This window comes from Streptomyces sp. SDT5-1 (genome assembly GCF_052245995.1).
Taxonomy (GTDB): Bacteria; Actinomycetota; Actinomycetes; order Streptomycetales; family Streptomycetaceae; genus Streptomyces.
Map to the genome: position 1 here is coordinate 8381371 of NZ_CM125963.1, position 111641 is coordinate 8493011.

At 72.8% G+C, this 111641-nt stretch carries 99 protein-coding genes and 1 pseudogene (2 of these 100 only partly in view); 47 read left to right on the top strand and 53 right to left on the bottom strand.

What is annotated here, in order from left to right; genetic code table 11:
- A protein-coding gene (locus tag ACTWJ8_RS38670) for a penicillin acylase family protein (RefSeq protein WP_443262100.1) crosses the window boundary here: on the bottom strand, positions 1–2179 show its 5' portion. It extends 239 nt beyond the left edge of the window; 2179 of the gene's 2418 nt are visible here — the first part of the coding sequence; the start codon lies at positions 2177–2179; its stop codon lies off the left edge, out of view.
- A gap of 148 nt (positions 2180–2327) precedes the next feature.
- Between ACTWJ8_RS38670 and ACTWJ8_RS38675 the strand changes: the two genes are divergently transcribed.
- Positions 2328–3848: an acyl-CoA synthetase gene (locus tag ACTWJ8_RS38675; RefSeq protein ID WP_443262101.1), complete on the top strand. Its 1521-nt coding sequence runs from the start codon at positions 2328–2330 to the stop codon at positions 3846–3848.
- Between the two features lie 6 nt (positions 3849–3854).
- On the opposite strand, the gene ACTWJ8_RS38680 is transcribed toward ACTWJ8_RS38675, so the two are convergent.
- The 5 genes and pseudogenes from ACTWJ8_RS38680 to ACTWJ8_RS38700 form a co-directional block, all read right to left on the bottom strand.
- Positions 3855–6611: an alkaline phosphatase family protein gene (locus ACTWJ8_RS38680; protein WP_443262102.1), complete on the bottom strand. Its 2757-nt coding sequence runs from the start codon at positions 6609–6611 to the stop codon at positions 3855–3857.
- A 5-nt stretch (positions 6612–6616) separates the two neighbouring features.
- On the bottom strand, positions 6617–7999 hold the full coding sequence (locus ACTWJ8_RS38685) for an ABC transporter permease (protein WP_443262103.1): 1383 nt from the start codon (positions 7997–7999) through the stop codon (positions 6617–6619).
- Between the two features lie 227 nt (positions 8000–8226).
- Positions 8227–9186, bottom strand: a pseudogene (locus ACTWJ8_RS38690) (ABC transporter ATP-binding protein); the annotation flags it as partial.
- A gap of 164 nt (positions 9187–9350) precedes the next feature.
- Positions 9351–10652: a phenylacetate--CoA ligase PaaK gene (paaK, locus tag ACTWJ8_RS38695; protein ID WP_443262104.1), complete on the bottom strand. Its 1302-nt coding sequence runs from the start codon at positions 10650–10652 to the stop codon at positions 9351–9353.
- Positions 10653–10761: 109 nt separating this feature from the next.
- The gene (locus ACTWJ8_RS38700) at positions 10762–11550 is read right to left on the bottom strand and encodes a GNAT family N-acetyltransferase (protein WP_443262105.1); all 789 of its coding nucleotides are present in this window, start codon (positions 11548–11550) and stop codon (positions 10762–10764) included.
- A gap of 83 nt (positions 11551–11633) precedes the next feature.
- On the opposite strand from ACTWJ8_RS38700, the gene ACTWJ8_RS38705 reads away from it, so the two are divergent.
- Positions 11634–12023, top strand: coding sequence for a VOC family protein (locus tag ACTWJ8_RS38705; RefSeq protein ID WP_356384794.1), 390 nt, complete (start codon positions 11634–11636; stop codon positions 12021–12023).
- A gap of 33 nt (positions 12024–12056) precedes the next feature.
- Here the strand turns inward: ACTWJ8_RS38705 and ACTWJ8_RS38710 are convergent, their stop codons facing one another.
- A complete protein-coding gene (locus tag ACTWJ8_RS38710) occupies positions 12057–13676 on the bottom strand; it encodes an acyl-CoA synthetase (protein WP_443262106.1) in 1620 nt (539 codons plus the stop codon).
- Between the two features lie 188 nt (positions 13677–13864).
- Between ACTWJ8_RS38710 and ACTWJ8_RS38715 the strand changes: the two genes are divergently transcribed.
- From ACTWJ8_RS38715 to ACTWJ8_RS38740, 6 genes are all read left to right on the top strand, one after another.
- On the top strand, positions 13865–14665 hold the full coding sequence (locus tag ACTWJ8_RS38715; RefSeq protein ID WP_356384800.1) for a crotonase/enoyl-CoA hydratase family protein: 801 nt from the start codon (positions 13865–13867) through the stop codon (positions 14663–14665).
- A 49-nt stretch (positions 14666–14714) separates the two neighbouring features.
- Positions 14715–15677: a Zn-ribbon domain-containing OB-fold protein gene (locus ACTWJ8_RS38720; protein ID WP_443262107.1), complete on the top strand. Its 963-nt coding sequence runs from the start codon at positions 14715–14717 to the stop codon at positions 15675–15677.
- Complete coding sequence (locus tag ACTWJ8_RS38725) at positions 15677–16735, top strand: thiolase domain-containing protein (RefSeq protein ID WP_356384806.1); 1059 nt, start codon at positions 15677–15679, stop codon at positions 16733–16735. Before ACTWJ8_RS38720 ends, ACTWJ8_RS38725 begins: the two co-directional genes overlap by 1 nt.
- On the top strand, positions 16735–17901 hold the full coding sequence (locus ACTWJ8_RS38730; protein WP_356384808.1) for a thiolase domain-containing protein: 1167 nt from the start codon (positions 16735–16737) through the stop codon (positions 17899–17901). Before ACTWJ8_RS38725 ends, ACTWJ8_RS38730 begins: the two co-directional genes overlap by 1 nt.
- Before the next feature lie 83 nt (positions 17902–17984).
- Positions 17985–18227 carry a DUF397 domain-containing protein gene (locus ACTWJ8_RS38735; protein WP_356384811.1) on the top strand — a complete coding sequence of 81 codons (243 nt, stop codon included), beginning with the start codon at positions 17985–17987 and terminating at the stop codon, positions 18225–18227.
- Positions 18228–18371: 144 nt separating this feature from the next.
- Complete coding sequence (locus tag ACTWJ8_RS38740) at positions 18372–19280, top strand: universal stress protein (protein WP_443262108.1); 909 nt, start codon at positions 18372–18374, stop codon at positions 19278–19280.
- Positions 19281–19284: 4 nt separating this feature from the next.
- Here ACTWJ8_RS38740 and ACTWJ8_RS38745 read toward each other — a convergent pair whose 3' ends face one another.
- Positions 19285–20052 carry a leucine-rich repeat domain-containing protein gene (locus ACTWJ8_RS38745; RefSeq protein ID WP_443262109.1) on the bottom strand — a complete coding sequence of 256 codons (768 nt, stop codon included), beginning with the start codon at positions 20050–20052 and terminating at the stop codon, positions 19285–19287.
- Between the two features lie 83 nt (positions 20053–20135).
- Here ACTWJ8_RS38745 and ACTWJ8_RS38750 point away from each other — a divergent pair, with 83 nt between their 5' ends.
- Together ACTWJ8_RS38750 and ACTWJ8_RS38755 are read left to right on the top strand one after the other, a co-directional pair.
- Positions 20136–23018, top strand: a complete 2883-nt coding sequence (locus ACTWJ8_RS38750) for an ATP-binding protein (protein WP_443262110.1) — start codon at positions 20136–20138, stop codon at positions 23016–23018.
- 52 nt (positions 23019–23070) lie between these two features.
- Entirely contained in the window at positions 23071–23568 is a 498-nt protein-coding gene (locus ACTWJ8_RS38755) for a hypothetical protein (RefSeq protein ID WP_356384823.1), read from the top strand.
- A 20-nt stretch (positions 23569–23588) separates the two neighbouring features.
- Here the strand turns inward: ACTWJ8_RS38755 and ACTWJ8_RS38760 are convergent, their stop codons facing one another.
- Both ACTWJ8_RS38760 and ACTWJ8_RS38765 read right to left on the bottom strand, forming a co-directional pair.
- Positions 23589–25502: an N-acetylmuramoyl-L-alanine amidase gene (locus tag ACTWJ8_RS38760; RefSeq protein ID WP_443265122.1), complete on the bottom strand. Its 1914-nt coding sequence runs from the start codon at positions 25500–25502 to the stop codon at positions 23589–23591.
- 349 nt (positions 25503–25851) lie between these two features.
- Entirely contained in the window at positions 25852–27009 is a 1158-nt protein-coding gene (locus ACTWJ8_RS38765; RefSeq protein WP_356384826.1) for an aminoglycoside phosphotransferase family protein, read from the bottom strand.
- 234 nt (positions 27010–27243) lie between these two features.
- On the opposite strand from ACTWJ8_RS38765, the gene ACTWJ8_RS38770 reads away from it, so the two are divergent.
- A complete protein-coding gene (locus tag ACTWJ8_RS38770; RefSeq protein ID WP_356384829.1) occupies positions 27244–28743 on the top strand; it encodes a DNA-binding protein NsdB in 1500 nt (499 codons plus the stop codon).
- A 33-nt stretch (positions 28744–28776) separates the two neighbouring features.
- Here the strand turns inward: ACTWJ8_RS38770 and ACTWJ8_RS38775 are convergent, their stop codons facing one another.
- The 8 genes from ACTWJ8_RS38775 to ACTWJ8_RS38810 all read right to left on the bottom strand — a co-directional run bounded on the left by ACTWJ8_RS38775 (position 28777) and on the right by ACTWJ8_RS38810 (position 38534).
- Positions 28777–30198 (bottom strand): PP2C family protein-serine/threonine phosphatase, encoded by a 1422-nt coding sequence (locus ACTWJ8_RS38775; protein ID WP_443262111.1) that lies wholly within the window; start codon positions 30196–30198, stop codon positions 28777–28779.
- 244 nt (positions 30199–30442) lie between these two features.
- Positions 30443–32065 carry a glycoside hydrolase family 13 protein gene (locus tag ACTWJ8_RS38780; RefSeq protein ID WP_443262112.1) on the bottom strand — a complete coding sequence of 541 codons (1623 nt, stop codon included), beginning with the start codon at positions 32063–32065 and terminating at the stop codon, positions 30443–30445.
- 33 nt (positions 32066–32098) lie between these two features.
- Positions 32099–32974 (bottom strand): carbohydrate ABC transporter permease, encoded by an 876-nt coding sequence (locus ACTWJ8_RS38785; protein ID WP_443265124.1) that lies wholly within the window; start codon positions 32972–32974, stop codon positions 32099–32101.
- A 29-nt stretch (positions 32975–33003) separates the two neighbouring features.
- Positions 33004–33957, bottom strand: a complete 954-nt coding sequence (locus tag ACTWJ8_RS38790; RefSeq protein ID WP_443262113.1) for a carbohydrate ABC transporter permease — start codon at positions 33955–33957, stop codon at positions 33004–33006.
- Between the two features lie 36 nt (positions 33958–33993).
- Positions 33994–35385 carry an ABC transporter substrate-binding protein gene (locus tag ACTWJ8_RS38795; protein ID WP_356384838.1) on the bottom strand — a complete coding sequence of 464 codons (1392 nt, stop codon included), beginning with the start codon at positions 35383–35385 and terminating at the stop codon, positions 33994–33996.
- A 187-nt stretch (positions 35386–35572) separates the two neighbouring features.
- Positions 35573–36574, bottom strand: coding sequence for a LacI family DNA-binding transcriptional regulator (locus ACTWJ8_RS38800; protein WP_356384840.1), 1002 nt, complete (start codon positions 36572–36574; stop codon positions 35573–35575).
- 111 nt (positions 36575–36685) lie between these two features.
- Entirely contained in the window at positions 36686–37576 is an 891-nt protein-coding gene (locus ACTWJ8_RS38805; protein ID WP_443262114.1) for a TIGR03619 family F420-dependent LLM class oxidoreductase, read from the bottom strand.
- 100 nt (positions 37577–37676) lie between these two features.
- Positions 37677–38534 (bottom strand): universal stress protein, encoded by an 858-nt coding sequence (locus ACTWJ8_RS38810; protein ID WP_356384845.1) that lies wholly within the window; start codon positions 38532–38534, stop codon positions 37677–37679.
- 245 nt (positions 38535–38779) lie between these two features.
- Here ACTWJ8_RS38810 and ACTWJ8_RS38815 point away from each other — a divergent pair, with 245 nt between their 5' ends.
- From ACTWJ8_RS38815 to ACTWJ8_RS38825, 3 genes are all read left to right on the top strand, one after another.
- Positions 38780–39367 carry an Rv1733c family protein gene (locus ACTWJ8_RS38815; protein ID WP_356384848.1) on the top strand — a complete coding sequence of 196 codons (588 nt, stop codon included), beginning with the start codon at positions 38780–38782 and terminating at the stop codon, positions 39365–39367.
- Positions 39368–39654: 287 nt separating this feature from the next.
- Positions 39655–40113 carry a Crp/Fnr family transcriptional regulator gene (locus tag ACTWJ8_RS38820; RefSeq protein WP_356384850.1) on the top strand — a complete coding sequence of 153 codons (459 nt, stop codon included), beginning with the start codon at positions 39655–39657 and terminating at the stop codon, positions 40111–40113.
- Between the two features lie 129 nt (positions 40114–40242).
- Positions 40243–40962 carry a response regulator gene (locus ACTWJ8_RS38825; protein WP_443262116.1) on the top strand — a complete coding sequence of 240 codons (720 nt, stop codon included), beginning with the start codon at positions 40243–40245 and terminating at the stop codon, positions 40960–40962.
- A 9-nt stretch (positions 40963–40971) separates the two neighbouring features.
- Here the strand turns inward: ACTWJ8_RS38825 and ACTWJ8_RS38830 are convergent, their stop codons facing one another.
- Positions 40972–42711 (bottom strand): sensor histidine kinase, encoded by a 1740-nt coding sequence (locus ACTWJ8_RS38830; protein ID WP_443262117.1) that lies wholly within the window; start codon positions 42709–42711, stop codon positions 40972–40974.
- Positions 42712–42790: 79 nt separating this feature from the next.
- Positions 42791–45142: a helix-turn-helix transcriptional regulator gene (locus ACTWJ8_RS38835; RefSeq protein WP_443262118.1), complete on the bottom strand. Its 2352-nt coding sequence runs from the start codon at positions 45140–45142 to the stop codon at positions 42791–42793.
- 288 nt (positions 45143–45430) lie between these two features.
- Between ACTWJ8_RS38835 and ACTWJ8_RS38840 the strand changes: the two genes are divergently transcribed.
- Positions 45431–46150, top strand: a complete 720-nt coding sequence (locus ACTWJ8_RS38840) for a PP2C family protein-serine/threonine phosphatase (protein WP_443262119.1) — start codon at positions 45431–45433, stop codon at positions 46148–46150.
- Between the two features lie 92 nt (positions 46151–46242).
- Positions 46243–46506 (top strand): DUF5133 domain-containing protein, encoded by a 264-nt coding sequence (locus tag ACTWJ8_RS38845; RefSeq protein ID WP_356384865.1) that lies wholly within the window; start codon positions 46243–46245, stop codon positions 46504–46506.
- A gap of 5 nt (positions 46507–46511) precedes the next feature.
- On the opposite strand, the gene ACTWJ8_RS38850 is transcribed toward ACTWJ8_RS38845, so the two are convergent.
- The gene (locus ACTWJ8_RS38850) at positions 46512–47084 is read right to left on the bottom strand and encodes a DUF4232 domain-containing protein (protein WP_443262120.1); all 573 of its coding nucleotides are present in this window, start codon (positions 47082–47084) and stop codon (positions 46512–46514) included.
- Positions 47085–47222: 138 nt separating this feature from the next.
- Here ACTWJ8_RS38850 and ACTWJ8_RS38855 point away from each other — a divergent pair, with 138 nt between their 5' ends.
- Together ACTWJ8_RS38855 and ACTWJ8_RS38860 are read left to right on the top strand one after the other, a co-directional pair.
- The gene (locus ACTWJ8_RS38855; RefSeq protein WP_443262121.1) at positions 47223–47861 is read left to right on the top strand and encodes a TetR/AcrR family transcriptional regulator; all 639 of its coding nucleotides are present in this window, start codon (positions 47223–47225) and stop codon (positions 47859–47861) included.
- A gap of 155 nt (positions 47862–48016) precedes the next feature.
- Entirely contained in the window at positions 48017–49639 is a 1623-nt protein-coding gene (locus ACTWJ8_RS38860) for an MDR family MFS transporter (protein WP_356384874.1), read from the top strand.
- 73 nt (positions 49640–49712) lie between these two features.
- Here the strand turns inward: ACTWJ8_RS38860 and ACTWJ8_RS38865 are convergent, their stop codons facing one another.
- Both ACTWJ8_RS38865 and ACTWJ8_RS38870 read right to left on the bottom strand, forming a co-directional pair.
- Complete coding sequence (locus ACTWJ8_RS38865; protein WP_443262122.1) at positions 49713–50180, bottom strand: pyridoxamine 5'-phosphate oxidase family protein; 468 nt, start codon at positions 50178–50180, stop codon at positions 49713–49715.
- The gene (locus ACTWJ8_RS38870) at positions 50177–50728 is read right to left on the bottom strand and encodes a GNAT family N-acetyltransferase (RefSeq protein ID WP_356384880.1); all 552 of its coding nucleotides are present in this window, start codon (positions 50726–50728) and stop codon (positions 50177–50179) included. Before ACTWJ8_RS38870 ends, ACTWJ8_RS38865 begins: the two co-directional genes overlap by 4 nt.
- A 95-nt stretch (positions 50729–50823) precedes the next feature.
- On the opposite strand from ACTWJ8_RS38870, the gene ACTWJ8_RS38875 reads away from it, so the two are divergent.
- The gene (locus ACTWJ8_RS38875; RefSeq protein ID WP_443262123.1) at positions 50824–51480 is read left to right on the top strand and encodes a maleylpyruvate isomerase N-terminal domain-containing protein; all 657 of its coding nucleotides are present in this window, start codon (positions 50824–50826) and stop codon (positions 51478–51480) included.
- A gap of 38 nt (positions 51481–51518) precedes the next feature.
- On the opposite strand, the gene ACTWJ8_RS38880 is transcribed toward ACTWJ8_RS38875, so the two are convergent.
- Positions 51519–51791, bottom strand: coding sequence for a metal-sensitive transcriptional regulator (locus tag ACTWJ8_RS38880; protein WP_306319491.1), 273 nt, complete (start codon positions 51789–51791; stop codon positions 51519–51521).
- Complete coding sequence (locus ACTWJ8_RS38885; RefSeq protein ID WP_443262124.1) at positions 51788–52354, bottom strand: rhodanese-like domain-containing protein; 567 nt, start codon at positions 52352–52354, stop codon at positions 51788–51790. Before ACTWJ8_RS38885 ends, ACTWJ8_RS38880 begins: the two co-directional genes overlap by 4 nt.
- A 189-nt stretch (positions 52355–52543) precedes the next feature.
- On the opposite strand from ACTWJ8_RS38885, the gene ACTWJ8_RS38890 reads away from it, so the two are divergent.
- From ACTWJ8_RS38890 to ACTWJ8_RS38905, 4 genes are all read left to right on the top strand, one after another.
- Complete coding sequence (locus tag ACTWJ8_RS38890; protein ID WP_443262125.1) at positions 52544–53476, top strand: SDR family oxidoreductase; 933 nt, start codon at positions 52544–52546, stop codon at positions 53474–53476.
- A 199-nt stretch (positions 53477–53675) separates the two neighbouring features.
- On the top strand, positions 53676–54812 hold the full coding sequence (locus ACTWJ8_RS38895; RefSeq protein ID WP_443262127.1) for a methyltransferase: 1137 nt from the start codon (positions 53676–53678) through the stop codon (positions 54810–54812).
- Between the two features lie 112 nt (positions 54813–54924).
- A complete protein-coding gene (locus ACTWJ8_RS38900) occupies positions 54925–56253 on the top strand; it encodes an LCP family protein (protein WP_443262128.1) in 1329 nt (442 codons plus the stop codon).
- Positions 56254–56331: 78 nt separating this feature from the next.
- Positions 56332–58236: a hypothetical protein gene (locus tag ACTWJ8_RS38905; protein ID WP_443262129.1), complete on the top strand. Its 1905-nt coding sequence runs from the start codon at positions 56332–56334 to the stop codon at positions 58234–58236.
- 12 nt (positions 58237–58248) lie between these two features.
- Here ACTWJ8_RS38905 and ACTWJ8_RS38910 read toward each other — a convergent pair whose 3' ends face one another.
- Both ACTWJ8_RS38910 and ACTWJ8_RS38915 read right to left on the bottom strand, forming a co-directional pair.
- Positions 58249–59076: an endo alpha-1,4 polygalactosaminidase gene (locus tag ACTWJ8_RS38910; RefSeq protein ID WP_443262130.1), complete on the bottom strand. Its 828-nt coding sequence runs from the start codon at positions 59074–59076 to the stop codon at positions 58249–58251.
- A gap of 34 nt (positions 59077–59110) precedes the next feature.
- Positions 59111–59605 (bottom strand): GNAT family N-acetyltransferase, encoded by a 495-nt coding sequence (locus tag ACTWJ8_RS38915; RefSeq protein WP_356384904.1) that lies wholly within the window; start codon positions 59603–59605, stop codon positions 59111–59113.
- Positions 59606–59914: 309 nt separating this feature from the next.
- Here ACTWJ8_RS38915 and ACTWJ8_RS38920 point away from each other — a divergent pair, with 309 nt between their 5' ends.
- Positions 59915–60310, top strand: coding sequence for a nitroreductase/quinone reductase family protein (locus tag ACTWJ8_RS38920; RefSeq protein ID WP_443262131.1), 396 nt, complete (start codon positions 59915–59917; stop codon positions 60308–60310).
- A 6-nt stretch (positions 60311–60316) separates the two neighbouring features.
- The gene (locus tag ACTWJ8_RS38925; protein ID WP_443262132.1) at positions 60317–61015 is read left to right on the top strand and encodes a ribonuclease H family protein; all 699 of its coding nucleotides are present in this window, start codon (positions 60317–60319) and stop codon (positions 61013–61015) included.
- A 61-nt stretch (positions 61016–61076) separates the two neighbouring features.
- On the opposite strand, the gene ACTWJ8_RS38930 is transcribed toward ACTWJ8_RS38925, so the two are convergent.
- Positions 61077–61937 (bottom strand): glycoside hydrolase family 16 protein, encoded by an 861-nt coding sequence (locus ACTWJ8_RS38930; RefSeq protein ID WP_443262133.1) that lies wholly within the window; start codon positions 61935–61937, stop codon positions 61077–61079.
- Positions 61938–62142: 205 nt separating this feature from the next.
- Between ACTWJ8_RS38930 and ACTWJ8_RS38935 the strand changes: the two genes are divergently transcribed.
- The gene (locus tag ACTWJ8_RS38935) at positions 62143–63099 is read left to right on the top strand and encodes a D-2-hydroxyacid dehydrogenase family protein (protein ID WP_443262134.1); all 957 of its coding nucleotides are present in this window, start codon (positions 62143–62145) and stop codon (positions 63097–63099) included.
- Between the two features lie 7 nt (positions 63100–63106).
- Here the strand turns inward: ACTWJ8_RS38935 and ACTWJ8_RS38940 are convergent, their stop codons facing one another.
- On the bottom strand, positions 63107–63571 hold the full coding sequence (locus ACTWJ8_RS38940; RefSeq protein ID WP_443262135.1) for a cupin domain-containing protein: 465 nt from the start codon (positions 63569–63571) through the stop codon (positions 63107–63109).
- A gap of 193 nt (positions 63572–63764) precedes the next feature.
- Between ACTWJ8_RS38940 and ACTWJ8_RS38945 the strand changes: the two genes are divergently transcribed.
- Positions 63765–64550 carry an SAM-dependent methyltransferase gene (locus ACTWJ8_RS38945; protein WP_356384922.1) on the top strand — a complete coding sequence of 262 codons (786 nt, stop codon included), beginning with the start codon at positions 63765–63767 and terminating at the stop codon, positions 64548–64550.
- Between the two features lies 1 nt (position 64551).
- On the opposite strand, the gene ACTWJ8_RS38950 is transcribed toward ACTWJ8_RS38945, so the two are convergent.
- Positions 64552–65322: an IclR family transcriptional regulator gene (locus ACTWJ8_RS38950; protein WP_443262136.1), complete on the bottom strand. Its 771-nt coding sequence runs from the start codon at positions 65320–65322 to the stop codon at positions 64552–64554.
- 82 nt (positions 65323–65404) lie between these two features.
- On the opposite strand from ACTWJ8_RS38950, the gene asnB reads away from it, so the two are divergent.
- Positions 65405–66946: an asparagine synthase (glutamine-hydrolyzing) gene (asnB, locus tag ACTWJ8_RS38955; protein ID WP_443262137.1), complete on the top strand. Its 1542-nt coding sequence runs from the start codon at positions 65405–65407 to the stop codon at positions 66944–66946.
- Positions 66947–66949: 3 nt separating this feature from the next.
- Here asnB and ACTWJ8_RS38960 read toward each other — a convergent pair whose 3' ends face one another.
- Positions 66950–67801: a fructosamine kinase family protein gene (locus tag ACTWJ8_RS38960; protein ID WP_443262138.1), complete on the bottom strand. Its 852-nt coding sequence runs from the start codon at positions 67799–67801 to the stop codon at positions 66950–66952.
- A 116-nt stretch (positions 67802–67917) separates the two neighbouring features.
- Here ACTWJ8_RS38960 and ACTWJ8_RS38965 point away from each other — a divergent pair, with 116 nt between their 5' ends.
- Complete coding sequence (locus ACTWJ8_RS38965) at positions 67918–68637, top strand: type 1 glutamine amidotransferase (RefSeq protein WP_443262139.1); 720 nt, start codon at positions 67918–67920, stop codon at positions 68635–68637.
- On the opposite strand, the gene ACTWJ8_RS38970 is transcribed toward ACTWJ8_RS38965, so the two are convergent.
- Entirely contained in the window at positions 68597–69847 is a 1251-nt protein-coding gene (locus tag ACTWJ8_RS38970; RefSeq protein ID WP_356384937.1) for a benzoate/H(+) symporter BenE family transporter, read from the bottom strand. The genes ACTWJ8_RS38965 and ACTWJ8_RS38970 overlap by 41 nt on opposite strands.
- Positions 69848–70008: 161 nt before the next feature.
- Between ACTWJ8_RS38970 and ACTWJ8_RS38975 the strand changes: the two genes are divergently transcribed.
- A complete protein-coding gene (locus ACTWJ8_RS38975; protein WP_356385371.1) occupies positions 70009–70545 on the top strand; it encodes a helix-turn-helix domain-containing protein in 537 nt (178 codons plus the stop codon).
- Positions 70546–70547: 2 nt separating this feature from the next.
- Here the strand turns inward: ACTWJ8_RS38975 and ACTWJ8_RS38980 are convergent, their stop codons facing one another.
- The 5 genes from ACTWJ8_RS38980 to ACTWJ8_RS39000 all read right to left on the bottom strand — a co-directional run bounded on the left by ACTWJ8_RS38980 (position 70548) and on the right by ACTWJ8_RS39000 (position 74590).
- Positions 70548–71360 (bottom strand): hypothetical protein, encoded by an 813-nt coding sequence (locus ACTWJ8_RS38980; protein ID WP_443262140.1) that lies wholly within the window; start codon positions 71358–71360, stop codon positions 70548–70550.
- Between the two features lie 99 nt (positions 71361–71459).
- Positions 71460–73004, bottom strand: a complete 1545-nt coding sequence (locus ACTWJ8_RS38985) for a PstS family phosphate ABC transporter substrate-binding protein (RefSeq protein WP_443262141.1) — start codon at positions 73002–73004, stop codon at positions 71460–71462.
- An 87-nt stretch (positions 73005–73091) separates the two neighbouring features.
- The gene (locus ACTWJ8_RS38990) at positions 73092–73562 is read right to left on the bottom strand and encodes a DUF2269 family protein (RefSeq protein WP_356384945.1); all 471 of its coding nucleotides are present in this window, start codon (positions 73560–73562) and stop codon (positions 73092–73094) included.
- Between the two features lie 2 nt (positions 73563–73564).
- Positions 73565–73876: a hypothetical protein gene (locus ACTWJ8_RS38995; RefSeq protein WP_443262142.1), complete on the bottom strand. Its 312-nt coding sequence runs from the start codon at positions 73874–73876 to the stop codon at positions 73565–73567.
- 42 nt (positions 73877–73918) lie between these two features.
- On the bottom strand, positions 73919–74590 hold the full coding sequence (locus tag ACTWJ8_RS39000; RefSeq protein ID WP_443262143.1) for a DJ-1/PfpI family protein: 672 nt from the start codon (positions 74588–74590) through the stop codon (positions 73919–73921).
- 147 nt (positions 74591–74737) lie between these two features.
- Here ACTWJ8_RS39000 and ACTWJ8_RS39005 point away from each other — a divergent pair, with 147 nt between their 5' ends.
- Both ACTWJ8_RS39005 and ACTWJ8_RS39010 read left to right on the top strand, forming a co-directional pair.
- Complete coding sequence (locus ACTWJ8_RS39005; RefSeq protein ID WP_443262144.1) at positions 74738–75676, top strand: GlxA family transcriptional regulator; 939 nt, start codon at positions 74738–74740, stop codon at positions 75674–75676.
- 131 nt (positions 75677–75807) lie between these two features.
- Positions 75808–78333: an ATP-dependent Clp protease ATP-binding subunit gene (locus tag ACTWJ8_RS39010; RefSeq protein ID WP_443262145.1), complete on the top strand. Its 2526-nt coding sequence runs from the start codon at positions 75808–75810 to the stop codon at positions 78331–78333.
- Here the strand turns inward: ACTWJ8_RS39010 and ACTWJ8_RS39015 are convergent.
- From ACTWJ8_RS39015 to ACTWJ8_RS39025, 3 genes are all read right to left on the bottom strand, one after another.
- Positions 78305–78961: a DUF6629 family protein gene (locus tag ACTWJ8_RS39015; protein ID WP_356384960.1), complete on the bottom strand. Its 657-nt coding sequence runs from the start codon at positions 78959–78961 to the stop codon at positions 78305–78307. The genes ACTWJ8_RS39010 and ACTWJ8_RS39015 overlap by 29 nt on opposite strands.
- Positions 78962–79014: 53 nt before the next feature.
- Complete coding sequence (locus ACTWJ8_RS39020) at positions 79015–80430, bottom strand: FAD-binding oxidoreductase (RefSeq protein ID WP_443262146.1); 1416 nt, start codon at positions 80428–80430, stop codon at positions 79015–79017.
- A gap of 100 nt (positions 80431–80530) precedes the next feature.
- A complete protein-coding gene (locus tag ACTWJ8_RS39025) occupies positions 80531–83128 on the bottom strand; it encodes an ATP-binding protein (protein ID WP_356384966.1) in 2598 nt (865 codons plus the stop codon).
- Positions 83129–83290: 162 nt separating this feature from the next.
- Between ACTWJ8_RS39025 and ACTWJ8_RS39030 the strand changes: the two genes are divergently transcribed.
- The 4 genes from ACTWJ8_RS39030 to ACTWJ8_RS39045 all read left to right on the top strand — a co-directional run bounded on the left by ACTWJ8_RS39030 (position 83291) and on the right by ACTWJ8_RS39045 (position 88637).
- Positions 83291–83764 (top strand): MarR family winged helix-turn-helix transcriptional regulator, encoded by a 474-nt coding sequence (locus ACTWJ8_RS39030; RefSeq protein WP_356384969.1) that lies wholly within the window; start codon positions 83291–83293, stop codon positions 83762–83764.
- On the top strand, positions 83761–86481 hold the full coding sequence (locus ACTWJ8_RS39035; protein WP_443262147.1) for an FUSC family protein: 2721 nt from the start codon (positions 83761–83763) through the stop codon (positions 86479–86481). The genes ACTWJ8_RS39030 and ACTWJ8_RS39035 overlap by 4 nt, the downstream gene beginning before the upstream one ends.
- Before the next feature lie 123 nt (positions 86482–86604).
- A complete protein-coding gene (gene ctaD, locus ACTWJ8_RS39040; RefSeq protein ID WP_356384974.1) occupies positions 86605–88302 on the top strand; it encodes an aa3-type cytochrome oxidase subunit I in 1698 nt (565 codons plus the stop codon).
- Positions 88299–88637, top strand: coding sequence for a hypothetical protein (locus ACTWJ8_RS39045; protein ID WP_356384977.1), 339 nt, complete (start codon positions 88299–88301; stop codon positions 88635–88637). The genes ctaD and ACTWJ8_RS39045 overlap by 4 nt, the downstream gene beginning before the upstream one ends.
- Before the next feature lie 15 nt (positions 88638–88652).
- On the opposite strand, the gene ACTWJ8_RS39050 is transcribed toward ACTWJ8_RS39045, so the two are convergent.
- The gene (locus ACTWJ8_RS39050; protein WP_356384980.1) at positions 88653–89423 is read right to left on the bottom strand and encodes an AraC family transcriptional regulator; all 771 of its coding nucleotides are present in this window, start codon (positions 89421–89423) and stop codon (positions 88653–88655) included.
- A gap of 71 nt (positions 89424–89494) precedes the next feature.
- Between ACTWJ8_RS39050 and ACTWJ8_RS39055 the strand changes: the two genes are divergently transcribed.
- Positions 89495–90727: an MFS transporter gene (locus ACTWJ8_RS39055; RefSeq protein WP_443262148.1), complete on the top strand. Its 1233-nt coding sequence runs from the start codon at positions 89495–89497 to the stop codon at positions 90725–90727.
- Here the strand turns inward: ACTWJ8_RS39055 and ACTWJ8_RS39060 are convergent.
- Positions 90690–91055, bottom strand: coding sequence for a Ser-Thr-rich GPI-anchored membrane family protein (locus tag ACTWJ8_RS39060; RefSeq protein ID WP_443262149.1), 366 nt, complete (start codon positions 91053–91055; stop codon positions 90690–90692). The genes ACTWJ8_RS39055 and ACTWJ8_RS39060 overlap by 38 nt on opposite strands.
- A 298-nt stretch (positions 91056–91353) precedes the next feature.
- On the opposite strand from ACTWJ8_RS39060, the gene ACTWJ8_RS39065 reads away from it, so the two are divergent.
- A complete protein-coding gene (locus ACTWJ8_RS39065; RefSeq protein ID WP_356384989.1) occupies positions 91354–91857 on the top strand; it encodes a DUF5709 domain-containing protein in 504 nt (167 codons plus the stop codon).
- A 22-nt stretch (positions 91858–91879) separates the two neighbouring features.
- Here ACTWJ8_RS39065 and ACTWJ8_RS39070 read toward each other — a convergent pair whose 3' ends face one another.
- A complete protein-coding gene (locus tag ACTWJ8_RS39070; protein ID WP_356384992.1) occupies positions 91880–92050 on the bottom strand; it encodes a hypothetical protein in 171 nt (56 codons plus the stop codon).
- Between the two features lie 143 nt (positions 92051–92193).
- Between ACTWJ8_RS39070 and ACTWJ8_RS39075 the strand changes: the two genes are divergently transcribed.
- A complete protein-coding gene (locus tag ACTWJ8_RS39075; RefSeq protein WP_356384995.1) occupies positions 92194–92496 on the top strand; it encodes a YkvA family protein in 303 nt (100 codons plus the stop codon).
- A gap of 26 nt (positions 92497–92522) precedes the next feature.
- On the opposite strand, the gene ACTWJ8_RS39080 is transcribed toward ACTWJ8_RS39075, so the two are convergent.
- Both ACTWJ8_RS39080 and ACTWJ8_RS39085 read right to left on the bottom strand, forming a co-directional pair.
- Positions 92523–93881 carry an MFS transporter gene (locus ACTWJ8_RS39080; protein ID WP_443262150.1) on the bottom strand — a complete coding sequence of 453 codons (1359 nt, stop codon included), beginning with the start codon at positions 93879–93881 and terminating at the stop codon, positions 92523–92525.
- Positions 93882–94030: 149 nt separating this feature from the next.
- Positions 94031–94696 carry a TetR/AcrR family transcriptional regulator gene (locus ACTWJ8_RS39085; protein ID WP_443262151.1) on the bottom strand — a complete coding sequence of 222 codons (666 nt, stop codon included), beginning with the start codon at positions 94694–94696 and terminating at the stop codon, positions 94031–94033.
- Positions 94697–94820: 124 nt separating this feature from the next.
- Here ACTWJ8_RS39085 and ACTWJ8_RS39090 point away from each other — a divergent pair, with 124 nt between their 5' ends.
- A complete protein-coding gene (locus ACTWJ8_RS39090) occupies positions 94821–95723 on the top strand; it encodes a shikimate dehydrogenase (protein ID WP_443262152.1) in 903 nt (300 codons plus the stop codon).
- 228 nt (positions 95724–95951) lie between these two features.
- Positions 95952–97733: a bifunctional sugar phosphate isomerase/epimerase/4-hydroxyphenylpyruvate dioxygenase family protein gene (locus tag ACTWJ8_RS39095; protein WP_443262153.1), complete on the top strand. Its 1782-nt coding sequence runs from the start codon at positions 95952–95954 to the stop codon at positions 97731–97733.
- 3 nt (positions 97734–97736) lie between these two features.
- Here ACTWJ8_RS39095 and ACTWJ8_RS39100 read toward each other — a convergent pair whose 3' ends face one another.
- Positions 97737–98315 (bottom strand): DinB family protein, encoded by a 579-nt coding sequence (locus tag ACTWJ8_RS39100; protein ID WP_443262155.1) that lies wholly within the window; start codon positions 98313–98315, stop codon positions 97737–97739.
- An 82-nt stretch (positions 98316–98397) separates the two neighbouring features.
- Here ACTWJ8_RS39100 and glsA point away from each other — a divergent pair, with 82 nt between their 5' ends.
- From glsA to ACTWJ8_RS39120, 4 genes are all read left to right on the top strand, one after another.
- Positions 98398–100200 (top strand): glutaminase A, encoded by a 1803-nt coding sequence (glsA, locus tag ACTWJ8_RS39105; RefSeq protein ID WP_356385012.1) that lies wholly within the window; start codon positions 98398–98400, stop codon positions 100198–100200.
- A 15-nt stretch (positions 100201–100215) separates the two neighbouring features.
- Positions 100216–101436, top strand: a complete 1221-nt coding sequence (locus tag ACTWJ8_RS39110; RefSeq protein ID WP_443262157.1) for a 4-hydroxybenzoate 3-monooxygenase — start codon at positions 100216–100218, stop codon at positions 101434–101436.
- Between the two features lie 83 nt (positions 101437–101519).
- Positions 101520–101765, top strand: coding sequence for a hypothetical protein (locus tag ACTWJ8_RS39115; protein ID WP_443262158.1), 246 nt, complete (start codon positions 101520–101522; stop codon positions 101763–101765).
- Positions 101762–103249, top strand: a complete 1488-nt coding sequence (locus ACTWJ8_RS39120; protein ID WP_443262159.1) for a helix-turn-helix domain-containing protein — start codon at positions 101762–101764, stop codon at positions 103247–103249. The genes ACTWJ8_RS39115 and ACTWJ8_RS39120 overlap by 4 nt, the downstream gene beginning before the upstream one ends.
- A 3-nt stretch (positions 103250–103252) precedes the next feature.
- Here the strand turns inward: ACTWJ8_RS39120 and ACTWJ8_RS39125 are convergent, their stop codons facing one another.
- The 3 genes from ACTWJ8_RS39125 to ACTWJ8_RS39135 all read right to left on the bottom strand — a co-directional run bounded on the left by ACTWJ8_RS39125 (position 103253) and on the right by ACTWJ8_RS39135 (position 106016).
- Complete coding sequence (locus tag ACTWJ8_RS39125) at positions 103253–103987, bottom strand: dienelactone hydrolase family protein (protein WP_356385022.1); 735 nt, start codon at positions 103985–103987, stop codon at positions 103253–103255.
- A gap of 96 nt (positions 103988–104083) precedes the next feature.
- Positions 104084–104470, bottom strand: a complete 387-nt coding sequence (locus tag ACTWJ8_RS39130; RefSeq protein ID WP_356385025.1) for a hypothetical protein — start codon at positions 104468–104470, stop codon at positions 104084–104086.
- Between the two features lie 280 nt (positions 104471–104750).
- The gene (locus ACTWJ8_RS39135; protein ID WP_443262160.1) at positions 104751–106016 is read right to left on the bottom strand and encodes an MFS transporter; all 1266 of its coding nucleotides are present in this window, start codon (positions 106014–106016) and stop codon (positions 104751–104753) included.
- A gap of 131 nt (positions 106017–106147) precedes the next feature.
- Here ACTWJ8_RS39135 and ACTWJ8_RS39140 point away from each other — a divergent pair, with 131 nt between their 5' ends.
- Positions 106148–107041, top strand: coding sequence for a LysR family transcriptional regulator (locus tag ACTWJ8_RS39140; RefSeq protein ID WP_443262161.1), 894 nt, complete (start codon positions 106148–106150; stop codon positions 107039–107041).
- A gap of 312 nt (positions 107042–107353) precedes the next feature.
- Here ACTWJ8_RS39140 and ACTWJ8_RS39145 read toward each other — a convergent pair whose 3' ends face one another.
- Positions 107354–108988 carry a thiamine pyrophosphate-binding protein gene (locus ACTWJ8_RS39145; RefSeq protein WP_443265126.1) on the bottom strand — a complete coding sequence of 545 codons (1635 nt, stop codon included), beginning with the start codon at positions 108986–108988 and terminating at the stop codon, positions 107354–107356.
- Positions 108989–108990: 2 nt separating this feature from the next.
- Positions 108991–109794, bottom strand: a complete 804-nt coding sequence (locus tag ACTWJ8_RS39150) for a cyclase family protein (RefSeq protein ID WP_443262162.1) — start codon at positions 109792–109794, stop codon at positions 108991–108993.
- A 67-nt stretch (positions 109795–109861) separates the two neighbouring features.
- Here ACTWJ8_RS39150 and ACTWJ8_RS39155 point away from each other — a divergent pair, with 67 nt between their 5' ends.
- Positions 109862–110830: a quinone oxidoreductase family protein gene (locus tag ACTWJ8_RS39155; protein ID WP_443262163.1), complete on the top strand. Its 969-nt coding sequence runs from the start codon at positions 109862–109864 to the stop codon at positions 110828–110830.
- A 13-nt stretch (positions 110831–110843) separates the two neighbouring features.
- Here ACTWJ8_RS39155 and ACTWJ8_RS39160 read toward each other — a convergent pair whose 3' ends face one another.
- Positions 110844–111389 carry a DinB family protein gene (locus ACTWJ8_RS39160; protein ID WP_356385040.1) on the bottom strand — a complete coding sequence of 182 codons (546 nt, stop codon included), beginning with the start codon at positions 111387–111389 and terminating at the stop codon, positions 110844–110846.
- 118 nt (positions 111390–111507) lie between these two features.
- Positions 111508–111641: the end of a helix-turn-helix domain-containing protein gene (locus ACTWJ8_RS39165; RefSeq protein WP_443262165.1), read on the bottom strand. 1417 nt of this gene lie beyond the right edge of the window; 134 of the gene's 1551 nt are visible here — the last part of the coding sequence; its start codon lies beyond the right edge, outside the window; the stop codon is at positions 111508–111510.

The window sequence follows — 111641 nt, forward strand, 5'->3', positions numbered from 1 at the left end:
CCGCCGCGTTCCACACCGGCTCCACCTTGTTCCACACGCCCAGCGACTCCGTACCACCGTGCACCGGGATGCGGTCGCCGCCGCGCGTCACGAACTGGTGGTCGCCGAGTTCGGCGTCCAGAGGGATGTTCGCCGCCTTCAGTTCCGTCACCGTGTCCGCCAGCGCCGTCGCGAAGCCCGGCGCCTGCGTGTTGAGGGTGTTCGGCGTGCCCACCGGGTCGGCCGCGGAGAACGGCACCTTCCACAACTGCGCCTCCGGCACCGCCGCCGTGAGCTTGCGCCAGAACCGGTCGAAGAGCAGCGCGCCCCGGCTCTCGGTGTTCATGGTGCGGTCCCAGCGGCCGATCACGTCACAGGCCGCCGAGACGTCGACCGGCTTGCCGTCACTGCCGGAAGCCGTGCCACCGGGCAGCGCCGCGCACGCCTTCGCCGTGTCCGCGGCCGTCAGATCGGCGGCCGGCACCCGGTCGGCGAACTGCTGCCGCTGCAGGTCGGCGACCGTCAGCGACCCCTTGTCCGCCATCGCCGCGACGTCCTCGACCGCGCCGCGCGTACGCATCGAGCGCTGCGTCCCGATGTTCCCGAAGACCCGCTCGTAACCGGTCAGCGGCCTGTCGGGATTGGCCAGCCACGCGCTGTCGTTGGAGTTCTCCGCGTACGGGGCGTCCTTGAGCACCGGCATCTTCGACGGGCCGAAGATCCCCGGCTGCACCGCGTCCTTGTCCCTGCCGAGCGCGCAGTCGCCGCGCGAACCGTCGAGGACCGCGACGCCCGACGCCGGGTACGTCGTCCTGCCCAGCGGCGTCGAGCAGCGCGCCGCCAGGTCGTCCGTGATCCGCGGCAGCACCTGCGACTGCGTGAACAGCGAGTGCCCCGAGGAGTCCGCCGCGATCGTGTTCACCCACGGCAGGCCCTGCGTGCGCCGCAGCGACGCGAGGACGTCGGCCGTCGAGCGTGCCTTGCCGAAGCCGAGCGCCGTGTCGGACGCCCGCAGGTTCACCGCGTTCGGGTCGCCCAGCGCGTACGCCGTCGTCGCCGTCCACGGCAGTGGCAACTGGGAACCGAGGTTCGTGACGACCGGTCCGTAGCGGGTCCACCACTGGGCGCGGGTGACGTCGGCGCCGCCCTTCACCGGCACCGTCACGGACCGTTTCGTCATCCGCTCCTTCTTGCCGTCGACCACGTACGTCGTCGGGTCGGACGGATCGAGCGTCAACTGGTGCAGGTTGAGCGTGACACCCGTCGCCACCGTGTGGCTCCACGCCACATGGGCGTTGTGCCCGATGGAGACGCCGGTACTGCCGAGCAGCGCCCCGCCCATGACGTTCAGCTCGCCGGGGATCGTCTGCTGCGACTGCCAGAAGCGGCGGCCGCCCTGCCACGGGTAGTGCGGATTGCCGAGCAGCAGCCCCCGCCCGTTCGCCGTCGCCGCCCCGCTGAACGCCACCGCGTTCGAGCCCATGTCGGAGGAGTCCTGCGCGAACAGCTCACGGGCGGCGCGCGCGGCGTCGGCCTTGTCAGGCTGTTCCCGCGTGGCACCGGAGGCGGCGGTCGGTGGCTGCGCGGCCGTGATGCCCTCGATGCCGCGCCCCTGCCCGCCGAGCACCGCGAGCGCGTACCCGCGCGTCGCCACGTCGAGCTCCGTCACCGGCTTCACCCAGTCGGCGCCCTTGCACGCCGGGTCGGTGATCCGGTTCTGCCGCAGCCACGCGTTGTACCCGGCGGCCCAGCCGCGCATGGAGTCCTTCACGGCCCGGCTCGGCCCCGCGGGCGCCGGCGTGTCGAGGAGCTTCTCGACGGTGTGCGTCTGGCGGACGCCCTTGAAGTACAGGTCGCTGGAGAGGTTCTTGGTCGCCGACGACAGCGAGCCGTCGGGCGCCGCGTCGGGCCCGAACACCCGCGAGCGCTCGCCGCGCAGCGTCACGAACCCGTCGGCGAGCGTGCACACCTGGTCGGCGGCCTGCGCCCATCCGGTGCCGAAGCCGAGGTTCGCGTAGTCCTTCGCGACGATGTGCGGAATGCCGTACTCGGTGTACCGGATGGTGGCGGAGAGCCCGCCGCCGTGCGGGTGGGCGTCCCGTCCTGCCGCGGCGGACGGGACCGAGGCCGCGGTGCCGACCAGGGTCAGCAGGGCGATCCCGACGGCCGCGAGGCGTCTGTGTCCCGGGCGTGTGCGCATCGTGCTCCCAACTGCAGTACGGGCAGAGGTGGTTGAGCAGGGTGTGGCGCGGCCGAGCGTACCAACCGGTATGTCCCGTGCCGAGAGGTCCGCCGCGGCGCGCGACGCGTCCCTTGACCCGGCGCCCGCTACCGCACAGGATCACGCCATGACGAGGTCACCTGCCGCCGAGGCCGCCAGCAGCACCGTCGACGGAGTCCTGCGCCGCAGCGCCCGCCGCACCCCGGCGCGCGTCGCCCTGCGCTACGGGCCGCGCTCATGGACCTACGAGGAACTCGACGACGCCGTGTCCCGGGCCGCCGGTGCGCTGCGCGCCGAGGGCCTCGCGCCCGGCGACCGGGTCGGCGCCTACGGGCACAACTCCGACGCGTACCTGATCGGCTTCCTCGCGTGCGCCCGCGCGGGCCTCGTGCACGTCCCGGTCAACCAGAACCTGACCGGCGACGACCTCGCGTACATCGTCCGCCAGTCCGGCACCTCGCTCGTCCTCGCCGACCCCGACATCGCGCACCGCCTCCCCGGAGACGTACGCGTGCTGCCGCTGCGCGACGCCGACGACACGCTGCTCAGGCGCCTCGCCGCGAGCACGCCGTACGACGGGGAGCCGCCGCACGCCGACGAGCTGGCACAGCTCCTCTACACCTCGGGGACCACCGCGCTGCCCAAAGGCGCCCGGATGACGCACCGGGCGCTCGTCCACGAGTACGTGAGCGCCATCCACGCGCTCGACCTCAAGGTGACGGACCGGCCGGTGCACGCGCTGCCGCTGTACCACTCGGCGCAGATGCACGTGTTCCTGCTGCCGTACCTGGCCGTGGGCGCCACCAACACGATCCTCGACGCGCCCGCCGCCGGGCCGGTGTTCGACCTGGTGGAGGCGGGCGAGGCCGACAGCCTGTTCGCGCCGCCGACCGTGTGGATCGGGCTCTCCCAGCACCCGGAGTTCGCCGACCGCGACCTGAGCGGTCTGCGCAAGGCGTACTACGGCGCCTCGATCATGCCGGTCCCCGTCCTCGAACGGCTGCGCGCCCGGCTGCCCGGACTCGCCTTCTACAACTGCTTCGGGCAGAGCGAGATCGGCCCGCTCGCCACTGTCCTCGGCCCCGACGAGCACGAGGGCCGGATGGACTCCTGCGGGCGGCCCGTCCTGTTCGTCGAGGCGAAGATCGTCGACGACGAGGGCAAGGACGTGCCCGACGGCACGCCCGGCGAGGTCGTCTACCGCTCGCCGCAACTGTGCGACGGCTACTGGGACAAGCCCGAGGAGACCGAACAGGCCTTCCGCGACGGCTGGTTCCGCTCCGGCGACCTCGCCGTGCGCGACAGCGAGGGCTACTTCACCGTCGTCGACCGGGTGAAGGACGTCATCAACTCCGGCGGTGTCCTCGTCGCGTCCCGCCAGGTCGAGGACGCCCTCTACACCCACCCGGCCGTCGCCGAGGCCGCCGTCGTCGGCCTGCCCGACGAGCGCTGGATCGAGGCCGTCACCGCCGTCGTGGTGCGCGGCGGCGACGCGGACGTCACCGAGGACGAGCTGATCGCCCACGCCCGCGAGCAGCTCGCCCACTTCAAGGCGCCCAAGAGGGTCGTCTTCGTGGACGAACTGCCCCGCAACGCCTCCGGCAAGATCCTCAAGCGGGAGCTCAGGGACCGATTCGCGGAGGGCTAGGGTCCGTCAGCCGTCGTTCTCCGCCGAGGGGAGGAACGCGCCGGGCACGTCGTCCGGCGCGTAGAGCTTGCTCTCGCCGGGATACGGCTTCTTCCAGCCGTGCGTTTCGTACCAGGTGAAGTGGTTCATCTGCGCCGGGTTCGCGTAGTCCGGCACCGCGTGCTCACCCGTGAGGCGCTGCTTCGCCTTCCACGCGTCCCAGGTGTCGGCCAGCTTCCGCTGCTCCGCCGGCACCGCGGTCGACGGCACGGCCGCCGCCTTCGGGTCCTGGGCCGCCGGCTTGTCCTCGCCGCACGACGGGGGAGTGGCGAGCCCCGCCGTCAGCGAGGTCCGGTTCGGCACCGCAGTGAACGGCGTGTAGTCGGCCTTCTTCGTGAACGCCGCCGCCATCGGGCTGGCCGCCGTGTCCTTCTGGTTCATCGGGTGGATCCCGAGGATCTGCTCGATCGTGCGGATCACCGTGATCTGCGTGTAGTAGTGGCTGTCGACCGTGCCGCGCTTCGCCCACGGGCTGATGATCTGCACCGGGGCGCGATGCCCGTCGACGTGGTCGAGGCCCGCCTGGGAGTCGTCCTCGACCACGAAGATCGCAGAGTCCTTCCAGTACTTGCTGTGTGAGATGGTGTCGACGATCCGGCCGGTCGCCAGGTCGTTGTCCGCGACCTGCGCGGGCGCGCTCGCGGGGCCGCCCGTGTGGTCGCTGGAGAGCCAGAACATGTTCAGGTTCGCCGGACCGTTCTTGGCGAAGTCCCGCTTCCAGATCTCCGAGCGGTACACGTCGGGCACCGACGTGTCGAACTTCGCGAAGCCCGGCACGGACACCGAGTTGAGCGAGGGGATCGGCGAGGACGACGTCAGCTTGTACGCGGTGTCCTTTCCGGTCGCCGCCATGTTCTTGCTGTCGCAGTACAGGTTCTGCCAGCTCGCGTCGGCCGGCTTGTCGAGGAACTGGTGGAACTCGCCGAAGTCCCGCACCGACCGGCCCGCGCTCTGCGCGCCGGTCCACAGGAACCCGGACTTCTGGTGGCCGAGCGCGTCGTCCTCGGTGTCGTAACTGCGCTGGTACTCACCGGCCGACGACTCGGTGTACTCCGGGTTGTCCGCCTGCATCAGCCAGTTGTGGCCCTCGGCCGAGTTCGTGCCGATGTCGTACGTGTTGTCGTAGAGGCCGAACTGCCGGGCCATGGCGTGCTGGTTGGGCGTGACGTTCTCGCCGAACTCGGCGAGCGACGCGTCGCCGTTGCCCTCCTTCATGTCGCCGAAGACCTGGTCGTAGGTCCGGTTCTCCTTGACGATCAGGAAGACGTGCTTGATCGTCGACGGGTCTCCGAGGCGGGCGGGCACGGGCACGGGCTTCGCCCGGCTGTCGCTGCTCGCCTTCTTCGCGACGCCGGCGGTCCAGCCGTTCTGCTGGAACACCTTGCCCGTCTGCTTCTTGATCACGTCGTCGTTCGGCAGCGTGAAGTGCTGCACGCTCGACGTGGTGTCGTGGGTGGTGTGTCCCGCCTTGGTGGTGGGTCGGCGGGCGTCGATGCCGCGCGTGTTGGAGACCACGACCTGCTTGCCGACGGTGCTGATCTCGGCGGGGAAGTAGTCCGTCGGCAGAAGCCCGACATAACTGACGGGCTCCTGCGGCGACGTGTAGCGGTAGACGGCGACCGCGTTCGCGCGGCCCAGCGTCACCAGGAGGCGGCCGTCGTCCGTCAGCGTCACGGCGTTCGGCTCGTAGCCGACGGACGCCTCGGGCCACGGCCTGGTGGAGATCGTCTGGACGACCTTGTCCTTGGTGGTGTCGACGACCGACACGTCGTTCGTGGCGGTGTTCGTGACGAACAGCGCGCCCTTCCTCGCGTACAGCGCCGTCGGATGCAGGCCCACGTCGAGGGAGCGGACCGCGGCGTCCGGCCTGCCCAGGTCGATGACGCTGAGCGTGCCGGTGGTGGTCGCGCCGGTCTTCGGGTCGGCGGGGACATCGGTGCCGTACGAGTTGATGGTGGACTCGCCGGCCTTCGCGGGACGGCCGCCCTCGTTGCTCACGTACAGCTTGTCGCCGACCTGCGCCAGGTCGCGCGGCGCGTTGCCCACGGACCAGCTCTTCCTGATCGCGCCGCTCGCCGCGTCGAGGGCCCCGACCCGGTTCTGGCCGTTGACCGCCGAGTAGACCGTCGAGCCGTCCTTGGAGAACACCGGTTCACCGACGAGCGCGTGCTTCGAACCGTCCGCCGGGATGGTCACGTACGTCGGGTCGGTGACCGAGCCGTCGTCCTTCACCGTGAAGCGGGTGTAGCCGTCGATCTGGCCGAGCCAGAGCTGCTTGCCGTCGGGGGAGTAGGTGGGGCCCTCCTGGCCGACGTTGTTGCTCTTGATGCGCGGCGACGAGGAGGCCGCGTTGCTGACGAGCTGCTGCACCTTCCACGTCTTCAGGTCGACGATCCCGAGCGCGGAACCGCCGTCGGTGAGCGAGGCGGCGAGGTGCGAGCCGTCCGGGCTGACCTCGGACGACATGATCTTCCCGTTGTCGATGACCGTCCGGTCGCCGTACGGGGATATGTACTGGTCGCTGGAGACGACACGGCCGTTCGCGGTCTCCTGGCCGACCTGGTCGGTGCCGAACTGATGGGTCTGGGCGAAGGCGGTGCCCGCGAGCGCCAGGACGAGCGCGGTGACCCCCGCGGTGGCCAGCGGTCTGCGGCGGCCGATGCGCCCGGCGAGCGAGCCGAGACCGGCCCGCGGCACGCGCCTGCGGCGGCGTGATACCTGCATGGAGTTCATCCCTTCGGAACCTTGTTCAGTGGGTGCGGTGTCGCGGACAGCAGCTCGACGGTGCCGTCGAACTGCCACAGCGGGTTCGGTGCGTCCCCGGTCGAGGTGTGCACCAGGAAGTAGCCGTTCACTTCCTTCGGTCCGTCGCCGTCGGCGACGAACCGCCCGTCGGAGGTGACGTCGAGCTGGTAGACGGCCTGTCCCGTGGCCTCGACGTCGGGAAGGTGCCAGGAGACGACGCAGCGCCAGTCGTTGCCCGCTCCCTCGGCCCCGTCGCCCACACCGGCCTTCGTGCACGCGGCGGAGGGGCGCAGGGCGTCCTCGTCGACCGCAGGCCGGTGCAGCTCGTCGGCCTGGGTGCGGTACAGATGCCCGAAGGCGGTGGCGACCGAGCGCTGCACCTTCTCCTGCGTGATCCCGGAGCCCTCAGCCGGAGCCGCCAGGCCGAGGGCGGCGACGCTGACCGCGAGCAGCCCGGCGAGCGGCAGCGCGCCGAACGTGAGCGCGCGGCGGCCGGACGCGTCGTCGGTCGGATTCGTGAAGTCCCGCCGTACGAACAGGAGATGTGCGAGCCCGGTCGCTGCAGCCGCCCACACCAGCGCGATCACCACGCCGATCAGCAGCGGCGCGAGCTGGACGGGCCCGGTGAACAGCCCGTTCCAGGCGAGGAACGCGGAGCCGGGCAGCGCCACGCGCACGCTCACCGGCAGCGGCAGCAACTGCGCGAGTTGAAGGACCAGCGCCACCAGCGCGGGCAGCAGCAGACCCATCGGCGAGCGGCCGAACGCCACCGAACCCAGCAGCCCGAGCGCCGCGAGCGCCAGCGTCGGGGCGAGCGCGCACAGCCACGCGAGCAGCACCCGCACCGCCGCGTCCGACGCCCCGACGGCCGCGCCGTCCAGGCCGACGAGCGGATGGTGGCCCACCGTCAGAAGCCCGCCGACCGTGCTCGACACGGCCAGCCCGGCCACGAGCACCAGCAGCACGGAGAGGCTGGCGAGCGCCTTCGCGGCGAAGATCCGGCCCGGCGAACGGACCGCCACGAGCAGATGACGCCAAGTGCCGAGCCGGTCCTCCGCCGCGAACACGTCGCCGGCCACCAGCGAGGTCAGCAGCGGCAGCGCCCACACGCCCGCGAACCCGAGGATCACCAGCGGTCCTGCCCACCCGGTGGCATGCATCCACCGGCCGAAGAGGGTGTCGGTGGGCAGGGTGCTCTGCGCGGCGACACCGGCGACGAACACCCCGGGTGCCAGCCAGCAGACCAGCACGAGCAGCCGCACCCGCCACTGCGACACGAGCTTGACCAGCTCGAACCGGTAGGCGCGCCGCACGGACACGGGTCTCGTGCGCGTCACACCCGGGGGTGCGGTCAGCACGTCCGCCATCACGCGGCCTCCCGGGGGCGGGGAGTGGAGGGGGCGGCGCGGTCGCCTTCGGGACCGGAGCCCGCAGGGTCACGGACCTCGGGGACCGGTGGGCCGCCGACCCCCGGGCGGGTGACGTCCACGCCCTCGTCCCGTGCGTCCACCGTCCGATGGGCGGCGGCCTTCGAGGCTCCGTCCCGTGGACGAGGCGCCCGCCCGGCGGGGTCCCGCCTCGCCGACTCGCCGTGCCCGGACTCGGCCGCCTCCGTCAGCGACAGGAACGCCGCCTCCAACGGGGAGACCACCGGCGCCAGTTCGCGCAGCGCGATGCCTTCCGTCACGAGGCGGGACACCAGCGCGTCGATGGCGTGCGTGCGGGCGCGGACGACCAGGGCCTCCGCCCCGTAGCGCGTCGAGGGCTCGGCACGGACGCCGTCCGTGGCCGCCGCCAGAGTGTGGGCCGCGCGCGGGTCGGAGGTCAGCAGCCGGTACGCGAGCTCCTGGTCGTCCGCCGTCAGACCGCTCAGCGGCCCGGAGAAGGCGACCCGGCCGGTGGCGAGGACGGTGACCTCGGAGCAGAGCGCCTCCAGGTCGTCCATGCGGTGGCTGGACAGCACGACGGCCGTGCCGTCCGCCGCGAGCCCCCGCAGGACGCGGTGCACGTGTCGCGCGCCGGCGGGGTCGAGGCCGTTCGACGGTTCGTCGAGGATCAGCAGGCGCGGCTCCGTGAGCAGCGCCGACGCGAGCCCGAGCCGCTGCCGCATGCCGAGCGAGAAGCCCCGTACCCGGTCGTCCGCCACCTCCGCGAGCCCGACCTCGGCCAGTGCGTCCCGGATCGTGCCCGTACGGGCGTCGAGCCCCCGCAGATCCGCCAGCGCGGCCAGGTTCTGCCGCGCGGTCAGCGAGGGGTAGAGCCCGGGGCCGTCCACGAACCCGGCCACCCCCGCGGGCGCGGCGAGGGCCCGGCCGACCGGCACGCCCAGCACGTCGAGGGTGCCGGAGTCCGGCACGGCCAGGCCGAGGAGCAGGCCCAGCAGGGTCGTCTTGCCCGCGCCGTTCGGGCCGACGAGGCCGTGGATCCGGCCCGCCGCCACGTCGAGGTCGACGCCGTCGAGGGCGACAACGTTGCCGAAGCACTTCGTGATGCCGCGCGCCCGCAGCGCGAGCGGTTCCACCGCCGGTCCGTCGTCCGGTTGTCTGTGGTCCATGAGTCCCTTCCTTCAAGGCCTCATGGACCTTAGGAACGACACAAGAAGCGCACAGAGCCCGGCAGTTGAACGAGGACGGAACGCGAGACGGCCGGACGGTGGCACTCCGCCCGCGGGCGATGCGCCACCGTCCGGCCGTCAGCCGTGCGGACCCGGCGGTCCGCTCACCGCTCCCGCAGATCCACGATCCGCTTGATCTTGCCGACCGACCGCTCCAGGGACTCCGGCTCGACGATCTCCACGGAGACCGTCACCCCGACCCCGTCCTTCATCCCGGCCGCGATGGCGCGCGCCGCCGACTCGCGCTCGTCCGGTGTCGCGTCCGGGCGGGCCTCGGCGCGGACCGTGAGCGCGTCCATCCGGCCCTCGCGGGTGAGGCGGAGCTGGAAGTGCGGAGCGACGCCCGGTGTGCGCAGCACGATCTCCTCGACCTGGGTCGGGAACAGGTTCACGCCCCGCAGGATCACCATGTCGTCACTGCGGCCGGTGATCTTCTCCATGCGGCGGAACGCCGGCCGCGCCGTGCCCGGCAGCAGCCGCGTGAGGTCCCGCGTGCGGTAGCGGATCACCGGCATCGCCTGCTTGGTCAGCGACGTGAACACCAGCTCGCCCGGCTCGCCCTCCGGCAGCACCTCGCCGGTGATCGGGTCCACGATCTCCGGGTAGAACTGGTCCTCCCAGATGTGCAGCCCGTCCTTGGTCTCCACGCACTCCTGTGCCACACCGGGTCCCATGACCTCCGACAGGCCGTAGATGTCGACCGCGTCGATGCCCGCCCGCTCCTCGATCTCGCGCCGCATCTCCTCGGTCCACGGCTCCGCGCCGAAGATGCCGACCTTCAGGGACGTGGTGCGCGCGTCGACTCCCTGGCGCTCGAACTCGTCGAGGAGCGTGAGCATGTACGAGGGCGTGACCATGATGATCTCTGGCTTCAGGTCCAGGATCAGCCGCACCTGCCGCGAGGTCATGCCGCCGGACGCCGGGATCACCGTGCAGCCCAGCCGCTCCGCCCCGTAGTGCGCGCCGAGCCCGCCCGTGAAGAGCCCGTACCCGTACGCCACGTGCACCTTGTGGCCCGGCCTGCCGCCCGCCGCGCGGATCGCCCGCGCCACCATGTCCGACCACATCGACAGGTCTGCCTCGGTGTACCCGACGACCGTCGGCAGCCCCGTGGTGCCGCTCGACGCGTGCAGCCGGCGGACCTCCGACTGGTCGATGGCGAACATCCCGAACGGGTAGTTGTCCCGCAGGTCCGCCTTCGTGGTGAACGGGAAGCGCCCCAGGTCGGCGAGGGAGCGGCAGTCGTCGGGGCGCACGCCCGCCTTGTCGAACGCCTCGCGGTAGAACGGCACCCGCTCGTACACCCGGCGCAGCGTCCCGCGCAGCCGCTCAAGCTGCACCGCCCGCAGCTCGTCCGGGCCGAGCAGCTCGCCCTCGTCCCGCCAGTCCGTCTCCGTCGACGCCATCGCACGCACTCCCGAAACTCCCGACCGATCATTCGGTTGCCCTGCTGTCGATCAGTAATTCAAGAGGTGAGGGCAGTCGTCAAGAGATGCGGCGCTCCGGTTTCCGACGTCAGCGGCCCGCCGGGGGCTCCCAGACGTAGGGGGTGGTGGTCCCGAGGGCCGTGAACCCCAGGCGTTCCAGGATCGGCCTGCTGTACGGCGACGCGTCCACCTGGACGTACGAGAAGCCGCGCTGGGCGGCGATCCGGACGCGGAAGGCGACCAGCGAGCGGTAGACGCCCCGCCCCCGCCACTCGGGGACCGTGCCGCCGCCCCACAGGCTCGCGAACGCGGTCCCCGGGTGGAGTTCGAGCCGCGCCGCGCTCACCGGCTCCTCGCCGTGCAGCGCCACGACCGCCGGAACCGTGTCCGGGTCCTGGGCGAGCTGGGCGCGCAGCTGGTGCCCCACGGCCGCGCGGCCCGGGCCGAAGGCCCGCTCGTGCACCCGTTCCGCCAGCTCCACATGCGCGTCGTCGGTCACGGGGAGCAACCGAATGCCCGCGGGCGGCGGCGTGTCGTGGGGGAGCGCGGCCGTCTCCGCCACGAGCAGCGTCTCCGGCTCCTCCGCCTCGAAGCCGGCCGCCGCGAGCCGCTCCGGCAGGTCGACCGGGAGATCGTGTCCGTACGTCTTCCACTCGAAGGCCCGCCCGAGCCCGCCGAAGAAGCGGACCTGCTCGGCGATCGCCGCGTCGGCGGTGTCCGCGTCGAGGTCCGACCACAGCACCCCGTTCCAGCCCTTCTCGGGCCCCACGCGGCGCACCACGCCGCCGACCCGCTCGACGCGCGTCCCGGGATCGTCGGGCCGCGCGTCGCGCCGCAGCTGCCGGTCGAACAGGTCCCGTACCTTCGCAAGTTCCATGGCGCGCACTTCAGCACCGGGGGCCGGGCCCGGCAACCGAAAATCGGTGCCGCGAGACGGAACACGCTTGCTAAGGTGCGCCGATGACCACGATCAAGAAGGTTCAGATCACCTTCGACTGTGCGGAGCCGGTGCGGGTCGCCCGCTTCTGGTGCGAGGTGCTCGGATACGTGATGCCGGACGGCGCGGACGAGGACGAGTCCTGGTCCGCCGCCGTCGATCCCAACGGGGTGGAGCCCCGCCTGTTCTTCCAGCGCGTCCCCGAGGGGAAGGTCGCGAAGAACCGCGTCCACCTCGACGTACGGGCGGGTACGGGCCTCGTCGGCGACGAGCGGCTCGCGGTGCTCGAAGCGGAGGCCGAGCGCCTGTACAAGCTCGGCGCCACGCATGTCCTGACGCAGCGCGCCGACGAGGAGAACGAGTCCTGCATCACGCTGCAGGACATCGAGGGCAACGAGTTCTGCCTCGACTGAGCCCGTGACCCGGGCGCGGAGGGGGCCTTCGGTCTACGCGGTCCTCTCCGCCGCCACCTGCCGCGCCCACCGGTAGTCCGCCTTCCCGCTCGGCGAGCGCTGGATGCGGTCCGTCACCACCAGCTGGCGGGGGATCTTGTAGCCCGCGAGGTGGGACCGGCAGTGGGTCTGGACGGCGTCCAGGGTCAACGGTCGCGCCCCGTCGGCGAGTTGGACCACCGCCGCGACATGGTTGCCCCACTTCTCGTCCGGCACACCGGCCACCAACGCGTCGTAGATGTCCGGATGCGACTTGAGGGCCTGCTCGACCTCCTCCGGGTACACCTTCTCGCCGCCCGTGTTGATGCACTGCGAGCCGCGCCCCAGCACGGTGACGATGCCGTCCGCGTCGACCGTCGCCATGTCGCCGAGCAGCACCCACCGCTCGTCGCCCTTCTGGAAGAACGTCTCGGCGGTCTTCGCCGGGTCGTTGTAGTAGCCGAGCGGGACATGCCCGCGCTGTGCGATCCGCCCCACCTCGCCGACCGCCACCGGCTCGTGCGTCGCCGGATCCACCACCTGAGTACGGGAGTTCACCCGGACGTGGAAGCCCGCTCCCGCGCCCGAACCCGCCGTCGCCGTGCCGTTGAAGCCGGACTCGGACGAGCCGAAGTTGTTGAGCAGCATGGTGTTCGGCACCAGCTCCTGGAACTGCGCGCGCACCGTGTCCGACATGATCGCGCCCGAGGACGAGACACTGAACATCGACGAGCAGTCCGTGCCCTTCAAGGGGCCCTTGAGCGCGTCGATGAGCGGGCGCAGCATCGCGTCGCCCACCAGGGACATGCTGGTCACCTTCTCCTTCTCGATGGTGCGCAGCACCTCCTCCGGGACGAACTTGCGGTGGATGACGACCCGCTGGCCGAAGTTGAAGCCGATGAACGCGGTGAGCGTCGAGGTGCCGTGCATCAGCGGGGGAGTGGGGAAGAACGTGATGCCCTCGCCGCCCGCCGCCACCCGTTCGGCCAGCTCCTCGGGCCGTGACACCGGCTCCCCGGTCGGCGCGCCTCCGCCCAACCCGGCGAAGAACAGGTCCTCCTGACGCCACATCACCCCCTTGGGCATGCCCGTCGTGCCGCCGGTGTAGATGATGAACTGGTCGTCGGCCGAGCGTTCGGGGAACCCGCGCCCGTCCGAGGACTGCGCGGTCGCCTCCTCGAAGTCCACCGCCTTCAGGGGCGGCGCGTCCGCCTCGGGAGACCCCACCCGTATGAGGTGGCGCAGCTTCTCCGCGCGCGGCAGCGCCGCCGCCACCCTTGGGGTGAACTCGGCGTCGAAGACGAGCGCCGCGAGGTCCGCGTCCTGGTAGAGGTAGGCCAACTCCTCCTCCACGTACCGGTAGTTGACGTTCACCGGTACGACGCGCGCCTTCAGGCAGCCGATGGCCGTCTGGAGGTACTCGACGCCGTTGTAGAGGTGCAGGCCCAGGTGCTCGCCCGGGCGGATCCCGGCGGCGATCAGATGGTGCGCGACACGGTTGGCCGCCGCGTCCAGCTCCGCGTACGTGAGCCGGCGCTCCGCGCCCGTGCCGGGATGGTCCACGTAGACGAGCGCCTCGCGGTCGGGGACCACGTCGACGACCGACTCGAACAGGTCGGCAAGGTTGTACTCCACCGCGCTCCTCCTGATCCAGCTGAACCGCGTCCGCAACTCTCTGGCCGTCATCAGAACAGAACGGGGAGTAAGGGGGAAGGGGCTCCGCACAAGAAAACTGACTGAGTGTCAGAAAACTCTTGAACTGCCACGTGCCCTCCTGCAACCTGTTCCAGGTCCGAGGCCGACGGCTGACTGGAGGACCCCTCATGGGTGGGACCGAACATCTCGACGTCCGGCGTGAAGGCGCCACGCTCGTACTCACGCTCAATCGGCCCGAGGCCAAGAACGCGCTGTCCTTGCCGATGCTTGTCGGCCTCCACGACGGCTGGCTGGAGGCGGACGCCGACGACGCGATCCGCTCCATCGTGCTCACCGGGGCGGGCGGCGCGTTCTGCGCCGGCATGGACCTCAAGGCGCTCGCGGGCAAGGGGATGGAGGGCGAGCAGTACCGGGACCGGCTCAAGGCCGACCCCGATCTGCACTGGAAGGCGATGCTGCGCCACCACCGCCCGCGAAAGCCCGTCATCGCGGCCGTCGAGGGCCACTGCGTCGCGGGCGGCACCGAGATCCTCCAGGGCACGGACATCCGGGTGGCGGGGGAGTCGGCCACGTTCGGGCTCTTCGAGGTCAAGCGCGGGCTCTTCCCGATCGGCGGCTCCACGGTCCGGCTGCCGCGCCAGGTGCCCCGCACGCACGCCCTGGAGATGCTGCTGACCGGGCGCCCCTACCCGGCCGCCGAGGCCGCCGCCATCGGGCTCGTCGGCCGCGTGGTCCCCGACGGCGCCGCCCTCGACACCGCCCTGGAGATCGCCGAGCAGATCAACGCCTGCGGACCGCTCGCCGTCGAGGCGGTCAAGGCCTCCGTCTACGAGACCGCCGAGATGACCGAAACGGACGGTCTCGCCTCGGAGTTGAAGCGCGGCTGGCCCATCTTCGACACCGCCGACGCCAAGGAGGGCGCCCGCGCCTTCGCCGAGAAGCGCCCGGCCGAGTTCCGCCGGAAGTGAGGCCCGACCCCCACCCCGACCCCGCACGCCCCTACGCCAAGGAGGCCTCATGACATCCCCCGCCCAACCGGAGGTGCTGCGCGCACCACTGGTCGTCGAGTTCCCCTTCACCCGCTCCCTCGGCCCCGTCCAGTCCGCCTTCCTCAGCGGACTGCGCGAGCGCACCGTTCTCGGCGTCAAGACCGGCGACGGCACGGTGATGGTCCCGCCCGTCGAGTACGACCCCGTGACCGCCGAGGAGATCCGCGACCTCGTCGAGGTGTCCGCCACCGGCACCGTCACCACCTGGGCCTGGAACCCCGAACCCCGGCGCGGCCAGCCCCTCGACCGCCCCTTCGCCTGGGTCCTCGTCAAGCTCGACGGCGCCGACACCGCGCTGCTCCACGCCCTCGACGCGACGGGCCCCGACGCCGTGCACACCGGACAGCGCGTCCGCGTCCGCTGGGCCGAGGAACGCGAGGGCGCCATCACCGACATCGCGTGCTTCGAACCGTACGAGGGCGACGGCACGGAAACCGAAGTCGCCCCGCACAGCGGTGAGTTCGAGGACGCCGTCACCGGAATCGTCGCCCCCGCCCGCCTCGACTACACCTACAGCCCCGGCGGCGCCCAGACCCGCTACATCAACGCCCTCGCCGAACGCTGCACCGTCGGCGAACGCTGCCCCTCCTGCCGCAAGGTCTACATCCCGCCCCGCGGGGCCTGCCCCACCTGCGGCCTCGCCACCACCGACCAGGTCGAAGTGGGCCCCGGCGGCACCGTCACCACGTACTGCATCGTGAACATCAAGGCCAAGAACCTCGACATCGACGTCCCGTACGTGTACGCCCACATCGCCCTCGACGGCGCCGACCTCGCCCTGCACGGCCGCATCGCCGGCATCCCCTACGACCAGGTGCGCATGGGCCTGCGCGTCGAACCGGTGTGGACCGAGGGCGGCCGCTACCCGGACCACTACCGGCCCACCGGCGAACCCGACGCCGATTACGACACGTACAAGGAGATGATCTGATGCGGCCGCCGATCCGGGACATCGCCGTCGTCGCCTTCGGGCAGACCGACCACACCCGCACCTCCGACGAACAGTCCGAGGTAGAGATGCTGATGCCCGTCCTGCACCAGGTCCTCGCCAGCACCGGCCTGAAGACCAGCGACATCGGCTTCACCTGCTCGGGATCGAGCGACTATCTCGCCGGACGCGCCTTCTCCTTCACCATGGCCCTCGACGGCGTCGGCGCCTGGCCCCCGATCTCCGAGTCGCACGTCGAGATGGACGGCGCCTGGGCCCTGTACGAGGCATGGACCAAGCTGCTGACCGGCGAGGCCGACACCGCGCTCGTCTACTCCTACGGCAAGTCCTCGCCCGGCTCCGTGCGCGACGTCCTGACCCGACAGCTCGACCCGTACTACGTCGCCCCGCTGTGGCCCGACTCCGTCGCCCTCGCCGCCCTCCAGGCGCAGGCGCTCATCGACGGCGGACACACCGACGAGCCCGCGCTCGCCGGGGTCGCCGCCCGCAGCCGCGAGTCCGCCACCGGCAATCCGCACGCCCAGCTGCGCGGAAACGTGCCGCACGGCGATTACGTCGTAAATCCGCTGCGCACCGGCGACTGCCCGCCCATCGGCGACGGCGCCGCCGCCGTGATCCTCGCCGCGGGCGACCGGGCGCGCGAGCTGTGCGAGCGCCCCGCCTGGATCCGCGGCATCGACCACCGCATCGAGGCACACAGCCTCGGCGTCCGCGACCTCACCGACTCGCCCTCCACCCGGCTCGCCGCCGAGAACGCCGGAGCCTTCGAACGGCCCGTCGACACCGCCGAGTTGCACGCCCCGTTCACCTCGCAGGAAGTCGTCCTGCGCCGCGCCCTGAGCCTCGGAGACGACGTCGACGTCAACCCCTCGGGAGGCGCGCTCGCCGCCAACCCCGTGATGGCCGCCGGACTCATCCGCATCGGCGAGGCCGCCGCCCGCATCCACGCCGGAAGCTCCCGGCGCGCGCTCGCCCATGCCACCTCCGGGCCCTGCCTCCAGCAGAACCTGGTCGCCGTACTCGAAGGGGAGGACCAGTGATGTCGAAAGAGCCCGTGGCCGTCGTCGGGATCGGACAGACCAAGCACGTCGCCGCCCGCCGCGACGTCTCCATCGCGGGACTCGTCCGCGAGGCGGCCCAACGCGCCCTGGACGACGCCGAGTTGACCTGGGCCGACGTCGACGCCGTCGTCATCGGCAAGGCGCCCGACTTCTTCGAGGGCGTCATGATGCCGGAGCTGTACCTCGCGGACGCCCTCGGCGCCGTCGGCAAACCCATGCTCCGCGTGCACACCGCGGGCTCCGTGGGCGGCTCCACCGCGCTCGTCGCCGCGAACCTGGTCGCGGCCCGCGTCCACGGCACCGTCCTCACCCTCGCCTTCGAGAAGCAGTCCGAGTCCAACGCCATGTGGGGCCTGTCGCTGCCCATCCCGTTCCAGCAGCCGCTGCTCGCCGGTGCCGGCGGCTTCTTCGCCCCGCACGTGCGCGCGTACATGCGGCGCACCGGCGCCCCGGACACCGTCGGCTCCGTCGTCGCCTACAAGGACCGCCGCAACGCCCTGAAGAACCCGTACGCCCACCTCCACGAGCACGACATCACCCTGGAGAAGGTCCAGGCGTCGCCGATGCTCTGGGACCCCATCCGCTACTCCGAGACCTGCCCGTCGTCCGACGGGGCCTGCGCCATGATCCTCACCGACCGGTCGGGTGCGGAGCGCTCCCCGAAGCCGCCCGCGTGGATGCACGGCGGCGCCATGCGCAGCGAGCCGACCCTCTTCGCGGGCAAGGACTTCGTGTCCCCGCAGGCCGGCAAGGACTGCGCCGCCGACGTCTACCGGCAGGCCGGGATCGCCGACCCGCGCCGCGAGATCGACGCCGTCGAGATGTACGTGCCGTTCTCCTGGTACGAGCCGATGTGGCTGGAGAACCTGGGGTTCGCCGAGGAGGGCGAGGGCTGGAAGCTCACCGAGTCGGGCGTCACGGAACTCGACGGGGACCTCCCCGTCAACATGTCGGGCGGCGTCCTGTCCACCAATCCCATCGGCGCCTCCGGCATGATCCGCTTCGCCGAGGCCGCCCTCCAGGTGCGGGGCCAGGCCGGAGAGCACCAGGTCGACGGGGCGCGCAAGGTGCTCGGGCACGCCTACGGCGGCGGCTCGCAGTTCTTCTCCATGTGGCTCGTCGGCAGCGAGCCGCCCGCGCGGTGACCTTCGCCGCCGTCGCGGCCTGTGCGCGGCACGGACCGATCGCTAGGCTGGCGCACGGACGACGAACCGGGAGGAGCACGGACGTGGCCGAGAGCACCATCGACCAGCACCCGCTCATGGGGTGGGAGAAGCCGGACCTGGATCTCAGCAACGCGGACTGGCGGTCCAGCAGCGGGGGCCGGGGCGATGTCCAGATCGCCTTCGTCGAGGGCTTCATCGCGATGCGCAACGGCGGACGGCCCGATCGCCCGTCCCTGATCTTCACGCCCGCCGAGTGGGGAGCGTTCGTGAGTGGCGCCCGCGAGGGCGAGTTCGACCTGACGTAGTCGCCTTCCGGCCTGTTTACCGACACGGTTCCGACACGGGACCTCCGGCCCTGTCCTGTGGTCTGCGCATTTGCGACGCTGGCCACAGGAACAGCCGGTCAATGAGGGCGCGGCGACGCGCCCAGTGTCGGAGGCGAACAGATCATGGCAAGCCCGCACCAGCAGCCCGTCCTCGCCGCGGTGGACGGCTCCGACGACAGCCTCCGCGCCCTGGAGTGGGCGCTCGCCGAAGCGGCCAGGCGCGAGGCGGAACTGCGCGTCGTGCACGTGCGGCAGTACGCCCCCTTCCTCCAGGCCGACGTGCTCGTGGCCGACTTCGACGAGGAGCCCGAGAACGACAGCGTGCTCGCGGAGCTGCGCAAGAACCTGGAGGGGCGCGAGGGACTGCCGCCCCTGGAGTTCATCAGCAGGACCGGGCTGCCGGCCGTGGTCCTGTCCGAGATGAGCGCGGAGGCGCAGCTCCTGGTCCTCGGCTCGCGCGGACGCGGCGGCTTCGCGGGTCTGTTGCTCGGCTCGAACAGCGTGGCGGTGGCACGTGACGCAGCGTGCCCGGTGGTCGTGGTCCCGCCGCCGGGGCGCGAGGTGCACGGGGACGCCGAGCCCGCGCCGGGGCCGCGCGTCGTGGTCGGCCTGAAGATCGACGAACCGGACCACGCCACGCTCGCCCACGCCTTCGCGCACGCGGCCCGCACCGGCGCCAGGGTGCAGGTCGTCGTCGCCTACCCGTGGCCGGTCCTGGCCTGGACGGCGTACGGGGACTTCACGCCCACGACCGTCGACCAGGAGGCGACGGAGCGCGACACGCTTCGAGTGGCCGATGAGACCCTCGCCGAGCTGCGCGAGTCTCACCCTAAAGTTGAGGTTGAGGTTCGGGTGGTTCCGGGCGACGCGGCGGGCCACCTCGTCGAGAACTCGCGCGACGCGGAACTCCTCGTCGTCGGCCGCCACCGCCGCCGTCTGACCCGCCCGGCGCCCATGCTCGGCTCGGTCACCCACGCGGCGCTCCTGCACGCCGCGAGCCCCGTGGCGGTGGTGCCGCCCGAGGCCGACTGAGCGCTCAGCGCAGCACGACGCACCCGCGCCCGGTCAGCTCGTCGAGCAGGCCGGGCGCGATCCGCACCGCGTTCCACCGCAGGTCGAGCTTCTCCAGGCACGGCAGCTCCGCCAGCCACCCCGGCACCTCGCGCAGTCGATTGCTCCGCAGATCGAGACGGCGCAGCCGGGGCAGCCCGCGCAGCGCCTCCGGCACCGCGTCGAACGCGTTGTCCCGCAGCTCCAGCTCCCGCAGCTCCGCGAGGCCCCCGACCGACGCAGGAAGCGCGGCGAGCCGATTTCCGCGCAGCCACAGCTCCCGCAGCGCCCCGAGCCCACCGACGCTCTCCGGCAGCGCGTCGAGCCGGTTGTGCTGCGCCCGCAGCTCCACGAGCCCGGCCATCGAGCCCAGCGTCGAGTGCAACCGGGTCAGCCGGTTCTCGCCGACATTCAGATACGCGAGCCGGTCGAGCGAGCCCAGCGACTCCGGCAGCACGGTGAGCCGGTTGTCGTGCAGATATAGGAACCGGGTCAGAGCGCTGAGATCACCCAGCTCGGCGGGGACGGACGTCAACCGGTTGTGCCCGAGGTCCAGCGTGTGCAGACGGGACAGCGCACCGATGCGACCGGAGAGGTGGGTCAGCCGATTGTCGGGAAGCAGCAGCACCTCCAGGGCGGCATGCCGCCACACCTCGTCGGGCACGGCGTCGAGGCCGTCCTGCCAGTAGTTGAGCACAGTCGTCTCCACGGGCCCGAACCCTAGCGGTCCCGGGCGGAACCGGAATTCGCGCATCACGCTCCGGCGGAGGCGCCCCGGCGTACGCTGAGGGGCCTGGAAACCGCGGTGCGCGACCGCTCCGCGGGTGGGGGTGCGCCATGGTGCGGAGCGATGGCCGGGGCAGGCGGAAACTGTTCGAGCGGGACGGTGAACTCGCCGCGGTGGACGTGGTGTTGAACGAGCTGACCGGGCTGCCCCGGAGTGGCGCCGAACCCCCCGACCGGCCGCACGGCGCGCTGCTCGCCGTCGCCGCCGCCGCGGGCCTCGGCAAGACCAGCCTCCTCGCCGAGGTCCGCCGCAAGGCCGCCGCCAAGGGCTGCACCGTCCTCTACGCCCGCGGCGGCGAGCAGGAACAGGGCGTCGCCTTCCACGTGGCGCGCCAGCTCCTCCAGCCCCGCCTCGCCGGCGCCTCCGCCGCCGATCTGCGCGCCACCCTCGGCAGCTGGTACGCGATCGTGGGCCCCGCCCTCGGCCTGTGCGCGCCCACCGAGGGCGCGCCACCCGACCCGCAGGGCCTGCGCGACGGCCTCGACTGGGTCCTCACCCACCTCGCCGTCCAGCAGGCGCCCATGGTCCTCGTCCTCGACGACGCCCACTGGGCCGACCCCGAGTCCCTGAGCTGGCTCGCCGCCTTCGCGCCACGAGCCGAGGAACTGCCGCTGCTGCTCGTCGTCGCCTACCGCCCCGAAGAGCTCCCGGACCACGCCGAAGCCCTGCGCGGACTGCCGGGACGCTCAGGACACCGCGCCCTCGGCCTCGAACCGCTCAGCGCCACCGCCATCGCGGGACTCGTCCGCGACACCCTCGGCGGCCACGCCGACGACGCGTTCTGCCGCGAGTGCTGGGCCGTCACCGCCGGCAACCCCTTCGAAGCCGTCGAGCTGACCGCGAAGGTCCGCGACCGCGGCCTCGTCCCCACCGAGAACGGCGCCCACCTGCTGCGCGACCTCGCCGCCGCCGCCAAGGGCAGCGGACTCGTCGCCCGCATCGAACGCCTCGGCGCCACCACCGTCCGGTTCGCCTGGGCCTGCGCCGTCCTCGGCACCGAGATCGCCCCCGAACTCGCCGCGAACGTCGCGGGGCTCGGCTCCGAGGACGCCGCCGACGCCATCGACCGGCTCCGCACGGCCCGCGTCCTCAAGGGCGTCGACGCCCTCGAATTCGTCCACCCGCTCATCGCCACCGCCGTCTACCGCGCCATCCCCGGCGGCGTCCGCGTCGCCCTGCACGGACAGGCCGCCTGGACCGTCCTCGACGCGGGCCTCGGCCCCATCGCCGCCGCCCGGCACCTCCTGGAGACCCACCCCGAAGGCGACCCGTGGGTGGTGCGGCAACTGCGCGCCGCCGCCGCGGAGACCGTCCGCGCGGGCGCCCCCGACGCGGCCCGCCGCTACCTCGCCCGCGCCCTGCGCGAACCCCCGGCCTTCGACGACCGCGCCGCCGTCCTCTACGAACTCGGCAGCGCCTCCCTGCTCACCGAGCCCGCCACCACGGTCAACCACCTGCGCGCCGCCCTCGAGGAACCCATCACCGACCCCGCCCTGCGGCACGGCATCGTCTACCGCCTCTCCCAAGTCCTCGCCCACACCGACCGGCTCGCCGAGGCGTCCGAGACCCTCGCCCGCGAGATCCGCCTCACCGACGACCCCCGCGTCCGCCTGCGCATGCAGGCCGAACAGTTCATGTGGGACGCCTTCCGCGCCGACGAACCCGACTCCCCGGCCCGCTCCCGGCGCCTCGCCAAACTCGCCGACCGGCTCACCGGACGCGACCTCACCGAGCGGTACATCATCGGCCTGCGCACCTGGGACGCCACCCTGCGCGGCGAACCCGCCGACACCGTCATCAGGTACGCCGAGCGCGCCCTCGCCGGCGGACTGCGCTGGGCCGCCGACGAGGACCGCGGCTTCGAGGTCCCCGTCCTCGTCGCCATGGCCTTCCTCTACGCCGACCGGCCGGGCCGCACCGAGGAACTCTTCGTCGAGGGCATCGCCGACTTCGAGCAGGCAGGCTGGCGCGGCGCCCACCTCTCCTTCGCGTACACGCTCCTCGGCTACATCCGCTACCGGCGCGGGCGGCTCGCCGAGGCCGAGGACTTCGTCCGCGCGGGCCTGCGCCTCGCCCGCCGCGTCGGACCCGGCACCCCCGCCCACTGGTACGCCGTCGGCACCCTCGTCGAGGTGCTGCTCGCGCGCGGACGGGCAACCGAGGCCAAGGAGGTGGCGGACGCGCACGCGTTCGGGCCGCCGTTCCCCGCCGCCGTCGTCTTCCCCGACGCCCAGACCGTGTACGGGGAACTCCTGCTCGCCCTCGGCCGCACCGAGGACGCGGCGGAGGAACTCGCCGCCGCGGGCCGCCGCCTCGACCCGCGCGGCATGCGCAACCCCGCCTGGTGCCCCTGGCAGCTGCACCTTGCCCGCGCCGAGGCACCCGTCGCGCCCGAGCGGGCCCTCGCCCTCGCCGAGGACGCCGTCGAGCGGGCCCGCCACTACGGGGCGCCCTCCGCCATCGGACAGGCCCTGCGCACCGTGGCCGAGGTGTCGCCCGGCGCCGAGCGCGTCAAGGTCCTCGAGGAGTCCGTCGCCCACCTGGAACGCTCACCCGCCGGCTACGAACTGGCCCGCTCGCTCGTCGCCCTCGGCGCGGAGCTGCGCCGCAAGGGTCGCGCCAAGGACGCCGCCGACCACCTCTACCGGGGGCTCGACACGGCCGTCGGCTGCGGCGCCGACGGCCTCGCCCAGCAGGCCCGCGACGAACTGGCCGCGGCGGGAGTGCGACCACGCCCCCTGCACGGCGCCGTCACCGACACGCTCACCGCCCGCGAACGCGCCGCGGCCCGCCACGCCGCCCGCGGCCTGTGCCCGGCGGACGTCGCCGCCGAGCTGCGCACGGACGAGCCGACGGTGGTCGGGCTCCTGTCGGCGGCGTACCGGAAGCTGGGCACGGACGCGAAGGGTCTCGCGGCCGCGCTGGGGGAGTAGCGACGGCGACCCTGGCCGGGCCCACGCGCGGCGTGGACGTACCATGGGGCGCATGTCCTTCCTCCGCCGCCGCGCAGCGACCCCCGCGGGTCCCGACTTCGACGTCCTGGCCATGGACCCGGGCGACTGGCCGGGCAACCTGGGAGCCGGTCTGCTGCCCGCCCCCGACGGAACCTGCCAGGGCGTGTTCCTGCGCTACGACCTGTTCGGCGGCCGCGGCCCCGCGATGGTCATCGGAAACCTGCCCGAGGGCTCCCCGGCCCGCGAGGTCGGCGAGGGCGAGATCCCCTTCGAGGTCGCCCAGCTCCTGCTGGCGCTCGAGAACGACGAGGAGGTCACCGTCACCGACGTGGAGGACGTCCCGGTGATGCAGGGTGACAACCTCCTCGTGGTGCGCCGCCTGAAGCTCTCCGAGACCCGGATCTCCTGCGTGCAGTTCGACCGCAGCGACAACGTCCTGGTGACGATCGCGTCCTGGGACCGCCCGATCACGGACGACCTGTACGCGCTGCTCAAGCCGCTCCCGGCGGAGCTGTTCCAGCAGGCCTGAGCAGCGCGCACGTCAGTCCCTCAGGACGCGTTCGACGGCAGCACCCGCACATCGGCGGCCCGCACCCACGCGACGCGGTGGCCGAACTGGATCTCGTAGTACACGTCCTTGCCCTTCACCACGCGGTGCGACGTCGTGTCGAACGTGGGGGAGTAGAAGTACTCGCCCGTGGTCGTCCCGCCCGTCGCGTACCGCTGGCCCGCCAGGAGCTTGTACGGCAGCGGTGAGACGGCCTGCGGCGTGATGTTCGACGGGTAGGCATCCTTCTCCGGGTAGGCCCGCCCGTACACCGGGACCTCGCTCGCGCCCGGCTTCGGCGTGACCACAAGCCCCTTGGCGTGCACGGCGGTCGGCAGCGGGACCGGGTTCTTGAACCACGCCTTCTGCCCCAGGTACCAGATCGCCGTCCAGTCGCCCCTGCGCTCCGCGACCGCGTACTGCTGGCCCGCCGAGACCCGCGACGCCATGTCGTTCACGTCGATCGTCGACGGGTCCCCGTTGGGACGCAGCCCGATGTCCTTGATCAGTGGGGCGTCCTCGCTGGGCTCCGCGTACAGCCGCACCGCGCTCGACCCGTGCGGCGCGCACGGCACACCCGCCTTCTCGCAGCCCGTGAACTCCAGCCGGTTCAGCTCGAACTGCGGGGCGATGGTGACCAGGCCGCCGTTCGGCCCGGCCGTCGGGTGGAACGGCTTGCCCATCAGCGCGAAGTAGTGCGACCAGTCCCAGTACGGGCCCGGGTCCGTGTGCATCGACCTGATCGTCGACGTCGTCGGTCCTGGCACCGTGTCATGGCCCAGGATGTGCTGCCGGTCCAGCGGAATGCCGTACTTCTTGGAGAGGTACTTCACCAGGCGCGCCGACGACCGGTACATCTCCTCCGTGTACCAGGAGTCCGGCTGCGCGAGGAAACCCTCGTGCTCCAGGCCGATCGACTTCGCGTTGACGTACCAGTTGCCCGCGTGCCAGCCGACGTCCTTGTTCTTGATGGACTGCACGATGTGCCCGTCCGTCGAGCGCAGCGAGTAGTGCCACGCCAGGTACGTCTTGTCCTGCACCAGCTTCAGCGTCTGCTCCCACGTCGCCTCCGTGTCATGGATGACGATGTAGTCGATGCTCTGGTCCTTCGGCCGGTCCGCCAGATCGTGATTGCCGTAGTCGCCGTCGCCGAACTCCTCGTACGGCGCCGGGATCCACTCGCACGACACCGTCTTCGGGCACTCGGTGCCGCCCGCGTCGGCGCGGCGCAGGCCCATCCGCTCGATCTGCGCGGACTGCGGCTCGACGCCCGGCTGCGCGGCCAGCGTCACCTTCTGCCCGGCGTCGGTGGTGCGCCGCTCGCCGTCCCTGATCACCGCGAACACATCGTTCGCGTACGTGCCCGCCGTCGCCGCGTCGTCCGCCCCGGAGAACTTCGCGACCGCCCCGTACCAGTCCGAGGGCCGCTCGCTCAGCGGCCTGCCGAGCTGCTTCTGGGCGGCGGCGAGGAGGGCGGCGCCACCGCGCACGTTCGCCGCCGCATCCTCGCGCAACCGCTCGGCCGGGAGCCCGGTGAGTTTCGCGGCGCGCGGCAACGTCCGCAGTCGCGCCGGGAGTTCGGTGTTCGTCGGGACGGCCTTCGTCGCCCTGAGCGGCGCCCGCGAGTCGTCGCCGCGCGCGTCGCCCTCCGCATGGCTGTGCCCCACCGCCTTCTTCAGCGCGGTGCGGGCGTCGGTCAGATGCATGGGGCCGTAACCGCCGCTGACGCTCGGCGCCCCGTCGTGGGAGTCCCAGCGCGACTGGAGGTACGACACCCCGAGGAGCACGCTCTGCGGAACCCTGTACTCGGCCGCCGCCGCGGCGAACGCGCTCTGCAGCCGGCCCGAGGAGTCCTCCGCGCGAGCGCCGGGCGGAGCGGCGCCGAGCAGCGGCAGCAGCAGCGCCGCCACACCCACCGTGCCGCCGGCCGCCAGGGCGCCGCGGGATCGATTGGTACGTCTGCCAACGAGGGAACGGTTGGACCGGTGCAACGGTGCCTCCTGGGAACGCCGGGATCGGGTTGCCGTGCGGTGCCTGCGGGCCGACGGTGGGTCAGTGCTATCGGCTCGCCGACGATCCGTCAATCATGCGGTGCACAGCGATGATTCCCCCGGATTTCCCAAGTCAGCGGGCGTGTGCGGAGCTTTCGCCGACGGTGGTGCGACCGCCTGCGGCGCGTCAGTGGTGTGCACCAATGAGCGGCCGCACGCAAAGATCCGCGGGGCGGCCCGATTCCTGGGCCGCCCCGCGGATCCTCTTCCCCCGTCAGCGAGTGCCGACCGCCGCCCGCACCGCCTTGCGGGCCATGTTGCAGTCGTCGTGCAGGCGGCGCAGCAACAGCCGCTGCTCCTCGCCGGACGGCGCCGCACCGGGGTGGGCCTGACCCGCCGATGCCGCCGCCGGGGCCTCCTCGCGCAGCGAACGCTGCACGGCCGTCTCGTACGTCCGGATCTCCCGGGTCAGTACGAGCATCAGGTTGACCAGGAACGCGTCGCGCGAGGCCGGACCGCCCGACTGCGCGAGCTGGCTGATCTGACGCCGCGCCACCGGGGCGTCGCCCAGCACCGACCACAGCGTCGCCAGGTCGTACCCCGGTAGGTACCAGCCCGCGTGCTCCCAGTCGACGAGCACCGGACCCGTGGGCGCGAGCAGCACGTTCGACAGCAGGGCGTCGCCGTGACAGAACTGGCCCATCCCGCCGCGGCCCGCCGTGTGCGCGATCCCGTGCAGCAGCTTCTGGAGGTCGCCCATGTCCCGGTCGGTCAGCAGACCGAGCTCATGGAAGCGGTTGATCCGCGCCGCGTAGTCCAGCGGGGCGTCGAAGGTGCCCGCCGGCGGCCGCCACTGGTTGAGCCGGCAGATCGCGCCGAGCGCGGCGCGCACGTCCGCCCGCGGCGGAGCCTCGACCGGGTGGCGCTGCAGGGCCGCCACCCGGCCGGGCATCCGCTCGATCACCAGCGTCCCGTTGTCGGGGTCCGCGGCGATGAGCCGGGGCGCCCGCACCGGGGGCCGGTGTCGGACGAACGAGCGGTACGCGGCTATCTCGTGCCGCATCCGCGAGGTGTAGGTGGGCGCGTGGTCCAGTAAACACTTCGCCACGGCGGTGCTGCGTCCCGTCGTACCGACGATGAGGACGGAGCGCGGGGAGCGGCGCAGCACCTGCACCGGATGGAACTCCGGGCAGATCCGGTGCACCGACGCGATCGCCGTGCGCAGCTGGGCGCCCTGAGGGCCGGACAAGTCGAGTCTCCCGCTGAGCGGTTGCGTGCCGATCCCCGGGGCGCGACGCGGCCGCGTGACGCCACCGAGCGCCTGGGTCGCGGGCCGCACGGGGTCGAGGTACGGGCCGCTCCCGCCGACCGCCGGGCGGGCGGGGCGCAGCGGCCGGGGCGGGGCGGACACGGAGGACGATGCTGCGTACATGGGCGAAACAGATCCCTTCGTGTGCCAGTGAGTTGCCTGCGCCGACCCGGCCCGGCCGATGCGGTACACCCTGGGGAATGCCCCGCGGCGACCGGGTCGGGGTGGCGCACTCCTACCTGACACCAGGCGCCCAAGAGCACAACAGCTGGCGCACCCTGGCGAACCCTGGCGAATAGTCGCCCTGCAACTGACAGAGGGCTACTGTCGATTTCAGCCGAGAACCTGGGGGCTTACGTGAACGGACAACCCAACACCCGCCTGAACGACCTGTTCGGCCTGGCCGGCTGGTCCAAGGGCGAACTCGCGAGACTGGTCAACCGGCAGGCAGCGGCCATGGGCCACGCGCAGCTGGCGACCGACACCTCGCGGGTGCGGCGTTGGATCGACATGGGAGAGATCCCGCGCGATCCGGTGCCCCGGGTGCTGGCGGCGCTGTTCACCGAGCGACTCGGCCGTGTCGTGACCATCGAGGACCTCGGTCTCGTCCGACACGGGCGCGTAGGGAAACGGCAAGGCGGCGGCCCGGAGCAACAGGGCCCCGACGGAGTGCCGTGGGCGCCCGAGCGGACAGCGGCGGTCCTCACCGAATTCACGGGAATGGACCTCATGCTCAACCGACGCGGCTTGGTGGGCGCGGGTGCCGCGCTCGCCGCAGGCTCAGCACTCAGCAGCGCCATGCACGACTGGCTGCACACCGATCCGGCCCTCGCGGCCGACGCCCCCCGTACCGACGATCCGCTGTCCTCCCCAGCCAACGCCGACCCGGCTGGGTTCGACCGCTACGAGGCCGCACCCATCGGTTCCCAGGAGATCGAGGAACTGGAGCGTTCGGTCGAGGTGTTCCGTGCCTGGGACGCCTCCCGCGGCGGCGGGCTCCAGCGCAAGGCGGTCGTGGGTCAGCTCAACGAGGTGGGGGGCATGCTCTCCTACCGCCACCCCGACCACCTGCAGCGGCGCCTGTGGGGCGTCGCCGCCAACCTGGCGGTCCTCGCGGGCTGGATGTCCCACGACGTGGGCCTCGAACCCACGGCGCAGAAGTACTTCGTCATCGCCGCGCACGCCGCGCGCGAGGGCGGCGACCGGCCGCGGGCCGGGGAGGCGCTCTCGCGGGCCGCCCGCCAGAAGATCCACCTCGGCGCGCCGGGCGAGGCGCTCGACCTCATGAAGCTCGCCAAGTCCGGCTCCGGCGACCAGGTGTTGCCGCGCACCAAGGCGATGCTCTGCACCATCGAGGCCTGGGCACAGGCGTCCCTGGGCAAGGGCCAGGCGATGCGCCGCACCCTCGGCCAGGCGGAGGAGCTGTTCGTCTCCGACAAGGGCGATGTGCCGCCGCCGAGCTGGATGCAGATGTTCGACGAGGCGGACCTGCACGGCATGCAGGCCCTGGCCTACCGCACCCTCGCCGAGCACGACCCGTCCGCGGCGGTCATCGCGCAGCGGCACGCCCAGGAGGCCCTCGCGCTGCGCGCCGGCGGCCGGGACCGTTCGAAGATCTTCGACCACCTGTCGATGGCCTCGGCCTGCTTCATCGCCGACGACCCCGAACAGGCGGACAGGTACGCGCGGTTGGCGCTCAACTCCATGGGCTCCAACTCCTCGCACCGCACGTGGGACCGGCTGCGCGAGATGTACCGGCTCACCGGGCAGTACGCGGACTACCCGAAGATCGACGACCTGCGTCAGGAGATCAAGCTGGCGCTGCCGAGGGCGACGGGCAAGCGCGTCCAGGCGTAGTCCCGGGCACTGCACACAGCCATATGTACGGCGTCAGGAACCGATCCTGGCGACGAGGACACAGGCGTCGTCCTCGCGCTCGCCCCGACCGAACTCCTCCCGGAGCACGCGCACGCAGTCCTGCGCGTCTCGGGCCCCGGTCAGCGGACCCGCAAGCGCGAGCAGCCGGCCCGCGGAGGCGGTCTCGCCGCGCCGCGGCACGAGGCCGTCCGTGTACAGGACCAACAGGTCCCCTGTGCGCAGTGGTTCCTCGGCCTGCCCGTAGACGGCGCCGGAGGTGGCACCGAGCAGGACACCCTCGGGAGGCGTGAGCGCACGCCCCGTCCCGTCACGGAACAGCAGTGGGGCGGGGTGTCCCGCCTGCGCCCACGCCAGTGTGCGGGCCGCCGGGTCGTACCGGCAGCACAGGGCGCTGCCGAGGGCCGGCTGCACGGAGGAGTCGAGGAGGTGGTTGAGGGAGCCGAGGAGCTCGCCGGGCGGGGTGTCGCACAGGGCCATGCCGCGCACCGCGCCGAGCAGCATCGCCATGCCGGAGGTGACGGCCACGCCGTGCCCGGTGAGGTCGCCGACGGTCAACAGGGTGTGGCCGCCCGGCAGTTCGAGCGCGTCGTACCAGTCTCCGCCGACGAGGTTGCCGACGGAGGAGGGGAAGTACTGGGCGGCGAGGTCGAGCCCGCCGGGCCCGCTGTGCGGGAGCCGCAGGGAGCCACGCCACGGCGGCAGCACGGCCTCCTGCAACTCGACCGCGAGCCGGTGCTCGGTCTGCGCGATGTGCCGCTGGCGCTGGAGCGAGTCACGGGTCTCGCTCACCGCGCGCTGGCTGCGGCGCAGCTCGCTGACGTCACGCAGCACCGCCCACATCGAGGCGGTCGCGCCGTCGGCGTCGAGCACGGGCTCGCCCATCATGTGCACCGTGCGCACGGTCCCGTCCGGGCGCACGACGCGGAACTCCCCGTCCATCGGCTTGCCGTCGATGAGGCAGTCGGTGACCATCGCGGTCAGCTTCGGCTGGTCGTCGGCGTGCACGAGCGCGGGCAGCTCGTCGAGCGTCAGCGCGGGGGCGGCCGGGTCACGGCCGAGGATCTGGTACAGCTCGGCGGACCAGGTGGCCTCGTCGGTGAGCAGGTCCCATTCGGCGCTGCCCACCCGGCTCAGCAGGGATCCGGGCTCGGCGGGCGGCGCGGTGACACGCTGGGAGGGCAGTCCCGCCAAGGGGGCGGGGCCCTCCCGCAGTTGTGCCAAGTGCCGGTCGAGGTCGCTGAGTTGGTGCACCGCGAGCTCGTACAGGGCGCGCTGCCAGCGGGACTCGGGGTCGGCCTCGTCCGTCATCACCGATTCCCGGCGCACCGCGTCGACGTCGCCGAGCAGTCGGCGCGTCTGTGAGATCAGCGCGTCGACGGTGCCGCGCTCCGGCGGTTGGCCGGCGGGGCGGTCCGCGAAGGCATGGGGCGGCATGAGGAGACTCTCCGATGCGGGCACTGGTGGCCAGGGCTGACGGAAGGACCGCTAAAGACTTTGGCACAGGCCGCGTTGGCCCGTAAGGGATTTGGCCATACACGATGCGGTGGTGCTTGTGGCATATGCCCTTGTCCTCCGGAGGCCCTCGTTCGTGGCCACTGCTCGAACGGGTGCACGGTGCAGGCGTATGCCGCGTTCATACGTACGGTCATCCGTGCCCCGTCGATCGGCGTAGTCAAACCTACGTACGCAACCAAACCGCGGTGTCCGACGGCAATCGACCGTCGCCGTCGAGCGGGTCGCTGGTTAGCAGCACCTCGCGGTGCGGCGGCAGCGCGGCGGGCTCCGCGGAGAGGTTCACGACGCACACCAGGCCGGCCCCGCGGGCGAACGCGAGCACGTCATCGGCGGCGTCGAGCCACGCCAACTCATGGCCCTGAAAACCCGGTTGGCATGCCCGCAGGTGCAGTGCGCTCCGGTACAGCGCGAGCATGGAGCGGGGGTCGTCCGCCTGGGCCTCGGCCGCGTACGCGCCCCAGCCGGGCGGCTGCGGCAGCCACGGGGCGCCGGACCCGGTGTCCGTGTCCCCGAAGCCGTACGTCGGCCCCTGCGCGGTCCACGGCAGGGGCACCCGGCAGCCGTCGCGGCCGGGGTCGACGCCGCCCGAGCGGGCGTGCATCGGGTCCTGGATGCGCGCGGGGTCGACCTCCACCTCGGGCAGCCCCAGCTCCTCGCCCTGGTACAGGTACACGGAGCCCGGCAGGGCCAGGGACAGCAGGGCCGCCGCACGCGCGCGGCGCCGCCCGAGGCCCAGGTCGGTCGGGGTGCCGAAGCGCTTCGTGGCGAAGTCGAAGCGGGTGTCCGCGCGGCCGTAGCGGGTGACCGTGCGGGTCACGTCGTGGTTGCACAGCACCCACGTCGCGGGCGCGCCGACCGGCGCGTGGTACGCGAGCGTGCGGTCGATGGACGCGCGCAGCTCGGCGGCGTCCCACGGCCGGGTCAGGAAGTCGAAGTTGAACGCGGTGTGCAGCTCGTCGGGGCGCAGATAGCGGGCGAACCGCTCGGGGTCGGGGACCCACAGTTCGCCGATGAGGACGCCGTCGTACGCGTCGGCCACGGCACGCCAGGCGCGGTAGATGTCGTGCAGTTCGTCGCGGTCGACATAGCCGCTCGTGTCGTCCGGCTCCGCGTCGGCGAGCGTCGGATCCTTCGCGAGCAGCGCCGCCGAGTCCACGCGCACGCCGGCCGCGCCCCGCTCGAACCAGAAGCGCAGCACGTCCTCGTGCTCCTGGCGTACCGCAGGGTGCGCCCAGTTGAGGTCCGGCTGCTCCGGCGTGAACAGGTGCAGGTACCACTCGCCGTCCGGCACCCGGGTCCAGGTGCTGCCCGCGAACTGGGACGGCCAGTTGTTCGGCGGCAGCTCGCCGTGCGGGCCGCGGCCCGGCCTGAAGTGGAACAGCTCCCGCTCCGGGCTGCCCGGTCCCGCCGCCAGAGCGGCCTGAAACCACGGGTGTTGATCGGACACATGGTTCGGTACGACGTCGACGATCACGCGGATGCCGAGGTCCCGCGCCTCCGCGATCAGCTTCTCGGCCTCGGCGAGGGTGCCGAACGCCGGGTCGATCGCCCGGTAGTCCGCCACGTCGTAGCCGCCGTCCGCGAGCGGCGAGCGGTACCAGGGGGTGAACCAGATGGCGTCCACGCCGAGCCGGGCCAGATACGGCAGGCGGGACCTGACACCGGCGAGATCGCCCGTGCCGTCCCCGTCGCCGTCGGCGAAGCTGCGGACGTACACCTGGTAGATGGCGGCACCGCGCCACCAGTCGTCGGCCACCACGAAGGGGTCCTTTCGCGCAAGGGTCACAGGAAGAGTCACAGGGGAGGCAGCGGGACGGGCTCAGCCCTTGAGGCCGCCGGCGGTCAGACCGCTCATGATGTTCCGCTGGAAGAGCAGGAAGAGGATCAGCGTCGGCACGGACGCGATGGTCAGCGCGGCGATCAGCTGGTTCTGCGGGACACCGTTGGACAGCGAGTAGATGCCCACGTTCAGGGTCTGCTTCGCCGGGTCGGGCAGCGTCAGCATCGGCCACAGGAAGTCCTTCCAGACACCGACCACCGCGAAGATGGAGACGACGCCCAGGATCGGCCGGGAGATCGGAAGGACCACCGAGCGCAGCGTGCGCAGCGACGAGGCGCCGTCGATGGACGCCGCGTCGAGCAACTCCTGCGGGATCGAGTCGAAGAACCGCTTGAGCAGGAAGATGTTGAAGGCGTTCGTGACGGACGGCAGCCAGATCGCCCAGGGGCTGTTGAGCAGATTCCGCTCGAAGATCGGCACGTCGAGGACGGTCAGGTACTGCGGGACGACCAGCACGGTCGCCGGGATCATCAGCGTCGCCAGCATCATGCCGAGGATGACGTTCCCGAACAGCGGCCGGAGCTTGGAGAGCGAGTACGCCGCTGCCACGTCGAGGACGAGCTGGAAGGCGAGCGCGCCGAACGCGTAGTAGAGGGTGTTGAACAGGAGCTTGGCGAGGTCCATGACCTCCCAGGCCGCCTGGTAGTTCTCCGGGTGCACGCTGTCGGGCACCAGGGTCGGCGGGGACTGCACGATCTCGGCCGTCGTCTTGAGCCCACCGGTCACCATCCAGTACAGCGGGCCGAGGAAGACCAGCGTGAACAGGGCGAGGGTGACGCCGAGGACGGTCCAGTAGAGGATCTTCCCGCGGCGCCTGCCGAGCTGGGCGGGGGAGATCAGGGTGCGGGGGCGCATCGAATCGGTGGCCATCGGACGCGGTCTCCTCAATCGTCCTGGGAGCGGCTGAGTCGCACGTACACCGCGGAGAACGCCGCGAGCAGGACGAGCAGGACGAGGCCGAGGGCCGCCGCGCCGCCGTAGTTGTTGAAGTTGAAGGCGTACTGGTAGATCAGATAGACGACGGTCGTGGTCGAGCCCTCCGGGCCCGCGCCGTTCGTCAGCAGGAACGGCTCGGTGAAGACCTGCATCGTCGCGATGATCTGCATCAGGAACATCAGCGAGAGGATCAGCCGCGTCTGCGGGATCGTCACGTGCCAGATCTTGCGCCACAGGCCCGCGCCGTCCAGCTCCGCCGCCTCGTACAGCTCGCCCGGGATGCCCTGGAGCGAGGCGAGGTAGATGAGGGTCGCGCCGCCCATGTTCATCCACGTCGCCGCGACGACCACGGACAGCATGGCGGTGTCGGTCGACTGGAGCCACTGCTGTTCCGGGATCCCGAAGACGCCGAGGATCCGGTTGAACAGGCCGTATCCGGGGTCGTAGAAGTACTTGAACAGCAGGACCGAGGCGACTGGTGGCAGCATCACCGGCAGATAGACGAGCAGCCGCAGATACCCCTGGCCGTGCCGGAACTCGTTCAGCAGGACCGCCACGAGGAACGGGACGGCGAAGCCCAGGAGCAGGGCCAGGGCGGTGAACAGGAGCGTGTTGCGCCACGCCTGCCAGAAGGCCGGGTCGTGGAGGACGTACGTGAGATTGGACCAGCCGGCCCAGGTGGTGCGGCCGTCCTTCGTCTTCTGGAAGGCCAGCAGGAACTCCCTGACCATCGGGTACCAGGAGAAGAAGGAGAAGCAGAGCACCGCGCCGATCAGGAAGCCGTGGGCGGAGACATTGCGTTTCACGGCGCGCGCGAACGAGCCGCCGGAGGTGGTGCGTGGGTGCTTGCGCTGAGGTGGTGCGGACTGCCGGGGCTTCGCGGGCAGCGTCGGGGCCGACATGGTCACTCCTCGGATCACAGGTGGCGGCGGGACGTCCTACTGGTTGGCCAGCACCTGGTTGACCTGCTGCTCGGCGGTGGACAGGAGCTTGTCGACGTCGGCGTTCCTGTTCGTCAGGACGCCCGACATGACGTTGTCGAGGACCTTGTAGACCTCCTGCGCCTTCGGCGGCTCCGCCTTGCCGCGCACCGGGTTCGCCATGAACGGCTCGAAGTTCCGTACGGGCATGGTCGCGTTGTTGGTCCGCGACTGGAGGTCGTCCGCCTTCACGGCGCCGGTGAAGAAGTTCGGCTGCGGCAGGCCGACCGGGAGCTTGTCCTCCTTGGTCCTCGCCCAGTCGAACTGGCCCTTGCCGGGCGTGAGCGTCTTGAAGTTGAGCCAGGCGATGGCGGCCTTGATCTTGTCGGGCGAGGAACCCTTCTTGATCATGTAGTCGTTGCCGCCGAACAGGGTGGCCTTGCCGCCGGGGATCGGGCCCATCCCGAAGTTGTCGTAGTCGGCGCCCAGTTGCTGCACCATGTACGTCACGTCGTCCGGCGCGGCGAGGAACATGCCGAGCTTGTCCGACGCGATCTGCTTCTGGAGGTCGCCCCACTTCAGCAGCTGCGTCCTGCCCATGCTCTCGTCCTTCCAGCGCATGTCGTGCAGCTGCCGGGCGATCCGCCTGCCGGTGGCGTTGTTGAACGCGGCCTTCGTGCCGTCGGGGGAGACGACGTCGCCGCCGAGCCCGTACATCGTGGCCGTGAAGTGCCAGCCGCCGGTGTTCTCCGCGCTGTACTCGCCGTAGCCGGCGACGCCGCCGCCGAGTCCCGCGATCTTCTTCGCGGCCGTGCGCACCTCGGCCCAGGTCGTCGGCGGCCTGTCGGGGTCGAGTCCGGCCTTCTTGAAGAGCTTGCGGTTGATGAGCAGGCCCATCGTGTAGTTGCTGGTGGGCAGGCCGTAGAGCTTGTTGTCCTTCTTCAGCGCGCCGAGCACGTTCGGGTCGATGGAGTCGAGCGCCGGCACGGTCTTCTTGGTGACGTACGGGGTGATGTCCTCGGCGCCGTCGTTGTCGAGCACCTGCTGGAGATCGGTGAAGTAGGTGTAGAAGACGTCCGGCTGGGACTTCGCCTTGAGCGCGGCGGTGAACCGGGCGGGCTCCTCGCACTGGCCCGCGGTGGACTTCCCGTCGATCGTGACGTTCGGGTACTTCTCGTTGAACGTCTTGACGTCCTCGATCCACTGCCGCCGCTCGGCCGCCTTCGCCTTCGGCGGCATGCAGTCGATGGTCAGCGAGACCTTGGTCTTCGGGTCGAGCGGCGCGGAGGCGTCCGCCTTCGTGCCCGCGCCGCCCGCCCCCTCACCGTTGTCGGAGCTGCTGGTGCCACAGGCCGCGAGCGAGGCCAGTGCGAACGCGGTGACGACGAGCGTCACGGAAGTGCTTCTCATCGGTGGGTCCCCTCAGGGCCTGAGCCTGTGCAGGCAGGAACGTGGAGGCCCGCGGCACCCCCGGTCGTGGGACCGGGGGTGCCCGAGCGAGCCACACTCAAGCACCGGCGACCGAGGGGCGCAAGATGTCGCGCGTATTCCGCAAAAAATGAACAGGCGGGCGGGTCGGGGGAGTTCGGGCCGTGGCCTACGACGCCGCGGGCGGCGGCGCCGTCGAGCCGCGCACCACCAGCTCGGGCTCGAACAGCAGCTCACCCGGCGGCACCGTGCCGCCCTGGATCTGCGCCACCAGCAGCTCGACGGCGGCGCGCCCCATGGCCTCGATCGGCTGGCGCACGGTGGTCAGCGGGGGCTCGGTGCAGTTCATGAACGCGGAGTCGTCGTAGCCCACCACCGAGATGTCGCCCGGCACCGAAAGGCCCGCGCGGCGGGCGGCCCGCACCGCCCCGAGCGCCAAGGGGTCGCTTGCGCAGATGATGCCGGTGACGCCCCGGTCGATGAGCCGGGCGGCCGCGGCGTGCCCGCCCTCCAGGGAGAACATCGCCCGCTCCACGGCGGACGCCGGCAGCCTGCCCTCCATCGCACGGGCGGCGGACAGTTTGCGCTGCGAAGGGATGTGGTCGTCGGGGCCGAGCACCAGACCGATGCGCTCATGGCCGAGCGACGACAGATGGCGCCACGCCTGCTCCACGGCGACCGCGTCGTCGCACGCCACGCACGGGAAACCGAGCCGCTCGATGGCCGCGTTGACCAGCACCACGGGCACCTGGCGTTCGGCGAGCCGCTGGTAGTGGCCGTGCTCCGCGTCCCCCTGCGCGAACAGGCCGCCCGCGAACACCACGCCGGACACCTGCTGTTGCAGCAGCAGCTCGACGTAGTCCGCCTCGGAGACGCCGCCCTTGGTCTGGGTGCACAGCACCGGCGTCAGGCCCTGCTGGGCGAGCGCGCCCCCGATCACTTCCGCGAACGCGGGAAAGATCGGATTCTGCAGTTCCGGGAGGACGAGGCCGACCAGGCGGGCGCGTTCGCCGCGCAGCTGGGTCGGCCGCTCGTACCCGAGGACGTCGAGGGCGGTGAGCACCGACTGGCGCGTCGCCTCCGACACCCCTGGCTTGTTGTTGAGCACCCGGCTGACCGTGGCCTCACTGACCCCGACCTTCTTCGCCACCTGAGCAAGTCTGCGCGTCATGGAGCGCAAGATTAGCGCAAGAACTTGCGGTCGGTTTGCGTGAAGGAGACATCCACGAAGACCTTCACCGCATCATGCTGTGTCGAGGCCACGGTCGCCGGTGAGGGTGCGTCAGCCGAGCACCTTCTCCTTCACCAGCTCCAGGATCCGCCGGTCCTCGTCCGGGCCGAGCCAGGCCTCCGGGGAGCCCGGGTAGCTGTCGAACAGGATGTGCGTCGCCCCGAACTCCTCGAGCGTGGCCACGTCCCGCTTGATCTGCTCGATGCTGCCGTGACCCAGCGGACGGTCGTCCGACTCCGGCAGCTCACCGATCATCAGCTGGATGCGCGGCGCGAACTCCGGCACGGGACGGCCGGCCTTCTCCGCCTCCTCGGCCACCCGCGGCAGCTGCGCGCGCAGCTTCGCGACCGTCGGCATGAACGGGTGCCAGGCCTCACCGAGCCGCCCGGCCCGGCGCAGCGCGGCGGGGGAGTCGCCGCCGACCCACACCGGGACGCTGGGCGCCGTCGCGGGCGCGGGACCGGTGCGCACGCCCTCGAACTCGACGTACTTGCCCTTGAAGGTGCACGGGTCCTCGGTCCACGCGGCGCGGATCGCCGTGAGGTACTCGTCGGTGATGGCGCCGCGCTCCTCGAACGGGACGCCGAGCACCCGGTACTCGGCCGCGGACCAGCCGACACCCGCGCCGAGGATGAACCCGCCGTCGTTCAACTGGTCGACGTTGGCGGCCAGGCGCGCCGTGTGCAGCGGATGACGGTAGGGGATCACCGTGATCGTGGTGCCGAGCGTCAGGCCCGGCACCCGGCCCGCGAGGTGCGCGGCCAGCGTGAACTGGTCGTAGAACGGGGCCGGGTACACGGAGTGCACGTCCGGGGTGACCACGATGTGGTCGGAGATCATCGCGAAGGTGTAGCCGAGGTCCCGGGCGTCCGTGGCCTGCCGGACCAGGTGCTCGGGGGTCATGCCGGAGCCGAAGTTCAGAAGATTTACGCCGTATCGCATACGGCGAGTCTCTTTGATCTTGAGGCCCGGAGTCGAATTGCCGTGCGAACCAGGCGATTCCGGGCCTCGCGGCGACGACGACCGCGCGGGCGCGCCTCGGTCAGCCGTGCGGGACGATCGCGACCGGACTGGTCACATGGTGCACCACCGAGTGCGCCGTGGCCCCCAGATGCGGCACGCCGGTCCGCCGCCCCACCACCGTCAGGCTCGCCCCGGTGGCCGCCTTGAGGAGATGGTGGCCCGGCTGCCCGTACACGAGGCGCTCCTCGACCGGCACCTCCGGATACTTCGAGCGCCAGGCCCGCACCGCCTCCGTCAGCGCCCCGCGCAGCCCGTCCTCCTGGCGGGCCGCGTCGCCCGGCCGCGCCCCGCCCGGCTGGATCCCGCGCAGCGGCGGCAGCGACCAGGCGTGCAGCACGTGCAGCGGCGCTCCGCGCAGGGCGGCGGCCTCGAAGGCGTACGAGAGGAGTTCGTCGGCGGGGGCCGTCACGTCGAGGCCCAGGAGCACCGGCCGGAAGTCGGCGCCCTGCCGTTCGTCCTCGGGCAGGCCACCCGCCCGTACGAGCACCACCGGGCGCGTCGACCGGGCCGTGACCGCGAGGGCGACCGAACCGACCAGGAAGCCGGAGTAGCCGGTGAAGCCCCGCGAGCCGAGCACCAGGCTCTCCGACTCCTCGGCCGCCTCGAGCAGGGCCGTCACCGGCTGGTCGGCGCGGCGCCTCGCGATGATCTCCAGAGCGGGATGGGCGTACGAGAGTCGGAGCGCGACCACGTCGAGCACGCCCCGGCCGGGCAGATCGACGTCGGGGACGCGGGGCGCGGGGCGCTCCGTGCCCGACGCCTGGACGAGCCGCAGCGGCAGCCCTCGGCGCAGCGCCTCGCGGGCCGCCCAGTCCGCGGCGTGCACGCTCTCGCGCGAAGCGTCCGTCCCGACGCTCAGGACGCGGCTACTGGTCATGACGGGAACCTCTCCATGACGGTGACGCGGATGGTGTGCCTCCGGTGCGGGTTCCACGCCGGGCGGTGGTCACTCGTGTGGAGCACGGCGGGATCGGCTGCTCGCGTACCCCGGTTGCCGGGACCCTCCCACCGGCCCGACCTGCGCGGGGAGAGGCGAACCGGCCCTCGGCGGTGGGCCGTTCGGCCCCTGTGCCGGGCCGCCCGTCCGCGCGAGCGTGGGCTTACTCTGGCAGGGAGGTGACGATGACGACCTGCAAGAAGCTCAGGCAAGCCAAGGGCAACCCCCTGCGGCGCGGGTCGGACGCGGTCGAGGGGTGGGCGGCCCTGCTGCTCGGACTGCTCGCCCTCCTGGTGGCGCCCGCCGCGGGCGCCGCCGCGGGCTGGGCCGCCCACGCCGACGCCGCCGCGCACGCCCGCGTCCAGGCGGCGCAGCGCCAGCAGGTGCGGGCGGAACTGGTCGAGGACGCCCCGGACTACGTGCCGTCGTCGAGCGGCGTGCAGAACACCGTCACCTACCCCGTCAAGGTGCGCTGGAGCGACGACGGGCGGCACACCGTGGTGCGGACCGTGCCGGTGTCCGCCGGGCTCGACCGGGGCGACCGCGCCACCGTGTGGCTCGACCAGCGGGGCCGTGTCACCACCGAGCCGTGGGGGTCGGAGGCGATCTGGGCCCGCGCGCTCACCGCAGCCTTCCTCGTGACCGCGACCACCGCGACGCTCGCCCTGCTGACCCGGTTCGCGCTGCGCCGCGTGCTCGACCGGCGCAGGCTCGCCGACTGGGAGCGCGAATGGCGCCGGGTGGGTCCGGAGTGGAGCCGGCGGCACGCGTAGCGCCCGCTCGCTGCTGATACCGAACGGGCGCAGCGGGATCCGCAAAGCACCTGCTCAGCGAGCCGACAGGCCCATCGCGAGAGCCGACAGGGCCCCGCGCGGGAGCCGTTCGGCCCCTGGGCCCGCGGGCGGCGGACCGTCATGGTCGAGGTATCGCAAGGACGCGGTCCGTACGACGCGATGACGCCGCCGGAGCCCTCGCTCCGCCGACAGCCGGGCCCCGGCGGCGACCACCCCCACGAGGGGCGCGCCCCGGCCGCCGTCCCAGCCTCGGAAGGAGGCCGCCCATGACGACCACGGCACCACGGATGAGTCAGACCCTGCCCGAGGAGTACCGCGGCCGGCTGATGCGCTTCGCCCGCGACGTGAGCTTCCCGGAAGGGGCCAGGCTCTTCGACGAGGGCTCGCGCGCCGACCGCTTCTGGCTCCTGCGCAGCGGCACCGTCGCCCTCGACATGCGCGTGCCGGGCCGCACCGCCCCCGTCGTCGAGTACCTCGGCCACGGCGAACTCATCGGCTGGTCATGGCTGTTCCCGCCGTACGTGTGGCAGCTCGGCGCACGGGCCGAGACCCGGGTCAGGGCCCACGAGTTCGACGCGTTCACGGTCCGCCTGCTGTGCGCGTCCGACCCCGGCCTCGGCTCCTTCGTGGCCCAGTGGGTGGGCGGTGTGCTCGCCCACCGCCTCAGCGTCACCCGCACCCGGCTGCTCGATCTGTACGCGCCCTACGGATCGGGGGCCGCCTAGCACCGACGACGGGCCCGCCAGGGCCGGTGGAACGGTACCGTTCGGCCCTGGCGGATCAGTCCCGCCGGCCTCAGGATCTAGACGGGTTCGCATCCAACCGTCTGGGAACACCGCATCCGAGGGGGCCGCATGCCACAGCCACGTACGTTCTCCGCGGACCGGCCCATCCGCATCCTGCTGCTCGACGACCACGAAGTGGTCAGGCGCGGCCTGCGCGACCTCCTCGGAGCCGAGCCCGACATGACGGTCGTCGGCGAGGCCGGCACCGCCGCGCAGGCCCTCGCCCGCGGACCCGCGCTGCGGCCCGACGTGGCCGTCCTCGACGTGCGGCTCCCCGACGGCGACGGCATCACGATCTGCCGCGAACTGCGCGTCCTCATCCCCGACGTGAGCTGCCTGATGCTGACCTCGTTCGACGACGACGACGCGCTGCTCGACGCCATCATGGCGGGGGCGGGCGGCTATGTGCTCAAGCAGATCAAGGGCTCCGACCTGGTGTCCGCCGTGCGCACCGTCGCCGCCGGACAGTCCATGCTCGACCCGGCCACCACCGCCCGCCTCATGCGCAGCCTGCGCGGCCCCGAACAGGGCGGGCGGAACGGCTCGAACGAGGAGGCGGCCGCCGGCAAACCCGTCGCCGAGGGCGTCGAACTGACCGAACGGGAGCGGGACATCCTCGCGCTCGTGGGGGAGGGGCTCACCAACCGGCAGATCGGGGGACGGCTCTTCCTGTCGGAGAAGACCGTGAAGAACAACATCTCGCGCCTCCTCGCGAAGCTCGGCGTCGAGCGCAGGATCCAGGCCGCCGTGATCGCGACGAAGCTGCCGCAGGACCGGCCCAGGTCCTGACCGGGCGCGTCAGGCCTGCTGCGCCGGCGCGGTGAGCGGCACCGACCACTCCAGGAGCGTGCCGCCGCCCTCGCACGCCGTCACGGACAGCGTGCCGCCGCGCCGCGCCGCGCGCGCGGCCAGATTGGCGAGCCCGCTGCGATGCCCCTCGGCGGCCTCCGGGATCCCCGCCCCGTTGTCGGAGACGGTCAACGTCAGCGTGCCGCCGCGCACCACGAGGGCCACGTCGGCGGACGTGGCGCGCGCGTGCCGGGCCACGTTCGTCAGCGCCTCGCCGAGCACCGCCAGCGCGTCGTCACCGAGCGGCCCCGGCACATCGGCGTCGATCAGGCCCTCCATCCGCAGCGACGGAGTGAACCCCAGGACCTGCGCGGCGTCCTCCACGGCCCGTACGACCCGGATGCGGAGCCCCGAACCGGTGGGCGGCCCGCCGTGCTCACGCAGACCGAAGATGGTCGAGCGGATGATCTTGATGGTGGTGTCCAGGTCGTCCACCGCGCGCAGCAGCCGCTCCGACGCCTCCGGGTGCTGCACGAACCGCTGCGCGCTCTGCAACGTCATCCCTGTCGCGAACAGCCGCTGGATCGCCAGGTCGTGCAGGTCGCGGGCGATCCGGTCACGGTCCTCGAGCAGGCTCATCTGCTCCGCGTCCCGCCGCCGCTCCGCGAGCTCCAGCGCGAGCGCCGCCTGCCCCGCGAAGCCGCCCAGCGGTATCAACTCGGCCGCGGAGAACGGCGGATGCTCGGCGCGGCGTGCCAGCATCAGCACCCCGCGCACCCGGTCCGCCGTCCCGATGGGCACCGCCACCGCGGGTCCGAGCCCCTCCCAGCGGTCCGGCTGGTACGTGATCCGGGGGTCCTTGCGGATGTCGTCGGAGGTCACCAACTCGCCGGCCTTGAGCGCCGTTCCGGAGAAGGTGCCCTCACGGGGCAGCGTCACGTCGTTGTGCGCGCCGGCCCGGGCGCCGAGCGCCAGCGTCTCGTGCAGCAGATCGTCGCCGGGCACCAGGAGCGCCACCACCCCGAGGTCCGCCGCGGTGATCTCCCGCGCCCTGTCCACCATCAGGCGCAGCACCTCGGCCTCGTCCGCCCCCGACAGCAGGCTCCCGGTGAAGTCGGCGCTCAGCTGCAGCCAGCGCTCCCGCAGCCGCACCTCCTCGTACAGGCGCGCGTTCTCGATCGCCACGCCCGCCGCCGCGCCCAGCGTCTGGAGGACCGCCACGTCCTCGTCGTCGAAGTCGCCGCCGCCGCGCTTCTGCGTCAGATACAGATTGCCGAACACGTCGTCGCGGACCCGGATCGGCACCCCGACGAACGTGTGCATCGGCGGATGGTGCGGCGGGAACCCCGCGGACGCCGGATGGTCGGCCAGCTCCGGCAGCCGCAGCGGCTCCGGGTGCCGGATCAGCTCACCGAGGAGTCCGTGCCCCGACGGCAGATCGCCGATCTCCGCCCGCAGCTCGTCGCCGATCCCCACGGGCAGGAACTGGGAGAGCTTGCGGCGGTCCTCGCCGATCACCCCGAGCGCCCCGTACTCGGCGTCCACCAGGACCACGGCCGCCTCCACGATCCGCCGCAGCACCTGCGAGAGATCCAGCTCCTGGCCCACCGAGAGGACCGCCTCGAGGAGGCCATGCAAGCGGTCGCGGGTGCGGCGGACCGCGCCGATGCGCACCTGGAGCTCTTCGAGCAGTTCGTCGAGCCGCAACCTCGGCAGTGGGCCCGACCCCCGTGCACCGTCCTCGGCCATCCGGCCTCCGTGGGGCCTCGGTTGAGGAGTGTCCTCGTACTCAAGGTAGCGGCTGCCCGCGCCCCTACGACCTGGTTCGTCACACCTCGGACGGCGGAACCCCGACGTCCGGGGCGGACGCCGCGTGCAGCGCGGCGATCTGGGAACGGGAGGTGAAACCGAGCTTGGTGAGAATGTGCTCCACGTGGGAGTCGATCGTCCGCTTCGACACCACGAGCTTGGCCGCGATCTCCCGGTTGGTGAGCCCTTCACCGACCAGCGCGGCCACCTGCCGCTCGCGCGGCGTCAGACCGTCCGTGGGGCCCGAGCGCTGCGGCGGCACATCGGGCGACGGCGCCGTCTCGTCGTCGAGCGCCAGATCCACCACCACGTCCAGCGGCAGCGTCGCGCCCTCCTCGAAGGAATGGTGGTACCCGTCGGCGCCCAGCACCGCGCGCGCCAGATCCGCCGCGTCCCCGTGCAGCTCGTGCAGGACCGGGATGCCGAACCTGGCCTCCTTGGCCGCCCGCCGCCACAGCGCGTCGGCCGCGCCCTGGAGCGTGGCGACCCGCTCGAACCGCCGCAACTGCGCCGCGTGCCAGGCGAGCCCCTCCATGCAGTGGGCGAGCCCCATCAGGTCGTGCAGCGCCGCCTTGCTGCGGATGCCGTCACGGGCGCACTCCGCCGACGCCTCGTGGTCCCCCTTGAGCCACAGACCGACGCTCTTGACCCACAGCGCCCAGCTGCGCGCCCACTGCTCGCCCGGGTGTGCGACGCCCCGCGCTAGCGAGTCGTCGCACCAGGCGATGCCCTTCTCGTACTCGCCCGACAGGATCAGCATGAACCCGCCGTAGAAGCCCAGCATCAGCAGGCCCGTGTCGTCGCCGAGCGCCGTCATCCGGGCCCGCGCCTCGTCGAAGTCGTCGGCGCAGCCCGCCATCTGCCCCAGGAAGTAGCGCCGGTGCGCCTGGAAGGCGAACGTCCACGTGGCGCCGATCCGGTCGCCGATCCGCTCGGCGACCTGCTCGGCCTCCTTCAACAGCGCCTCGTTCTTGCCCCGTTCCCCCTGGATGTCCATGTACCAGCTGATCAGCCACAGCGCCTTCACGCGGTGCGGCGTCTCGTCGCGGCAGCCGTCCAGGGTGCGGCGCAGCCAGTAGCGCCCCTCGGTGAGCAGGCCCGTCGCGTGCCAGTAGCCCCACAGCGCCGTCGCCATCTCCAGGCCGTCGCAGTGCAGCCGCGGCGAGGACACGCAGTGCTCCAGGGCGATCCGCACGTTCGCCTGGTCGCGCACCAGCGCCCGCAGCAGCGGGATCTGCGCGTCGCCCGTCCACTCCTGGTCGAAGGCGCGGGCCGCGTCGAGGAAGTACTCCAGGTGCCTGCGCCGCGCCCGCTCCTCGCCGCCGAGCGCGACGAGCTGCTCCATGCCGTACTCGCGGATGGTGTCGAGCATCCGGTACCGCGTGCCCTCCGGCGTCTCGACGCGCACCACGACCGACTTCTCCACGAGGCCGATCAGCGAGGTCAGCACGTCCTCCACCGGCAGGATCTCCTCGTCGGCGCACACCACTTCGGCCGCCTGGAGGCTCAACTCGCCCGCGAACACGGACAGCCGGGCCCACAGCAGCCGCTCCGCCGCCGTCGACAGGTCGTGGCTCCAGCCGATCGCCGTACGCAGCGTCTGATGGCGCGGAACCGACGTCCTGCGCCCTCCGGTGAGCAGCCGGAACCGGTCGTCGAGCCGCGCCAGCATCTCGTCGAGGGAGAGCACCCGCAGCCGGGACACGGCCAGTTCGATCGCGAGCGGGATCCCGTCGAGGCGCCGGCACAGCGCCAGGACGTCCGCCCGGTTGTCGTCGCTCACCGTGAACCCCGGCACGGCCGCACAGGCCCGGTCGGCGAACAGGGCCAGCGCGTCGCTGTCCCGCCCGGCGCCTGCGTCGCCCTCGGGCATGCTCAGCGGGCCGATCGAGAGGACGTGCTCACCGGGTACGTCGAGCGGCTGCCGGCTCGTCGTCACGATCCGCAACCGGGGCGCGGTGCGCAGCAGTTCGTCGCAGAGCACCGCGCACGCGTCGACCAGGTGCTCGCACGTGTCGAGCAGCAACAGCAGCTCGCGGCTCTCCAGGTGGTCGGCGATCACCTCGAGGGCGGGCCTTGCCGCCTGCTCCGGCAGGTCGAGCGCCGCCGCCACCGCGTTCGGCAGCAGCTCCGGGTCGTGCAGCGCGGACAGCTCCACGAGCCGCACCCCGTCGGCGAACGCGCCGCGCAGCTCGCGCGCCGCCCGCACCGCGGTCCGTGTCTTGCCGACGCCGCCGGGACCCGTCAGCGTGACCAGCCTGGCCCGCGTCAGCACGTCCGCGATCTGCCCCAACTCCCGGCGCCTGCCGACGAAACTCGTGGTCTCGGCGGGCAGATCGCCCGGCGTGCGCCGGGTGGGGCTGGTGTTCATAGGGGGACTCACCTCGTGCGGTGCGGACGGTGGCGGCTGCCGCCGCCAGGCTAGAGCCAAACGGCGGCGGAGGAGCCCCCTTCGCGCGACGTCCACCCGAACGGGAGGGCGGAGGGGGACAGTTGGCACATGTGGCGGGATTCGCCCGCGTACTTCGGGGAAACCGTCACACCGCGCGCCCGGCTGACTACACTTCCGGGAACGCCGCGGCCGTCGCGCCGATCATGTCGTGCCCCAGCTCGTCACGACCGGAGCCGATGTGTCCGGTCCGCCCTCCGGAAGGCCCTCATGACCCCTGGTCCGTCATCGCTCACCTCCACGCCCGAGACGTTCGGCACGCTCGGCGTCAGCGCCCGCCGGCTGGCGGCGGGCGCGCGGCAGGGCGACGCGGGCGGCGATGTGCACGGCGTCGTCGACACGCCGTTCGGGACCCGGCTGCTCATCGGCGACGTGATGGGCAAGGGCGCCGAGCTGGCCCGCACCGCGGACTCCGTGCTGCTCACCTGGCGCAGGCTCGCGCAGGTGCAGCGGACCCTGGAGGTGCTCGCGGTGCGGCTGCACTCGCTGGTCGCGCACTCCGAGGAGCCGGACCGGTTCGTCACCGCGACGCTGCTCACCGTCGCGCCCGACGGCTCGGCCGAAGTGGTCTGCTGCGGGCATCCGCCGCCCCTCCTGCTCCGGGGGCGGTCCGCGGTGCCCGCCGCCGTGCCCGTGCCCGCGCCGCCGCTCGGGCTGCTCGACCTCGCGCACGGCTGGTGCGGCGCGGAGCAGATACCCGCGACCGCCTGGGACCGCATGCTCCTGCACACCGACGGTGCCACCGAGGCCCGCGACGCGGACGGCGTGTTCTATCCGCTGGCCGAGCGCGCCGCCGAACTCGGCTCCCTGCCCCTCGCCCCGTTCACCGCCGCCCTCTCGGCGGACCTGCTGCATCACGCCGGAGGCCGGCTCCAGGACGACGCCACGCTCCTGGCCCTGGAGGCGACGGACTCCGCTTCGCCGGCCTGAATCCCGTTCGTCCGTACCCCGTTTGGGGGCCCCTGTGACAGGGGAGCCGGAGGGTGAGCCCGTGACAGCCGACGAGAAGGGAATGGTGGCTCGTGCTTCTCGCCCATCCCGCCCTGTTGACCGATCTGGTCCGCGAGTACGAGACGCTGAGCGCGCTCGACGCCGACGAAGGCGGACCCGCAGCGCAGCGCAGGCTGGACGACATCGGGTACAGCCTCTGCGTGGCCACCGGCACGAACGACGTGGACGCCGCGCTCGTCGCCGCCCGCCACCGCCTGCCCGGCGCCCGCGTCCACGACGACTCCCTGATCACCGCGCACCGCCACCGGACGGCACACCGGCGTCGGCACCGCTGAGGACGTCACACCGCCAGGACGCCGCGGCCCGTGGTCTGTTCCTCCAGGACCCGGAGGGCCTGCGAAGGGGACTTCTGCCAGAGCGTCGTGACCGGCTCCCACACCCGGACGCCGGTCGGCGAGCCGAGGGTCAGGGCCTGAAAGCTGCGGCCCTCGTGCTCGGGCACCGCCGCCACCGTCACGTACATGACCGCCGGCGCCTTGTCCTCGGCGTCCTCCGGGTCGGACACCGAGAGCACCGCCGCGTACGCCGTGTCGTGCGCGGCCAGGACGCGTCCGGCGTGCGGCACCGTCGGCAGCGGCAGCGCCGCCCCGTCCAGGTCGCCGTACGTGATGAGCGGGACGCGGTCCACGAGGCAGGCCTTCGAGGAGTCGTTGCGCACGCTCAGCCTGAGGATGTCGGCGTTGTCGTCGGAGGGCCGGGCGCGCACCGTCAGGTCGTTCTCGCCGCACCGGGGGAGGACCGTGGGCTTGCCCGCTGCCCCTGAGGCCGGTGCGGTGAGAACGGTCAGGGCCAGGGCGGCCACGGAGGCCGCCGCGGCCCGGTGCGAGAGACGGCTGACAAGGCGAGCGCGCATCGGAATTCCCCAATCAATGTCGGGTGAATGCGGCGGAACCCGGCATACGACCCTAGCGCGAAGATGTGACCGGAGGCACGTCCTGCGGTGGGGGATGCAGTGCGCGCAAGGTTTGCACAGTGTGCAAGAATCTCGTCCGTGACCGCCTCCCCGCAGCAGCCCAGCGCCCCCGCCGAGGGGTTGCGCGCGCGTCGGCGCCGCCAGACGCGCTCCGAGCTGCACGCGGCCACACTCAGCCTCGCCCGCGAGCACGGCTTCGCGCAGATCACGGTCGAGATGATCAGCAAGGAGGTCGGCGTCTCACCGCGGACCTTCTTCAACTACTTCCCCAGCAAGGAAGCGGCCCTCTTCGCCCTCCCCGGCACCGTCCCGCCCGCTCTGGCGGACCGGTTCGCCGCGGGGGAGGGCAGCGGGACCGACGCGGTCCTCCGCGACCTCGGCGACATCCTCGCCGACCACGTCCAGGAGGCCGCTCCCGAGCCCCGGGAGCTCGAGGACTCGCTGCGCATCGCGGAGGGCGTCCCCTCGGTCCTCGCCACCTTCCTCGCCCAGTGCGAGGCGGTCGAACGGGACCTCGCAGGGCTGATCGCCCGGCGCACCGGCACCCCGCCCGACGGCGAGGCCGCCGAACTGCTCGCCGGAGTTGCCATGGCGACCGTACGCAGCGGGATCAAGCGGTGGCAGCAGTCGAGCGACCACCACGAAGGACCCGCGGACCGCGTGCGCGCATCCTTCGACGCGCTCCGGGCGCTCCTGGGACCGGCCCCCGTGAAGTAGGCGCCCCTCCCGCGTGACCGACTCCCCTCCCCGCGGTCACCCACGCACCTCTCCCCGAACCCGCACCACCGAAGTACCCGTACGCGGCAACCGCTCTCGCCGCAGGGCCCGCCCTGTTCCACGCCACCCGCAACACCACATCGGAGAACACCGCAATGACGCACGCCCCCGCTTCCGAGGGCATCGACTCAGGACCCGACCCGGCCCAGGGGATCGAAGGGACCGACGAGAGCACCGTCAAGCCGCACAACTTCGGCCTGATCTTCGCCGCGCTCATGCTCACCATGCTGCTCGGCGCGCTCGACCAGACCATCGTCTCGACCGCCCTGCCGACCATCGTCGGCGAGCTCAACGGCATCGAGCACATGGCCTGGATCACCACCGCGTACATCCTGGCCGCCACCATCGGCATGCCCGTCTACGGCAAGCTCGGCGACCTCATGGGCCGCAAGAACATCTTCCTCGCGGGCATAGCCCTGTTCCTGGTCGGCTCCGTGGTCTGCGGACTCGCCCAGAACATGGGCACGTTGATCGCCGGCCGGGCCCTCCAGGGCCTCGGCGGCGGTGGCCTCATGATCACCTCGCAGGCGATCATCGCCGACCTGGTGCCGCCGCGTGAGCGCGCCAAGTACATGGCCCCGATGGGCGCCGTCTTCGGCCTGTCCTCCGTCGTCGGGCCGCTGCTCGGCGGCTGGTTCACCGACGCGCACTCCTGGCGCTGGGCGTTCTGGGTCAACCTGCCGCTCGGCGTCCTGGCCTTCGCCGTCGCCGCCGTCGCGATCAAGCTGCCGCGCAAGGCCGTCCAGGTCACCCTCGACTACCTCGGCACGGCCCTGATGGCTGCCGCCGTCACCTGTACCGTGCTCTTCGCGAGCTGGGGCGGCACCCAGTACGAGTGGTCCGACCCGCTGGTCATCGGCCTCGGCATCGGCGCCGTCGTCGCCTGGGTGCTGTTCTTCGTCGCGGAGAAGCGCGCCAAGGAGCCGGTCATCCCGCTGCACCTGTTCCGCTCGCCGATCTTCAACGTCGCCACCCTGCTCGGCATGATCGTCATCGGCCTCGGCATGTTCGCGATCGTCGGCTACATGCCCACGTACCTTCAGATGGTGTACGGCAAGACGGCCACCGAGTCCGGCCTGCTGCTGATCCCGATGGTCGTCGGCATCATGGGCACCGCCCTGCCGTCCGGCGCCATCATGTCGAAGACCGGCAAGTACAAGATCTACCCGATCGCCGGCACGCTCATCATCATGCTCACCGCGTACCTGATGTCGACGCTCGACGTGTCCGACCCGGTCTGGCTGGTGTGCGTGTACGTGGGCCTCGCGGGTGCTGGTGTGGGTCTGATGATGCAGACCCTGGTGCTCGCCGTGCAGAACGACTTCCCGGGCGCGGAGGTCGGCACCGCCACCTCCGCGAACAACTTCTTCCGGGAGATCGGCGCGACCCTCGGCACCGCCGTCGTCGGCGCCGTGTTCGCCAGCCGGCTCACCGACCAGCTCGCCGTGAACCTGCCGGCCGAGGCCGCCGCCAAGGTCGGCGACAGCGACTCGCTCACCCCGGCGCTCGTGCGCGCGCTGCCGGCCGAGCTGCGCGACACGGTCGTCAACTCCTACCAGGAAGCGCTCGTTCCGATCTTCCTGTACCTGCTGCCCGTCTTCGCGGTCGGCCTCGTCCTCGCCTTCGTCCTGAAGGAGAAGCCGCTGGCCGACAACGACGACTGGCACGCGGAGAACGCGAGCCCGGCCCCCGGCAAGGAGCCCGAGCCGGTCGCCTGACCCCCGTACGCACCGGTGCCCCGCCACGCTGTCGCAGCGCGGCGGGGCACCGTCGCATGTCGTGCCGGGTGCGTCAGTCGGCGTCGAGCCAGACCCCGTCCCGCATCAGGTCGCGGCCCGCCAGCTCGTTCGCCTCGCGCCAGGCCTGGATGCGCACGGGACGGATACGGAAGTACAGATACGGTCCGTCGGCCTTCCGCGGGTCGAACCCGGCGCCCGCCGCGAACGCGTCGCCGAACTCCCGCGACACCTCCTCCGCGGGCAGCGCCTCGCAGCGCCCGATGATGTGCACGACGTCCCGCGTCGGTCCGATGCCCAGGTGCACCTGCCCGCTCGCCACCAGATTCCGCGCCACCGGATTGGTGGCCCGAGTCGACACATAGACACAGTCGTCCCGCCACAGGAACGACAGCGGCATCATGTACGGCGCCCCGCCCTCCGGGCCCGCCGTCGCGACCCACGCGTCGACCTCACGCTCCAGCCGGTCGAGGGTGTCCTGCTTGCGCTGCTTCGCCGAACGGGGCGGCTCGACCTGCGTCATGCGTCTCTCCTCACGGGAACGGCGGGTGGCGCACCGGTCGGGGCGGGCGCCGCGTAGCAGCGTACGGTCACCGTCTCGCCCGGCGCCCAGACTTGGCGCCGTTCGGCGAGGAACGTCCAGCCGAGCCGCTCGTACAGGGCGATCGCCGCGGCGTCGGTGGTGACGACGTCGAGGACCGCCCGGCAGCCGCGCACTCGTGCCTCGTGCGCCGCCCGGTCCAGGAGCGCCGCGCCGCACCGGTGCCCGCGCGCCCCGGGAGCCACGAACAGCCGCCCCACCACCGCGACCGACTCGTCCGCCGGGACGAGGCCGGGAGCCGTGTCGCCCGCGCCGGGCGGCGTCAACAGGACGTGCCCGACGACCCGTTCGCCGAGGCAGGCCACCCACGCGCCGACCGGGTCGCCGCCGCGCAGCCACTCGACCGGGTCGGCGGGCCAGTTCGTCGGATAGCCGTCCGCGAGGTGCACGGCCCGCAGCGCGTCCGCGCAGGCCGCCAGGTCCTCGTCGCGCCGCGCCCTGACACCCGTACCGCCCGTACCGTCGTCCACACCCGCCACCGTTCCGCCGTGATCCCGTGAGCGGCATCGAACCACACGCGCTCCATGCGCTTGTCCGACCTCCCCGGCCCGATTAGCGTGCCGCCGTGGATCTCTTCACACGCTCATGGGCCGCTCTGCGCGCGGCCGTCGCCGACCTTCCCGAGGAGGCGTTCGCGCGGCCCTCGGGCTGCACCGGCTGGCTGGTGCGCGATCTCGTGTGCCACCTGGTCATCGACGCGCAGGACGTGCTGATCACCCTGGTCACGCCCGCGAGCGGCGAGCCGACCGTCGACGCGGCGACGTACTGGAACGTCGACAGCGAACCGCCGAGCGGACAGGACCCGCTCGACGCGCTGACCGTCCGCCTCGCCGCCGCCTACCAGGACCCGGCGCTGCTCACCTTCCACCTCGACGACGTCGGTTCGGCGGCGGGCCGCGCGGCCGAACTCGCCGACCCGGCCGCCCTGGTGAGCACGCAGGAGCAGGTCCTCACGGTCGGCGACTACCTCACGGCGTACGTCCTGGAGTGGACGCTGCACCACCTCGACCTGACCACCCACCTCACGGGCGTCCCCGGCCCGCCGTCGGAGAGCCTGGCCGGCGCGCGGACGCTCCTGGAACGCATCGCGGGCACGGCGTTCCCCGCGTCGTGGTCGGACGCGGACGTGCTGCTCGTCGGCACGGGACGGCGGCGGGCGACGGCGGGGGAGCGGGACGAACTCGGGGCGCTGGCGGGGAAGGTGCCGTTCGTCATCGGCTGACGGGGCGCGCCGCACGGCGCACCCCGCCCGTGCCGGTGTCAGGCGAGCGACAGGAAGAGCTTCTCCAGCTCGTCCTCGCTGAGCGGCGGCTGCTCACCGTCCGCCGCGTTCATGCAGTCCCGCATGCCGGACGCGATGATCTTGAACCCGGCCCGGTCGAGGGCGCGCGACACGGCGGCGAGCTGGGTGACGACGTCCTTGCAGTCGCGGCCCGCCTCGATCATCGCGATGACGCCCGACAGCTGACCCTGCGCGCGGCGCAGGCGCTTGAGGACGGCGTCCATCGCCTCCGGGTTGCCCGTGCCGCTCATGACCGCAGGGCCGCGCGGGCGCTGTCGAGAGCGCCGGGCGCCGGCCGGTTGAAGGGCAGCTTGCCGAGCATCGCGGCCATCCCGCAGGTGTTGCTCACGCCCGAGTAGACGAGGCCGGAGGCGACGCCCGCGGCCAGCAGCCGGGCCTTCGGGGCGCGGGTGCCGAGCGCGAGGCCGAGCAGGACCAGCGAACCGGCGGCGAAGCGGACCTGGCGGTCCATCGCCCACACGGCGCGCTCGGGGCGCTCGGCGGTGTCCACCGGGTGGCCCTCGGCGGTCCAGGCCTGCGTGCCGCCGTCGAGGCCCACGGCGTCGACGCCGGCCTCGGCGAGCTTCGCGCACGCGGCGGCGGAGCGCTGACCTGCCGCGCACACCACGACGATGCGGCGCCGCTCGGCCGCGTCCCGCAGCTCGGGCAGCAGGTCGTCGATGAGGTCCGCGGGCACGTTGAGGGCGCCGGGCACATGTCCGGACGCGTACTCGGCGGGCGCGCGGACATCGAGGACGAGAGTGTCGTCGGCGGCCCGCTCGCGCAGTTCGGCGGGGGCGAGGGTGGTGCTCATGTCTCTCCTGTCTCGCTGGTATACCCCCGAGGGTATCAGTCGGGTACCCCCGTAGGTATGTGGTGTGACGTGTTCCGCACCCTCCCGCCGGGGTCCGGCGAAAGTCCCACCGAAAGCAGGACAGCGGGTGTCGGGATTCCGGGTCAAGCTCAGGAGAGCGAGCCGGACCGAGACGACGGAGAACCCACCATGCCCGACACCACGCCCACCACGAACCCCCTGCACGGAAAGGTCGCCCTGGTCGCGGGCGCCACCCGCGGCGCGGGCCGCGGCATCGCCGTCGAACTCGGAGCGGCGGGCGCCACCGTGTACGTCACCGGCCGCACCACCCGCGCCCGGCGCTCCGAGTACGACAGGCCCGAGACCATCGAGGACACCGCGGACCTCGTCACCGCCGCGGGCGGCCACGGCATCGCCGTCCCCACCGACCACCTCGAGCACGACCAGGTCCGCGCCCTCGTCGAGCGCATCGACCGCGAACAGGGCCGCCTCGACGTCCTCGTCAACGACATCTGGGGCGGCGAGAACCTCTTCGAGTGGGACGCCCCGGTCTGGGAGCACGACCTCGACAACGGGCTGCGACTGCACCGCCTCGCCGTCGAGACGCACGCCGTCACCAGCCACTTCGCGCTGCCGCTGCTGCTGCGCCACCCCGGCGGCCTCGTCGTCGAGGTCACCGACGGCACCGCCGAGTACAACAGCGAGAACTACCGGGTGTCGTTCTTCTACGACCTCGCCAAGAACTCCGTGCTGCGCATGGCCTTCGCCCTCGGGCAGGAGCTCGGCCCGCGCGGCGCCACCGCCCTCGCCCTCACGCCCGGCTGGATGCGCTCGGAGATCATGCTCGGCCACTACGGCGTCACCGAGGAGAACTGGCGGGACGCCGTGCGGACCCAGCCGCACTTCGCCATCTCCGAGACGCCCCGCTACACCGGCCGCGCCGTCGCCGCGCTCGCCGCCGACCCCGACGTCGCCCGCTTCAACGGCACCTCCCAGTCCAGCGGCGGCCTCGCCAAGATCTACGGATACACCGACCTCGACGGCAGCAGGCCCGACTCCTGGCGCTACCTCGTCGAGGTCCAGGACGCGGGCAAGCCCGCCGACGTCACCGGCTACCGCTGATCCGGCGGTCTGCGAGAATCGCAGCCATGACTACGGCCATCGTTCCCGGACTGGTCCTCGGCGACCGTCTCCCGCGCACCGCGACGCGGGAGCCGAGCCGCCCCTGACCCCTGTGCTCGCCCGGTGACACCCACCGGGCTCCCGCTCCTCGCCGCAGTGCGCTTCGTGCCCCGCACGTTCCACTACGAGGAGACCCACGGTGACCGTCCTGTCCTGGACCGAACCCGACACCACCCGCACCGCCTCCTGGCGCGCGCTCGGCGGCGGCCGGCCGCCCCGGCGCGTCGTCGTCGCCGACGACCGCACCCGCGCCCGGGAGGCCTACCGTCACGCCTGCGAAGGCACCGGCCTGCTGTGGCGAGGCGACTACCACGGCGCCCGGCAGCTGCTGAGCGCCGTCGGCCGCCGCGTCGACCGGGCCCTGCCGCCCGCCGACGGCTTCCACGCGCACCGCAGGAACCAGGTCCACCGCGCCCGCGTCCTCGGCATGCTGCTCGTCGTCCTCGACACCGACCACGCCCTCGACCTGCGCCGCGCCCCCGACGTGCGGCGCGCGTGCGCCGAGGCGTACGGGCCCCCGCCCGGCACCCCGTCCGTGGTGCCGCTGCGCGAACTCCTCGGCGTGCTCGGCGCGCACGAATGGCGCCGCACCGGCGTGCCCGTGCCCGCGCTCGACGGCGACCGCATCCACCCGCACCACGGGGTGTTCGCCCCGGTCAGAGGCGAGTACGTCGACCTCGTCCGGGAGGCCGAGCTGCCGCGCGGCGCGGTCGGCGGTGTCGCCCACGACCTCGGCACCGGCACCGGAGTGCTCGCCGCCGTCCTCGCCCGGCGCGGAGTCCGCCGCGTCGTCGCCACCGACGCGAACCCCCGCGCCCTCGCCTGCGCCCGCGACAATGTGGACCGGCTCGGGCTCGCCGACCGCGTCGAGATCGCCGCACCGGGACTCTGGCCGCCGACCGGGCGCGCCGACCTCGTCGTCTGCAACCCGCCCTGGCTGCCCGCCCGCCCGACCTCACCCCTCGACGCCGGTGTGTACGACCCCGGGTCCCGCATGCTGCACGGCTTCCTCGACGGACTCGCCGACCGGCTCGAACCCGGAGGAGAGGGCTGGCTGATCCTCTCCGACCTGGCCGAACAGCTCGGCCTGCGGGGCCGCGACGAGCTCACGGACGCGTTCGCCGCCGCGCGCCTGCGGGTCGCCGACCGGCTCGACGCCCGGCCCCGCCACCCCCGCGCACGCGACCGTACCGACCCCCTGCACGCGGCCCGCGCCGCCGAGACGACCTCGCTGTGGCGATTGGTCCCAACGGGGGAGCGGAGCCCCCGCGCCTGACGGCGACTCAGGCGTGGCGGCCCGGACAAGAGCCACAAGGTGGGGTAAAGGGGTCGGGGTAACGGGTTCGGATCGCGCCCGCCCCGACCCATCCGCACGACGGAGGTACTTGATGGCTCCCCACCGTTTCCGACGCCGCCACGCCGTGGCCGCGGCCGCCCTGCTGATCACCACGCTCGCCGGGGCCGGGCCCGCGGACGGCACCCCCGCCGCCTCCGCGGGCGCGGCTCCCGCGAGCGCCAAGGGCAAGGGGACCAACCTGCTCTTCGCCGGGCTCGACGTCCGCAAGGGCATGACCCGCGAGGAGATCCAGCGGCTGCACGTCGGCGGACAACAGTGCGGCTGCACCGACGTCCTGATGCTCGTGCACATCGCCGCCGACGGCCGCCGCGTCAGCGTCGTCTCCCTGCCCCGCGACTCCTTCGTCCGCTTCGCGCCCCACCGGCACGCCACGCACAGCGGAAAGATCAACGGCGCGTACGCCGAGGGCGGCCGCGAGCTGACCGTCCGCACCGTCGAACGCGCCACCGGACTCCGCATCGACCACTACCTGGAGACCGACTTCCCGCGGTTCGTCGCCGCCGTCGACGACCTGGGCGGCGCCGAAGTGTGCAGCGACAAGCCGCTGCGCGACGAGAACTCGGGGCTCGACCTCGCCGCCGGAACCCACGACATCGACGGCCTGCACGCCCTGCGCTACGTCCGCGCCCGTCACCTCAACCCGCCGGGCGACCTCGGCCGGGTCCGCCGCCAGCAGAAGCTGCTGCTCGGCATGCTCGCCCGGCTCACCGACGCGCAGGTCTTCAAGGACCCGATGACCACGGCCCGTACGGCCCGCACGCTCATGCAGCACGTCCGCACCGACGACCACACCGACGTCCGCACGCTGGCCTCCCTCGCCTGGAAGCTGCGCGACCTCAGGCCGCGCCAGACCGAGTTCGCCACCGTGCCGATCTCCAACTTCGACTACCGCGACCCCAAGTGGGGCTCCTCCCTGCTCTGGGACGACAAGCGGGCGAAGCGGATGTTCGGGGCGCTCCGTGCCGACCAGCCGCTCACGTCCACGCGGAAGTCCGGCGGCCCCGTGCCGGTCGGCATGCCGCCCCACGAGACCCGGATCAGCGTCGACGACTCCCGCGTCGCCGAAGGGCTGCGCGCCAGCGGCTTCGACGTGACGGAGACGCACGCCCCCGCCGATCGGCCGCGTCGCACCGTCGTCACGTACGATCCCGAACGCGCCCGCTACGCGCCCTCCTTGGAAGCCGCGCTCCCGGGCGCCGAGCTGCGGCCCGTGGCCGGAACCGGGCCCGTGTTCCGGGTGGCCGTCGGGTCGGAGCAGCAGAGTGTGACGCAAGTGACGTACGACCGCAGCATGGTGGAGGGCGCTCCCGTGACCGGGGACGAGCTCCGCTGCGGGCATCCTTCGGGTAAAAAGGGCTGAAAACCTACCGCCTCGGGGCCACTTGAGGCTCCGTGACGGCAGCGGGACGCTCCGTGTTCCGGTTAACGTTCTGCTGTGGTGATCAACGCGCAAGGCAACAACGAGGCACATTCCACCGAGCCGGGCACGGCGCTGCTCCTCGCGGCAGCGCCCGCCGGCAAGGCGGGCCTCATCGACGCGGTCTCCGTGCTGCCCACGCTCGCGGCCGTCCCGCCGAGCGTCCTCACCGGCACGGCGGCCGCGACCGTGGTCGAGCTCGCCGACCCGCTCGACCCGCAGGCCGTCCTCACCCGGCTGCGGACGGCGGCCGCCCAGCCGGGGCCGCTGCACCTGTACGTCGCGGGCCAGCTCCACCTCGACCAGCGGCAGCGGCTGCTGCACCTCGCGCTCGCACGCACCACCCCGTCGACGCTGCGGTACACGGCGCTGCCCTGGCACTGGCTCACCGGCGAACTCACCCGGCGCCGGGCCCACACCACGACCGTCGTCGTCGACCTCGTCGCCGACGCGGAGGCCTGGCAGCACGTCAGCGCGGGCGGCCTCGGCCTCGGCCACGGCACGAGCCTCTACGGCCGGGTCCAGCCGCCCCCGCCCCGCCGCACCACCCTCACCCCCACGTACCTCCGTGCCTGCGCCGACATCTGGCGCACCGGCACGCAACCGGTTCCGCCGCACCTCCACGACATGGCGGCCACGCAGGTGGGGCCGCCGGGGGCGTTGTTCGTGTCACTCGGCTCGGGCCAGGCGCCGGTGGCGGAGTCCGGTGCGGGTGCGCCCACGCACCCGGCGGAACGCGTCGGGGCCACGCCCGCGGGGCCGTCCACGAACCCGACTCCGGCGCCTGCGCCGGCCCAGGCCGAGCCGCCCGCCGCCGCGCAGCCCCGTCCCACGCCGGCTCCGGCCGCCCCGCCTGCACGGGTGACTCCGGCCGAGGCTTCGGTGGCGGAGACGTCCCCGCGCCCGTCGGTGCCCGCGCCGCCGCCTGCCCCCGCGGCCGCCCCGCCTGCGCCGGAGGCTTCGGTTGCCGCAGCGGAGGCGTCGCCGCGCCCGCCGGTGCCTGCGCACCCCGAGCCGCTTCCCGCCGCACGCACACCCGAACCGGCGTCGTCGCCTGCCCCGGCTCCCGATGCCCCGCGGACTCGGCCCGCGCCGCCTGCGGCACCCGCCCGTGAGCCTCGCGAATCCGTGGCGCCGACGCCTGCCGTGCCCCCGGCGCCCGCAGTGGCTCCGACCGCGCCGCAGGCCCCGCCCGCTCAGGCCGAGGCCTCGGTCGCGGACTCTTCCCCGCGTCCGTCGGTGCCCGCGCCGCCGCCCGCTCCTGCAACCTCGCAGGCCCCAGCGGTCCAGGTCGAGCCTGCCGCCGACCCCGCGCCGACCCCGCCCGTCCGTCAGGCGACGGCCCCGATATCCGCCGCGCAGCCCCACCCCGAACCGCCGTCCGCCCCCACGACGCCCGCCAGCAGCACCCCGCCCCCCGCCGTATCGCTCGACAAGGCCCCGCCCGCCGCGGCCGTGCCGCCGATGCCCTCCGCGCCGCCCGTGCAGCCTGCCGCGGCGCCCGCCGAGCCCGATCCGCACGCCTTGTTGCTCGCCGCCGTGCAGGCCGGGCGGCACGGGGAAGCGGCCTCCATCGCCGCCGCGTGGGAGGGGGAGGCCCTGCGGGTGTACGGGATGCGGTCCGCGGAGGTCGTGCACTGGATGGAGGTGCGGGCCGACCTCGCCCGGCTCGCCGGGGAACCGGACCGCAGCTGCGAGCTGTGGATCGCCGTCGCGCACGCCCGGATCGCGCGCGGCGAGTCGCCCTCCGACGAGGACGTGGAGGCCGCCGTCGACCGCGCCCACCACCAGTGGGAGCAGGTCGGCGAACCCGACCGGGCCCGCCGCCACGCCGCCGCGCTGACCGCCGTACGGGAGCAGGTCCCCGGCCGCCGCCCCGGCGCCCTCGACGCGATCAAGCGCCGCCTCGACGCGCTGCCCGCCTGACCGCCGCCCCGGTCAACAGGCCCGCCGCACGTACCCCTTCGTGCCGGCGGGCCGCACGTCCATGTCGCGCAGCACGATCGACAGCCGGTCGCCCCACGCGCGGCACGCCCGCTCGAAGTCGGCGGCCCGGTACTCGACCGCGAAGACCCGGTCGTCGTACGCCGACGCGTACGCCCGGCACTCGTCGTACGCCTGGCACTCCTCGGCGACCGCGAAGTCGAAGCCGATCGTGGACCGCTTCGGCAGCAGCTCCGCCGTGTTCTTCTGCCCGACCGCGAGCCCCGCCGCGTGCCCCCGCTCCACGAGCACCCGCGCGAACTCCACCGCGTCCGACGGGTCCAGCAGGCCGTGGGAGCGCTCGAACGAGTCGAGGTTGTCGGGCTCCACGGCCTGGTACCCGTCGTCCGCGCAGCCGCGGATCCAGCGGCCGACGATGCTCCCGAGCCGCGCCCGCTTCGTCTTCGTGGAGATGTCGAACAGCGGCTCGTCCCAGTCCTGGTCGACCACCAACTCCCCGTCGTCGTCCCGCAGCAGCAGGTCGTCGTGGTGGGTCCGCCACCACTTCACGGCGTCCGGCTGGGCCTGGAAGGCGTTGACGTAGCAGACGTTGTAGAGCCCGCGCGCCGGCTTGTCGCCGCGGTCCCGCGAGACGGCCCGCACCCCGGAAGGCGGCTTGTACGCGCCGCCGATCTGGTAGTCGAACCCCACGTCCGGCGTCGGCCGTTGGGCCTCGGGAGTCCTGCCCCCGGACTCCGGGGACGAGCAGGCGGACAGCAGGAACGCGGTGGTCACGGCGAGACAGAGGGCCGGAAGCCGGCGGGAACCCGAGCGGAAGATCATCGTCGCAGCCTAGAACGACATCCCAGGACACCCGTCATAAAGCCCGCCGGAAGCACACCCGGTGCTGCCCCGGCCCGTCGTAGTCCGTGCGCACCGCCACCCCGTCGACCTCCCGGTCACCCGGCTCCACCACGAACCCCATCGCCCGGTGGAAGGCGATCGACCCGGTGTTCCCCGGCGAGGTGATGGCCCGCACGTCCCGCCGCCCGGCCCGCGCCGCCCGCCGGAAGAACTCCTCGTACAGCTCTCGGCCGACCCCGGTGCCGCGCAGCGCCGGATCGACCCCGACGAAGTGGATGTACGCGGAGGTGTCGTCGTCGGCGGCGTACAGGCCGACCAGGAACGCCCGGGGCCCCGACGCGTCCTGGGCGATCAGGCTGGTGCCGGCGAAGAACTGGAGGAAGAGCCGGGGGAGCAGCAGTGACAGCTCCCGCGCCTCCTGCGGCGTCCGCGAGTCGCCCCACCACTCCTGCACGCGTCGTACGAGCACGGGGTGGTCGTCCTCGCGGGCGGTGCGCAGCTCGGGCATGCGGGGTCCTTTCGCCATGTACGGGCATGGATGGGTGCTCTTCGTGACGTACCTCACGTCGCGTCCAGGCATCGCCGGGAACAACACTGTCACCTCGTCCGTTGACCCAGACGTGGACGCGGATGGAACAGTGTCCCCGGGCCCTACCTATCGCCCGCAGGGAAGATCGTTCGGCTGAAGCCCTGCGGAGCCCCCCGCCGAGAGGCGACCGCCATCCGTGTCCCACCCAGAGCCGCCCCGACCGGGTCTCCCCCGTCCCGGTCGGGGCTTTCCCCTTCCTGCCCGCCGGCCCCGGTCTAGAGTGCGCCCATGACGCGGTTCCACGACACCAAGCACCGGCTCGTCACGACCTTCCAGCGGCACGTCGCCAACCCTGTTTCGCGGCGCCTGCCGGGCCAGGTTCTCCTGGAGACCACGGGCCGGACGTCGGGTCTTCCGCGTCGCACGCCCGTCGGCGGCCGGCGCGTCGGCGACTCCTTCTGGCTGGTCTCGGAGTTCGGGTACACGTCGCAGTACGTGCGCAACATCCAGGCCGACCCGCGCGTCCGCGTCCGGCTGCGCGGCCACTGGCACACCGGCACCGCCCACCTGCTGCCCGACGACGACCCCCGCGCCCGTCTCACGTCGCTGCCCCGCCTCAACAGCGCCGCCGTCCGCGGCTTCGGCGTCGACCTGCTGACCGTACGTGTCGATCTGGACGACTGACCTGGCATGATCGGGGGCATGGCAGAACGTGTGATCGCCGCGTGTGACGGCGCGTCGAAAGGTAATCCCGGACCCGCGGCCTGGGCCTGGGTCGTCGCCGACGGTGACGAGAAGCCCGTGCGGTGGGAGGCCGGCGCGCTCGGCACCGCGACGAACAACGTCGCCGAACTCACGGCCCTGGAGCGGCTGTTGAGCACGGTCGACGCGAATGTGCCGCTCGAGGTGCGGATGGACTCGCAGTACGCGATGAAGGCGGTCACGACGTGGCTGCCCGGCTGGAAGCGCAAGGGGTGGAAGACGGCGGCCGGCAAGCCCGTCGCCAACCAGGAGCTGGTGCAGCGGATCGACGCGCTCCTCGAGGGCCGCGCGGTCGAGTTCAAGTACGTGCCCGCGCACCAGGTCGACGGCGACCCGCTGAACGACTTCGCGGACCGCGCCGCCAGCCAGGCCGCCGTCGCCCAGCAGGACGCGGGCAGCGCCCTCGGCTCGCCCGAGCCGCCGCCCTCCGCCCCGTCCTCCGCCAAGCCGCCGCGCGCGAAGAAGGCGGCGCCCGGCAAGCGGACCGCCTCCTCCGGTTCCTCCTCGCGCACCATCAAGGCGAAGTTTCCCGGCCGCTGCCGCTGCGGCCGCTCGTACGGCGCCGGCGAGGACATCGCCAAGAACCCCGACGGCTGGGGCCACCCGGACTGCCGCGTCTCCGCCTGACCGGACACGACGCACGAGGGGCCCGGCGCACACGGCGCCGGGCCCCTCGGCTACGTACGGCTCACGTGCTGACGCGCACGTAGTCCACGACCAGCTGCTGGGGGAACTGCGTCGCACCGTCCGGGTCGCCCGGCCAGTCCCCGCCCACGGCGAGGTTCAGGATCAGGAAGAACGGCTTCTCGAACACCCACTGGTTGCCGCCGACGTCGGCGGGCGTGCGGGTCTGGTACACGGTGCCGTCCACCGACCAGGTGATCTTGTTCGGCGTCCAGTCCACGGCGAACGTGTGGAAGTCGTCCGCGAAGGCCTGGCCACCGGGCAGCGAGTAGGGGGCGCCGATCCCGCCCGACCCGGAGTAGCCGGGGCCGTGGATGGTGCCGTGCACCGTCGACGGCTCGGACCCCACGTTCTCCATGACGTCGATCTCGCCGCAGTTCGGCCAGCCGGCCGAACCGATGTCGCTGCCGAGCATCCAGAACGCGGGCCACATGCCCTGCCCGCGCGGAATCTTCATCCGCGCCTCGACGTGGCCGTGCGTCGTCTCGAACTTCCCCGACGTGTTGAGTCGCGCCGAGGTGTACTGACAGCTCCCGTACCAGCACTGGTAGTTGGACGGGTTCTCGCGTTTCGCGGTGATCACCAGGTGGCCCTGGCCGTCGAGCGCGGCGTTGTTCGTTCCCGCCGTGTAGTACTGCCGCTCGTGGTTGTTGACGTTGTCTCCCGTCTCGGTCTGCCACTTCGCGCCGTCGACGGCGGAGCCCGCGGGCCCGTCGAACTCGTCGGCGAAGGTGACCGCCTTGGTGTGCGCGTCGCCGTCGGCGTCCGCCGCGTTCGCCGTGGGGACGAACGCGGCGGCGACGCACAGGAGGGCGGCGGCGCCGAGGGGGAGTCTGCGGCTCAGCGCGCGGCGTGAGCTGCGCATGGGGCATCACATCACTTCGGGTAGGGGGTCGTGCCGTCCCGCGGCACGCCAGAAAGTGAAGGAAAGAAGGCTGCACTTGATGTGCTCCGTTCAAGAGTTGATTTAAGGGGTGGCCAGAAGGGGCGTCAAGGGAGTGGACGAAAGTCCGTACCAACGCTCCCGGTTAAGGTTCTCCAACGATCTTCGAACCGGGAGTGATGTGAGCATGCTGCGCTGCGCGGTACTCGACGACTACCAGGACGTCGCCCGTGAACTGGCCGACTGGGACCGGCTGTCGGACCGCGTCGACGTCACGTACCTGAATCGGTATGTCGACACCCACGACGAGCTCGTGGGGCTCATCGGCGACTGCGAGATCGTCGTCGTGATGCGCGAACGCACCCCGTTCCCCGCCGAGCTGTTCGCCCGGCTTCCGAAGCTGCGGCTCCTCGTCACCTCCGGCATGCGCAACGCGTCCATCGACCTCGCCGCGGCCGCCGCCCACGGCGTCACCGTCTGCGGCACCGCGAGCAACCCCGAACCGCCCGTCGAACTCACCTGGGCCCTGCTCCTCGGCCTCGCCCGCGGCGTCCTCACCGAGGGCGGAAACCTGCGCGACGGCGGCCCCTGGCAGTCGACCCTCGGCGCCGACCTCCACGGCCGCAGGCTCGGCCTGCTCGGCCTCGGCAAGATCGGTGCGCGCGTCGCCCGCGTCGGCGCCGCCTTCGGCATGGACGTCACGGCGTGGAGCCAGCACCTCACGGCCGAGCGCGCCGCCGAGGCCGGAGTCACTCTCGCCGCCTCCAAGGAGGAACTCCTCGAGACCAGCGACTTCGTCTCCGTCCACCTCGTCCTGAGCGACCGCACCCGCGGCCTGCTCGGCGCCGACGAGCTGCGCCGCATGCGCCGCACCGCCTACCTGGTCAACACCTCGCGCGCCGCGATCGTCGACCAGGACGCGCTGGTACGGGCGCTGCGCGAGGGGTGGATCGCCGGAGCGGGCAGCGACGTCTTCGACACCGAACCCCTCCCCGCGGACCACCCCCTGCGCACCGCCCCGAACTTCCTCGGCCTCCCGCACCTCGGCTACGTGACACGCCGCAACTACGAGGGCTTCTACGAAGGCGCCGTGGAGGACATCGAGGCGTACCTGGCCGGAAGCCCGGTGCGGACGCTCGGCTGAGACCCGGTCACCGCCGCACGAACTCCCGCAGCTCCTGCGCCAGTTCCGGGAACTCCCGCAGCACCGCATCCGTCGCGAACTCGTGGTCCGCGTAGTCGAAGCCGGGCGTCACCACCTCCGCCACCAGGCCGTGGCGCGCTCCACCGGTCAGCCGGGAGGCCTTCCAGTGGCCGCCGGGGACCAGCAGGTGGCGTTCGGCGTCGGGGGAGAGGAGCGTGCGGTGGAGGGCGCCGGCCGGGTCCACCGTCACGTACTCCAGCGGGCCGCCGTCGATCAGGAAGTGCAGGATGTCGCTGCGGTTGCGGTGCAGCAGGCCCCGCGGCTGCCGCTCGTCCAGGAGGTAGTGGATCGATGTCGCCGCCGGGCGGGGTCCGTGCGGCGTCGACACCTCGTGCGGGCTCGTGTAGAGGCGGCGGAACCAGCCGCCCTCGCCGTGCGGCTCCAGGTCGAGCTCGGACTGCCAGTCGCGCACGGTGGCTCCTCGGGGTGGACCATGGTTGGGTGATCAAGGGTAGGCGCAACCGCGGCGGCGCGCGCACCGTGCGCTGTTGTCCGCACACCCGCCGTGACCTGCAACTCCGTGGTGTCCGCCGGGAGTTGACATGAAAGACTGCGGGCAGGTCACACGCATCGGCCCGACCGCTCAGCGACGTTGGAGAGTCCTCATGACGGCATCCGCACCCCGGCCCCGGATCGACACCAGCCAGGCGCACCCCGCCCGGGTGTACGACTGGCTGCTCGGCGGGAAGGACAACTACCCCGTCGACGAGGCCGTGGGCTCACAACTGCCGCCCGAGGCCCGGGACGCCGCGCGGCAGAACCGCGAGTTCATGCATCGGGCCGCCGCCTGGCTCGCCGGGCAGGGCGTCGACCAGTACCTCGACATCGGCACCGGCATCCCTACCGCGCCGAACCTGCACCAGATCGTGCAGCGGATCGTCCCGACCGCCAAGGTCGTCTACACCGACAACGACCCCATCGTGCTCCGGCACGCGCAGGCCCTGCTCGTCAGCAGCCCCGAGGGGGCTACGGACTACATCGAGGGAGACGTCCGCGAGCCGGACGCCATCCTCGAACACGCCCGCACCGTCCTGGACTTCGACCGGCCCATCGCCCTGTCGCTGATCGCCCTGATGCACTTCATCCCGGACGACGAGGAGGCGTACGGCATCGTCTCCCGGCTGGTGTCCGAGCTGCCGCGGGGCAGCCACCTCGTGCTCTCCAACGCCGCCTGCGACCTCTTCCCCGAGCTGGTCGAGCAGGTCGTCGACCAGTACGCCAAGGCCGGCATCAAGCTCGGCTTCCGCACCCGCGACGGCGTGCGCCGCTTCTTCGACGGGCTGGACCTGGCGGAACCCGGCCTGGTGACCGCCACCGAGTGGTTCCGCGACGAGCCGGCGCCCACGCCCGAACCGAGCGGCATCTACGCGGGCGTGGCCCGGATCTCCTGAGTCACGCGGACGGCGGCGCGCCGTTGAGCCGGGCCGACAGCCGGTGCGCCGCCGCGACCACCGCCTCCACGACCTGCGGCAGCGCCTCGGGCGGCAGCCGGAACACCGGCGCCGACACGTTCACCGCCGCCACCACCTCGCCCCGGTGGTCGTGCACCGGCGCGGCCACCGCGGTCAGGCCCGGCTCCATCTCCTCCGCCGCCACCGCGCAGCCGCGCGCCCGCTCCGCACGCAGCCGCTCCAGGACCGCCGCGACATCGCGCGGCGCCGCGTCGGTGCCCGGCAGCAGCGCCCCGTCCCGCGTGGTCAGCAGCGCCGCCACCTGCTCGTCCGGCAGCCCGAACAGCAGCGCCCGCCCCGCCGACGTGCAGTTGAGCGGCGATGTGCGGCCGATCCACTCGTGGGCCTGGAGCCCGCGCGAGGTCCGCTCGGTGAGCACCGTCACGACATCGTGCCCGGACAGCACCGTCAGATACGCGGGCTCCCCGACGCGGTGCACCAGATCCCGCAGCACCGGCGGCGCCTCCCCGTACAGCCGCTCCTCGCCCGCCGAAGAGGCCAGCGCGAGCAGCTGCCAGCCGACGCGATAGCGCAGGGTGCGCGGATCGCGCTCCAGGAAGCCCTCCTCGGCGAGCACCTTCAGGGTCCGTGACACCTGCGTCTTCTCCCGGCCCACGGCACGGGCCACTTCCTGCACGCCCATCGGGCCCCGCGCGAGCGCGCGCAGCACGTCGAGGGCGCGGTGCACACTGCTCAGGTTCTCCGCTGCCACGACACCCAGGCTGCCACAGCGGCGTGCGTATACAGCAACTCGCATTGTTGCCTTCGCACGGGCCGCCCTATGGTCGATTTACATGTGCGGAATCGCAGCCCTACACAGCCATCACGGACGTCTCGACACCGAACAGGCCGACGCGGCGCCGGAGCGCATGCTCGACCGGCTCGCCCACCGCGGACCCGACGACAGCGGCACCCGGACCGTCGGCGGACACACCTGGCTCGGCCACCGCCGCCTCTCCATCGTCGACCTCGACGGCGGACACCAGCCGCTCGGCGGCGCCCTCGGCGACGACGACTGGTCGCTGGTGTGCAACGGCGAGATCTACAACCACGAAGCCCTGCGCGAGGAACTGCCCGCCGACGCCTTCGGCGCCTCGTCCGACTCCGCCGCCGCGCTCGCCGTGCTGCGCACCGACGGGCCGGAGGGACTGCGCCGCCTTCGCGGGATGTGGGCGTTGTGCGCGGCCACCCCGAGCGGCCGGTTCGTCGCCGCGCGCGACGCCGTCGGCGTCAAGCCGCTGTACTGGGCGCGCACCACCACCGCCGTGCACTTCGCCTCCGAACTGCGCGCCTTCCACCCCGACGTACAGCCGGCCGCGGAGATCTTCCCGCCCGGCTGCTGGTGGACGCCCGACGACGGCCTGCACCGCTTCGCCGAGCCCGTGCCCGCGGCGGCGAACGACTGGGAGGGTGTGCCGGAGCAGGTCGTCGAGAAGGCCACCTTCGAGTCCGTCGCCGACTCCGTCCGGCGCCATCTGATGGCGGACGTCGAGGTCGGTGTGTTCCTCTCCGGTGGACTCGACTCCAGCCTCGTCGCCGCCGTGGCCGCCGACGCGTACGCCCGCGGCGGCCGCCGGCTCAAGACCTTCGCCGTCGGCACGGAGGACTCCCCGGACCTGCTCGCCGCCCGCGAGGCCGCCGCACACCTCGGCACCGAGCACCACGAGGCGGTGCTCGACGCGGCGGCCGCCACGCGCGCCCTCGACGAGGTGGTCGGGTGCGTGGAGTCCTTCGACGCCAGCCTCATCCGCAGCGCCGTCCCCAACTGGTTCCTCTCCGAACTCGCCTCCCGGCACGTCAAGGCGGTCCTCACCGGCGAGGGCGCCGACGAGCTCTTCGCCGGGTACGGCTACTACCACGAGCGGCACACCGCGACCGACGCCCTGGACGCCGAACTGCGCCGCACCATAGGCCAGTTGCACGGCCTGAACCTCCAGCGCTGCGACCGTGTCACCATGGCGCACGGCCTGGAGGCCCGCGTCCCGTTCCTCGACCGGGACGTCATCGCGCACGCCATGTCCCTGCCCGCCCGCCTCAAGGCACTGGAGCCCGACGGCATGGAGAAGGGCCATCTGCGCCGCGCGTTCGCGGGGTGGCTGCCGGACCACCTGCTGTGGCGGCGCAAGGAGCAGTTCGGCACCGGCAGCGGCGCCGAGAGCGTCCTGAGCCCGCTGTGGGAGTCGCGTGTCACGGACGCCGAGTTCGCGGCGGCGGTCGCCGAGGAGGGCGCGCCGGAACTGCGCAGCAAGGAGGAGCTCGGCTACTACCGCACGTTCCGTGCCGCGCTGCCTGGTGTACGCCCCGAGGCCGTGCTCACCCGGTTCGCCACGGCGTAGCCGCTACGCGAGCGAGGACCGGGCCGCCGTCAGCGCCTGCTCCGCGTAGCCGCGCCCGAACAGCACGGCGTGCACCAGAAGCGGGAACAGCTGGTGCAGTGGGATCCGGTCGCGCCGGCCCGCGGCGAGCGGTGCCACCTCCTCGTAGCCGTCGACGATGCGGTCCAGGTGCGGCGCGCCGAACAGGTGCAGCATCGCCAGATCGGTCTCGCGGTGCCCGCCGTGCGCGGCGGGGTCGATGAGGTGGGCCGCGCCGTCGGAGCCCCACAGCAGATTGCCGTTCCACAGGTCGCCGTGGAGCCGCGCGGGCGGCTCGGCGGGGCCCGCGAGCTCGGGCAGTCGCTCGCAGACCCGCTCGACCGGCTCCGCCTCGGCGGGGGAGAGGGTGCCGGCGTCGACGGCCGCGCGCAGGTAGGGGAGCACCCGGTGCTCGGCGTACCAGCGCGGCCAGTCGTCGCCGGGCACATTGCGCATGGGCGCGAGCCCGATGTACGCGTCCGTGGGCCCCTCGGGCGGCGCCGCGCCGAACGTGGCGGCGCCCGCGCCGTGCAGCCGCGCGAGATCCCGGCCGAACCGCACGGCCGCGTCGGCCGTCGGCCGCCCCTCGGCGACCCGGTCGACGACGAGACACCGCTCGTCGTACCCGTGCACCGCAGGCACCGCCACCGCGTCGGCCGCGGCGAGCCACGACAGCCCGGCCGCCTCGGCGCGCACCGCCGCCGGGTCGTCGGCGTGCTTCACGACGACGACGCGGCCGTCGTCGAGGGTGACCTCGGCGAGGTGCGAGGACAGGCGGCGCTCGGCGGTGACCGGGCGCCCGGTGTGGCGGGTCGCGGCATGTGCGAGCTCTGACATGTCCCTCAGCGTAGGACGGCCGCCGCACCGTTGACGTGGCGGCTCGCGCGCTGATCTGCTGCGTCGGTCACCACGGGGCACGATCCCCATCGACGTACGGAACGAGGCGAACACGGATGACCACCAAGGCTGTTGCCACCGTCCTGGTCGTGCAGCACACCAGGACCGGCGGTCCCGGCAGGGTCGGTGACTGGCTGCGGGCGGCGGGGCTCGCGCTGGAGGTGGTGCGCCCGTTCGAGGGCGAGGAGCTGCCGGACGAGCTCGGGGGACGGCCGCTGCTCGTCCTCGGCGGCGGCTTCCTGCCGGACGACGACGAGCGCGCGCCCTGGCTGCCGGCGACGCGGCGCCTCGTCGCGCAGGCCCTCGACGGCGGCACACCGGTCCTGGGCATCTGCCTCGGCGGGCAGCTCCTCGCGCACGTCGCGGGCGGCCGGGTGCGGGGCAGCCACGGGCGGCCGGAGTTCGGCAGCACACGGATCGCGCTGCGGCCCGAGGCGGCGGACGATCCGCTGCTGCACGGGCTCGGCGACGCGGTCGTGGCGATCGAGCGGCACGTCGACCAGATCACCGAACTGCCGCCGGGCTCCGCCTGGTTGGCGTCCACCGACGCCTGCCCCCATCAGGCCTTCCGGATCGGCGAGCGGGCCTGGGGTGTGCAGTTCCACCCGGAGGCGGAGGCCGACCGGATCGCCGCCTGGGACCCCGAGCCACTGGCCGAGCGCGGCTTCGACCGGGACCGGCTGCACGCCGCGGCGCTCGATGACGAGGGAGCGGCGGTCGCGGCGTGGTCGGAGGTCACACGGAGGTTCGCTCGGGTGTGCGCGACGACGCCTTGACCTGCGAAGGGGCGGGCGCCACGGAGTCGGTCCTGCGCCGGGCCAGCGACGCCACGACGCTCGTGAGGACGCCCGCGAGCAGCCCCCAGAACGCCGAACCGATGCCCAGCAGCGTCACTCCGGACGCCGTCGCGAGGAACGTGACGACCGCGGCCTCCCGCGCCTTCGGATCGGACAGCGCCCCGGCGAGCGCCGACTCGATGGTGGCGAGCATGCCCACCCCCGCCACCGCGAGGACCAGGGCGTGCGGCATCGCCGTGAGCAGCGAGGCCACGGTCGCGCCGAGGAGCCCGACGCACAGGTAGAAGACACCCGCCCACACGGCCGCGAGGTAGCGCCGGTTCCGGTCGGGGTGGGCCTCCTCGCCGGTGCAGATCGCGGCGGTCAGTGCCGCCAGGTTCAGGCCGAACGCGCCGAACGGCGCGAGCACCGCCTGCGCCACACCCGTCCACGTCAGGACCGGCGAGATCGGCACCTCGTACCCGGACGTGCGCAGCACCGCGACACCCGGCAGGTTCTGCGAGGCCATGGTGACCACGAACAGCGGCACACCGACGCTGACGAGCACTTTCCAGTCGAACTCGGGCGCCGTGAACACCGGCTGCGCGAGCGAGAGCCTGATCCGGTCCAGGTGCCAGCCACCGGTCAGCACGGAGGCCGCCACACCACCGGCGAGCGCCACCACCACGGCGTAGCGCGGCAGCAGCCTGCGGGCGAGGAGGAACAGCGCGAACACCGGGAACGCGATCCCGAAGTGCCCGCCCATCTGCGTGAACAGGCCCGTCCCGAAGTGCAGCAGCACCCCCGCGAGCAGCGCGGACGCCAGGGGCACCGGAACGCGGTCCATGAGCCGCGCGAACCACCCCGTGAGCCCGCTCACCACGGTCAGGACGGCGCTGAACACGAACGCGCCGACGGCCTTCTCCATGGAGACCCCGCTCAGGCTCGTGGCCAGCAGCGCGGCGCCCGGAGTCGACCAGGAGGTGAGCACGGGCGCCTTGTTGCGCAGCGAGAGCCCGACGGTGGTGACGGCGATGCCGACGCCGAGCGCCAGCATCCACGAGGACACCTCCCGCGCGTCCGCCCCCGCCGTGCGCGCCGCGGTGAACACGATGGCCGCCGCGCTGGTCACGCCGACGGTGGTCGCGATGAGCCCCGCCACCACCGCCGAAGGGGGTGCGAAGGCGCGTATGCGGGCGAGCGGAGACATGCGGGAGTCACTTCCGGAGGGCGGTCGACAGGGCAGGGGAGGGCGAACGCGACGGCGTCCCCCGAGGCGTTCCACAAACAGAACGTTCCGTTTGTGGAACACTAAGGACGCGGATGGCGACACGTCAACACGCGCCGAAGGGCGCGGGAGGGGGCACGGCGATGGGGCTTGCCGACGAAGTGGGCCGCAGGCTCAAACGGCTGCGTGAGGACAGCGGCCTGTCCCTGTCCGAACTGGCGCGCCGCTCGGGCGTCGGCAAGGGCACCCTCTCCGAGCTGGAGACCGGCCGCCGCAACCCCACCCTCGAAACCCTCTACGCCCTGACCACCGCGCTCGGCCGCCCGCTCAGCGCCGTCCTCGACGACCCGCCCGGCACCGCCGCGGGCGCGCCCGGTGTCTCCGGCAGTGCCGTCACCGCGGTCCTGATCGAGCGGTACGAGGACGAGGACGCGGCCACCGACGTCTTCCGCGTCACCATCGCCGAGGGTGCCACGCAGGAGTCGGCGGCCCATGTCCCGCGCACGACGGAGAGCCTGATGGTGCTCTCCGGGACCGCCGTCGTCGGACCGCCGGACGCGCCCACCACCGCGGGGCCCGGCGGGCACGCCCACTGGGCGGCCGACGCCCCGCACCTGTATGCCGCGCCCGACGGCGAGGTGCAGGGCATCCTCTTCGTCCGCTACCCGAAGGGCGACTGACCTCAGGCGGCGTGCGGCGCCTGCGACGGGTCGGTGCCGCGCAGGTCGGAGATGTCGATGGTGTCGGCGGTGGACGGTGTCTTCTTCGGCACCGGCTTGCCGTAGTCGGTCAGTGTCATCGACAGCGACGCGTCCGCGTCCTTCTCGGTGGCCCGCACCAGGCGGTGCGGCGCGTCCGCGGTGACGTAGAGCGTGATGCGGTTCTTGGTGTCACGGGCGGTCAGCGGCACCACGTCCTTGCCGGCCACCTTCTTCTGGTCCCCCTTTGTCAGATCGTCCTTGGTGGCACGGTCCGAGCCGTCCTTCAGGCGCTCGCGGAACGCGTCGAGGTCGCAGGTGCCGGACAGGCCGTCGAGCATCGGGTCGTCGGTGGTGCCGTGGACGTACCGGTCACCGATGAGATCGGCGGCCAACTCGCCGCTGCGTCCTGGAAGTTGCGTCTTCCAGAAGGTGACGTCCGGCTTGATCCACACCTCGTCGCCGCGCTTCACGAGGTCGACTGTGCCGCCCTTCGCGCCCCCGGTGCCCATGCGCAGCTCGCCCGTGCAGTTGCCGTCCTCGTCGAGCCGCAGGTCGAGCTTGGACGGGGTGCGGGTGTCGCGGTCGTCGGCGCTGTTGCGCATCGTCAGGTGCAGGGACTTCGCGTCCAGGAGCTCCTTCTTCGCCGCGTCGGCCAGCTCCTGCGCACTCTTGTCCTTGGCGTCGCCCTCGTCGGCCGCGGCGGGGAACGCTGCGCACAGGCTCGCGCACACGAACACCGCGGTGACAGGCGTCCGTGCGGCGCGACGCCACCGGTTCGGGGTCGGTCCGGCCATGACGCCACCTCGCCTTCCCGGACGCGCCGAGCGCCCGGAACACCCATAAATTCTACGTTCTGCGAAGGTCGGCGTCGTCCGGGCGCCCGGTGCCCCGCGTCAGTCGTCCCTGCCGCACACCCGCAGCCCGACCGGCGTCCCGCACGGCAGGTGACCGTGAGTGGCGACGACACCCTTGCCCGTGCCGTTGTCGACGGCGTACGAGAGGAAGCTGGAGGCCAGCGAGTCCGCCGGCGGGCGACCGTATGTGTACGCGTACTCGATCTCCCGGTACGGATAGCCGCCCGCGTCGAGCCGGTCCGGGTTCGGGGTGTGCCCGTCGAGGGTGAGGCGGTGCAGGCCCTTCGGGGCGTCCGGCGGCGACGCGGCGCGCAGCTCGCTGTAGCCGAGGGCGCCCGGGGTGTGCGCCACGGTGTCAAGGACCTGCTCCGTCGAGTCCAGCTCGCAGCGCAGCACACCGCCCCGGGAGGTGCGTGCCGTGCGGTTGACGCAGTCGTCCGACGACGCGGGTGGCTCGTCGGCGCCCGCCAGGACCCGTGCGGTGAGCGCCGAGCGGGTGCCTGAGCCCGAGGTCCGGCTGACGAGGACGACCGGCAGGTCGGGGCCGCCCAGCTGCGACCAGTTGGTGACGTCGCCCCGGTAGACGCGCCGCACGTCGGCCGTCGACAGGTCGGTCAGCCGGACGCCGTCGTGGGCGACCAGGGTGAACAGGGACACCGCGATGCGGCTCTCGCTCAGCCGCGTGTAACTCGCGGGCCGGGGCCCGTCGGAGAACGCGATGACCCCGGGCTCCGCGCCCGACTCCGCGCCGGACAGCGCGAGTTCACGCACCCCCGTGCGACTGCCGCGCGCCGCGACCGTGATCCGCGGCTCGTCCCCGCAGTGCGCACGGTACTTCTCCGCCAGCTCCTTCAGCACCGGCGCGAACGCCGTGGAACCGGTGAGCCGCAGCCGCCCCGACTCGCAGTCGTCCGGCAGCGGCGACGGAGTGAGCAGCGGCAGCGTCGCCGCCGCGATCAGCGCCACGCCGAGCGTCACCGTGGTCCAGCGGGCCCGCACACTGAACACCGGCGGCTTCTCGTCCGGCGTGAGGCTGTGGTTCTCGTGCAGTGTGCCGTCCTTGATGTCACCGGTGACGAGGACCTCGTCACCCTCGTGGCCGCCGGTGAGCAGCACCAGGATCTTGTAGTACGCGCCCGGCTTGAGCGGCACCTTCGGGATGCGCAGGGTGCTGGGCGCCACGATGCGCAGGCCGCTGCGCTGCTCGAAGTAGCTCATCAGGTTGGTGTGTTCGTCCGGCAGCGTGACATCGAGCGCCTGGATGCTGCGGCCCGGGAACTCGGCGGTGAGGCCGTACGGCGACGCGTCGATGTAGTCGTCGGTGTCGACGTGCCGCGAGCCGTCGTTCTCGATCCGCAGCAGCACGAGGGTGGCGTCGCGCATCTCCGGCAGGTCGGTGAAGAGCCCGAGCCGCGGATCGCCGTCCCCGCCGGGCCCGTTGTGCCCTATGGCGATGTCCATCTGCTTGCGGAACCCGACCCGCCTGCTGCGCCGCGCCCTGCGGTCGGCGACGAACGGCGTGACGATGGACACCACGCCGATCAGCAGCCCAGCGGCGGTGAAGGCGATCTCGAGCCATCCCATGCGCGTGAGGCTACGGACCCGCCGCGCGGTGCGACGGATCCGTGTGCCGGGCTTCGCCGATTGTTCGTCGTCCGTTCAACGTCCCCGTCAGGAGCTGGTCGTCGACCCCGGCCGGACGATCATCAGGACGGTCACGGTGGCCCACAGCAGATTGAACACACCCGTCAGTACGGCCAGTTGGGCGGCCGACCGAGGGAGCGCGGGGGACGCGTCCCCGGAGGAGACCGCGTCGAGCGCGCTCTCCTGCGCGGGCAGGATGAACGCAGCGAGGACCGCCGCCGCGGCCGCCGTCAGCACGATGGAGACGATCAGCCACGGACTGCCGAGCACTCCGAGACTGCTCGCGGTGGCGAAACCGAAGAGCGGCACGGCGATCCCGATCGCCGCGTAGACACGGCAGATGCGGTGCAGCGTGCGCAGTGTCGCGCGGGCCTCCGCGTCGTCCGGCGAACCGAGCGCGCCACGCAGGGACTTGGGGAACATGCTCGCGGCGACCGTGACGGGCCCGACGGTCAGCACCGCGGCCAGGACGTGCAGGATGAGCAGGAATTTCGTCATGGTCAGCGGCCCGTGTCCCGTCGGGTGCCCGTCACCCGCGACGCCGGGAGCCGCCCGGCGCGCGACGTACCGGTGAGGGTGTCGCCGTCGACGGTGACGGCGAACGTCAGGTTCAGGCGCATCGGGCGGGTGACGGCCTGCTTCCAGGTGACCCGGCCGCCGTCGGCGCGCCGGAGGTCGCGCAGCGGGACCTCCTCGCCCGCGCCGCGCGCGACACCGGTGAGGGCGCCCTGCTCGTCGCGGAGTTCGACGGCGGCGGCGAGGGTGCCGATGGGTGTGGCGATGGACAGGTCCCAGGTGCCTTCGACGGACATGTGCCGGTGGTTCCTCTCGTGGTGCGAAGGGGTGGTGTGCGGTCAGAAGGCGGCGGGGACCGGGCCCCGCGCGCGCCAGACCGTGCCCCGGCGCTCGTACGCGAACAGCTCCTCGACGGCGTGGGCGATGCGCGGCCCCACCTCCCGTTCGAGCAGGTACAGACCGAGGTCGAGGCCCGAGGTGACTCCGGCGCCCGTGACGAGGTCGCCGTCGTCCACGACACGGGCCCGCACGGCGTGGGCGCCGGTGGCGTCGAGCAGGTCGAGGCCGAGGTGGTGGCAGGTCGCACGGCGGCCTTCGAGGAGTCCGGCCAGCGCCAGGACGAGCGAGCCGCCGCACACCGTCGCCACGGTCGTCGTGGGATCGGCCATGGCGGCGCCGAGCAGCGCGGGCAGCTCCGTGGAGAGCGTGCGGCCGAGGAGCACGGGGATCGTCGGCTCGGCCGCGTCCTCGTCCGTCGCCGCGCCGGGATCGCCGACGGGCCCGGACGCGCCGGGCACCACCAAGACGTCCGCTCGCGCCGGATCGAGCGCGGCTGTGGCCCGCAGCGCGAGCCCGCCCGTCCCGCCGACCACCTCGCGCGGACCCTCGGCGGAGACGAGCTCCACGCCGACGGCGCCACCGGACGCGACCGCGCCGGCGTGCAGCACCTCGAACGGGGCGACGACGTCGAGCGGGTCGAAGCCGTCGAAGAGGACGATCTGGATGTGCATGGGGGAGAGGTCCTTCGCAGGTCGCGCGCCCGGAACGGCCGGGATCGCCCTCGACGCTATGCAGGCGCGGGCCGCCCTCCCAGTGGCATTAATGACGACCATCAACGGGATACCGCCAGCCCGCACGACCTGGCTAAGGTTCCGGCCATGCACACCGTCGCCGTCCTCGCCCTCGACCAGGTGATCCCCTTCGACCTGGCCACCCCCATCGAGGTGTTCGGCCGCACCCGGCTGCCCGACGGACGGTCCGGCTACCAGGTGCGGGTCTGCGCCGAGCGGCAGGACGTCGACGCCGGTGCGTTCACGATCCGCGCCCACCGCGGCCTCGACGGGCTCAGGGGCGCGGACACCGTCATCGTCCCGGGCACCGCCGACCCGACCGCCCCGCTCGCCCCCGCGGTCCGCGACGCATTGCGGGAGGCCGCGGCCGACGGCGCCCGGATCGCCTCCATCTGCTCCGGCACCTTCCCGCTAGCCGCCACCGGGCTCCTCGACGGGCTGCGCGCCACCACCCACTGGATCGGCGCGGAACTGCTCGCCGCCCTGCACCCGGACATCGACGTCGACCCCGACGTGCTGTACGTCGACAACGGGCAGATCCTCACCTCGGCGGGCGCCGCCGCCGGGCTCGACCTGTGCCTGCACATGATCCGCCGCGACCACGGCTCCGCGGTCGCCGCCGATGCCGCCCGGCTTTCCGTGATGCCGCTGGAGCGGGAGGGCGGCCAGGCCCAGTTCATCGTCCACGACCGCCCGCCGGCCCCCCAGGGCTCCACGTTCGAACCGCTGCTCGGCTGGTTGCAGGAGAACCTGGAGCGGGACCTCAGCCTCGCCGACATCGCCGCGCACGCAGGGATCAGCACCCGCACCCTCATGCGCCGCTTCCGCGAGCAGACCGGCTGCACGCCGCTGCAGTGGCTGCACCGGGCCCGCGTCCGCCGGGCCCAGCACCTGCTGGAGACCACGCAGGACCCGGTGGAGCGGATCGCGGCGCAGGTCGGTTTCGGCTCGCCGACCGCGTTCCGCGACCGTTTCAAGCGCACCACGGGCGTCAGCCCCCGGACGTACCGCCGCACCTTCGCCTGACACCCGCGTCCCGTACCGTCCCGCACGTTTATCCACGCCGCAGCGGGCTACGCGCTCACCAGACGGACGCCGACGAGGCAGCGCCGCCGCATGCCGCGAGCGGCGGTGGCGCGCGCCGGAACGGAATGGGTATGAGCAGCGGATTCACCGGGTCCGACGGCTACGGACAGGACCCGTTCGGCGACTTCTTCGCACGGTTCCTCGGCGGTGGCCGACGGCAGATCGACATCGGCAGGCTGATGAGCGGGCCCGCGCGGCAGCTCGTCGCCACGGCCGCGAACTACGCCACCGAGCACGGCCGCGGCGACCTCGACACCGGTCACCTGCTGTGGGCGGCGCTCTCCCTCGAACCGACCCGCACCCTCGTGACCCGGGCGGGCGCCGACCCGGACCGGCTCGCGGGGGAGATCGACCGGCACGCGGGCAGCGGCGAACCGAACCGCGCCCCGCAGTCGCTCTCCGTGACCCCCGCGGTCAAACGGGCGCTCCTCGACGCGCATGTCATCGCGCGCGAGTCCGGCGTCGCCTACATCGGCCCCGACCACATCGTGCTCGCGCTCGCCGCCAACCCCGACTCGGCGGCCGGCCACCTCCTCAACGAGGCCCGCTTCACCCCGGGCCCGACCCCGCAGCCCCCGCCCCAGGGCGGCGCCCCCGAGCCCCGGCCCGGACAGCAGCAGCGGGGCTCCGCGCCCACCCCCAACCTCGACCGCTTCGGCGAGGACCTCACCGAGCGGGCCCGGCAGGGCCGCCTCGACCCGGTCATCGGCCGCGATGAGGAGATCGAGCAGACCATCGAGGTGCTCTCCCGCAGGGGCAAGAACAACCCCGTCCTCATCGGCGACGCGGGCGTCGGCAAGACGGCCATCGTCGAGGGCCTCGCCCAGCGCATCGCCGACGGTGACGTGCCCGAGACACTCTGCGGGCGGCGGCTCGTCTCGCTCGACCTGTCCGGTGTCGTCGCCGGCACCCGCTACCGGGGCGACTTCGAGGAACGCCTCAACGGCATCATCGACGAGGTGCGCGCCCACCCCGACGAACTCATCGTGTTCATCGACGAGTTGCACACCGTCGTCGGCGCAGGCGCGAGCGGCGGCTCCGAAGGCGGCTCGATGGACGCGGGGAACATGCTCAAACCGGCCCTCGCGCGCGGCGAACTGCATGTCATCGGCGCCACCACCCTGGAGGAGTACCGGCGCAACATCGAGAAGGACGCCGCGCTCGCCCGCCGCTTCCAGCCGATCCTCGTGCCCGAACCGGCGACCGCGGACGCCGTGGAGATCCTGCGCGGCCTCCGCGACCGCTACGAGGCACACCACCAGGTCCGATACGCCGACGAGGCACTGCTCGCCGCCGTCGACCTCTCCGACCGCTACCTCACCGACCGGTTCCTGCCCGACAAGGCCATCGACCTGATGGACCAGGCGGGCGCCCGGGTCCGGCTCCGCGACCGCACCAAGACCACCGACGTACGCGCCCTGGAGCGGCAGGTCGACGACCTCACCCGCGACAAGGACGAGGCGGTGGCCGCCGAACAGTACGAGCGGGCCACCGAACTCCGCGACCGCATCGCCGAGTTGACCGAACGCATCGAGGGCGCGCGCGAACCCGACCCCGGCGACGGACACATCGTCGAGGTGTCCGCCGAGGACATCGCCGAGATCGTGTCCCGGCAGACCGGCATCCCCGTCAGCAGCCTCACCAAGGAGGAGAAGGAACGCCTCCTCGGCCTCGAACAGCACCTGCACGAGCGGGTCATCGGCCAGGACGAGGCCGTCACCGCCGTCGCCGACGCCGTGCTGCGCTCCCGCGCCGGGCTCGCCAGCCCCGACCGGCCCATCGGCAGCTTCCTCTTCCTCGGCCCCACCGGCGTCGGCAAGACCGAACTGGCCCGCGCCCTCGCCGAGGCGCTGTTCGGCAGCCAGGACCGCATGGTCAGGCTCGACATGAGCGAGTTCCAGGAGAAGCACACCGTCTCCCGCCTCGTAGGAGCGCCGCCCGGATACGTCGGACACGAGGAGGCGGGACAGCTCACCGAGGCCGTCCGCAGGCACCCGTACTCGCTGATCCTGCTCGACGAGGTGGAGAAGGCACACCCCGACGTCTTCAACACCCTGCTCCAGGTCCTCGACGACGGACGGCTCACCGACGCGCAGGGCCGCACGGTCAACTTCACCAACACGGTCGTCGTCATGACCAGCAACCTCGGCTCCGAGGCCATCGCGGGACGCGGCACCGCCCTCGGCTTCCGCACCGACGACTCCGCCGACGAGACGGCCCGCCGCGAACAGGTGCTGCGCCCGCTGCGGGAGCACTTCAGGCCCGAGTTCCTGAACCGGGTCGACGAGGTCGTCATCTTCCGGCGCCTCACCGACGAGGAACTCTCCCGGATCACCGACCTGCTCCTCGACGAGACCCGGCGCCGCCTGCACGCCCAGGACATCACCATCGAGTTCACCCCGGAGGCCGTCGCCTGGCTGGCCCGCCGCGGCCATCAGCCCGAGTACGGCGCCCGCCCGCTGCGCCGCACCATCCAGCGCGAGGTCGACAACCGGCTCTCCCGGATGCTCCTCGACGGCGAGATCCCGGCGGGCGGCGAGATCCGCGTGGGCGTCGACGACGACGCCCTCACCATCGGTCCGAAGGAGAAGGTGTGACGCCCCGGCCCGTACGGTCCTCGCGCCGCAGCCAGCCGTAGAGGACCAGGGAGCAGAGCGCGGCGGCGGCGCACCATGTGGAGATGAACTCCCATCGCCACAACGCCGCGCACACCGCCGCCGCCACGGCCGCCAGGACACCGAGCAGGACCAGCGGCCGCTCGGACGAGAGGAGCAGGGCGCCGATCGTCGCCAGGAGGTAGCCCGCCAGGAGCCAGGCCGCGTGCGGCAGCCCGATCGCGTAGCCCATCGTGTGACCGCGGACCTCCGCGGTCACCGTGCGCGTCGCCAGCACGTACGCCAGCGCCCCCGCCGTCACCACCCCCGCCGCCAGCGGCACCGCGAGACGGCGGCGCGCACCCGGCGCCGTCGCCCACCACACCGCGAGCGGCACCCACAGCGGCAGCAGCGGAAGCGCGATCACCGCCCACGCGAGGACGGCGGGGCCGGTGCCACCGCCGTCGTTCCAGATCATCGCCTCGATGATCTGATGCGCCCCGAGCAGCAGCGGCAGCGCCGCCAGCGGCACCGCGCGCGGCCTGACACGGGCCGCGCGCGTCACACACCCCACGCCCACGGCGGCGATCGCGCCACCGGCCACCAGATCGGCCGTCGCACTCCAGCACATGCGACCACGCTACGTTTCCGGGGGCCGGGCGGCGCGTCGCACGCCGCCGGGGCCTACGGGCGGGCGTTGTCGCGGGCCGTCGGATCGGGCTGGATGTTCTGGTTGTTGCGGAACACGTTGTCCGGGTCGAGGGCCGCCTTCACCCGGGCGAGCCGCGCGTAGTTGCCGCGGTAGCTCGCCCGCACCCGCTCCTGCCCCTCGTCCATCATCATGTTCACGTACGCGCCGCCCGCCGAGTACGGGTGCAGCGCCTCGAAGTAGTCGACCGTCCACCGGCGCAGCAGATCCGCGTGGGCCGGGTCCGGGTCCACGCCCGCGAACACGCTCGCCCACCGCGCGTCCCGGTAGCTGAACGCGGTGTCCGACGGGCCGACGTCGTGCGCCGCGCCGTCGATGGGATACAGGTGCATCGTCGACTGCATGGACGGTGTCTGGGGCCCGAACTTGGCGTGCAGCTCCACCGCCTCGTCCGGGATCTCCCGTACGAAGTCGGCCCGCCAGTACCACTGGTCGCCCGGCGGGTACAGGCCGTCGAACATCGACTGCATCGCCGGATGCGGCATCGGCGCCACCGCGTGCAGCAGCGGCGTCGGCAGCGCACCCAGCAGCGGAGCCATCGCCCGGTCCGCCGCCTCCGGGTCGCCCGACGTGTGACACCACACGACCCCGCACACCTTGCGCAGGTGCAGCTCCTCGGGGAACGGCGGGGCCGGTGGCACGGCCCCGTAGAGGAAGAAGCCGTTGACGTCGCGCGGCGCCGACGGCAGGAAGTCCCGGTACGCGGCGAGGACGTCGGCGCCCTGCTCGGCCGGCCAGAACGTCGGCCCTGCCACCACCGTGGCCACCTCGTGCAGCCGGAACGTGAAGGACGTGACCGCCCCGAAGTTGCCGCCGCCGCCCCGGATGCCCCAGTACAGGTCCCGGTTGGTGTCGGCGTCCGCGCGCACCGTGGAGCCGTCGGCGAGGACGACCTCCGCCGCCACGATGTTGTCGACGGTCAGCCCGCAGCGCCGCGTGAGGTGCCCGAGCCCGCCGCCGAGCGCGAGGCCCCCGACGCCGGTGGTGGAGATGATGCCGCTGGGCGTGGCGAGCCCGTGCTCGTGCGTCGCCGCGTCGACCAGGCCCCAGGTGGCGCCGCCGCCGACGGTGACCGTACGGGCGTCGGCGTCGACCTCGACGGTGTTCATGGGCGCCAGGTCCGCGACCACGCCGCCCTCGCAGGTGCCGAGCCCCGCGCCGTGGTGGCCGCCGCCGCGCACCGCGAGCGGCAGCTCGTGCCGCCGGGCGAAGGCGATCACCTTCGCCACGTCCGCCGCGTCGGCGCAGCGCGCGACGAGGGCCGGGCGCCGGTCGATCATCGCGTTGTAGACGGCGCGGGCCTCCGCGTAGCCGGAGTCCTCGGGCCCCGTCAACGTGCCCCGGAATCCGGTGAGTTCACGGCTCGCGGCCTGTGCCGGTGTGTTGGTCATGCGATCCCCCGAGTCGAATGGGTGTCGTCCGCCCCGTTCTACGGGCGTTGCGCACGGCCGGGCATGCGTGGCGGCCACCCACCTCGGAGTCCCCGGATACCTACGTTTCGCCGGCCGCCGTCAGGCCGAGCTCCACGGCGCGCTGGGCCGCGCGGCGCCGGGTGGGCGCGTCGAGCTTCTCCAGGACGGCGCGGACGTGGTTGTCGACGGTGCGCACCGACAGCACCAGCCGCTCGGCGATCTCCGCGTTGGTCAGATTGGCCATCAGCAGCCGCACGACCTGCAGTTGGCGGTCCGTGAGTCCCGCGGGATTGCCGCGCGCCGCCGCGTACGGGCCGCGCGGTACCCGGCGCACGCCCAGGTCGCGGAGTTCGGCGCGGACCAGGCGGGCGAGCGGCTTCGCGCCCAGTGCGTCCAGAGCGGTGAGCGCCGACAGCTTCACGGCCGGATCGGGGCTCTGCGCCAACGCCGCCGCCTCCTCGTACGGGCAGCCCGCCGCGCGCCACAGCTCGGCGGCCTTGTCCCACTGGCCCGCGGCCTGCAGCGCGTACGGGTGGGTCGCGCCGTCCACCGGCACGCTCACGCCCGCCCGTGCCAGCCAGTGGCCGAGCTCGAAGCGCTGCGGCGCCGCGAGCCGCAGGGCCCGCTCGTGCACGGGCCCGGCCGCCGCGAGCACCCCCGCCCGGTCGCCGCGCAGCCACGCCGCCTCCGCGCGGGCCGCCGCGACCGGGCCCATCCGTTGCAGCTCCCGCGTGCCGACGGCGATCCGCCACGCCTGGTCGAGCAGCTCCCTGCCGCCGGACTCGCCGCGCCGCACCCGGATCCGGGCGAGGACCGTGAGGGCGGGGCACCGCGCGGGCGGGAAGACGTCCGCGCCGAGCCGCGCGTACCGCTCGGCCTCCGCCCAGTCGCCCGCCGCGAACCTCCGCAGCGCCAGCTCGACATGAAGGTACGTCAGGAAACCCACGTGCTCCGCGCGATCCGCGAGGTCGATGGCGGGGGAGAGGTGCCGGTCCGCCTCCGTGAACCGCAGATCGTCCAGGAGCGACCAGACGAGATTGGCGTAGGCGCGGCACGCGTGCTCCACCTCGCCCGCCTCCAGGGCCACCGCCAGGCTCTCCTCCACCTGCCGCTGCCCCAGCGGATCGCCGTCCCGCCAGCGCGCGGTCCCGACGTTGTTCAGCGCGTGCGCGAGGATCGCCGGGTCGCCCGCCCTCCTGGCCAGCGCGATGGCCCGCTCGCCGTACGCGACGGCCTGCGCGTACGCGTCCGACAGCATCCGCAGCTGCGCCGTGTTGCTGAGCGCCAGCGCCAGCAGCCGGTCGTCACCGGCCCCTTCCAGGACGGACAGGGCCTCGCGTCCCGCCGTCTCGGCCGCCGCCGCGTCCCCCGCCCACCAGTGGATCCGCGACAGCCAGCGCAGATCCGCGCCGAGCGCCCGTGGGTCGCCGAGGGCGCGGCGCAGCTCGACGGCGTCCCGCTGCGCGGCCACCGCGGCGTCCGAGTCGCCGATGGTGTAGCTCTCGATCGCGTACCGCTCCAGCAGATCGGCGAGGTCCGCGGGCCCGTGCCGCTCGCGCTGCCGCAGCACGAGCCGTAAATGCGCGGCGGCCTCCCGGTGCGCCCCTGCCCGCGCGGCGTCCCGCGCCGCCCGCGGCCCGAACCGCGCCACCGCGTCGAGATCGCCTGCCGCCGCCGCGTGGTGCACGATCCGGGAGCGGTCCGTGCCCGGCGCGGCCACCAGCGCGGCCAGCACCGCACGGTCGAGCGCGATGCGCCGCGCGGCGGGCAGCGAGTCGGCCACGGCCCGGCGGATGATCTCGTGCCGGAACGCCACGCGGTCGGGCGCCACCGTCAGGAGCCCGCCCTGCTCGGCCGCCGCGAGCGCCGCACAGCCGCCGGGCAGCAGCGCGTCGACCAGCGGGCGCTCCACGGCCGACGGCACCACGGCCAGCTGTTCGAGCGCGTCGCGGGCCGGATCGTCGAGGCGGCGCAGCCGGGCCAGGACCGCGTCCACGACCGTCGGCGGCACGACCCCGGTGCCGCCCGCGGCGACGACCTCCGCGACGAAGAACGGATTGCCCGAGGTCACGGCGTACACCTGCCCGGGATCGAGCCCGGCGGGCGCGCACAGGCGGCCCACGGCGGGGCGGGAGAGCGGGGGCAGCGGCAGCCGGTGCACGCGGGCCGCGCCCGACACCTGGCCGAGCAGCTGGCGCAGCGGATGGCCGCGGCCCAGCTCGTCGTCCCGGTAGGTGAGCACAAGCAGCGCGGGCAGCCGTTCCATCCGGCGCACCAGATACCGCAGCGCGTCAAGGGACGCCTCGTCCGCCCAGTGCACGTCCTCCACGACCAGCACGGCGGGGTGCGGGGCGCCCGACAGCTCGGCGCCCAGCGCCTCGTAGATCCGGTGCCGGTCGTCCGCGTCGCGCACCGCGCGGGCCAGCTCGGTGCCCACGCTGCCGACGAGGTCGCGCAGCGGGCCGAGCGGGCGGCCCGTGGCCAGGTCGTCGCAGTGCCCCACGAGGAGGCGGGCGGCCGGAGGCAGCACGGTGGGCAGGGCGCGGACGAGGCTGGACTTGCCGATGCCGGCCTCGCCGAGGACGAGCGCGACGGAGCCGGTGCCGGCGGCGGCAACCCGTGCGGCGTCGGCGAGTCGGTCCAGCTCGAGATCCCGCTCCAGGATCCCCCCGTCCATACGCGGATTTTCGCACCGGCCGGTCGCGGGCGGGAGCGGGCTGCGGGGTGGATACGTCTATCGCGGGAGGTGGGGGTGTGCGGTCGGGCGGTGGTGACGTCGCGGGCGCCCGCTCCCCCCCGGTCACCCAGAGGGTGTAGACACCATGTATATTCTTTCTATATGCATCTATCTCCGGGATCCGTCGACGCCGCCGACGCGCGGCGCATCGAAGGGGCCGCCCGCGGGCTGCTGCGGGGGATCGCGCAGCTCGGACAGACCCTGTTCAGGGAGGGTGAGTTCGGGCTCACGCGGAGCCAGGTCGCCCTGCTCGACGCACTCGAGGGCGGGCCGTGCCGGGTGACCGGGCTCGCGGCCCGTACCGGCATGGCGCAGCCGCGCGTCACCGTGCTCCTCCAGAAGCTGGGGGAGGCCGGTCTCGTCGAGCGCAGGCGCTGCCAGGACGACCGGCGTGCCGTCGACATCTCGCTGACACCCGAGGGGCGCGCCCTGCTCGAGACGGGGCGGCAGCGGATGGCCGCCGCCCTGCTGACCGCACTCGAAGGCGGCGCCGTGGACGACCCGGAGCGCGCGGTGTCCACCGCGCGCGATGCGCTGAACATCCTGCTGAACGCCATGGAAGCGGAGGCCAGTTGACCACCCGGGGCACCTTGCCGGACCAGTACGTCGACGCGAACGAAGCCCCACCCGGGGTCGACCTCGCACCCCACCGCGTGGCCGGACCCCGCAGATGGTGGGACTGGGTCCTCGCGGCCGACCCCGGACTCGGCCAGCTGCAGACCGGCTGGCGCACCCTCGTCGCCATGGTGACCGCGCTCACCGTCGGCTACGCGATGGCCGAGGCCCTCGGCATCCCCGACATGATCGGCATGATGGTCGCCGGAATGATGGGCCTGATGAGCGCCTTCGCGGTCGCCGAGAACACCTGGGACCGGCTCGCCCGCGCCATCCTGTGGATGCCCTTCCCGTACACCGCCGCGCTCTGGCTGTGCGCCACCCTCAACGGCGAGCGCGTGCCGCAGATGGTGCTCATGGTCGCGGCCCTCGCCGTCACCTTCCTGCTCGCCCGATTCGGAGCGATTCCGCTGGTCACCGGCATGATGCTGTTCAACGGCATGATGGTCGGCATGCTCGCGGGCATCCCCGTCGCGCTCGTCGGCAAGGCCTTCGCCGTGGCCCTGGTCTCCGCGGCCGCCGTGCTCGTGACGCGGCTCATCCTCTGCTACCCGATGCCCCGCGAGGACCTGCTGCGCACCCAGCGCGCCTTCGTGGTCGAGGCCCGGCGCGTCGCCGACGCCGCCGTGGACGCCGTCGACCCCGACGCCGACCAGGAGCGCGCCGTGCGCCGCATGAGCCGCTCCCTGCGCCGCCTCAACATCACCACCGTCACCATCGACGGCCGACTCGCCCAGCCCGAGGTCGCCGCCGACCCGGCCGCGGCCGAACTCCTCCACCGGCACCTCTTCGACGCCGAGCTCGCCCTGCGCGGCATCGGGCAGGCCGTCCAGGAGCTGACCGGGCTGCCCGTCCCCGAGCAGCTGCGCGAGGCGCTCGCCGTCGGCCTCGTGCTCGCCCGGGACACCCCGATACGGGAGGCTGAGGGCCTCCAGCCGGCCGCCGCCCACATCCAGGAGCGGGCCGAGGCGATCCTCGCCGACCCGGCCGCGCCCGCCGACGACGTGGAGGCCGCGGTCCTCGCGCGCCGCGTCGGCCACCTCCTCGACTCCCTCGCCCGCGCCCTGCACAACTGGCTGACCCTCGGCGCCACCGCCGTCGCGGGCAAGGCCGAGGTGCCCTTCAAGCCGACCGTCGCCCTGGAGAACAACCGGCTGCCCGGCTCCGCGGGCCCCACCCGCCGCGTGCTCGCCTCCGGCACCGAGTCCGGCTGGCGCCGCGCCATCCCGTACATCCGGGTCCCCGCGCACGCCGCCGTGGCCGCCGCCATCGTCGTGCCGATCTCCGACGCCATCGACCCGCACCGCTTCTACTGGGGCCTGGTCGGCGTGATGATCACGCTGTTCGGCACCAACACCACGCACGAGCGGCTGCGCAAGTTCGGCCACCGCATGGTCGGCACCGTCATCGGCGCCGTCCTCGGCATCCTCCTCGTCCACCTCATCGGCCGCGACCACGTCTACTGGACCCTCGCCGTCATCGTCGCCGGACTCACCTTCGGCGCCTGGGGCATGGCCCGCGCCTACGCCTGCTGGGTCGTCGGCCTCGTCGTCGCGCTGTGCCAGCTGTACGCCATGAGCACGCCCGAGAGCGGCATGGACCACCTGCTGGGGGAGCGGCTGCTCGACAACGGCCTCGGCGTCCTCGTCGCCACCGCCTGCGCCGCGCTGATCTTCCCGCTGGCCCGCCGCACCGTCGTCCAGGAGGCCGAGCGCGGCTACGTCGACGCACTGGCCCAGGTCGTCGCCCAGGTCGAGCAGCGCTGGACGCGGCCCGACACCCCGGTGCGCCTGCGCGGCGCCGCCCGCGCCGTGGACGCCGCGCTGCTCCAGGTGCAGGCCGTCGCCAAGCCGCTCGTACGGATGCCGGTCGGCGTCAGCGGCCCCGCCGCCGAGCACCGCGTCGCCCTGCTGACCTCGGCCACCGGTCACGCCCGCGCCCTGGCCTCCGCCGCCGACATAGACGTCGACCTGCCGCCGCGTCTCGTCGAGCGCGCCCGCCTCGTCACCGCCACGGTCACCGCGTCCCTCAAGGAACTCGACCGGTTCTTCGCGACCGGCGAGCCCGAGGGCACGTACCGCAGGGTCAGTCCGCTGCTGCGCGAGCTGCGCACCGAGCTGGCCCCCGCGGGCTCCGGCCCGCGCGCCCGGCGCCTGCACAGCGCGCTGCGCGAACTCGACGCCCTCGACGAGACGTTGGCCGCCTACGCCGAACAGGCCGGGCTGCCCGTCGCCACCGGGAACGGCGCCGCGCAGCGCCCCGTGTCGCCGATGCAGCGCCGCGCCCGCGCCGTCATGGCGGCCTGGGGCGAGCCGCGGCCCGCGCCGCAGGAGCAGGACCGGCCGGTGGCGCAGGCCGCCGCGCCGCAGCCGAAGCAGCAGGGCCCCGTCCCGGCGCAGCGCCGCGAACCGGCCCCCGCGGGCCGGGCCAGGATCACCGGCCGCGTGCAGTGCGCCGAGCACCCCGAGGGCTGCCCCGCGTGGATCACCGTGATCAGCGCGCGCGGCAAGCGGCTCGCCAAGTCGGCGGTGACGCAGGGGAGTTACAAGGTGGACGCGCTGCCCGCGGGCACCCACACCCTGGTGATCTCCGCGTCGCAGCACACGCCGCGCGCCGAACTGGTCACCGTGGACGACCCGTTGGGTGCCGTGCGGCACGACATCCGGCTGGCGGGCTGACAGGCCGCTGCTGCATTCGGGCGAACCGGGGACGCGCGGGCCCGCGCGTCCCCGCTTCGCGTCCCGCCGTCCGCTAGTCGTGGTCGTGTCCCGTCACCCAACGGCCAAGGAAGCGACTACCTGATGACGTCCACGGAGAGCGCGGCGGCGAGCGCCGAGGCACCGGATTCGGAGACCGCCCACGCGCGGCGGCCCGGTGCCGTGGTGGTGAAGTGGCTCACCACCACCGACCACAAGACGATCGGCTCGCTGTATCTGATCACCTCGTTCGCGTTCTTCTGCGTCGGCGGCATCATGGCGCTGTTCATGCGCGCCGAACTGGCCCGCCCCGGCATGCAGATCCTGTCGAACGAGCAGTTCAACCAGGCGTTCACGATGCACGGCCTGATCATGCTCCTGATGTTCGCGACGCCGCTGTTCTCCGGCTTCGCGAACTGGATCATGCCGCTCCAGATCGGCGCGCCCGACGTCGCGTTCCCGCGACTGAACATGTTCGCCTACTGGCTGTACCTGTTCGGCTCGCTGATCGCGGCGGCGGCACTGCTCACTCCGCAGGGCGGCCCCGACTTCGGCTGGTTCATGTACGCGCCGCTGTCGGACGCCATCCACACCACCGGCATCGGCGCCGACATGGGCATCATGGGCCTGGCCTTCTCCGGCTTCGGCACCATCCTCGGCTCGGTCAACTTCATCACCACGATCATCTGCATGCGGATGCCCGGCATGACGATGTTCCGGATGCCGATCTTCACCTGGAACGTGCTGCTGACCGGTGTGCTGGTCCTGCTCGCCTTCCCGGTGCTCGCCGCCGCCCTGTTCGCCCTGGAGGCGGACCGCAAGTTCGGCGCCCACGTCTTCGACGCCACCAACGGCGGCGCACTCCTGTGGCAGCACCTCTTCTGGTTCTTCGGGCACCCCGAGGTGTACATCATTGCCCTGCCGTTCTTCGGCATCGTCTCCGAGGTGATCCCGGTCTTCTCGCGCAAACCGATCTTCGGCTACGCGGGTCTGATCGGCGCCACCATCGCGATCGCCGGTCTCTCCATCACGGTGTGGGCACACCACATGTACGTCACCGGCGGCGTGCTCCTCCCGTTCTTCTCCTTCATGACGTTCCTCATCGCCGTGCCGACCGGCGTGAAGTTCTTCAACTGGATCGGAACGATGTGGAAGGGCTCGCTCTCCTTCGAGACACCGATGCTGTGGTCCGTCGGCTTCCTCGTGACCTTCCTCTTCGGCGGCCTGACCGGCGTCATCCTCGCGGCACCGCCGCTCGACTTCCACATCTCCGACTCGTACTTCGTGGTCGCGCACTTCCACTACGTGGTCTTCGGAACGGTCGTCTTCGCGATGTTCGCGGGCTTCCACTTCTGGTGGCCGAAGATGACCGGCAAGATGCTCGACGAACGGCTCGGCAAGATCACCTTCTGGACGCTCTTCGTCGGCTTCCACGGCACGTTCCTGGTGCAGCACTGGCTGGGCGTCGAGGGTATGCCCCGCCGGTACGCCGACTATCTCGCGGCCGACGGCTTCACCGCGCTCAACACCATCTCGTCGATCTCGGCGTTCCTGCTCGGCCTGTCGATGCTGCCGTTCTTCTACAACGTCTGGAAGACCGGCAAGTACGGCAAGAAGATCGAGGTCGACGACCCCTGGGGCTACGGCCGCTCCCTGGAGTGGGCCACCTCCTGCCCGCCGCCGCGCCACAACTTCACGACGCTGCCCCGCATCCGCTCCGAGTCCCCGGCGTTCGACCTGCACCACCCCGGGGTCGCCACCCTCGACCACGTGCAGAACCCGCACGAGGACGCGTCGGCATGAGCAGCACCGAGCACGACGTGCGCGCCGGGATCCAGCAGATGGAGGGCTATCTGCTGTGGAACTCCAAGGTCACCGAGGCCCACGCGCAGGCCGAGGCGTTCACCGACCGGCTCGACTGGCTCACGGCCGCGCAGCGCGAGGAGGTGCAGCGCGTCTTCGTCGAGGAGCGCCTCGCCTTCCACAAGGCGGCGCTCGGCCAGATCGTGGCGCGCGCCGCCGAGCTGCGCACCGAGTACGAGGACCGGTACGAGCGGCTCAAGGCGCGCTGCGTCGGACTCTGCGGAGGCGTTCTCGTCGGCCTGCTCGGCCTGGCGTCACTGGTCGCCCTCAAGTGACGCACCCGCGCGTACTCACGCGAAGTACGCCGTCGGCCGCGTGCCGAGAGCCCGGCGGAACATCGCCGTGAACGCGCTGGGCGTGGCGTAACCGACCGCGCCCGACACCGTCGTGACGGGCACGCCCCTGGCGAGCAGCGTCACCGCGTGGATGAGCCTGGCCTGCTGCACCCAGCGGGCCAGGCTCATTCCTGTCGCGGCCGCGAACCGCCGTTGCAGACTGCGCTCGCTGAGATGCGCGTACGCCGCCGCCCGCCCGGTCGTCCACCGCTCCCCGGGCCGCTCCCTGATCGCCGCGCACAGGGCGTCGAGCTGCCCGTCCGCCGGCGTCGGCAGGTGCAGCGCGGGCACCGGATGCGGGGCCAGCTCGTGCAGCAGCAGCTTCATCAGGACGCCGTCGCGGCCCTCGAGGTCGTACTCCATCGGCAGCCGCGTCGCCTCGTCGATCAGCTCACGCAGCAGCGGGGACACCGACACCACGGTCGGCTCGTCGGGCAGCGGCACGGCCGCGTCGGTCGCGATGTACAGCGTGCGCATGGCGACCGCGCCCGCGCAGGTCATCGCGTGCGTGAGGCCGCCCGGAAGCCAGGCGCCGCGGGTCGCCGGGACGACCCAGGCGCCGTGCTCCGTGGTGACGGTGATGGCGCCCGTCGTGCCGTAGATCAACTGGGCTCGACGGTGGTGGTGCGGCGGGATGTGATGCCCGTCCGGCAGATCGCGCGCCATCGCCGCCAGCGGCCGCGGCACGTCCTGGTAGTCGTCCCGGTCCTCGCTCTTTCCGTACATGGCGCACTCTCGACAGGTTCTGGCCGTACGACGAAAGTCTGCCATCGCCCCGCGGCCTAACGTCGCAGTACGTGAATGCTGCACCTACCGGAACCCGGACCCCCACGGCCCTCCTCGCGGTCACCTGCGCCGTGACCGCCGCGAACGTCTACCTCTGCCAGCCGATGCTCGGCTCGGTCGCCGCCTCCCTCGGCGCGCCGCCCGACGCGCTCGGCGCGGTGCCGACGGCGACGCAGCTGGGCTACGCGCTCGGCATCCTGCTCGTCGTCCCCGCGGGCGACAGCCACGACAGGCGCCGCATCGTCCTCGCCCTCGGCGCCGCGTCCGCCGCCGCGCTCGCTGCCTGCGCCCTCGCCCCGACGGTCGCGCTGCTCGCGGTGGCGAGTTTCGTGGTCGGGCTCTGCTCGCCGGTGCCGCAGTTGATCACCCCGCTCGCCGTGGCGCTCGCCGCCGACTCCGAGGGCGGGCCGGGCAGCGGCCGCACCGTCGGCGCCGTGCAGGGCGGACTGCTCGTCGGCGTGCTCGCCTCCCGCGCGTACGCGGGCGTCCTCGCCGACCTCGCGGGCTGGCGCACCGTGTACGTCGCGTCCTGCCTGCTCACCCTGGCGCTCGTGGCCGTCCTCGCGCGCCGCCTGCCGAACGCGCCGGGCCGCGCTCCCGCCTCGTACGCGAAGGCCCTGCGCTCGCTGCCCGGACTGGTCCGGCATCCGCTCGTGGCGCGGGTCGTCGTGTCGGGGGCGCTGGTCGGGATCGCGTTCGGCGCGTTCTGGACGACCCTCACGTTCCTGGTCACGCAGACGTACGGGCTCGGGGCGGGGTCCGCCGGGACGTTCGGGCTCGTCGCGGCCGTGAGCGCGCTCGCCTCGCCGTACGCGGGGCGGAGCGCGGAACGTCTGGGCAGGCGCCGCGCGCTCGCCCTGCTGACCGCGCTGGTGCTGGTCGGCTGGCTGATCCTGCTCCCGGCGGGCGGCGGCTCCCTGGTGGCCCTCGTCGCCGGCGTGATCGTGCTCGACGTCGGCGTGTGGGGCGGGCAGGCCGTCTGCCAGACCGTCCTGTTCACGCTCGACCCGGCCGTGCACAGCCGACTCAACACCGTGTACTTCACGCTGCGCTTCCTCGGCATCGCGCTCGGCTCGCTGGTCGGGACCGCGGCCTGGGGAGCGGGCGGCTGGACCGTGGTGGTGCTCGCGGGCGGTGTCGCGGCGGCGGCCGGACTCGTCGTCGGCGTGTTGCCGGTGCGGGCCCCGGCGAGGGGGCCGGAGGCGGTCAGCGCGGGTCGGGGCCCACGGAGAACGCGGGGCTGAGGCCGCGGGCGTCGCCGTCGCGGCTGACCAGCTCGATCGCGTAGCCGGAGCCGTCCGGCACGTTCGGCAGGACCGTCGACGTCTCGCTGCGCGGGGCCGCGGTCAGCCGCGACGCGAGCTGCACCACGCGGGCGTCGTTGTTCCGGACCAGCCACATGTCCAGCTGCTTGCCGGACGGGTTGTCCCACGTGACGAACATGCTGCTGCCCGACGCGTGCACGGAGTTCGCGGCGGGTGCCGTGACGGTGAGCGCCTGGGCCGGTGCGCCCAAGGGGGCGAAGGCCAGGAGCGGGGCTGCGGCGAGGGAGAGGAATCCGGTGCGGCGCATGCGACGACCTCGTTCCGTCGAATCGATGAATGGTGACCGTTGGTGACCGATTGGGGTCGGAGAGTGGCGAATGTGGACACGGGGTGTGTTCCCGGCTTTGTGCGTCGGCACGAGGAATTCGGGGTCGGCCCCACCCCACGAGGGACGCCGGTGTCCGCGAACCGGCTGCCTCGGCAGGACAGCGAAGGACCGCGGGCGCATCCTCGCGCACGCGCGCGAGCCCCCAGAAGCGGCCGGCAAGCGCGTACTGGTGCACGCTGGAGAGGTGACACGGAGCACGGAGACGAGGTGACGCGGCATGACCGAGCGCAGCGACGACTCGGCCATGGGCGACGAGGTGTACCAGCCCTCGGGCCCTGACGTGCGCGACGACGAGGGGATCCTCGACCCGGAGGACACCCTCAACGACCGCGGCGTCGACCCGTACGACGAGGGATGGTCACCGCCCGAGCGCCCGCTGGCCGTCGAGCACAGCGGCATCACCGCGGCGGAGCGACAGGCGGGCGAGACGCTCGACGAGCGCCTCGCGGAGGAGCGGCCCGACCCGGTCGTCGACGCCTATGAGGCGCTGGAGTCCGGCGAGAGCGACGACGAGGACGACGTCGGCGATCTGCGCGACGGCGACGGCGAGCTGGTCGACGACGAAGTGGGTTCGTGGCGGGCCGGCCGGCTGATCGCGCCGGACGAGGGCGCCCACGAGGACGCCGAGAAGGACATGCTGGCCAGCGACGCCGGTTACGGCGGGGGAGCGGCGTCCGCGGAGGAGGCCGCGGTGCACGTGGTGGACGACGGCGAGACCTGACACCCGTACGGGGAGCGGCGGTTCACTGGCCGAGTGCCGTCGCCGTCAGCATCAGCGCGGCCGCGGCGAACGCGGTCGCCAGCGCCAGGAGCGGCGGTCCGAGGGCGACGTCACCCGTCACCATGCGACGCGCCGTGATGCCTATGCAGACCACGCCGATCCCTCCCAGGACCATGGCCACGAAGATCAGCACAGTTCGCCCCTCCTCCTCACGATCCCCGCTTGTCTGTTCGGATCTCATCCTCGCCCCGCGAGCCGTCCGTCGCACGTGGGGGAGTTCCCGGCGCACACCGTCTAGCCTGGGACGTCTCACTCACGGACCGCAGGGGGGTCGGCATGGACAGCACCGCGTGGATCGTGCTCGGCACGGTTCTGGCCGTCGCGATGCTCGCGGCCGCCGCCGTGCTCCTGGTCCGCGTCTTCAAGGCGCGCAAACTGCTCGTGGACGCCGGCATCCCGCTGCACAACAAGGCGCTGTTCTGGGCCGCGGTCGTCTACACGATCTCCCCGGTCGACCTGCTGCCCGACCCGATCTACCTCGACGACATCGGCGTCCTGCTGATCGCCCTCCAGATGCTGCACGGCGCCGCGCGCAAGGCGGGCATCGGAACGGGCGAGCGCCGGACCCCCTCGGTGTGAGGGCCCGGCGCCGGTGACGCGCGCGGTCAGACCGCCGCGCCGGGTGCCTCGTCGAGCACGGCCGTGCCCGCGGCGCGTTCACCCAACTGCGCGGTGGGCACCTTCGCCGTCTCCCGCGCGGTGAGCGCCGCCAGCACGGGCGGCACGCACAGCGCGGCCGTGAACAGCGCCACCGCGAACCAGTTCGTGCCGCCCGAACCCGCGATCTGCGCCGCGAACGTCACCGCGAAACCGGAGATCGCGAAGCCGATCTGGGTGCCGATCGCCATGCCCGAGAGCCGTACGCGGGTCGGGAACATCTCGCCGTAGAAGGCGGGCCACACGGCGTTCGCCGCGCTGTAGACCACGCCGAACGCCAGGATGCCGAGCACGAACGTCAGGGCGTACGAGCCGGTGGAGATCGCCCACAGGTAGCCGAACATCAGCAGCGCGCTGCCCGCGGCGCCCGCGAGGAACACCGGGCGGCGGCCGACGCGGTCCGCGAGGCGCGCCCACAGCGGGATCGCGGCGAGCGCCACCAGATTGGCCAGCGCGCCCACCCACAGCATCGCGGACCGGTCCATGCCGACCGCGTCGCTCGTCGCGTACGACAGGGCCCACACGGTGAAGATCGTGCTCACGGAGGCGACGAGCGCGCCCGCGATCACCCGCAGCACGTCGACCCAGTGCTCGCGCAGCAGCACCGCGAGCGGCAGCTTGGCGACCTCGCCGGACCGCGCCTTGCGGGCGAACTCGGGCGTCTCGTCCAGCGAGCGCCGGATCACGTAGCCGACGACGGCGACGCCGAGGCTGAGCCAGAACGGGATCCGCCAGCCCCAGGAGAGGAGTTGGTCCTCGGGCAGCGCCGCGATCGGCAGGAAGACGACGGTGGCCAGGAGCTGTCCGGCCTGCGTCCCGTTCAGGGTGAAACTCGTGAAGTACGCGCGCCGGTCCTCCGGCGCGTGTTCCAGGGTCATCGACCCGGCGCTGGACTGCTCGCCCGCCGCGGAGATGCCCTGCAGGATCCGGCAGAGCACCAGCAGCAGCGGCGCGAGCCCGCCGACCTGCTCGCGGGTGGGCAGACACCCGATCAGGAACGTGGAAAGACCCATCAGGACCACGGTGAACACCATGATCTTGCGGCGGCCGAGGCGGTCGCCGATGTGCCCGAGGAAGAACGCGCCGACGGGCCGCGCGGCGTACGCGACACCGAACGTGGCGAGCGAGAGCAGGGTGGCGTCGGCCGGGTCGGACTCGTCGAAGAAGACCTTCGGGAAGACGAGGGCGGCGGCGCTGCCGTAGATGAAGAAGTCGTAGTACTCGAGGGCACTGCCGCTCCAGGCGGCGAATGCCGCCTTGCGGGGCTGGCCCTGTGGTGCGCGCGGAGGTTCTGCGGGGACGGACACGCGGGCTCCTTGGGGCTGGGCGGATCACCCCGGCGGACCGACGTCGGCCGGGTTAATTAACCCACTGGATAGTTAACTGCGGATGGCCAGCGATGTTGCGCCCGTGTTTCGCCGCTGTCAAGAGGTCTCGACGAGGACGTTTGCGTGGGCTACCGTCCCGTGGCGTCCGCCGTGAGGTACGCGATCACCATGTCGCCGAGCATCGTGCGGTAGTGCTCGCGGCGGTCCTGAGCCGTCAGGTCGCGGCCGAACAGGGCGCCGAACGTGTGCCGGTTGGAGACCCGGAAGAAGCAGAACGAACTGATCATCGCGTGCAGGTCGACCGCGTCCACTTCGGCCGTGAACACGCCGTCCGCGCGGCCCGCCTCGAGGATCCTGCTGATCACGTCGATCGCGGGCGAGTTCAGGGAGCTGAGCGTCTCGGACGCGGCGATGTGCTCGGCCTCGTGGATGTTCTCGATGCTCACCAGGCGGATGAAGTCCGGGTGCTGCTCGTGGTGGTCGAAGGTCAGCTCGGCGAGCCGCCGGATCGCGGCGACCGGGTCGAGGTGCTCGACGTCCAGATCCCGCTCGGCGTGCCGGATCACCGCGTAGCTGCGCTCCAGGACGGCCGTGAACAGCTGCTCCTTGCCGCCGAAGTAGTAGTAGATCATCCGCTTCGTGGTACGCGTGCGGGCCGCGATCTCGTCGACGCGGGCGCCCGTGTACCCGGCGCGGGCGAACTCCTCCGTGGCGACCTTGAGGATCTCGGCCTTGGTGCGGGCCGCGTCGCGGATGCGTCCCGCGCGCCGGGCCGGCTCTTCGACAGTGGTCATCCGGTGATTGTAGGAGCCGTTCGAGAGTCGGTTCGGATCAGTCTCTTCCCAGGACGGGGCGCGGCTTGATATGAGTAACGAACCAGTTCGTACATTAAGCGTGACGCTCGGCCAGGAGGACCCCGTGCCCCAGGACTCTTATCTCGTCGGTCTGATCGGTGAGGGCATCGGCCCCTCGCTCTCCCCGGCCCTGCACGAGCGGGAGGCTGACCGGCAGGGCCTGCGGTACCTGTACCGGCGCCTGGACATCGCCGAGATCGGCGCCCGTCCCGAGGACGTCGGCGAGCTGCTGCGCGCGGCCCGCACCGTCGGCTTCGACGGCCTGAACATCACGCACCCCTGCAAGCAGCTCGTCATCGAGCACCTCGACGAACTCTCGCCGCAGGCCGCCGCGCTCGGCGCCGTCAACACCGTCGTCCTCGACGGCGGCCGGGCCGTCGGGCACAACACCGACGTCACCGGATTCGCCGCGTCCTTCGCCCGCGGACTGCCCGACGCCCGCATGGAGCGCGTCGTGCAGCTCGGCGCCGGGGGAGCGGGCGCCGCCGTCGCCCATGCCGTCCTCACCCTGGGCGCGGGCCGCATCGTGCTCGTCGACGCCCTGCCCGAGCGGGCCGCCGCCCTCGCCGAATCCCTCAACCGGCACTTCGGCGAGGGCCGCGCCGTCCCGGCGGGCCCCGCCGAGCTCGCCGCCCACCTCGCCGAGGCCGACGGCATCGTGCACGCCACGCCCACCGGCATGGCAGCCCACCCCGGGCTCCCGTTCCCCGCCGAGCTGCTGCACCCGGGCCTGTGGGTCGCCGAGGTCGTCTACCGGCCCCTGGAGACCGAACTCGTACGCACCGCCCGGAGCCTCGGCTGCGCCGTCCTCGACGGCGGCGGCATGGCCGTCTTCCAGGCCGTCGACGCGTTCCGCCTCTTCACGGGCCGCGAACCGGACGCCGCCCGCATGCTCACCCACTTCGCCGAACTGGCGGGGGCGGAGGGCGCGCTGAGGGCAGTGACGTCGAGCCCGCGCGCCGACTGAGCACATCAAGCAGATCGAGCCCCGCGCCGATTGAGCCCATCAAGAAGATCGAGCCCCGCGCCGATTGAGGAGAACAAGCCCGCACGCCGATCGAGCGCATGAAGCCCCCGCGCCGACCGAGCTCATCAAGCCCCTGCGGCGATTGAGCAGCGGGGTACGGGGCAGAGCCCCGATCTTTCACCCCGCCGCCGCCCCACCCGCCGACCCGCCCCCTCCGGAAGGAGCCCCGTGCGCACCTCCATCGCCACCGTCTCGCTCAGCGGATCGCTCACCGAGAAGCTCACCGCCGCCGCCCGCGCCGGGTTCGACGGCGTCGAGATCTTCGAGAACGACCTGCTCGCCAGCCCCCTCACCCCCGAGGAGATCCGCGAGCGCTGCGCCGACCTCGGCCTGAGCATCGACCTGTACCAGCCGATGCGCGACATGGAGGCCGTCCCCGAGGACGTCTTCGCCCGCAACCTGCGGCGCGCCGAGCACAAGTTCCGGCTGATGCGGCGCCTCGGCACCGACACCGTGCTCGTCTGCTCCAGCGTCTCGCCGCAGTCCGTCGACGACGACGCGCTCGCCGCCGACCAGCTGCGCCGCCTCGCCGAGCTCGCGGACGGCCACGGCATCCGCGTCGCCTACGAGGCGCTGGCCTGGGGCCGCCACGTCAACACCTACGACCACGCCTGGCGCATCGTCGAGGCCGCCGACCACCCGGCGCTCGGCACCTGCCTCGACAGCTTCCACATCCTCGCCAGGGGCAGCCACCCCAAGGGCATCGAGGACATCCCCGGCGACAAGATCTTCTTCCTCCAGCTCGCCGACGCGCCGCTGCTCGACATGGACGTGCTGCGCTGGAGCCGCCACTACCGCTGCTTCCCCGGCCAGGGCGACCTCGACGTCGCCGGACTCCTGCGCCACGTCCTCGCGGCCGGATATCGGGGGCCGCTGTCGCTGGAGATCTTCAACGACGTGTTCCGGCAGGCCGAGGCGGGGCCCGCGGCCGTGGACGCGCGGCGCTCGCTGCTCGCCCTCCAGGAGGCGGTGGGGGAGGGCGACCTGCCCGCGCCCGTCGTCCCCACGGGCGTCGCCTTCGCCGAACTCGTCACCCCCGATGTCGCCCCGGCCGCCGCCCTCCTCGGCGCGCTCGGCTTCACCCGTACCGGACGCCACCGCGGCAAGCCGGTCGACCTGTGGGAGCAGGGCGCGGCCCGCGTGCTCCTCAACACCGGGCCCGCCGCCCGCCGCGAGGGCACCGTCCTCGCCGCCGTCGGCCTCGAGTCGCCCGATCCGGCCGCCGCCGCCCGGCGCGCCGAGGCCCTGCTCGCCCCGGTCCTGCCGCGCCGCCGCGGCACCGGCGACGTACTCCTCGACGCGGTCGCCGCGCCCGACGGCACCGAACTCTTCTTCTGCGCCACCGACCGCCCCGAACTGCCCAGCTGGATCCGGGACTTCGAGCCCACCGGGCAGCTGCCCGCCGACACCGACATCACCGGCGTCGACCACCTCCAGCTCACCCAGCCCTGGCACCAGTTCGACGAGGCCGCCCTCTTCCACCGCAGCGTCCTCGGCCTCGAACCGGAGCCGAGCGTCGACGTCGCCGACCCGTACGGACTGCTGCGCAGCCGCGCCGTCGCCACCTCAGACGGGGCCGTCCGCATCGCCCTCGGCGCGGGCCCCGGCCCCGGCGACGACCAGGACCGCGCCCAGCACATCGCCCTCGCCACCAGCGACGTCGTCGCCGCGGCCCGCCGGTTCCGGGACGCGGGCGGCGAGCTGCTGCCGATGCCGGGCAACTACTACGACGACCTCGCGGCCCGCTTCGAGTTCGCCCCCGGCGAGCTGGAGACCTACCAGGAACTCGGCATCCTCTACGATCGTGACGCCCACGGCACCTTCCGGCACTGCTACACCCGCACCGTGGGCCGCGTCTTCTTCGAACTCGCCCAGCGCGACGCCGGCTACCGCGGCTACGGCGCCCAGAACGCCCCGGTCCGCCTCGCCGCCCAGCACGGGCCGCACTAACGGCTAGTGCTTGAAGCGGGCCGCGATCTCCTCCAGGCGGGCGTGGTGGCGCTCCCAGTCGAGGGGCGGCAGGCTGTCGTTGTCCTGCCGGTAGCCCACCAGGCCGTCGAGGCCCTCGCGGAGGATGTCGGCCTGGCCCGCGTGCCGCTGGGTGTCGGCGACGACCCGCACCAGGACGTGGTGGAGCGTGACCCGGTTGCGCTCCTTCGGCCACCACGGCACCGTTCCGACGGTGTCCAGGTCGAGCTCGCGGACCGACGCGTCCGCGAGCGCCCAGGCCCGCCGGTAGCGCGCGACGATCTCCTCGCGGGACTCGTCCGCGGTCGCGAACATGTCGGCGTTCTCGTCCGCGCCGTCCTTGAAGTCGGGCAGCGGCTCGTCGTGCGCCCGGCCGAACGTGTCGCACAGGTAGCCGAGCTCCACCCCGGCCAGATGCTTGAGCAGCCCCAGCAGATTCGTGCCCGTCGGGGTCAGCGGGCGCCGGACGTCGTAGTCGGAGAGCCCGTCGAGCTTCCACAGCAGCGCGTCGCGGGCGTCCTGGAGGTAGCGGAGCAGGTCGTTCCTGCGGTCGGTGTCGGTCATGTGATCACTCTGCTGCCTCGGACGGGCGCGGACCAGAGGTTTCGACAGGCAGCGCGGCACCGGATGGGCTTCGATGGACGGGATGGCACACGAGCAGGGAAAGCCCGCGCACGATCCGCTGACCGCACTCCTCGACGGCGTGCGGCTGCGGCTGCGCGACCTGAACGACGGCGAGCCCGCCTCGTACATCCCCGAACTGGGCCGCGCCGACCCCCGCCTGTTCGGCCTCAGCCTGTGCACCCTCGACGGGCGGGTCTACGGCAGCGGCGACACCGCCGTCCCCTTCACCGCGCAGTCCGTCTCCAAGCCGTTCGTGTTCGCCCTCGCGCTCGCCGACCACGGCCTGGAGAACGTCCTCGGCCGCGTCGGCGCCGAACCCAGCGGCGAGGCCTTCAACTCCATCCGCCTCGAACCCGGCACCGGACGCCCGCCGAACCCGATGGTGAACGCCGGGGCCATCGTGACCAGTTCGCTCGTCGCGGGCGACACCCCCAAGGCCCGCTTCGACCGCATCCTCGACGGCCTCGGCGCCTTCGCGGGCCGGACCCTCACCGTCGACGAGGCCGTGTACGCCTCCGAGTGCGCCACCGGCGACCGCAACCGCGCCCTCGCGTATCTGATGCACAACGCCGGCTCCCTCACCGGCGACGTCGAGGCCGAGCTCGCCGTCTACTTCCGCCAGTGCTCCGTCCTCGTCACCTGCGACGATCTCGCCGTCATGCACGCCACCCTCGCCGGCGGCGGCATCAACCCGGTCACCGGCGAACGCGTCGTCGCCACCCGGCACGCCCAGCACGTCCTCGCCGTCATGGCCACCTGCGGCATGTACGACGCGTCGGGGCAGTGGATGCTGCGTGTCGGCATGCCCGCCAAGAGCGGAGTGTCCGGCGGCATCGGCGTCGCCCTGCCCGGACAGTTCGGCATCGGCGTCTTCAGCCCGCCGCTGGAGGAGAAGGGCAACAGCGTGCGCGGCATCGCCGCCTGCCACCTGATCTCCGATCAGTTCGGCCTGCACCTGATGCGCGGCACGTCCCCCGAGCGCCGCCCCCTGCCGCCCCGCTCCCTGCACCCCACCCCGCTGCGCTCCCTGCGCCACCGCACCCGCGCCCAGCGCGCCGCCCTCGACGCCCGCACGGACCGGATCCGCGTCCACGTCCTCCAGGGCGACCTCGACTTCGCCACCGCCGAACAGACTCTGCGCGCCGCCCTCGAACTCCCGGACGCCGTCGGCTGGTTCGTCCTCGACCTCACCCGCTGCGGACGCATCGAGCCCGTCGCCGCCGACCTGCTGCGCGGACTCGCCGCCGACCTGCGCTCCCGCGATCTGCGGATGGTCCTCGCCGACCCCGACGAGCGGCAGGCCATGGCCCGTACGGCGGACGAGTTCCCCGACCTCGGTCGGGCCCTCGAAGCCTGCGAGGACGAGTTGCTCACCGGCATCGGCCTCGACCCCGAGCGGCCCGTGCCGCTCGCCGACTGCGATCTGTTCGGCGAGGCCGACGCCGGACTGCGCGCCGCCCTCGCCGACGCCTTCGACACCCTCGACCTCGCGCGGGGCGAGTCCGTCGCGCCGCCGCGCACCGCCCCGCTCGACCGGATCGTCCTCTGGTACGTCGAGTCCGGGCGCCTCGCCGTGTGCGCCGACGCCGCCGACACCGTGACGACGAGCCGCACCTGGTCGGCCGGGCCCGGCGCGGCGCTCACGCCCGCCGACTTCCCACCGGGCCGCACCCGCAAGGTCCTCGCCGAACGCGACACCCGTTGCCGCACCCTCACCGCCGCCGGGTTCAGGCGGCTGCGCGAGCGGGAGCCCGACGCCGTCGCGTTCCTGGAGCGGGCACCCCTCGAAGGCGCCGAAACCGTGGACCGCGGCGATGTGACCTGACCCATAATGGGCCGCATGACCGAAGCGGAGCTCGGCCCCGACTCGACGCTGTCCCAACGGAGTTCGGTGGTGATCGTCGGCGCGGGCCCCGCCGGACTCGCCCTCGCCAACGGCCTGCGCGCGGCGGGCGTCGACTGCGTGGTCCTGGAGGCCGAGAGCCGTACGTTCATCGAGAACCGGCCGCGCGCCGGAGTCATCGAGGAGTGGGCGGTGCGCGCCCTGGAACGGCGCGGCCTCGCGGGCGAGCTGCTGCGCCGCGCCGAGCGGCACACGGCCTGCGAGTTCCGCTTCGCGGGCGAGCGGCACCCGTTCGAGTACACCGAACTGACGGGCCACCACCACTTCGTCTACCCGCAGCCCCTCCTGGTGACCGACCTCGTGCGCGAGTACGCCGATGTGCGCGGCGGCGCCATCCGCTTCGGCGTCCGCGACGTACGCCTCCACGACCTGGAGAGCGACCACCCCGCCGTCTCGTACACCTGCGGCGACACCGGGCGGCGGGTGTCCGTGCGCTGCGACTTTGTCGCCGGGTGCGACGGGGCGCGCGGTGCGACGCGCGCGGCGATCCCCGCGGGCCGTGTCGAGGTCGCGCGGCACGACTACGGGATCGGCTGGCTCGCCGTGCTCGCGGAGGCGCCGCCCTCGGCGGACCGCGTCCTGTTCGGCATGCACGAGGAGGGCTTCGCCGGTCAGATGCCGCGCAGCCCCGAGGTCACCCGCTACTACCTCCAGTGCCCGCCGGGCGACGACCCCGACGCCTGGACCCACGAGCGGGTCTGGACGCAGCTGCGCCGCCGGCTCGCCGCCGACGGCGCGAAACCGCTCACCGAGGGCGAGCTGATCGAGAAGCGCGTCCTCGACATGCACGACTACGTCACCGAACCCATGACGTACGGCCGCCTCTTCCTGGCCGGGGACGCCGCCCACCTCGTCGCCCCCATCGCCGCGAAGGGCCTCAACCTCGCGCTGCACGACGCGTTCCTCCTCACGGACGCGATCGTGGCCCACCAGGCGGGCGACGGGCGGGGCGTCGAGGGGTACGGGGCGGCGTGCCTGCGGCGCGTCTGGGACTACCAGGAGTTCTCGCAGTGGCTGTCGGAGGTGTACCACGGGGCGTCGTACGGCGACCCGTTCCGCACCGGGACGACCCTCGCCAGGCTGCGCCGCCTGTTCACCTCGCGCGCGGCGGCCACCGCGTTCGCCGAGCAGTATCTGGGCGCGGCCGAGCAGTACTGAGCCGTCGTACGGAATTCGCGACACGCCGGAATCGGTGACGGTCACCGAATCGGCGGCGGGCCCGAATATGACACAATCGCGGGGTGTCGGAACCGGATGACGAGCGTGAACTCGCCGAGGCAGTGGCCGCCTTGCGGACCGCGGAGGAGCGCGTCGTGGAGGCGTTGCGTGTCTATCTGAGCAGGGACCCGGTCACCGGCCGTCCCGTGCACGGCCGCATCGGGCGCGCCGCCCGCCTCACCGGATGGGGCGAGCAGCGCGTGAAGGAGGCCGCGGTGCCCGCCCTCGCCGAGCGGCGCCGCGCCAAGCGGAAGGCGGGCGGCGCATGAGCGACTTCGACGCGATCGACTCCCTCCTCGCCTCCGTCACGCCCGAGGCCGAACTCCCCGAGCCCGAGGTGCGGCGCGAGCTGCGCGAGTCGGCACGGCTCTCCAAGGCCCAGGTGGCGCGGGCCCTCGGCGTGAACCCGTCCACGCTCGCCGCGTGGGAGTCGGGGCGTGACCCGGCGGGGGAGATCCGCACCAAGTACGCGTACTTCCTCGACGGTCTCGCGGCGAAGCTCGCGGAGCAGGAGCGGCCGGAGGCGGAGCCGGAGCCGGTCGAGCCCGCCGCGCCCGCGCAGTCGCAGGGCGACGACGACGTGGAGGCGCTCGCCGAGGCGGAGCCGTGCGTGCTGTGCGGAGCGCCGGCCCGCCAGCGCGTCGCCGGGTTCGCCCAGCACCTCGACCCGTCGGAGTGCGGGACGCCGACGCCCCGGCCGCAGCCCGCGCCGGAACCCGAACCGGCCGCCGCTCCCTCTACCGCCCCCGCTCCTCGCCCGAAACGCCGACCCACGCCGACCCGCCGCGCCTTCCAGCCCTCCGACGGGCCGGGCGACACCATCGGCCGCACGGTGCGGGCCGTCCTCGACGAGCACGGCGGCGACGTGGACGCGGCGACCGCCGCCCTGATCAAGCGGGCCATCCCGGACGCCATGGCGCTGCTCGACGAGACCCGCAAGGGCGCCCGCTACGACGTCGTCGCCTACCCGTGGCTGCCGGACATCCTCAAGAAGCGCACCGCTCGCGGCTCCGACGAGATCTGGGAGGCCCGGCCCAAGTGGACGCGGCCCGAACTGCCGCCGGGCGAGCACGAGGTGACCGCCCTCGACATCAACGGCGCCTATCTGTCCGCGCTCAAGACCCACCTGCCCATCGGCCAGTTGGAGCACTCGACGGGCTTCGGACACGACAGGCGCCGGGCCGGCGTCCACCTGATCGCCCCGCCGCACTGGGACCACGACGCGTCGCTGCCGAACCCGATCGGGCAGCGCGACGAACCGGGCCCTCTGTGGGTCACGGAGCCGACCCTGCGCCTGCTCCAGCGCCTGTCCGGCCCCAAGTACGGGCTGTGCGAGCCGCCCGAGATCCACGAGTCGTACACCTCGGGCGCCACGGAGAACCTCCTCGAGAAGTTCCGTACGGCCCTCAAGGACGCGCGGGACACGGCGATCGCCGAAGGCGACGACGTGACCCTGGAGTACGTGAAGGCCATGTACTCCAAGTTCGTGGCCACCATGGGGGAGTCGAACTACAACCGGGAGCTGTACCGCCCCGACTGGATGCACCTCATCCGCTCGCAGGCCTTCGCCAACCTCTGGCTGAAGGCGCTCAAGAGCCACGAGGAGGGCCTCACCGTCGTCCGCGCGATGGGCACCGACGAACTGCACGTCATCGGGGACTGGCGGCGCGTCTTCCCCGAGGGGCGCGGCGTCACCGAGGTCAAGGTCAAGGACGTCTACACGGCGGGCGCCGCGCCCGAGGACGCGTCGTAACGGTCAGGCGCCGCGCAGGGCGCCGTCGAGGAGCGGCAGCAGGCGGTCCCAGTGGCGCTTCAGCGCGTCCGCGTCGAACGCGGAGGTGTCGGCCATGGTGAAGCCGTGCACGCTGCCCGGGTACAGCTCGATGCTGTGCTCGACCCCGGCGGCCTCGAAGGACGCGTTCAGCGCGGCGACCGCCTCCGGCGTCAGATCGCCCTCGGCGAGACCGAGGTGCACGCGGCCCGCGACCTTGTCGGCCGACAGGTGCGCGCTGTCCGGCGCGTCCGTGACGAGCATGCCCGGGTGGAAGCCCGCGACGGCGGCGACCCGGTCGGGGTGCGCGGCCGCCGTGCGCAGCGCCAGGGCCGCGCCCATGCAGTAACCGGTCGTGCCGATGGGGCCTTCGGACACCTCGGGCTGGGCCGTGAGGAAGTCGACGTAGGCCTGCGCGTCCCGCAGGATCCGCTCGGAGGTGTGCGCCTCCAGGAGCGGCATGAGGCTGCCGAAGATCTCGGGCCGGTTCTCCTCGCTGATGTGCTCGGGAAGCTCGACGACGGGGATGCTCCCGTGCCGGTAGTACACGTTCGGCGCGAGCACGTAGTAGCCGTGTCCCGCCAGCTCGCGGGCCAGGTCCTCGATCACGGGCCGGACGCCGAAGGCGTCCATGTAGAGCAGTACGCCGGGATGCGGCGCGCCGTCGTCGGGGAACGCGACGAAGGCGTCGGCCTGGCCGTCCGGCGTGGGAATCTGCACTGTCTTGCTGGTGGCGATGGCGGATCACCCTTCCTGATGACTGATACCAGTGCACAGTACAGACGTCGCGTCCGCCGCCTCCCCGCGCGGGGGTGATCAGTGGCTGTGCCGCTTGCTCGCCCAGAACACGGCGCGCGCCGCCCTTATCCGCTCCGCCTGCCGGGCGGGGTCGAGCGCCGACTCCAGGGCGCCGCGCAGCAGCTCGGGGTCGACGAGGGTGCCGCTGCCGTCCGGCGGGGTGCGCCACAGGAACGAGTGGTGCCGCACGCCCGTGATGCCGTCGGCGTCCGGCGACGGCATGGCCAACTCCTCGCCCGCCGTGAGCATCCGGGCGTCCTCCGTCTCGGGCCAGACGGTCGCGGCGGCGGCGCGGGTGAGGATGTAGAACACCGGGCGCGGCTTGGAGTGCTCCTCGAGCACGGGCACGGCCTCCGCCTCCTTGCCCAGCTCCCACAACACCGTGAGCCCGAGCGGCTGTTGCACGCGCAACGCGTCCCAACCACGGCCCGCGGGAAGCTTCGCCAGATACGGCGACCGCCCCCACGCGGCATATGCCTCGCTCGGCTCTCGGTGACAGGAGGCCAACCACCGCGCTCCGTCCATGCGGCGACCATACGTCAACTCGCCTGTCTGGTCAGCGGATTCATCAATCCGACAGGGGCGCGCGGTGAAGGTCTGGCCATGACTGCCGCGGTGGCCTGCGGTCCCCGCGCCTGGCACATGCCAGAAAATCCGCCGCTCCCGCAGGGCGCCGAGACGTCCCTCAACGAGCCCCGTGCGAACGCCGATTGAGCGCCACGACCACCGCGAGCAAGGCGAACACGGCGACGGCGAACCACGTCATCGCCGCCGTCGCCGACAGCGCGAGCGTCGCCACGCCGAGGGCCACCGCCGGCACGCTCAGACCCAGGTAGGCGACCAGGAAGAGCCCGGCGATGGCCTCACCCCGGCGCGCCGGGGCCGCCATCGCCACCACCGCGCCGACCGCCGCCTTGAACAGCAGCCCCGCCCCGACGCCCGCGATCACCCCGCCCACGAGGAACGTGGTCAGGTCCGCGGCGTGCATGCCGACGACGAGGGTGGCGAAACCGACGCCCTCCGCCAGCAGACCGAGCGTCGACTTCGCCCGCGGCGCGAGGCGGGCGGTGAGGATCTGGGCGAGGGCCGCGCCCCCGAACACCAGGAACGAGACCGCCCCGGCGAGGAGATGGGACGGGCGGTGCAGCGAGTGCGCGACGAACCCGGCGGCGATCGAGGAGAAGAGGCCGAACACCGCGAACGACGCGAACGCCGTGGTCGCCGCGGCCACGTACCCGGCCCGATCCCCGTGGTCGGCGCTCACCCGCTGCGGCCGGTACCGCGGCCTGACCGGCAGCTCCCGCACCGTCTCGGGCGTCAGCGCCACGGCGAGCGCCACGACCACGAGGAGGACGGCGAACACCGCGTACGGCAGGCGCAGCGGAGCCGTCACGTACTGCGCGAGGAATCCGGACACCAGCGGGCCGAGGCCCAGGCCGCCGATGTTGGCGGCCGTCGACACCGTCTCGAAGCGCTGCGCGGACGCCGCGGGGCGGTGCGCGCTGTGCAGCTCGTGGAGGTGGGCGGTGGCCGTCGCGCTGAGCATGCCGATGCCGAGGCCGCTCACGAACCGGGCGACGAGCAGCACCGGCAGCTCCGGGCTCGACAGGAACAGCACCGCCGCGACGAGCTCGAGGCCGATCGCCGGAAGCAGGATCTTCTTGCGCCCCACCCAGTCCGACACGTGCCCGGCGAGGACGAGGCTGACCATCACGCCGACGGCGTACACGGCGAAGACGACGGTGACCATGAACGTCGAGAAGCCGTCCCGCTCCTCGTACAGCGGATACAGCGGCGTGGGAACCGTCGAGAAGGCCATCGAGGTGAGGAACGCGAGCGCCACGACCCAGAAGCCGACACCGTGCCGGCGAGAACCGGTGACCTCCGGGGCGGGCGAGTGCGAAGAGGCGGGTGAGGACGGAGAGGTGGGAACGCGCGTCGGCGTGGCCATGCGAAGTCCGTTCGAGAGGCGGGGAGCGGTGTACTGCACGCACCACTCTCCGCCCACGCAGCCATCGCGTCCAACGAATCTTTGTGCTCGTGACGATCGCGAACCGCGATGATTGATGGGATGGTCGACGAGTGGAACTACGTCATCTCGAGTACTTCGTCGCCGTCGCCGAGGAGCAGAACTTCACGCGCGCGGCGGCCCGTCTGCACATCGTGCAGTCCGCGGTCTCCGCTGCCGTCAAAACGCTGGAGCGCGAACTGGACGCGCGCCTCCTCGACCGGAACTCCAAGCGGGTGCTCCTCACCGACGAGGGGAGGGCGCTGCTGCCGCGCGCCCGGTCCGTCCTCGACGCCGCGCGGGACGCGGCGGACGCCGTCGCAGAGGTGCGCGGGGCGCTGCGCGGAACCCTGCGCATGGGCACCCTGACCTCGATCAGACTCATCGACCTGCCGGGCCTGCTCGGCGAGTTCCACCGCAGGCATCCGGGCGTCCAGGTGCAGATCACCGTCGCGCCGACCGGCTCCCAGGGGCATCTCGTCGCGCTCGCCGAACGCCGCCTCGACCTGGCCCTCGTCTCCCTGCCCGGGGCAAGTCCGGCCGAGGTGGAGCTGACACCCCTCGCCAGCTCCACCCTCGACCTCGTGGTGCCGGCCGGGCATCCGCTCGCCGGGCGGGACTCCGTGGCGATCGGCGAACTCGCCGGGATGCCGTTCATCGACTGCCCGGTCGGCTACGGCAACCGGTCCGTCGCCGACCGCGCCTTCGCCGCCGCCGGGGTCCCGCGCCAGGTCACCATCGAGATCACCGACCTCGCCACCAGCGCCGACTACGTCAGGGCGGGACTCGGCGTCGCCCTCGTGCCGCGCTTCCTCGCCGACACCGCGCACGGCCTGAGCATGCTGCCCGTCACCGACGCCGACCTCAGCTGGACGCTGTATCTCGCCGCGCCGGCCGACCGGACGCGCAGCGCGGCGGCCCGCGCGCTCACCGAACTGCTGCGGACGACGTCCACCGAGACACCCTGAAGCGGAAAATGGGGCTTGAGACGCCTCTGGCATGTGCCATACGTTTGGAGGCGCCGAAGGCGGTTACCCTCTTCAACGCCCCTGGTCCCCGGGCAACTTGACTGTAGACGCCACAGTCGCATCGCCGACAACGCGGCTGTGGTTCTCCGTCCGAGAAGCGCCGACCGGGGCTTCCTCCCGCGGTCCCGCGGCGCCCAGGGCGGAACAGGCGAGGAAGCGCGTGAAGGGGAGCAGCGTTTCCTCGTGGGTGACCCCCGCCGATGTTCGACAGCGATTTCCGGCGGGGGTCACCACTGTCCCGCCTACCGGGTGTCAGTGGCCGAAGGCATCCTGGAGCCACCACGCGCCCTCGTCCCGCGTCGTCTTCGCGTCGATCACCATGGGCCGCTCCGGCGCGGCGAGCCACTCGGCGAGCGGCGCCAGGTCCTCCGGCGCGGTCACCGTCAGGGCCGCGCAGCCGTGGCCGCGCGCGAGCGCCGCGATATCGGTGTCGGGGAACGTCACCGTCGACAGGTCGGCCGCATCCGTGAAGTGGTGCACCTCGGCCCCGTACATGGCGTCGTTGTAGACCACCACCAGGAGCGGCAGGCCCAGGCGCACAGCGGTCTCCAGCTCCGACACGCCCATCAGGAATCCGCCGTCGCCGCAGGCCGCGACCGGCAGCCGGTCGGGCCGGGCGAGCGCCGCGCCGATCGCCGTCGACAGACCGAGGCCGATCGACTGGAACGCCTGCGTGAAGCAGAGCCCGTACTGGTCCGGCACGTCGAGGTACATGCTCGGACAGCCCATGAAGTTGCCGGAGTCGACGGCGACGGTCCGCTCGGCGGGCAGCATCCCGTCGAGCGCGAGGGTGAGCGTGCGCGGGTCGATGCGCCCGCCGCCCGTCCCGTCCTCGTAGGCGACCTGCGCCCAGGAGCCCTCTGCCGCGAGCCGCTCGGCGACGTCCGGGGTGCGGTGGCCGACCCGCGCCGGTTCATCGGCGAGCAGCGCCGCGATCTCGGCCGCCGTCTCCGTGACACCGCCCCACAGGCCCAGGTCGATGTCGCGCGTGCGGCCCAGGGCCTCGCGGTCGACGTCGACCTGGACCACCTTCGCGGCGTCGGAGATCAGGCGCCCGTGCCGCATGGTCCACATGTTCAGGGCGCAGCCCCAGCCCACGATGAGGTCGGCGCCCGAGATCAGTTCGGCGGCCAGCGGCGTCGAGAAGCCGCCCGCCACGTCGAGACACCACGGCTCGCCCTTGAACAGCCCGCGCGCCACCGCCGACGTCGCCAGCAGCGCGCCCGACCGCTCGGCCAGCGCAGCGATCGCCTCGCCCGCCCCGTCGGCCCGCGCCCCGCGACCGGCCACGAACACCGGCCGCTCGGCCCGCCGCAGCAGCTCCGCGAACTCCCCGCAGTCCGCGACCGCGGGACGCGGCAGCCCCGCCGCCGGCCGCCGCCGCACCGGGACCCCGTCCTCCGGCAGTTCCTCGTCCTGTACGTCGATGGGGACGTTGAGGACCACCGTGCGGCGCTCCTCGGCGCACAGCCGGAACGCCCGCGTCACGTCGTCCAGCGCGGTGCGCGCCGAGCGGACCCGCGCCGACACCGCCCCGACGCCCTCGGCGAGCGCCGGCTGATCGACGTAGAAGTTCGACGTGCGTTCCGTGGCCTCCGCCGTCACCACCAGGAGCGGGGTGCGGCTCTTGGCCGCCTCGGCCACACCCGTCAGGGAGTTGGTGTACCCGCAGCCCTGATGCACGGTGAGGACCGTGACCTCGCCGCTGGTGCGCGCGTGCGCGTCCGCCATCACCGCGGCGCCGCCCTCGTGCCGCGCCGCGACGAACCGCGCCCCCGCCGCCACGAGCGCGTCCGTCACATGAAAGTTGCCGCTGCCCACCACGCCGAACGCGGTCCGCACACCGAGCCGGTGCAGCTCCCGGCCGACGGCCTCCCGTACCAGCATGCTCACGCGCCCTCCGCGGCCGGAGCCAGCGCCAGGACGCGCGCCGGGCTGCCGGAGCCGCCGACGATGCGCAGCGGCGCGACCACGAGCACCGCGCCGACCGGCGGCAGCTCCCCGACGTTGCGCAACTGCGTCACGCCGTACTTGCCGTTGCCCAGCATGAAGTGGTGCACGGGGAACGGCGGTTCGAAGCGGAAGGCCTGACCGGCGTCCGTGCCGACGGTCTCCACGCCGATCCCCACGATGCCGGTCTCCTCGGCCAGATACCGCGCGCACTCCGCGGTCAGGCCCGGCGTGTGCGGGCCGTCGTCGTCGGCGTTGAGGAACGCCTCCTGGTCGTCGGAGCGGGCGTCCCACCCGGTCCGGTACAGGAGCCAGCCGCCCTCGGGCAGCGCGCCGTGCTCCCGCTCCCACGCCTTCAACTCCTCGAGCCCCAGGAGATGGTCGGGGTCCTTGGCGCACTCGGCCGCCCTGTCGACCACCACCGCGGGACCCACGAGCCGGGACGCCGGCACACTCCCCACGTCCTCCAGGTCACGGCCCGACGACCAGTGCACCGGAGCGTCGAAGTGGGTCCCCACGTGCTCGCCCGTGCGGATGTGGTTCTGGAACGAGATCTCCCCGGGGTCGTCCCAGTCGTTGAGCCGCTCCAGCTCGAACCGGGGTATCGGGTGCATCGGCTCCGGCAGCGGCAGGATCGGCGTCCCCGACGACAGCGGGGCGGTGAGGTCGACCACGCGCATCGACCCGTCGGCGAGCGCGGAGATCAGGTCGGTGGCGGCGGAGGTGTGCGGGCGTGATGTCATGGCGGACATCATCGATCCTCCGGGTGCCGGAGCGATACCTCCCCCACGCACGTACGGAGCACCGCACATGAGTGACGCGCCCGCCCAGGACCCCACGTCCAGGGCCCTGGTCCTCGAGGAGTTCGGCGCCCTGCCGCGGCTCGTCGAGCGACCGGTCCCCGAGCCGGCGCCCGGACACACCCTCGTCCGCATGAAGGCGGCGACCGTCGCCCACCTCGACCTGAACGTCCTCGACGGACAGTTCGGCATCCTGCCCGAGCTGCCCGCCGCGCCCGGCACCGAGGGCAGCGGCGTCGTCCTCGCCTCCGGCACCCACCCCGCGGGCGCCCTCGTCCGGGTGCGCGGCGAGGGACTCGGCCTCAGCCGCGAGGGTGCCTGGGCCCAGCACGTCCTCGTGCCGGACGCCGCCGTCGAGGTCGTGCCCGACGGCGTCGACCCCACGCTCGCGTGCAGTTACTTCTCGCCGGTCGGCACCGCGTGGGCCGCCGTGCACGCGGTCGGCCGGGTCGAGGCGGGGGAGCGGGTCCTGGTCACCGGGGCGTCGGGGGCCGTCGGCGCGCTCGCGGTGCAGCTCGCCGGGCGGGCCGGCGCCGAAGTGATCGGCGTCGTCGGCCGTGAGGCGAAGCTCGCCCATGTGCCGGGATCCGCCCGGGCCGTGCTCGCCGCCGACCTCGCCCCGGATACCGTCGGCGGCGCGGTCGACGTGCTCGTCGACACGGTCGGCGGCACTGTCCTGCGCGACGCCCTCGCCCACGTACGGCCGGGCGGGCGTGCCGCGCTCATCGGCTACACGGCGGGCCGCGAACTCACCGTCGACCTCGCCGACTTCCTCCTCGCCGACGTCGCCCTGCTCCCCGTGAACATGATCCACCGCGGCGCGTGCGTCGCCCCCGACGTCGCACGCCTCCTCCCCGACCTCGCCTCCGGCGCGCTCACCCTCCCGTACGAGCGGTACGGCATGGAGGAACTGGGCGAGGCGGTGCGGCGGTTGCGGGCCGGAGAGGTCGTCGGGCGGGCCGTCATCGACCTGAGCTGACGGCCGTACGAGCTCAGCCCATGCTCTTCGCGCCGTCCAGGGACTCGCGGATGATGTCGGCGTGGCCCGAGTGCTGCGCCGTCTCCGCGACGAGGTGCATCAGCACGCGGCGCACCGACCACTCGGCGCCGGGCTCGTTCCACGGCGCCTTCGGCAGCGGCCACCGACGGTCCAGGTCGGGGACCGTGGCCACCAGCTCGTCCGTCGCCGCGGCGGCCTTCGCGTAGTCGGCGAGGACACCGTCGAGGGTCTCGCCGGGGAGCAGCCGGAAGGTGTCCGCGCGGGCCGCGAAGTCCGCCTCCGTCATCGCCGTGAAGTCCGGCATCGCGGCCGGGCCCTCGACGATGAAGCCGGCCCAGCTCCGCTCCACCTCCGTGACGTGCTTGATCAGGCCGCCGAGACACAGCTCGCTCGCCGTGGTGCGCTGCCCGGCCTGCGCGTCGGTGAGGTCCCGCGTCGTGAACGTCAGGAAGTGCCGCTGCTTCGCCAGGGACTCCAGGATGTCGGCGCGTTCGCCGGTGACGGCGGGGGCGTTGGTGTGCGACTCGCTGGTGCTCATGGTGTGCGCCTCTCGTGTGGACGGACCCGCTCGGTGTGCGGTGGTGTCACCGTAGGCGGGCAATAGGTCGGATCATGACCTACATCGCCACGCCCCGCGGAGAATCGCCGAGGCGAACTCAACCGTCCACGGCCGTCCGGCAGGCCAGGTGCAGGGCGAGGCGTTCGTCGGGGTCGGCGAGGTCCACGCTCAGGAGCTGCTGCACGCGGGCGATACGGGCCGCGACCGTGTTGCGGTGCACCCCGAGGACCG

Excerpts from the sequence above, each read along its gene's own strand:
- ACTWJ8_RS38990 (WP_356384945.1), bottom strand. The coding sequence starts at position 73,562 with ATGACGAAATTCCTGCTCATCCTGCACGTCCTGGCCGCGGTGCTGACC.
- ACTWJ8_RS38985 (WP_443262141.1), bottom strand. The coding sequence starts at position 73,004 with ATGGGATGGCTCGAGATCGCCTTCACCGCCGCTGGGCTGCTGATCGGC.
- ACTWJ8_RS38890 (WP_443262125.1), top strand. The coding sequence starts at position 52,544 with ATGCCCGACACCACGCCCACCACGAACCCCCTGCACGGAAAGGTCGCC.
- ACTWJ8_RS38885 (WP_443262124.1), bottom strand. The coding sequence starts at position 52,354 with ATGAGCACCACCCTCGCCCCCGCCGAACTGCGCGAGCGGGCCGCCGAC.
- ACTWJ8_RS38715 (WP_356384800.1), top strand. The coding sequence starts at position 13,865 with ATGGGTGGGACCGAACATCTCGACGTCCGGCGTGAAGGCGCCACGCTC.
- ACTWJ8_RS38930 (WP_443262133.1), bottom strand. The coding sequence starts at position 61,937 with ATGCGCAGCTCACGCCGCGCGCTGAGCCGCAGACTCCCCCTCGGCGCC.
- ACTWJ8_RS38805 (WP_443262114.1), bottom strand. The coding sequence starts at position 37,576 with ATGCGATACGGCGTAAATCTTCTGAACTTCGGCTCCGGCATGACCCCC.
- ACTWJ8_RS38860 (WP_356384874.1), top strand. The coding sequence starts at position 48,017 with ATGACGCACGCCCCCGCTTCCGAGGGCATCGACTCAGGACCCGACCCG.
- ACTWJ8_RS38705 (WP_356384794.1), top strand. The coding sequence starts at position 11,634 with ATGACCACGATCAAGAAGGTTCAGATCACCTTCGACTGTGCGGAGCCG.
- ACTWJ8_RS38820 (WP_356384850.1), top strand. The coding sequence starts at position 39,655 with ATGACGACCACGGCACCACGGATGAGTCAGACCCTGCCCGAGGAGTAC.
- ACTWJ8_RS39075 (WP_356384995.1), top strand. The coding sequence starts at position 92,194 with ATGGACAGCACCGCGTGGATCGTGCTCGGCACGGTTCTGGCCGTCGCG.
- ACTWJ8_RS39050 (WP_356384980.1), bottom strand. The coding sequence starts at position 89,423 with ATGTACGGAAAGAGCGAGGACCGGGACGACTACCAGGACGTGCCGCGG.
- ACTWJ8_RS38850 (WP_443262120.1), bottom strand. The coding sequence starts at position 47,084 with ATGCGCGCTCGCCTTGTCAGCCGTCTCTCGCACCGGGCCGCGGCGGCC.
- ACTWJ8_RS38700 (WP_443262105.1), bottom strand. The coding sequence starts at position 11,550 with ATGGAACTTGCGAAGGTACGGGACCTGTTCGACCGGCAGCTGCGGCGC.
- ACTWJ8_RS39155 (WP_443262163.1), top strand. The coding sequence starts at position 109,862 with ATGAGTGACGCGCCCGCCCAGGACCCCACGTCCAGGGCCCTGGTCCTC.
- asnB (WP_443262137.1), top strand. The coding sequence starts at position 65,405 with ATGTGCGGAATCGCAGCCCTACACAGCCATCACGGACGTCTCGACACC.
- ACTWJ8_RS38975 (WP_356385371.1), top strand. The coding sequence starts at position 70,009 with ATGGGGCTTGCCGACGAAGTGGGCCGCAGGCTCAAACGGCTGCGTGAG.
- ACTWJ8_RS38740 (WP_443262108.1), top strand. The coding sequence starts at position 18,372 with ATGGCAAGCCCGCACCAGCAGCCCGTCCTCGCCGCGGTGGACGGCTCC.
- ACTWJ8_RS38830 (WP_443262117.1), bottom strand. The coding sequence starts at position 42,711 with ATGGCCGAGGACGGTGCACGGGGGTCGGGCCCACTGCCGAGGTTGCGG.
- ctaD (WP_356384974.1), top strand. The coding sequence starts at position 86,605 with ATGACGTCCACGGAGAGCGCGGCGGCGAGCGCCGAGGCACCGGATTCG.
- ACTWJ8_RS38750 (WP_443262110.1), top strand. The coding sequence starts at position 20,136 with ATGGTGCGGAGCGATGGCCGGGGCAGGCGGAAACTGTTCGAGCGGGAC.
- ACTWJ8_RS39020 (WP_443262146.1), bottom strand. The coding sequence starts at position 80,430 with ATGACCAACACACCGGCACAGGCCGCGAGCCGTGAACTCACCGGATTC.
- ACTWJ8_RS38880 (WP_306319491.1), bottom strand. The coding sequence starts at position 51,791 with ATGAGCGGCACGGGCAACCCGGAGGCGATGGACGCCGTCCTCAAGCGC.
- ACTWJ8_RS38910 (WP_443262130.1), bottom strand. The coding sequence starts at position 59,076 with ATGATCTTCCGCTCGGGTTCCCGCCGGCTTCCGGCCCTCTGTCTCGCC.
- ACTWJ8_RS39150 (WP_443262162.1), bottom strand. The coding sequence starts at position 109,794 with ATGACATCACGCCCGCACACCTCCGCCGCCACCGACCTGATCTCCGCG.
- ACTWJ8_RS39000 (WP_443262143.1), bottom strand. The coding sequence starts at position 74,590 with ATGCACATCCAGATCGTCCTCTTCGACGGCTTCGACCCGCTCGACGTC.
- ACTWJ8_RS38800 (WP_356384840.1), bottom strand. The coding sequence starts at position 36,574 with ATGACGCGCAGACTTGCTCAGGTGGCGAAGAAGGTCGGGGTCAGTGAG.
- ACTWJ8_RS39010 (WP_443262145.1), top strand. The coding sequence starts at position 75,808 with ATGAGCAGCGGATTCACCGGGTCCGACGGCTACGGACAGGACCCGTTC.
- ACTWJ8_RS38835 (WP_443262118.1), bottom strand. The coding sequence starts at position 45,142 with ATGAACACCAGCCCCACCCGGCGCACGCCGGGCGATCTGCCCGCCGAG.
- ACTWJ8_RS38730 (WP_356384808.1), top strand. The coding sequence starts at position 16,735 with ATGTCGAAAGAGCCCGTGGCCGTCGTCGGGATCGGACAGACCAAGCAC.
- ACTWJ8_RS38725 (WP_356384806.1), top strand. The coding sequence starts at position 15,677 with ATGCGGCCGCCGATCCGGGACATCGCCGTCGTCGCCTTCGGGCAGACC.
- ACTWJ8_RS38925 (WP_443262132.1), top strand. The coding sequence starts at position 60,317 with ATGATCGGGGGCATGGCAGAACGTGTGATCGCCGCGTGTGACGGCGCG.
- ACTWJ8_RS39045 (WP_356384977.1), top strand. The coding sequence starts at position 88,299 with ATGAGCAGCACCGAGCACGACGTGCGCGCCGGGATCCAGCAGATGGAG.
- ACTWJ8_RS38815 (WP_356384848.1), top strand. The coding sequence starts at position 38,780 with ATGACGACCTGCAAGAAGCTCAGGCAAGCCAAGGGCAACCCCCTGCGG.
- ACTWJ8_RS38900 (WP_443262128.1), top strand. The coding sequence starts at position 54,925 with ATGGCTCCCCACCGTTTCCGACGCCGCCACGCCGTGGCCGCGGCCGCC.
- ACTWJ8_RS39005 (WP_443262144.1), top strand. The coding sequence starts at position 74,738 with ATGCACACCGTCGCCGTCCTCGCCCTCGACCAGGTGATCCCCTTCGAC.
- ACTWJ8_RS39160 (WP_356385040.1), bottom strand. The coding sequence starts at position 111,389 with ATGAGCACCAGCGAGTCGCACACCAACGCCCCCGCCGTCACCGGCGAA.
- ACTWJ8_RS38995 (WP_443262142.1), bottom strand. The coding sequence starts at position 73,876 with ATGTCCGTCGAAGGCACCTGGGACCTGTCCATCGCCACACCCATCGGC.
- ACTWJ8_RS39060 (WP_443262149.1), bottom strand. The coding sequence starts at position 91,055 with ATGCGCCGCACCGGATTCCTCTCCCTCGCCGCAGCCCCGCTCCTGGCC.
- ACTWJ8_RS39030 (WP_356384969.1), top strand. The coding sequence starts at position 83,291 with ATGCATCTATCTCCGGGATCCGTCGACGCCGCCGACGCGCGGCGCATC.
- ACTWJ8_RS38765 (WP_356384826.1), bottom strand. The coding sequence starts at position 27,009 with ATGTACGCAGCATCGTCCTCCGTGTCCGCCCCGCCCCGGCCGCTGCGC.
- ACTWJ8_RS38745 (WP_443262109.1), bottom strand. The coding sequence starts at position 20,052 with ATGCGCGAATTCCGGTTCCGCCCGGGACCGCTAGGGTTCGGGCCCGTG.
- ACTWJ8_RS39025 (WP_356384966.1), bottom strand. The coding sequence starts at position 83,128 with ATGGACGGGGGGATCCTGGAGCGGGATCTCGAGCTGGACCGACTCGCC.
- ACTWJ8_RS38935 (WP_443262134.1), top strand. The coding sequence starts at position 62,143 with ATGCTGCGCTGCGCGGTACTCGACGACTACCAGGACGTCGCCCGTGAA.
- glsA (WP_356385012.1), top strand. The coding sequence starts at position 98,398 with ATGGCACACGAGCAGGGAAAGCCCGCGCACGATCCGCTGACCGCACTC.
- ACTWJ8_RS38840 (WP_443262119.1), top strand. The coding sequence starts at position 45,431 with ATGACCCCTGGTCCGTCATCGCTCACCTCCACGCCCGAGACGTTCGGC.
- ACTWJ8_RS38980 (WP_443262140.1), bottom strand. The coding sequence starts at position 71,360 with ATGGCCGGACCGACCCCGAACCGGTGGCGTCGCGCCGCACGGACGCCT.
- ACTWJ8_RS38790 (WP_443262113.1), bottom strand. The coding sequence starts at position 33,957 with ATGTCGGCCCCGACGCTGCCCGCGAAGCCCCGGCAGTCCGCACCACCT.
- ACTWJ8_RS39110 (WP_443262157.1), top strand. The coding sequence starts at position 100,216 with ATGACCGAAGCGGAGCTCGGCCCCGACTCGACGCTGTCCCAACGGAGT.
- ACTWJ8_RS38965 (WP_443262139.1), top strand. The coding sequence starts at position 67,918 with ATGACCACCAAGGCTGTTGCCACCGTCCTGGTCGTGCAGCACACCAGG.
- ACTWJ8_RS38755 (WP_356384823.1), top strand. The coding sequence starts at position 23,071 with ATGTCCTTCCTCCGCCGCCGCGCAGCGACCCCCGCGGGTCCCGACTTC.
- ACTWJ8_RS38825 (WP_443262116.1), top strand. The coding sequence starts at position 40,243 with ATGCCACAGCCACGTACGTTCTCCGCGGACCGGCCCATCCGCATCCTG.
- ACTWJ8_RS38865 (WP_443262122.1), bottom strand. The coding sequence starts at position 50,180 with ATGACGCAGGTCGAGCCGCCCCGTTCGGCGAAGCAGCGCAAGCAGGAC.
- ACTWJ8_RS38970 (WP_356384937.1), bottom strand. The coding sequence starts at position 69,847 with ATGTCTCCGCTCGCCCGCATACGCGCCTTCGCACCCCCTTCGGCGGTG.
- ACTWJ8_RS38810 (WP_356384845.1), bottom strand. The coding sequence starts at position 38,534 with ATGACCAGTAGCCGCGTCCTGAGCGTCGGGACGGACGCTTCGCGCGAG.
- ACTWJ8_RS38960 (WP_443262138.1), bottom strand. The coding sequence starts at position 67,801 with ATGTCAGAGCTCGCACATGCCGCGACCCGCCACACCGGGCGCCCGGTC.
- ACTWJ8_RS38785 (WP_443265124.1), bottom strand. The coding sequence starts at position 32,974 with ATGCGCCCCCGCACCCTGATCTCCCCCGCCCAGCTCGGCAGGCGCCGC.
- ACTWJ8_RS39015 (WP_356384960.1), bottom strand. The coding sequence starts at position 78,961 with ATGTGCTGGAGTGCGACGGCCGATCTGGTGGCCGGTGGCGCGATCGCC.
- ACTWJ8_RS38915 (WP_356384904.1), bottom strand. The coding sequence starts at position 59,605 with ATGCCCGAGCTGCGCACCGCCCGCGAGGACGACCACCCCGTGCTCGTA.
- ACTWJ8_RS39120 (WP_443262159.1), top strand. The coding sequence starts at position 101,762 with ATGAGCGACTTCGACGCGATCGACTCCCTCCTCGCCTCCGTCACGCCC.
- ACTWJ8_RS39085 (WP_443262151.1), bottom strand. The coding sequence starts at position 94,696 with ATGACCACTGTCGAAGAGCCGGCCCGGCGCGCGGGACGCATCCGCGAC.
- ACTWJ8_RS39100 (WP_443262155.1), bottom strand. The coding sequence starts at position 98,315 with ATGACCGACACCGACCGCAGGAACGACCTGCTCCGCTACCTCCAGGAC.
- ACTWJ8_RS39145 (WP_443265126.1), bottom strand. The coding sequence starts at position 108,988 with ATGCTGGTACGGGAGGCCGTCGGCCGGGAGCTGCACCGGCTCGGTGTG.
- ACTWJ8_RS38720 (WP_443262107.1), top strand. The coding sequence starts at position 14,715 with ATGACATCCCCCGCCCAACCGGAGGTGCTGCGCGCACCACTGGTCGTC.
- paaK (WP_443262104.1), bottom strand. The coding sequence starts at position 10,652 with ATGGCGTCGACGGAGACGGACTGGCGGGACGAGGGCGAGCTGCTCGGC.
- ACTWJ8_RS38685 (WP_443262103.1), bottom strand. The coding sequence starts at position 7,999 with ATGGCGGACGTGCTGACCGCACCCCCGGGTGTGACGCGCACGAGACCC.
- ACTWJ8_RS39135 (WP_443262160.1), bottom strand. The coding sequence starts at position 106,016 with ATGGCCACGCCGACGCGCGTTCCCACCTCTCCGTCCTCACCCGCCTCT.
- ACTWJ8_RS39065 (WP_356384989.1), top strand. The coding sequence starts at position 91,354 with ATGACCGAGCGCAGCGACGACTCGGCCATGGGCGACGAGGTGTACCAG.
- ACTWJ8_RS38795 (WP_356384838.1), bottom strand. The coding sequence starts at position 35,385 with ATGAGAAGCACTTCCGTGACGCTCGTCGTCACCGCGTTCGCACTGGCC.
- ACTWJ8_RS38945 (WP_356384922.1), top strand. The coding sequence starts at position 63,765 with ATGACGGCATCCGCACCCCGGCCCCGGATCGACACCAGCCAGGCGCAC.
- ACTWJ8_RS38675 (WP_443262101.1), top strand. The coding sequence starts at position 2,328 with ATGACGAGGTCACCTGCCGCCGAGGCCGCCAGCAGCACCGTCGACGGA.
- ACTWJ8_RS38920 (WP_443262131.1), top strand. The coding sequence starts at position 59,915 with ATGACGCGGTTCCACGACACCAAGCACCGGCTCGTCACGACCTTCCAG.
- ACTWJ8_RS38775 (WP_443262111.1), bottom strand. The coding sequence starts at position 30,198 with ATGCCGCCCCATGCCTTCGCGGACCGCCCCGCCGGCCAACCGCCGGAG.
- ACTWJ8_RS38680 (WP_443262102.1), bottom strand. The coding sequence starts at position 6,611 with ATGCAGGTATCACGCCGCCGCAGGCGCGTGCCGCGGGCCGGTCTCGGC.